The organism is Polaromonas sp. YR568, assembly GCF_943372955.1.
Lineage (GTDB): Bacteria > Pseudomonadota > Gammaproteobacteria > Burkholderiales > Burkholderiaceae_C > Polaromonas.
Genome location: NZ_CALSAL010000001.1, coordinates 964445 through 1078749, shown reverse-complemented (window position 1 = coordinate 1078749; position 114305 = coordinate 964445). Strand labels below are relative to the sequence as shown.

At 62.5% G+C, this 114305-nt stretch carries 106 protein-coding genes and 1 other RNA gene (1 of these 107 cut by a window edge); 60 read left to right on the top strand and 47 right to left on the bottom strand.

Translation table 11 applies throughout. The features are described from left to right. Positions 1–41 precede the first annotated feature (41 nt). Together ahpC and AAG793_RS05115 are read right to left on the bottom strand one after the other, a co-directional pair. The gene (ahpC, locus tag AAG793_RS05120) at positions 42–605 is read right to left on the bottom strand and encodes an alkyl hydroperoxide reductase subunit C (protein ID WP_341904938.1); all 564 of its coding nucleotides are present in this window, start codon (positions 603–605) and stop codon (positions 42–44) included. A gap of 208 nt (positions 606–813) precedes the next feature. After that, positions 814–1635, bottom strand: coding sequence for a pyruvate, water dikinase regulatory protein (locus AAG793_RS05115; RefSeq protein ID WP_341904935.1), 822 nt, complete (start codon positions 1633–1635; stop codon positions 814–816). Between the two features lie 188 nt (positions 1636–1823). Here AAG793_RS05115 and ppsA point away from each other — a divergent pair, with 188 nt between their 5' ends. From ppsA to dnaB, 8 genes are all read left to right on the top strand, one after another. Further along, entirely contained in the window at positions 1824–4223 is a 2400-nt protein-coding gene (gene ppsA, locus AAG793_RS05110; RefSeq protein ID WP_341904932.1) for a phosphoenolpyruvate synthase, read from the top strand. 137 nt (positions 4224–4360) lie between these two features. Continuing rightward, positions 4361–4516 carry a hypothetical protein gene (locus AAG793_RS05105; RefSeq protein WP_341904929.1) on the top strand — a complete coding sequence of 52 codons (156 nt, stop codon included), beginning with the start codon at positions 4361–4363 and terminating at the stop codon, positions 4514–4516. A 1-nt stretch (position 4517) separates the two neighbouring features. After that, positions 4518–6629 (top strand): sodium:solute symporter family protein, encoded by a 2112-nt coding sequence (locus tag AAG793_RS05100; protein ID WP_341904926.1) that lies wholly within the window; start codon positions 4518–4520, stop codon positions 6627–6629. Positions 6630–6841: 212 nt separating this feature from the next. Continuing rightward, positions 6842–7210, top strand: a complete 369-nt coding sequence (gene rpsF / locus AAG793_RS05095) for a 30S ribosomal protein S6 (protein WP_341904923.1) — start codon at positions 6842–6844, stop codon at positions 7208–7210. 7 nt (positions 7211–7217) lie between these two features. Further along, the gene (priB, locus tag AAG793_RS05090; protein WP_341904921.1) at positions 7218–7514 is read left to right on the top strand and encodes a primosomal replication protein N; all 297 of its coding nucleotides are present in this window, start codon (positions 7218–7220) and stop codon (positions 7512–7514) included. Positions 7515–7524: 10 nt separating this feature from the next. Continuing rightward, a complete protein-coding gene (rpsR, locus tag AAG793_RS05085) occupies positions 7525–7809 on the top strand; it encodes a 30S ribosomal protein S18 (RefSeq protein ID WP_341904919.1) in 285 nt (94 codons plus the stop codon). Between the two features lie 11 nt (positions 7810–7820). Beyond that, positions 7821–8273, top strand: coding sequence for a 50S ribosomal protein L9 (gene rplI / locus AAG793_RS05080; RefSeq protein WP_341904915.1), 453 nt, complete (start codon positions 7821–7823; stop codon positions 8271–8273). 184 nt (positions 8274–8457) lie between these two features. Then, on the top strand, positions 8458–9867 hold the full coding sequence (gene dnaB, locus AAG793_RS05075) for a replicative DNA helicase (protein ID WP_341904912.1): 1410 nt from the start codon (positions 8458–8460) through the stop codon (positions 9865–9867). A gap of 48 nt (positions 9868–9915) precedes the next feature. On the opposite strand, the gene AAG793_RS05070 is transcribed toward dnaB, so the two are convergent. Beyond that, positions 9916–10134, bottom strand: coding sequence for a hypothetical protein (locus AAG793_RS05070; RefSeq protein WP_341904910.1), 219 nt, complete (start codon positions 10132–10134; stop codon positions 9916–9918). 86 nt (positions 10135–10220) lie between these two features. Continuing rightward, complete coding sequence (locus AAG793_RS05065; protein ID WP_341904906.1) at positions 10221–10817, bottom strand: 3'-5' exonuclease; 597 nt, start codon at positions 10815–10817, stop codon at positions 10221–10223. Positions 10818–10940: 123 nt separating this feature from the next. On the opposite strand from AAG793_RS05065, the gene AAG793_RS05060 reads away from it, so the two are divergent. Beyond that, the gene (locus AAG793_RS05060) at positions 10941–11195 is read left to right on the top strand and encodes a hypothetical protein (protein WP_341904903.1); all 255 of its coding nucleotides are present in this window, start codon (positions 10941–10943) and stop codon (positions 11193–11195) included. A gap of 66 nt (positions 11196–11261) precedes the next feature. Beyond that, positions 11262–11771, top strand: coding sequence for a GNAT family N-acetyltransferase (locus AAG793_RS05055; RefSeq protein ID WP_341904899.1), 510 nt, complete (start codon positions 11262–11264; stop codon positions 11769–11771). A gap of 17 nt (positions 11772–11788) precedes the next feature. Here AAG793_RS05055 and AAG793_RS05050 read toward each other — a convergent pair whose 3' ends face one another. From AAG793_RS05050 to AAG793_RS05035, 4 genes are all read right to left on the bottom strand, one after another. Next, positions 11789–12997, bottom strand: coding sequence for an MFS transporter (locus tag AAG793_RS05050; RefSeq protein ID WP_341904897.1), 1209 nt, complete (start codon positions 12995–12997; stop codon positions 11789–11791). Positions 12998–13059: 62 nt separating this feature from the next. Next, the gene (locus AAG793_RS05045) at positions 13060–13749 is read right to left on the bottom strand and encodes an MIP/aquaporin family protein (RefSeq protein ID WP_341904895.1); all 690 of its coding nucleotides are present in this window, start codon (positions 13747–13749) and stop codon (positions 13060–13062) included. Further along, a complete protein-coding gene (locus AAG793_RS05040; RefSeq protein ID WP_341904892.1) occupies positions 13746–14270 on the bottom strand; it encodes an arsenate reductase ArsC in 525 nt (174 codons plus the stop codon). The genes AAG793_RS05045 and AAG793_RS05040 overlap by 4 nt, the downstream gene beginning before the upstream one ends. Before the next feature lie 51 nt (positions 14271–14321). Continuing rightward, the gene (locus AAG793_RS05035) at positions 14322–14696 is read right to left on the bottom strand and encodes a metalloregulator ArsR/SmtB family transcription factor (RefSeq protein ID WP_341904887.1); all 375 of its coding nucleotides are present in this window, start codon (positions 14694–14696) and stop codon (positions 14322–14324) included. Between the two features lie 78 nt (positions 14697–14774). Between AAG793_RS05035 and arsC the strand changes: the two genes are divergently transcribed. From arsC to AAG793_RS05020, 3 genes are all read left to right on the top strand, one after another. Continuing rightward, on the top strand, positions 14775–15206 hold the full coding sequence (arsC, locus tag AAG793_RS05030; RefSeq protein WP_341904884.1) for an arsenate reductase (glutaredoxin): 432 nt from the start codon (positions 14775–14777) through the stop codon (positions 15204–15206). Continuing rightward, positions 15193–15936 carry an arsenical resistance protein ArsH gene (gene arsH, locus AAG793_RS05025; RefSeq protein WP_341904881.1) on the top strand — a complete coding sequence of 248 codons (744 nt, stop codon included), beginning with the start codon at positions 15193–15195 and terminating at the stop codon, positions 15934–15936. The genes arsC and arsH overlap by 14 nt, the downstream gene beginning before the upstream one ends. A 160-nt stretch (positions 15937–16096) precedes the next feature. Then, entirely contained in the window at positions 16097–16642 is a 546-nt protein-coding gene (locus AAG793_RS05020) for a hypothetical protein (RefSeq protein ID WP_341904878.1), read from the top strand. 176 nt (positions 16643–16818) lie between these two features. Here AAG793_RS05020 and AAG793_RS05015 read toward each other — a convergent pair whose 3' ends face one another. Next, positions 16819–19041 (bottom strand): PhoX family phosphatase, encoded by a 2223-nt coding sequence (locus AAG793_RS05015; RefSeq protein ID WP_341904876.1) that lies wholly within the window; start codon positions 19039–19041, stop codon positions 16819–16821. 207 nt (positions 19042–19248) lie between these two features. Between AAG793_RS05015 and AAG793_RS05010 the strand changes: the two genes are divergently transcribed. The 6 genes from AAG793_RS05010 to AAG793_RS04985 all read left to right on the top strand — a co-directional run bounded on the left by AAG793_RS05010 (position 19249) and on the right by AAG793_RS04985 (position 25158). After that, entirely contained in the window at positions 19249–19509 is a 261-nt protein-coding gene (locus tag AAG793_RS05010; RefSeq protein WP_341904874.1) for a hypothetical protein, read from the top strand. Between the two features lie 115 nt (positions 19510–19624). Next, entirely contained in the window at positions 19625–20500 is an 876-nt protein-coding gene (locus AAG793_RS05005; RefSeq protein WP_341904871.1) for a GNAT family N-acyltransferase, read from the top strand. After that, positions 20500–21378 carry a UDP-2,3-diacylglucosamine diphosphatase gene (locus AAG793_RS05000; protein WP_341904869.1) on the top strand — a complete coding sequence of 293 codons (879 nt, stop codon included), beginning with the start codon at positions 20500–20502 and terminating at the stop codon, positions 21376–21378. Before AAG793_RS05005 ends, AAG793_RS05000 begins: the two co-directional genes overlap by 1 nt. Beyond that, a complete protein-coding gene (locus tag AAG793_RS04995; RefSeq protein ID WP_341904866.1) occupies positions 21375–22502 on the top strand; it encodes a glycosyltransferase family 1 protein in 1128 nt (375 codons plus the stop codon). Before AAG793_RS05000 ends, AAG793_RS04995 begins: the two co-directional genes overlap by 4 nt. Before the next feature lie 66 nt (positions 22503–22568). After that, complete coding sequence (gene ppk1, locus AAG793_RS04990; RefSeq protein ID WP_341904864.1) at positions 22569–24683, top strand: polyphosphate kinase 1; 2115 nt, start codon at positions 22569–22571, stop codon at positions 24681–24683. 1 nt (position 24684) lies between these two features. Then, positions 24685–25158, top strand: a complete 474-nt coding sequence (locus AAG793_RS04985) for a histidine phosphatase family protein (protein WP_341904861.1) — start codon at positions 24685–24687, stop codon at positions 25156–25158. 64 nt (positions 25159–25222) lie between these two features. Here AAG793_RS04985 and AAG793_RS04980 read toward each other — a convergent pair whose 3' ends face one another. Further along, complete coding sequence (locus AAG793_RS04980) at positions 25223–25438, bottom strand: hypothetical protein (RefSeq protein ID WP_341904857.1); 216 nt, start codon at positions 25436–25438, stop codon at positions 25223–25225. Here AAG793_RS04980 and AAG793_RS04975 point away from each other — a divergent pair. Then, a complete protein-coding gene (locus AAG793_RS04975) occupies positions 25422–25721 on the top strand; it encodes a hypothetical protein (protein WP_341904854.1) in 300 nt (99 codons plus the stop codon). The genes AAG793_RS04980 and AAG793_RS04975 overlap by 17 nt on opposite strands. Before the next feature lie 76 nt (positions 25722–25797). On the opposite strand, the gene ppx is transcribed toward AAG793_RS04975, so the two are convergent. After that, on the bottom strand, positions 25798–27297 hold the full coding sequence (gene ppx / locus AAG793_RS04970; RefSeq protein ID WP_341904851.1) for an exopolyphosphatase: 1500 nt from the start codon (positions 27295–27297) through the stop codon (positions 25798–25800). A 333-nt stretch (positions 27298–27630) separates the two neighbouring features. Here ppx and pstS point away from each other — a divergent pair, with 333 nt between their 5' ends. The 7 genes from pstS to phoR all read left to right on the top strand — a co-directional run bounded on the left by pstS (position 27631) and on the right by phoR (position 34307). Further along, positions 27631–28662 carry a phosphate ABC transporter substrate-binding protein PstS gene (pstS, locus tag AAG793_RS04965; protein WP_341904848.1) on the top strand — a complete coding sequence of 344 codons (1032 nt, stop codon included), beginning with the start codon at positions 27631–27633 and terminating at the stop codon, positions 28660–28662. Between the two features lie 94 nt (positions 28663–28756). After that, positions 28757–29755, top strand: coding sequence for a phosphate ABC transporter permease subunit PstC (pstC, locus tag AAG793_RS04960; protein WP_341904845.1), 999 nt, complete (start codon positions 28757–28759; stop codon positions 29753–29755). Positions 29756–29789: 34 nt separating this feature from the next. Continuing rightward, positions 29790–30644 carry a phosphate ABC transporter permease PstA gene (gene pstA / locus AAG793_RS04955; protein ID WP_341904842.1) on the top strand — a complete coding sequence of 285 codons (855 nt, stop codon included), beginning with the start codon at positions 29790–29792 and terminating at the stop codon, positions 30642–30644. A gap of 53 nt (positions 30645–30697) precedes the next feature. Beyond that, complete coding sequence (gene pstB / locus AAG793_RS04950) at positions 30698–31483, top strand: phosphate ABC transporter ATP-binding protein PstB (protein ID WP_341904838.1); 786 nt, start codon at positions 30698–30700, stop codon at positions 31481–31483. 2 nt (positions 31484–31485) lie between these two features. Further along, positions 31486–32187: a phosphate signaling complex protein PhoU gene (phoU, locus tag AAG793_RS04945; RefSeq protein WP_341904836.1), complete on the top strand. Its 702-nt coding sequence runs from the start codon at positions 31486–31488 to the stop codon at positions 32185–32187. Positions 32188–32192: 5 nt separating this feature from the next. Beyond that, the gene (gene phoB, locus AAG793_RS04940; protein ID WP_341904833.1) at positions 32193–32909 is read left to right on the top strand and encodes a phosphate regulon transcriptional regulator PhoB; all 717 of its coding nucleotides are present in this window, start codon (positions 32193–32195) and stop codon (positions 32907–32909) included. Between the two features lie 75 nt (positions 32910–32984). Beyond that, a complete protein-coding gene (gene phoR / locus AAG793_RS04935) occupies positions 32985–34307 on the top strand; it encodes a phosphate regulon sensor histidine kinase PhoR (protein ID WP_341904830.1) in 1323 nt (440 codons plus the stop codon). Positions 34308–34348: 41 nt separating this feature from the next. On the opposite strand, the gene AAG793_RS04930 is transcribed toward phoR, so the two are convergent. The 5 genes from AAG793_RS04930 to trxA form a co-directional block, all read right to left on the bottom strand. Then, positions 34349–35707 (bottom strand): MATE family efflux transporter, encoded by a 1359-nt coding sequence (locus AAG793_RS04930; RefSeq protein ID WP_341904827.1) that lies wholly within the window; start codon positions 35705–35707, stop codon positions 34349–34351. After that, positions 35704–37509 carry a hypothetical protein gene (locus AAG793_RS04925; RefSeq protein ID WP_341904824.1) on the bottom strand — a complete coding sequence of 602 codons (1806 nt, stop codon included), beginning with the start codon at positions 37507–37509 and terminating at the stop codon, positions 35704–35706. The genes AAG793_RS04930 and AAG793_RS04925 overlap by 4 nt, the downstream gene beginning before the upstream one ends. Positions 37510–37697: 188 nt before the next feature. Next, positions 37698–37979: a type B 50S ribosomal protein L31 gene (locus AAG793_RS04920; protein WP_341904823.1), complete on the bottom strand. Its 282-nt coding sequence runs from the start codon at positions 37977–37979 to the stop codon at positions 37698–37700. A 260-nt stretch (positions 37980–38239) separates the two neighbouring features. Beyond that, positions 38240–39502 carry a transcription termination factor Rho gene (rho, locus tag AAG793_RS04915; RefSeq protein WP_341904821.1) on the bottom strand — a complete coding sequence of 421 codons (1263 nt, stop codon included), beginning with the start codon at positions 39500–39502 and terminating at the stop codon, positions 38240–38242. A 309-nt stretch (positions 39503–39811) separates the two neighbouring features. Continuing rightward, positions 39812–40144, bottom strand: a complete 333-nt coding sequence (gene trxA, locus AAG793_RS04910; protein ID WP_341904819.1) for a thioredoxin TrxA — start codon at positions 40142–40144, stop codon at positions 39812–39814. Between the two features lie 292 nt (positions 40145–40436). On the opposite strand from trxA, the gene AAG793_RS04905 reads away from it, so the two are divergent. From AAG793_RS04905 to AAG793_RS04880, 6 genes are all read left to right on the top strand, one after another. Next, positions 40437–42953, top strand: coding sequence for a PD-(D/E)XK nuclease family protein (locus AAG793_RS04905; RefSeq protein ID WP_341905425.1), 2517 nt, complete (start codon positions 40437–40439; stop codon positions 42951–42953). A 91-nt stretch (positions 42954–43044) separates the two neighbouring features. Continuing rightward, positions 43045–46395 (top strand): UvrD-helicase domain-containing protein, encoded by a 3351-nt coding sequence (locus AAG793_RS04900; protein ID WP_341904818.1) that lies wholly within the window; start codon positions 43045–43047, stop codon positions 46393–46395. Positions 46396–46538: 143 nt separating this feature from the next. Continuing rightward, entirely contained in the window at positions 46539–47828 is a 1290-nt protein-coding gene (locus AAG793_RS04895; RefSeq protein ID WP_341904815.1) for a TIGR03862 family flavoprotein, read from the top strand. 185 nt (positions 47829–48013) lie between these two features. After that, the gene (locus AAG793_RS04890; protein WP_341904812.1) at positions 48014–50170 is read left to right on the top strand and encodes an ATP-binding protein; all 2157 of its coding nucleotides are present in this window, start codon (positions 48014–48016) and stop codon (positions 50168–50170) included. After that, positions 50160–50615, top strand: a complete 456-nt coding sequence (locus AAG793_RS04885; protein WP_341904807.1) for a response regulator — start codon at positions 50160–50162, stop codon at positions 50613–50615. The genes AAG793_RS04890 and AAG793_RS04885 overlap by 11 nt, the downstream gene beginning before the upstream one ends. Before the next feature lie 25 nt (positions 50616–50640). Then, positions 50641–50919 carry a hypothetical protein gene (locus tag AAG793_RS04880; protein ID WP_341904804.1) on the top strand — a complete coding sequence of 93 codons (279 nt, stop codon included), beginning with the start codon at positions 50641–50643 and terminating at the stop codon, positions 50917–50919. An 18-nt stretch (positions 50920–50937) separates the two neighbouring features. Here the strand turns inward: AAG793_RS04880 and AAG793_RS04875 are convergent, their stop codons facing one another. The 5 genes from AAG793_RS04875 to ffs all read right to left on the bottom strand — a co-directional run bounded on the left by AAG793_RS04875 (position 50938) and on the right by ffs (position 54758). Continuing rightward, the gene (locus AAG793_RS04875; RefSeq protein ID WP_341904799.1) at positions 50938–52332 is read right to left on the bottom strand and encodes a glycosyltransferase; all 1395 of its coding nucleotides are present in this window, start codon (positions 52330–52332) and stop codon (positions 50938–50940) included. A gap of 10 nt (positions 52333–52342) precedes the next feature. After that, on the bottom strand, positions 52343–53407 hold the full coding sequence (locus tag AAG793_RS04870) for a HEAT repeat domain-containing protein (protein ID WP_341904794.1): 1065 nt from the start codon (positions 53405–53407) through the stop codon (positions 52343–52345). Beyond that, positions 53391–54164, bottom strand: a complete 774-nt coding sequence (locus AAG793_RS04865) for a YaiO family outer membrane beta-barrel protein (RefSeq protein WP_341904789.1) — start codon at positions 54162–54164, stop codon at positions 53391–53393. Before AAG793_RS04865 ends, AAG793_RS04870 begins: the two co-directional genes overlap by 17 nt. A gap of 3 nt (positions 54165–54167) precedes the next feature. After that, complete coding sequence (locus tag AAG793_RS04860; protein ID WP_341904786.1) at positions 54168–54563, bottom strand: response regulator; 396 nt, start codon at positions 54561–54563, stop codon at positions 54168–54170. 98 nt (positions 54564–54661) lie between these two features. Next, positions 54662–54758: signal recognition particle sRNA small type (ffs, locus tag AAG793_RS04855), an RNA gene on the bottom strand. A gap of 117 nt (positions 54759–54875) precedes the next feature. On the opposite strand from ffs, the gene dnaX reads away from it, so the two are divergent. The 8 genes from dnaX to AAG793_RS04815 all read left to right on the top strand — a co-directional run bounded on the left by dnaX (position 54876) and on the right by AAG793_RS04815 (position 61561). Next, positions 54876–56753, top strand: coding sequence for a DNA polymerase III subunit gamma/tau (gene dnaX / locus AAG793_RS04850; protein ID WP_341904782.1), 1878 nt, complete (start codon positions 54876–54878; stop codon positions 56751–56753). 76 nt (positions 56754–56829) lie between these two features. Then, complete coding sequence (locus tag AAG793_RS04845; RefSeq protein ID WP_341904780.1) at positions 56830–57162, top strand: YbaB/EbfC family nucleoid-associated protein; 333 nt, start codon at positions 56830–56832, stop codon at positions 57160–57162. Between the two features lie 80 nt (positions 57163–57242). Then, a complete protein-coding gene (gene recR / locus AAG793_RS04840; RefSeq protein WP_341904777.1) occupies positions 57243–57869 on the top strand; it encodes a recombination mediator RecR in 627 nt (208 codons plus the stop codon). A 74-nt stretch (positions 57870–57943) separates the two neighbouring features. Continuing rightward, positions 57944–58357, top strand: a complete 414-nt coding sequence (locus tag AAG793_RS04835) for an MAPEG family protein (RefSeq protein ID WP_341904774.1) — start codon at positions 57944–57946, stop codon at positions 58355–58357. Positions 58358–58471: 114 nt separating this feature from the next. After that, positions 58472–59533, top strand: a complete 1062-nt coding sequence (locus AAG793_RS04830; protein WP_341904768.1) for an ABC transporter substrate-binding protein — start codon at positions 58472–58474, stop codon at positions 59531–59533. 51 nt (positions 59534–59584) lie between these two features. Beyond that, complete coding sequence (locus AAG793_RS04825; RefSeq protein WP_341904765.1) at positions 59585–60421, top strand: ABC transporter ATP-binding protein; 837 nt, start codon at positions 59585–59587, stop codon at positions 60419–60421. A 9-nt stretch (positions 60422–60430) separates the two neighbouring features. Then, positions 60431–61270 (top strand): ABC transporter permease, encoded by an 840-nt coding sequence (locus AAG793_RS04820; protein WP_341904762.1) that lies wholly within the window; start codon positions 60431–60433, stop codon positions 61268–61270. 138 nt (positions 61271–61408) lie between these two features. After that, a complete protein-coding gene (locus tag AAG793_RS04815) occupies positions 61409–61561 on the top strand; it encodes a DUF3096 domain-containing protein (protein WP_341904759.1) in 153 nt (50 codons plus the stop codon). Between the two features lie 171 nt (positions 61562–61732). Here the strand turns inward: AAG793_RS04815 and AAG793_RS04810 are convergent, their stop codons facing one another. The 3 genes from AAG793_RS04810 to gloB all read right to left on the bottom strand — a co-directional run bounded on the left by AAG793_RS04810 (position 61733) and on the right by gloB (position 65185). Further along, entirely contained in the window at positions 61733–62620 is an 888-nt protein-coding gene (locus tag AAG793_RS04810) for a DUF4394 domain-containing protein (protein WP_341904757.1), read from the bottom strand. 232 nt (positions 62621–62852) lie between these two features. Further along, entirely contained in the window at positions 62853–64418 is a 1566-nt protein-coding gene (locus tag AAG793_RS04805; RefSeq protein ID WP_341904755.1) for a transglycosylase SLT domain-containing protein, read from the bottom strand. Then, positions 64415–65185, bottom strand: a complete 771-nt coding sequence (gloB, locus tag AAG793_RS04800) for a hydroxyacylglutathione hydrolase (RefSeq protein ID WP_341904752.1) — start codon at positions 65183–65185, stop codon at positions 64415–64417. The genes AAG793_RS04805 and gloB overlap by 4 nt, the downstream gene beginning before the upstream one ends. Before the next feature lie 12 nt (positions 65186–65197). On the opposite strand from gloB, the gene AAG793_RS04795 reads away from it, so the two are divergent. From AAG793_RS04795 to AAG793_RS04770, 6 genes are all read left to right on the top strand, one after another. Next, on the top strand, positions 65198–66034 hold the full coding sequence (locus AAG793_RS04795) for a class I SAM-dependent methyltransferase (protein ID WP_341904750.1): 837 nt from the start codon (positions 65198–65200) through the stop codon (positions 66032–66034). A gap of 121 nt (positions 66035–66155) precedes the next feature. Beyond that, positions 66156–66656 carry a ribonuclease HI gene (rnhA, locus tag AAG793_RS04790; protein ID WP_341904749.1) on the top strand — a complete coding sequence of 167 codons (501 nt, stop codon included), beginning with the start codon at positions 66156–66158 and terminating at the stop codon, positions 66654–66656. Between the two features lie 210 nt (positions 66657–66866). Continuing rightward, complete coding sequence (locus tag AAG793_RS04785; protein ID WP_341904746.1) at positions 66867–68279, top strand: efflux RND transporter periplasmic adaptor subunit; 1413 nt, start codon at positions 66867–66869, stop codon at positions 68277–68279. Between the two features lie 47 nt (positions 68280–68326). Continuing rightward, the gene (locus AAG793_RS04780) at positions 68327–71500 is read left to right on the top strand and encodes an efflux RND transporter permease subunit (RefSeq protein WP_341904743.1); all 3174 of its coding nucleotides are present in this window, start codon (positions 68327–68329) and stop codon (positions 71498–71500) included. Between the two features lie 895 nt (positions 71501–72395). Continuing rightward, positions 72396–72881 (top strand): hypothetical protein, encoded by a 486-nt coding sequence (locus AAG793_RS04775; protein WP_341904739.1) that lies wholly within the window; start codon positions 72396–72398, stop codon positions 72879–72881. 83 nt (positions 72882–72964) lie between these two features. Further along, complete coding sequence (locus tag AAG793_RS04770) at positions 72965–73498, top strand: hypothetical protein (RefSeq protein WP_341904736.1); 534 nt, start codon at positions 72965–72967, stop codon at positions 73496–73498. A gap of 312 nt (positions 73499–73810) precedes the next feature. On the opposite strand, the gene AAG793_RS04765 is transcribed toward AAG793_RS04770, so the two are convergent. The 10 genes from AAG793_RS04765 to AAG793_RS04720 all read right to left on the bottom strand — a co-directional run bounded on the left by AAG793_RS04765 (position 73811) and on the right by AAG793_RS04720 (position 84612). Then, entirely contained in the window at positions 73811–75187 is a 1377-nt protein-coding gene (locus tag AAG793_RS04765; protein WP_341904734.1) for a molybdopterin molybdotransferase MoeA, read from the bottom strand. Continuing rightward, positions 75187–75846, bottom strand: a complete 660-nt coding sequence (mobA, locus tag AAG793_RS04760; protein ID WP_341904731.1) for a molybdenum cofactor guanylyltransferase MobA — start codon at positions 75844–75846, stop codon at positions 75187–75189. Before mobA ends, AAG793_RS04765 begins: the two co-directional genes overlap by 1 nt. Before the next feature lie 63 nt (positions 75847–75909). Then, a complete protein-coding gene (gene moaA, locus AAG793_RS04755; RefSeq protein ID WP_341904728.1) occupies positions 75910–77034 on the bottom strand; it encodes a GTP 3',8-cyclase MoaA in 1125 nt (374 codons plus the stop codon). A gap of 154 nt (positions 77035–77188) precedes the next feature. Beyond that, positions 77189–77608: a BLUF domain-containing protein gene (locus AAG793_RS04750; RefSeq protein WP_341904725.1), complete on the bottom strand. Its 420-nt coding sequence runs from the start codon at positions 77606–77608 to the stop codon at positions 77189–77191. A 117-nt stretch (positions 77609–77725) separates the two neighbouring features. Next, the gene (locus tag AAG793_RS04745) at positions 77726–78145 is read right to left on the bottom strand and encodes a BLUF domain-containing protein (protein ID WP_341904719.1); all 420 of its coding nucleotides are present in this window, start codon (positions 78143–78145) and stop codon (positions 77726–77728) included. Positions 78146–78161: 16 nt separating this feature from the next. Beyond that, positions 78162–78923, bottom strand: a complete 762-nt coding sequence (locus AAG793_RS04740) for an SDR family oxidoreductase (protein WP_341904716.1) — start codon at positions 78921–78923, stop codon at positions 78162–78164. Positions 78924–79066: 143 nt separating this feature from the next. Next, the gene (locus AAG793_RS04735; protein WP_341904714.1) at positions 79067–80500 is read right to left on the bottom strand and encodes an aldehyde dehydrogenase family protein; all 1434 of its coding nucleotides are present in this window, start codon (positions 80498–80500) and stop codon (positions 79067–79069) included. 84 nt (positions 80501–80584) lie between these two features. Beyond that, positions 80585–81853, bottom strand: coding sequence for a DUF6596 domain-containing protein (locus AAG793_RS04730; RefSeq protein ID WP_341904711.1), 1269 nt, complete (start codon positions 81851–81853; stop codon positions 80585–80587). A 24-nt stretch (positions 81854–81877) separates the two neighbouring features. After that, positions 81878–82240, bottom strand: coding sequence for a YciI family protein (locus AAG793_RS04725; protein WP_341904708.1), 363 nt, complete (start codon positions 82238–82240; stop codon positions 81878–81880). A 158-nt stretch (positions 82241–82398) separates the two neighbouring features. Next, positions 82399–84612 (bottom strand): sodium-translocating pyrophosphatase, encoded by a 2214-nt coding sequence (locus AAG793_RS04720; protein WP_341904706.1) that lies wholly within the window; start codon positions 84610–84612, stop codon positions 82399–82401. Between the two features lie 316 nt (positions 84613–84928). Here AAG793_RS04720 and ppa point away from each other — a divergent pair, with 316 nt between their 5' ends. After that, positions 84929–85468, top strand: coding sequence for an inorganic diphosphatase (ppa, locus tag AAG793_RS04715; protein WP_341904704.1), 540 nt, complete (start codon positions 84929–84931; stop codon positions 85466–85468). A 151-nt stretch (positions 85469–85619) separates the two neighbouring features. Here ppa and AAG793_RS04710 read toward each other — a convergent pair whose 3' ends face one another. Beyond that, positions 85620–86462 (bottom strand): alpha/beta hydrolase, encoded by an 843-nt coding sequence (locus AAG793_RS04710; RefSeq protein WP_341904702.1) that lies wholly within the window; start codon positions 86460–86462, stop codon positions 85620–85622. After that, positions 86380–88137 carry a wax ester/triacylglycerol synthase family O-acyltransferase gene (locus AAG793_RS04705; protein ID WP_341904700.1) on the bottom strand — a complete coding sequence of 586 codons (1758 nt, stop codon included), beginning with the start codon at positions 88135–88137 and terminating at the stop codon, positions 86380–86382. Before AAG793_RS04705 ends, AAG793_RS04710 begins: the two co-directional genes overlap by 83 nt. Before the next feature lie 278 nt (positions 88138–88415). Between AAG793_RS04705 and AAG793_RS04700 the strand changes: the two genes are divergently transcribed. Further along, positions 88416–90407 (top strand): MASE3 domain-containing protein, encoded by a 1992-nt coding sequence (locus AAG793_RS04700; RefSeq protein WP_341904697.1) that lies wholly within the window; start codon positions 88416–88418, stop codon positions 90405–90407. A gap of 63 nt (positions 90408–90470) precedes the next feature. On the opposite strand, the gene AAG793_RS04695 is transcribed toward AAG793_RS04700, so the two are convergent. Next, positions 90471–90848, bottom strand: coding sequence for a hypothetical protein (locus tag AAG793_RS04695; protein WP_341904694.1), 378 nt, complete (start codon positions 90846–90848; stop codon positions 90471–90473). 143 nt (positions 90849–90991) lie between these two features. Further along, entirely contained in the window at positions 90992–92284 is a 1293-nt protein-coding gene (locus AAG793_RS04690) for a GNAT family N-acetyltransferase (RefSeq protein WP_341904691.1), read from the bottom strand. A gap of 92 nt (positions 92285–92376) precedes the next feature. On the opposite strand from AAG793_RS04690, the gene AAG793_RS04685 reads away from it, so the two are divergent. Both AAG793_RS04685 and AAG793_RS04680 read left to right on the top strand, forming a co-directional pair. Continuing rightward, positions 92377–94065 (top strand): NAD+ synthase, encoded by a 1689-nt coding sequence (locus AAG793_RS04685; protein WP_341904688.1) that lies wholly within the window; start codon positions 92377–92379, stop codon positions 94063–94065. A gap of 42 nt (positions 94066–94107) precedes the next feature. Next, the gene (locus tag AAG793_RS04680) at positions 94108–94446 is read left to right on the top strand and encodes a P-II family nitrogen regulator (protein ID WP_341904686.1); all 339 of its coding nucleotides are present in this window, start codon (positions 94108–94110) and stop codon (positions 94444–94446) included. Between the two features lie 59 nt (positions 94447–94505). Here the strand turns inward: AAG793_RS04680 and AAG793_RS04675 are convergent, their stop codons facing one another. The 6 genes from AAG793_RS04675 to AAG793_RS04650 all read right to left on the bottom strand — a co-directional run bounded on the left by AAG793_RS04675 (position 94506) and on the right by AAG793_RS04650 (position 98111). After that, positions 94506–95096 carry a TIGR00730 family Rossman fold protein gene (locus AAG793_RS04675; protein WP_341904683.1) on the bottom strand — a complete coding sequence of 197 codons (591 nt, stop codon included), beginning with the start codon at positions 95094–95096 and terminating at the stop codon, positions 94506–94508. A gap of 8 nt (positions 95097–95104) precedes the next feature. Next, complete coding sequence (locus AAG793_RS04670) at positions 95105–95593, bottom strand: diacylglycerol kinase (RefSeq protein ID WP_341904680.1); 489 nt, start codon at positions 95591–95593, stop codon at positions 95105–95107. A 68-nt stretch (positions 95594–95661) separates the two neighbouring features. Further along, entirely contained in the window at positions 95662–96171 is a 510-nt protein-coding gene (locus AAG793_RS04665; RefSeq protein ID WP_341905422.1) for an RDD family protein, read from the bottom strand. 145 nt (positions 96172–96316) lie between these two features. Continuing rightward, the gene (locus tag AAG793_RS04660) at positions 96317–97105 is read right to left on the bottom strand and encodes a DUF3106 domain-containing protein (RefSeq protein ID WP_341904678.1); all 789 of its coding nucleotides are present in this window, start codon (positions 97103–97105) and stop codon (positions 96317–96319) included. Then, the gene (locus AAG793_RS04655; RefSeq protein WP_341904676.1) at positions 97102–97548 is read right to left on the bottom strand and encodes a DUF3619 family protein; all 447 of its coding nucleotides are present in this window, start codon (positions 97546–97548) and stop codon (positions 97102–97104) included. The genes AAG793_RS04660 and AAG793_RS04655 overlap by 4 nt, the downstream gene beginning before the upstream one ends. Beyond that, on the bottom strand, positions 97545–98111 hold the full coding sequence (locus AAG793_RS04650; protein WP_341904673.1) for an RNA polymerase sigma factor: 567 nt from the start codon (positions 98109–98111) through the stop codon (positions 97545–97547). The genes AAG793_RS04655 and AAG793_RS04650 overlap by 4 nt, the downstream gene beginning before the upstream one ends. Before the next feature lie 329 nt (positions 98112–98440). Here AAG793_RS04650 and AAG793_RS04645 point away from each other — a divergent pair, with 329 nt between their 5' ends. From AAG793_RS04645 to pbpG, 7 genes are all read left to right on the top strand, one after another. Next, positions 98441–100219, top strand: a complete 1779-nt coding sequence (locus AAG793_RS04645; RefSeq protein WP_341904670.1) for an acetolactate synthase 3 catalytic subunit — start codon at positions 98441–98443, stop codon at positions 100217–100219. Positions 100220–100330: 111 nt separating this feature from the next. Beyond that, positions 100331–100822, top strand: a complete 492-nt coding sequence (gene ilvN, locus AAG793_RS04640; protein WP_011483239.1) for an acetolactate synthase small subunit — start codon at positions 100331–100333, stop codon at positions 100820–100822. A gap of 135 nt (positions 100823–100957) precedes the next feature. Further along, positions 100958–101974 (top strand): ketol-acid reductoisomerase, encoded by a 1017-nt coding sequence (ilvC, locus tag AAG793_RS04635; protein ID WP_341904668.1) that lies wholly within the window; start codon positions 100958–100960, stop codon positions 101972–101974. A 278-nt stretch (positions 101975–102252) separates the two neighbouring features. Continuing rightward, positions 102253–103065, top strand: coding sequence for a CDP-diacylglycerol--serine O-phosphatidyltransferase (gene pssA / locus AAG793_RS04630; RefSeq protein WP_341904666.1), 813 nt, complete (start codon positions 102253–102255; stop codon positions 103063–103065). Between the two features lie 174 nt (positions 103066–103239). Continuing rightward, entirely contained in the window at positions 103240–104934 is a 1695-nt protein-coding gene (gene leuA / locus AAG793_RS04625; protein WP_341905419.1) for a 2-isopropylmalate synthase, read from the top strand. 78 nt (positions 104935–105012) lie between these two features. Beyond that, positions 105013–106551: a 2-isopropylmalate synthase gene (locus AAG793_RS04620; RefSeq protein ID WP_341904663.1), complete on the top strand. Its 1539-nt coding sequence runs from the start codon at positions 105013–105015 to the stop codon at positions 106549–106551. Positions 106552–106753: 202 nt separating this feature from the next. After that, complete coding sequence (pbpG, locus tag AAG793_RS04615) at positions 106754–107824, top strand: D-alanyl-D-alanine endopeptidase (RefSeq protein WP_341904660.1); 1071 nt, start codon at positions 106754–106756, stop codon at positions 107822–107824. A gap of 48 nt (positions 107825–107872) precedes the next feature. Here the strand turns inward: pbpG and AAG793_RS04610 are convergent, their stop codons facing one another. Further along, entirely contained in the window at positions 107873–109999 is a 2127-nt protein-coding gene (locus tag AAG793_RS04610) for a tetratricopeptide repeat protein (RefSeq protein ID WP_341904658.1), read from the bottom strand. 85 nt (positions 110000–110084) lie between these two features. Here AAG793_RS04610 and AAG793_RS04605 point away from each other — a divergent pair, with 85 nt between their 5' ends. Then, positions 110085–111092 (top strand): glycosyltransferase family 4 protein, encoded by a 1008-nt coding sequence (locus AAG793_RS04605; protein ID WP_341904655.1) that lies wholly within the window; start codon positions 110085–110087, stop codon positions 111090–111092. Positions 111093–111099: 7 nt separating this feature from the next. On the opposite strand, the gene AAG793_RS04600 is transcribed toward AAG793_RS04605, so the two are convergent. Further along, positions 111100–112440, bottom strand: a complete 1341-nt coding sequence (locus AAG793_RS04600; protein ID WP_341904652.1) for a FecR family protein — start codon at positions 112438–112440, stop codon at positions 111100–111102. Between the two features lie 73 nt (positions 112441–112513). Continuing rightward, a complete protein-coding gene (locus tag AAG793_RS04595) occupies positions 112514–113800 on the bottom strand; it encodes a surface lipoprotein assembly modifier (protein ID WP_341904649.1) in 1287 nt (428 codons plus the stop codon). 267 nt (positions 113801–114067) lie between these two features. On the opposite strand from AAG793_RS04595, the gene AAG793_RS04590 reads away from it, so the two are divergent. Then, a protein-coding gene (locus AAG793_RS04590) for a metalloregulator ArsR/SmtB family transcription factor (protein ID WP_341904646.1) crosses the window boundary here: on the top strand, positions 114068–114305 show its 5' portion. The gene runs 146 nt beyond the window's last position; only the first 238 of its 384 coding nucleotides appear in the window; it begins with the start codon at positions 114068–114070; its stop codon lies beyond the right edge, outside the window.

Sequence of the window (114305 nt, the reverse complement as noted above, 5' to 3'; positions counted from 1 at the left end):
CACACCGAGGTGTGCATCGCCCGGGCTCCGGTCGCTGGGGCTTAGATCTTGCCGACGAGGTCGATCGACGGGGCAATCGTCTTGGCGCCTTCGTTCCACTTGGCAGGGCAGACCTGGCCTGGGTGAGCAGCGGTGTACTGGGCAGCTTTCAGCTTGCGCAGGGTTTCTTTCACGTCACGGGCGATTTCGTTCGAGTGAACTTCGGCCGTCTTGATCACGCCTTCAGGGTTGATCACGAAGGTGCCGCGCAGTGCCAAGCCTTCTTCGGGGATGTGCACACCGAAGGCGTTGGTCAGCACATGGGTGGGGTCGCCCACCAGCGGGAACTTGGCCTTGCCCACGGCGGGGGAGGTCTCGTGCCACACCTTGTGCGAGAAGTGCGTGTCGGTGGTCACGATGTAGACCTCGGCACCGGCCTTCTGGAACTCGGCGTAGTTGTCAGCAGCGTCTTCGACTTCGGTCGGGCAGTTGAAGGTAAAAGCTGCCGGCATGAAGATCAGGACCGACCACTTGCCCTTGAGCGACTCATTGGACACTTCGATGAACTTGCCATTGAGGTAAGCCTGGGTCTTGAAAGGCTGGACGGTGGTATTGATCAGGGACATTTGCAGGTTTCCTTTGTAGTGGTTGGTGTGAAAGATTGCGCAGCCATGAAGGATAAGGGCAGGCGACCCATCAATCCAATTAATTAAATGGATTCGACCCATCGGTTTTGGCTATCGGTGGTGTCTGCCCGGTGCGGCTGGTTGGCTGCCCCCGGCCGGTTTGAGAGGGTGAAGTCACACGGGAGAGGATGGCGGCAGGGGAGGCGGGTCAGTATTCCAGCCGCTCCGGCCGGATTTCCTGGAGGATGGTGGTGGCGATTTCCTCGATCGACTTGGTGGTGGTCGACAGCCAGCGGATGCCTTCGCGCCGCATCATCGCCTCGGCCTCGTGGATTTCATGGCGGCAGTTGGCCAGGCTGGCGTACACCGAGTTCGGGCGGCGTTCGTTGCGGATCTGGCTCAGCCGCTCGGGGGCAATCGTCAGGCCGAATATCTTCTTGCGATGCGGCACCAGCGCGGGCGGCAACTGCCGGCGCTCGAAGTCTTCCGGAATCAGCGGGTAGTTGGAGGTCTTGATGCCGTACTGCATCGCCAGATAGAGCGATGTCGGCGTCTTGCCGCTGCGGCTCACGCCCACCAGAATCACTTCCGAGCTCTGCAGGTCGCGGTTGCTCTGGCCGTCGTCATGGGCCAGCGAGAAATTGATGGCCTCAATGCGGTTGTCGTATTCCTGGCTTTTCGAGGCATCCGAAAACCGGCCTACCCGGTGGTTGGACTTGATGCCCAGTTCGCCCTCCAGCGGCGCAACGAACATGCCGAACATGTCGAGCAGCATGCCGTTGCACTGGCCCTTGATGACTGCGAGGATCTCCATGTTGACCAGCGTGGTGAACACAATGGGGCGCTTGCCCTCTGTTTCGGCCGTGTGGTTGATCTGCCGGACCGCCTGGTGCGCCTTGTCCACGCTGTCGATGAAGGGCAGTCGCACATGCCGCGGTTTGAACTCGAACTGCGCCAGGATGGCGTTGCCGAAGGTCTCTGCGGTGATGCCGGTGCCGTCAGAGATGTAGAACACGGTGCGATTGGACATGGTGGGTGGTCAGGCTGGTGAAAGGTATGGCAGCGGCTTGCAGTTCCCCGCAAAAGACCGGGCGCCTACAATGCAGGCAATTATCCCGTCTGTCACACCATGCCCCGCCACAACCCCCTAGAACCACAACAAGGTTGTTTGCCGCGCATCGTGAAATCCCCGGTTTTTAAACCTCCCGGAGTATTTTCATGTCCAAGCTTTTTGAGGCGACCGCCCTGGTCGTACCGTTTGAAAACCTGAGGATGACAGACGTCGAGGCCGTTGGCGGCAAGAACGCCAGCCTCGGCGAGATGATCTCGCAACTGCCCACCGGCCCCAAGGGCGTGCGGGTCCCCACGGGATTTGCCACCACCGCCCACGCCTTCCGCGTCTTCATGGCCCATGGCGGGCTGGACGACAAAATCAACGCACTGCTCGACGCGCTCGACACCGACGATGTGCGCGCACTCGCCGAGGCTGGCGCGAAAATCCGCGCGATGGTCGAAGCCCAGCCGTTCCCGGCTGATCTGGAAAAAGCCGTCCGCGATAGCTTCGCCGCGCTGAGCGCCGGCAACCCGCAGGCCAGCTATGCAGTGCGTTCGTCGGCCACCGCCGAAGACCTGCCAGATGCATCGTTTGCCGGGCAGCAGGAAACCTTTCTGAACGTCGTCGGCATTGAAGACGTGCTGCACAAGATGAAAGAGGTGTTCGCCTCGCTCTACAACGACCGCGCCATCAGCTACCGCGTGCACAAGGGCTTTGCCCATGCCAACGTGGCGCTGTCGGCCGGCATCCAGCGCATGGTGCGCAGCGATCTGGGCGCTGCCGGCGTGATGTTCACCATCGACACCGAAAGTGGCTTCGAAGACGTGGTGTTCATCACCTCCAGCTATGGCCTGGGTGAAACCGTGGTGCAGGGCGCTGTGAATCCCGACGAGTTCTATGTGCACAAGCCGATGCTGAAGGCCGGGAAGCGCGCAGTGATCCGTCGTAACCTGGGCAGCAAGCTGCTGCAGATGGAGTTCAGCACGCCGGAAGAGAAAAAAGCCACTGGCAAGCTCGTCAAGACCACCGATGTGCCCACCGAGCTGCGCAACCGCTTCTCGCTGACCGACGACGATGTGGAGCAGCTGGCCCGCTACGCCCTCATCATCGAAGGCCACTACGGTCGCCCGATGGACGTGGAATGGGGCAAGGACGGCACCGACGGCCAGCTCTACATCCTGCAGGCCCGCCCCGAGACGGTAAAGAGCCAGTCCAAGGGCCAGTCCGAGCAGCGCTACAAGCTCAAGGGCACCGGTACCGTGCTGGCCGAAGGCCGCGCCATCGGCCAGAAGATCGGAACCGGCCCGGTGCGCATCGTGCACGACATCAAGGACATGGACCAGGTCCAGCCCGGCGACGTGTTGGTGACCGACATGACCGACCCGAACTGGGAGCCGGTGATGAAGCGCGCCAGCGCCATCGTCACCAACCGCGGCGGTCGCACCTGCCACGCAGCCATCATCGCGCGCGAGCTGGGCATTCCGGCCGTGGTCGGCTGCGGGGACGCCACCGAGCACCTGAAAGACGGCATGCTGGTCACCGTGAGCTGCGCCGAGGGCGATACCGGCAACATTTACGACGGACTGCTGGAAACCGAAATCACCGACGTGCAGCGCGGCGAGATGCCGCCCATCGACATCAAGATCATGATGAACGTGGGCAACCCGCAGCTGGCCTTTGACTTCTGCCAGATTCCCAATCAGGGCGTGGGCCTGGCCCGGCTGGAGTTCATCATCAACAACAACATCGGCGTGCACCCCAAGGCCATCCTCGACTACCCGAATGTCGATGCCGATCTGAAAAAAGCGGTGGAAAGCGTGGCCCGCGGCCATGCCTCGCCGCGTGCCTTCTATGTCGACAAGGTGGCCGAAGGCATCGCCACCATCGGCGCCGCGTTCTGGCCCAAGTCGGTGATCGTCCGCCTGTCGGACTTCAAGTCGAACGAATACCGCAAGCTGATTGGCGGCTCCCGCTACGAGCCGGAAGAAGAGAACCCGATGCTGGGCTTCCGCGGCGCTGCACGCTACCTCAGCCCTGACTTTGCCGAGGCCTTCGCGATGGAGTGCGAGGCGGTCAAGCGCGTGCGCAACGACATGGGCCTGACCAATGTCGAGGTGATGGTGCCGTTTGTGCGCACGCTGGGCCAGGCCAAGGCGGTGACCGAGCTGCTCGCGCAGCACGGCCTCAAGCGTGGCCAGGACGGCCTGCGCATCATCATGATGTGCGAGATCCCGAGCAACGCGGTGCTGGCCGACCAGTTCCTTGAATACTTCGATGGCTTCTCGATTGGCTCCAACGACCTGACCCAGCTCACGCTCGGACTGGACCGCGACTCGGGCCTGGAGATTTTGTCGAAAGACTTCGACGAGCGTGATCCGGCCGTGAAGGCACTGCTGAGCATGGCCATCAGCGCCTGCAAGCGCCAGGGCAAGTACGTGGGTATCTGCGGTCAGGGTCCCAGCGACCACCCCGACTTTGCCCAGTGGCTGAAAGAGCAGGGCATCGGCTCGATTTCGCTGAACCCCGACACGGTGATCGACACCTGGAAGCAGCTCGCTAACTGAGTCGTGTACTGAGCGATCTGCAGCCGACCAGCCGCGACGCAGCCTGGTCGGTCACCAAGGGAAAACCCCGGGGGCATTGCCCTCCGGCGGTAAGCCAGTGGCAAGCCCGCTGATGACAATCAAAGGCTTCTTTGGTCATGCAGCGTCTTGTAGCGCTGCGCTGGACACCTCCCATGATCGCTGCGGCAGCCACCGTCAAACTGATTGCTGAACGCGCCTCGCCAGCGATGTCTGCCCGGCGCCCGCCGCAGTGGCCGGGTCGCGGGCGCGATCTGACTGGCGGGGACCGCTGACGTGAGCGGATTCTTCGGCTCCCGCGACGGTGCCCAGCTGTCCACCCAGCAGTTCAAGTCAGAACTCAACCGGGTGTACCGCTGGTATGCCTTCGGTCTGGTGGTGTTCGTGCTGATACTCGCCGCTGCAGAGGGCCTTGGCCTGCCCCGCCTGTGGATAGGCGCCGCCTTTTTGCTGACCACCATTGGTCTTTATGCCGGCATCGGCCTGATGAGCCGCACCACCGATGCGGCAGAGTATTACGTGGCGGGGCGCCGTGTGCCGGCCGTCTACAACGGCATGGCCACCGGCGCCGACTGGATGTCCGCCGCGTCGTTTCTCGGGCTGGCAGGCACGCTCTACCTCACCGGCTACAACGGACTGGCCTTCATCATGGGCTGGACGGGCGGCTACTGCCTGGTGGCGCTGGTGCTGGCGCCCTATCTGCGCAAGTTCGGCCAGTTCACTATTCCCGACTTTCTGGGTGAGCGTTACGGCGGGCGCCTGCCACGGCTGATTGGCGTCGGCGCCGCCATCCTGTGCTCGTTCACCTATCTGGTGGCGCAGATCTACGGCGTGGGCCTCATCACCTCCTACCTGACCGGCATTGCTTTCGAGCTGGGTATTTTTCTCGGGCTGGGCGGCATTCTGGTGTGTTCTTTCCTGGGCGGTATGCGGGCGGTGACGTGGACGCAGGTGGCCCAGTACATCATTCTTGTGGCGGCGTACATGATTCCGGTGGTGTGGCTGTCGGTCAAACAGACCGGCGTGCCCTTGCCTCAGCTGGTGTATGGCCTGCAGCTGGAAAAGGTGACGGCCAAGGAAAAAGAGCTGGCGGTCGATCCGGGTGAACTGCAGGTGCGTGAGCTTTTCAAGCAGCGCGCAGAGGCCCTGAGCGAGAAACTGCGCCGTCCCGCGGAAGCACTGGCTGAAGACAGGGCTGCCGCCAGCGGCCTGCTGGAGGCGCTGAAAGCAAGCAATGCTGGCGTTCTGGATGTGTCTTCTGCCGCGCGCGCCCTGGGCGCGATGCCCAAGAACGAAGCGGGCGCCATCGAGAGCTGGACGGCTGCGCGTACCGTGGCTGAAACCAAGAGCCAGCCGCTCAACGGCATGCCGCCGCACGCCTCACAGTTTGCGGGTGACCCCGACGGCACACCCCAGCAGAAGGCGCAGTTCGAGACGTCGCGGCGCAATTTTCTGGCCCTGATGTTCTGCCTGATGGTGGGCACGGCCGCGCTGCCGCACATCCTGATGCGCTACTACACCGTGCCCAGCGTGAAGGAGGCGCGGCAGTCGGTGACCTGGTCGCTGTTCTGCATCTTCCTGCTGTACTTCACCGCCCCTGCGCTGGCAGTGCTTGTGAAATACGAAATCTTCAATTCGGTGGTGGGCCTGCGCTTTGACCAGCTGCCGGCCTGGGTGAGCTACTGGAGCCGTATTGAACCTTCCCTGCTGTCGATCACCGACATCAACAGCGACCGGATTCTCCAGCTCAACGAAATGACGATTGGCGGTGACATCATCGTGCTGCTCACGCCCGAGCTGGCCGGCCTGCCGTATGTGGTGTCAGGGCTGGTGGCGGCGGGTGGCCTGGCCGCCGCGCTGTCGACCGCCGATGGCCTGCTGCTGACGATTGCCAACGCGCTGGGCCACGACCTCTATTACAAGATGATCGACCCGAACGCCTCGACGGTCAGCCGCGTCACGGTGTCCAAAATCTTGCTGCTGATCGTGGCCTTGCTAGCGGCCTATGTGGCGGCGCAAAAGCCGGCGGACATCCTGTTTCTGGTGTCGGCGGCGTTTTCTTTTGCGGCGGCCTCGTTCTTCCCGGCGCTCAGTCTGGGTATTTTCTGGAAACGCGCCACCGGCACGGCGGCGGTTTTGGGCATGACCGCCGGGCTCGCAGTGACTACTTATTACATGTTCACCACCCAGCCCTGGCTGCGGGAGCTGTTGGGCATCACCTCACCGGTGCGCCTGTGGTGGGGCATAGAGCCCATTTCCGCCGGGCTGTTTGGCGTTCCGGTCGGTTTCGCGGTGATGATCCTGGTCAGCCTGGTGACCAAACCCCCCAGCGAGAAGGTGCAGGACCTGGTCGAGTACATCCGTTACCCTGATCTAAAACAGCTCTAAAAACCCTGCGACCCGCGCAGTGGATTTCCTGACCAGCAGGAGCCGCGGAACTGGCTTCGCCAGGCCGCAGGCGGAGCGGCCCCCTTGGGGGGCAGGGCGCTACACGCAGTGAGCAACTGTGGGGGTGTTATACTCATGGGCTTCGCCTTGCTGCACCCAATACCTTCACAGGTTCGACGCTGGGGCAGCTTTATCAACCACAAGGAGAGTCTATGCGTCACTACGAGATCGTCTTGCTGATCCACCCGGATCAAAGCGAGCAAGTCCCAGCCATGCTGGAACGTTACAAGGGCATGATCACCGCTGGCGGTGGCAAAGTGCACCGTGTTGAAGACTGGGGCCGCCGTCAACTGGTGTACCTGATCCAGAAACTGGCCAAAGCCCACTACCTGTGCATCAACATCGAAGCCAGCCAGGCTGTGATGGAAGAAATTGAACACGCGTTCAAATTCAACGATGCCGTGCTGCGTCACCTGACCGTCGTCAAGAAGAAAGCCGAAACCGGCCCTTCGCTGATGATGCGCAACGTCGAGCGCGAAGAAGCGCGCAAGACCCAGCAAGCCGAGTACGCAGGCAACTGATCATTCATTGAACCAGGTCAGACTGACCGCGTGCATCGCCGAGGCAAGTCCTCTTCGCTACACGCCAGCCGGCATCCCGGCCCTCAACCTTGTACTCGAACACGAGTCCGAAGTTGTCGAGGCAGGGGTCACCAGGCAGGTCAAGTTGACAGTCAGGGCAGTAGCCTTCGGATCGCTGGCAGAAACCACCGGCCGGCTCGAATTAGGCAAGCCCCATCTGTTCACCGGGTTCATGATCAACGCACGTACCAGCAAAAGCATTGTTTTACACATTCAATCTGTAAACCCGATCACCCCGATTTAAGGAGTCCATCATGCCCGGACCAAAACGTTTCAACAAAGACAAGCGCCCCAAGCGCAACACACAATCCCTGCTGTTCAAGCGCAAGCGCTTTTGCCGCTTCACCGCTGCCGGCGTCGAAGAAATTGACTACAAGGACATCGACACCCTGCGCGACTTCGTCGCCGAAAACGGCAAGATCATCCCCGCACGCCTGACCGGCACGCGCGCGATCTTCCAGCGCCAGATCAACACCGCCGTCAAGCGCGCACGCTTCCTGGCGATGCTGCCGTACAGCGACCAACACCGTACCCTGTAAGGAGCACGACCATGCAAATCATTCTGCTCGACAAAGTCGTGAACCTCGGTAACCTGGGCGAAGTCGTCAAGGTCAAAGACGGCTACGCACGCAACTTCCTGATCCCCTCCGGCCGCGCCCGTCGCGCCACCGCAGCGGCCATCAAGGAATTTGAAGTCAAGCGCGCCGAGCTCGAAAAAGCCGCCGCTGCCAAGCTCGCTGAAATGCAGGCGCTGGGCGAAAAGCTGGGCGGTACCACCGTCAAGCTGACCCAGAAAGCCGGTGTGGACGGCCGCCTGTTCGGCTCCGTCACCAACTTCGACATCGCAGGTGAGTTGACCAAACAGGGCTTTGCCGTTGCCAAGTCGCAGATCCGCATGCCGAACGGCCCGCTGAAGGTCGTGGGCGACCACGCTGTGAGCGTGGCACTGCACACCGACGTGACGGTAGACATTACCGTGACGGTGTACGGCGAAACCGCCTAAGTCTTCACGACACTTGAAAAGGCCGCTCGCTGAGCGGCTTTTTTATTTTCGGTACACAACTTTTACACAGTTGTCCCTGCCTTCATCCACTGGGTTGCCCCCAGATTTATCCACAGCCTGTTGCACCACCCGAGTGACTGTGCACCGCTGAGGCGCTAGCATGTAGAGCTATCAAGGTTTCCCAATGTCCGCCGTACTTTCCGCCTACAACGACCCCGGCTACAGCGCCGACCCGCAGATCGCGCAGCTGCGCATTCCGCCGCACTCCATCGAGGGCGAGTCCAGTGTGCTCGGTGGCCTGCTGCTCGACAACGGCGCGTGGGACCGCGTGGGCGATCTGCTCACCGACCAGGACTTCTATCGCCGCGAGCACCAGCTCATTTATGCGGCAGTGGGCGCGCTCATCAACGCCTCCAAGCCGGCCGACATCATCACGGTGTATGAGCACCTGCAGAACCAGGGCAAGGCCGATGAAATCGGCGGCCTGAGCTACCTCAACGCGCTGGCCCAGTACGTGCCCAGCGCCAGCAACGTGCGCCGCTACGCCGAGATCGTGCGCGAGCGCTCCATCCTGCGCAAGCTGGTCTCTGCCAGCGACGAGATCGCCACCAACGCCTTCAACCCGCAGGGCAAGGCGGTCGCCACGATTCTGGACGAGGCCGAACAAAAAATCTTCAACATCGGCGAGCAGGGCTCGCGCATGAAGCAGGGCTTCCAGAGCATGGACACCCTGGTCGTGAGTCTGCTCGACCGCGTGACCGAGATGTCGGAGAACCCGCAGGACGTCACTGGCGTGCCCACCGGCTTCTACGATCTGGACCGTATGACGTCCGGCTTTCAGGCCGGTGATCTGGTCATTCTGGCGGCAAGGCCCTCGATGGGGAAGACCGCGCTCGCCATCAACATCGCCGAGCATGTGGCACTCAACGAAGGCCTGCCCGTGGCGGTATTCTCGATGGAGATGGGTGCGTCGCAACTAGCCGTACGTATCGTCGGCTCCATCGGCCGCATCGACCAGACCCATCTGCGTACCGGCGCGCTGACTGATGAAGAATGGCCGCGCCTGACCGAGGCCATCGAGAAGCTGCGCAACATCTCGCTGCACATCGACGAGACTGCAGGCCTCACGGTCAGCGAGCTGCGCGCCAACGCCCGCCGGCTGGCCCGGCAGTGCGGCAAGCTGGGCCTGATCGTGGTGGACTACCTGCAGCTGATGAGCGTGTCCAGCAGCATGAGCGAAGAAAACCGCGCCACTGCGGTGGGCGAGATTTCACGCGGCCTCAAGATGCTGGCCAAGGAACTGCAGTGCCCAGTGATTGCGCTGTCGCAGCTCAGCCGGGGCGTGGAGTCGCGCACCGACAAGCGCCCGATGATGAGCGACCTGCGCGAGTCCGGCGCCATCGAGCAGGACGCCGACATCATCATGTTCATCTACCGCGATGAGTACTACACCAAGGAGGCCTGCAAGGAGCCTGGTGTGGCCGAGGTCATCATCAGCAAGCAGCGTAACGGTCCCACGGGCACGGTCAAACTCGCCTTCATCAACCGCATCACCAAGTTCGAGAGCCTCGCGCACAGCAGCGGGGATTTCTGAGCGGGCGCGGGGCGATCCCCCGTCGTGAGAATTTCGTCGCTGGGTGCTTTAGCGCACGCAGTCAAACCCATACTGCCCCTCTGCGGGCCGGGTGGTCAGCCTCGCGTGCAGGCCACGCTTGAGGCATTCGGTCTCTGCAATGTCCTGTGCCTCGCCCAGCTTCGAGGGGCGGGCTTTCACGACGATCAATTTGTCGTTGACGCTCACCAGTTCGGCGGCGCAGCCGGTCATCGTCATCACGCAAGCCAGCAGCAACAGGTATTTCATGGCAGTCCTCGGGTTGTAGGGGTGGTTCGTGTTGGCGTCGATGATAAGTGAGCGGTCGTGCATCTTGCCGTGGCTCAGTCAAGCCACTAACCCAAGCCCAGCGCATGGAACACCCGCAGCGCTGCATAAGCATCGTTGGCCGCGTAAACAATCTGGGCCTCGGTCAGTTGTCGGTTGGCCCAGTTGGAGGTCGCGGCTTTCTTGGACTTGATGAAGCGCTTGTTGAACAGCACCGCCACCGCACCACGCACGCCCATGTCCTTGCGGTAGCCGCGCTCGCGGAACACGGTGTTCAACTCCAGCACGCCCTGCAGGTCCACGCCCAGCTTGTGGATGATGCGGCGCCGGTCATCACCCAGGCCAAAGCCGGCCTTGGTGATGGCAGGCGACTCCAGCAAGTGCGCTACGGCGCGGCGGCAATCTTCGTCTTCGAGCTGGAAAATCCAGACCTTGTGCAGCGTCGAGAGTTGCACGATGTGCGGGCCCTCTGACTGTTCATTCACGGCAAACGTGGGCTTGGACTCGGTGTCAAAACCCAGCACGGTGGCGCCCTGGAGGGCCTTCAGGGCGCTGGCGGCCTGTGCGGGAGTATTGACCACCTCGATCTGGTCCAGACCCAGGCGGTCAAAAGGCTCCAGCAGGGCGATCTCGTCTTTGCTGGGGGTGGGGTGGCGCTCGGTCATGGGCGGTGGTCTCGGTCAGGGTGATTGGCACAGGGTGATTCGGTCGGGTCGCCCCAGAGCTTACAGTCAGGCACTGGTTCTTGCGCACACCGATCACAGCACCTGACTATTGAAAGCAAACCGATGGCAGCCCAGGGCATCACCAACGACGAATACAAGCTCTTCCCCTCGCCACGGAACCGGCACCGAACGATCTTCCTCTACCGCGTCTTCCTGCCGCACCCCTACATGCTGATCGACATGGAAAGCTATGGCCTCAAAGGCAAATACAGCCTGTTCGGGGCCTGCCGGCTGGCCGACATGAAGATGGGTCAACTGGTCACGCTGGAGCTGCCCGAGGACGAGGTGACCTTCAACGCGCGCTTCATTCCAGACTGATTGCCGGACTGAGGGCCCGGCCGAGCACTTTTCACCTTACTAAAATTCCGGAATTTCATCGATCCCATGACCCTGCCTGACACCACGCCCACCGCGCTGCGGATTTGCCGCGCCGACTACAGCAACCCCGTGCATGCCGCCGCCGTCGTGATGCTGCTCGACGCCTATGCACAAGACCCGGCCGGTGGTGGCGAAGGGCTGAGCGATTTCGCCAAATCGCGGCTGGTGCCCGAACTGGTGGCGAGGCCCCATGCCTTCAGCGTGCTGGCGTTCGATGGCGAGCAGCCGGTCGGGCTGATCAATTGCATTGAAGGCTTTTCCACCTTTGCCTGCAAGCCGCTGGTGAATGTGCACGATGTGGCGGTGCTGCCGGGGCATCGCGGTCAGCGCGTCGGCGAGAAGATGCTGGCGCTGGCTGAGGCGATTGCGCGGGAGCGCGGCGCCTGCAAGATGACGCTGGAGGTGTTGCAAGGCAACCAGAGCGCGATCCGGCTGTATGAACGCATTGGCTTTGCTGCTTATCAGCTGGACCCGGCGATGGGGCAGGCGCAGTTTTTCCAGAAGTGGCTGAGCTGAGCCGCTTGAAATAGCCGTCAGGAGCGGGCGGAATCAGCGGTAGCCTGTGTATCCCGCAGCAGCAGCAGCGCGGTCAGCCCCACCAGCCCGAGCGCGGCTGAAAACCACAGCGCAGCACCACCGAAATGGTCGAGCGCCAGGCCAAACAGCCAGGGTGCACTGGCTTGCGCAAAGCGTGCGGGCACCATCAGCAGGCCCTGACGCGCGCCGTAGTCGCGGGTGCCAAACAGCACCAGCGGCAAGGTGCCTTTGGCAATCGTCAGCACGCCATTGCCGGCCCCGTGCAGCACGGTGAACAGGGCCCCCAGCGGCACACCGCCCAGCAGGAACAGGCCGGCGCCCAGCGTGTGCATGCCCGCCGCAGCGCGGGCCGAGATGAGCGGGTGGACATGGCGCAGCAGGCTGTATTCCAGCACCCGGCCTGCCACCTGGGCCGGCCCCACCAGACCGGCGAACAGCAGCGCCGTGGCCAGCGTGACGCCGTTGGCCTGCAACAGGCGCGGCAGGTGGGCGGCCATCGCGGTGCTGATGAACCAGGTGACGGCGAACACTGTGGCCAGCAGAAAAGCAGTGCGCGTGGCAGCAGTTGCTGGAGAGGCTGGTGGCCGTGTTGAATCTGTTTCCGCGGGTGGATGGGAGGGGTGCGCCGCATGCCCTGGTGCTGCGCGCGGTGCGCTTGGCAGAACCCAGTTCAAAGGCAGCGCCACCACGAGGTGCAACCCGGCCCACGTCAGACAGGCGGCGCGCCAGCCCCACTCCAGCTCCAGCCAGGTGCTCAGCGGCCAGCCCACCGTGCTGGCAAAGCCTGCCAGCAGCGTGATGCCGGTGATGGTGCTGCGGGCGTCCTTGCCGTACAGGCGCACCAGTGTGGCGAAGGCCGCCTCATACAGCCCGGCAGCCATCGCCACGCCGAGGATGATCCAGCCGGTAAAAAGGCCGACCGGCCCTTGCGCCAGTCCGATGGCCGCAAGGCCCAGCGCAAACACTAGGCTGGTCGCGGTGAGCACCGGGCGACCCCCGTAGCGGTCAATGGTTTTTCCAGCGGCAGGCCCGAGAACGGCCGACACCACCAGTGCCACGGAGAAAGCGGCGAACACAGTGGGGGTGCTCACGCCCAGGTCGCGCGCCATCGGCACGGCCAGAATGGCGGGCAGGTAATAGCTTGAGGCCCACGCCAGCGTCTGCGCGATGCCAAGGCCCCAGACAACGGATGTACGCGAGCTCACATCAGAGAGCGTAGCAACAAAACAAGGCAGGGCAGCGAATCAGCCGCAAGTCGGTCAGCGCTTCAGCGATCACCTGGGGTCGCCTGCTTTCCAAGCATTGTGTCGATGCCCAGGGCCACCAGCGCCCCGGCCACCTGCGACAGCACAAAGCCCGGTGCGCTGACCGGCGCGATGCCGGCAAAGCTGTCAGACAGCATGCGGCCCATCACCGCAGCCGGGTTGGCAAACGAGGTGCTGGCGGTGAACCAGTAGGCCGCGCCGATGTAGCACGCGACCATCGCGGCGGCCTTGCCTGCAGGCGCGCGCAGCACCACAAGAATCAGTCCGGCGGTGGCAATTGCCTCGGCTAGCCACTGCCCTGCGCCGGTGCGCAGCTTGGTACTGAATTGCAGAATGCTCATGTCGAACATCGCATGCGCCAGCCAGGCGCCAGCCACGGCGCCCAGCAACTGGACCACGATGAACAGTGTCGCGGCACGCGCAGGGGCCTCCTGTGCGAACAGCCCCTTGGACCACAGCACCAGCGTGACCACCGGGTTGAAGTGCGCGCCGCTCAGCGGGCCCAGCAACTCAATCAGCACATACAGCGCGAATACGGTGGCCAGTGTGTTGGCCAGCAGCGCTACACCGTTGTTGCCGGCGCTCAGGCGCTCGGCCATGATGCCGGAGCCGATCACGGCGCACAGCAGCGCGGCAGTGCCCAGACCCTCTGCAAAGAGCTGTCGGCCCAGCGGCCTGGCAGCTGCGCTCATGCTGGCACGTTGCTGTTGGCCAGCGCCCGTGCCGTGCCCTGCAGCGCCATCCGCTCCAGGCTGGCCGGTGGCAGATTGAGCAGCAGCTCCAGGCGTTTGCGGATGGCATACAGCGTCTGGCGAAAGGCTTCAAGCCGCTCCTCGTCAGTGCCGGTGGCCTCTGACGGGTCAGCGTAGCCCCAGTGGGCCGTGGCCGGGTGGCCGGGCCAGATCGGGCAGACTTCGCCAGCGGCGTTGTCGCAGACGGTGATGATCAGATCCATCTTTGGTGCGTTGGGCTGGGCAAATTCATCCCAGCTTTTGCTGTACAGGCCGTCGGTGGAAATGCCAGCGTTTTTCAGCACCTGCAGGCCCAGCGGGTTGGGCTGCTGGTAGTCGCGCGGGCTGCTGCCAGCCGACCAGGCCTTGAAGCGGCCGCGGCCCATGTGGTTCAACGCGGCTTCGGCGAGGATGCTGCGGGCCGAGTTGTGGGTGCACAGGAAAAGAACGTTCAGGGTTTCGTTGTTCATGGTCGTGGACATGGGTGGGGGCATGGGTGGACAGGGAAGGTGTGTGGTGAAGCGCCAACCGCCTCAGCAAGCGACGCAGGCCGCGTCAGCCGTGGTGCTGCAGACCTGGCCCTCGCAGCAGTGCTCGGTGAGGTAGCCGAGCAGGGCGTTCATGTGGCCGAAGCTGGCGCGGTAAATCAGGTTGCGGCCCCGCGCCTCACTGCTGATGAGGCCGGCGTGCGTCAGCTCCTTGAGGTGGAACGACAGGGCGCTGGGCGCCACGCCCAGCTGCGCCGACATGGCCCCCGGCGTGAGCCCGGTCGGCCCCGCCACCACCAGCGCCCGGAAGGCGCGCAGGCGCTGGGCTTGAGCCAGGGCCGCCAGCGCCTTGACGGCAGCGCTTTCGTCGAGGGGGCTGAGCAGGGTGAGGGGGGAGGGTGGTGCGGTAACTGTTTCCATGATTCAAATATAATTGAAATATTGAATCATCGCAAGCTAAAACCACAGCCCAAACCACCAACCCAAGGAATCACCGGCATGCCCCGCATCACGATTTACCACAACCCCCAGTGCGGCACCTCGCGCAACACCCTGGCCCTGATCCGCAACAGCGGCGAAGAGCCTGAAGTGATTGAGTACCTGAACAACCCGCCCAGCCGCGACAAACTGCAGGAGCTGATCCGGCAGATGGGCATGCCGGCGCGGGAGCTGCTGCGCCGCAAAGGCACGCCTTACGATGAACTCGGGCTCGACGACCCGACGCTGAGCGATGACGCGCTGATCGACGCGATGCTGGCCCACCGCATCCTCATCAACCGGCCGGTGGTGGTCACACCCCTGGGCACGCGGCTGTGCCGGCCGTCGGAGGCTGTGCTGGACATCCTGCCCCAGCCGCAGCGCGGTGCATTCACCAAGGAAGACGGCGAGCAGGTCATCAACGAGCGGGGAGAGCGCATTGTCCAGCCCTGAAATCGACGCCAGCGAATTGCCCCAGCTGGAGTGGCCGCTGTTCCGGCAGCCCGACGCTGCCCAGCTCGCAGAAGCGGCGGCCCGCATCACCGCCGTGGCTCACCCGCCCCGCATTCTGCTGCTGTACGGCTCGGTGCGTGACCGTTCCTTCAGCCGGTTGCTGACCGAGGAGGCGGCGCGCCTGCTGCGGGCCATGGGCGCGGAGACCCGCACGTTTGACCCGCGCGGTCTGCCGCTGCCCGACGATGCACCCGAGAGTCATCCCAAGGTCGAAGAGCTGCGCAGTCTGGTGCGCTGGTCCGAAGGCATGGTGTGGTGCTCGCCCGAGCGGCATGGCGCCATGACCGGCATCATGAAAGCGCAGATCGACTGGATTCCGCTGACGCAAGGCGCGGTGCGACCGACGCAGGGCAAGACGCTGGCGGTGATGCAGGTCTCAGGTGGCTCGCAGTCGTTCAATGCGGTGAACCAGTTGCGCGTGCTGGGCCGCTGGATGCGCATGCTGACGATTCCCAACCAGTCGTCGGTGGCCAAGGCCTTCATGGAGTTTGACGAGGCGGGTCGCATGAAACCTTCGGCCTACTACGACCGGGTGGTGGATGTGATGGAAGAGCTCGTCAAGTTCACACTGCTCACGCGCGGCATCACGCCGTGGCTGACCGACCGCTACAGCGAGCGCAAGGAAAGTGCGGAAGCGCTATCGAAGCGAGTGAATCAGCGCGCGAACTAGCGCGGTTATTGAGCGCCGAAGTGCCAGGTCGTACAGCCGGGACTTCAGGGGTTTCAGCGCAGGGGTAAAAGCCCCTTCAACTGGCACAGGGGGACACGTTGTCATCACGCGTACACGGGCCGATTACATGATGACTGTCTAGTCAACTCCGGCGCGTGCCATGCCTCTGCAAAAATCCGAAAAAGCGAAAACCGAGATTGCTTCCAAAACCAGAACGTTGACACTGCGGGAGCGGTCTGCGCTCTTTCTGGTCGACGGCGTCAGGACCCGTGCGCAGATTCAGGATCAACTGCAGGACGACGGCAGCATCCTGGAAAAACTGCTGGTGGAAGGCTATTTGATTCCCCCGGAACCCGGAGCGGTACCCGCGACGCCAGCGCTGGCTGTAGCGTCACCCGCCATTGCGACGACAACCAGTGCGGCCAGTGCCAATGAAACCCTGCGCCCTCAAGGCGACAACTTTGACGGCAAACGCTCGTTGGCCACGACGCGCATGTTCCTTTTCGATATCTGCGAACGCATGTTTGCGAGGAAAGACCCGGACATGGCAGCCCGCCTCAGGGAGCGGCTGCGGGATGCGCGTGACCGGGCGTCCATGCTGATCGTGTCGCAGGATATTCTGGCCAGCGTGGAGGCTGTCGCCGGGGCAGAAAGGGCCGATGGCTTGAGCGAGCGCATCGCCATGTTGTTGCCTTCCGAACAATAGGCAACAGGCAACAGAAATAGGCGCAGAGCTGCGCTGATGCAGTTTCACCGCAGCGCGGTGCATCCCCAAGCGGCCCCCCAATAAAAATGGCCTGACCTTGCGGTCAAGCCATTTTCAATCCAGTGCTTAATTCACTGGGGCGGGCCAGCGTCAAGCTGCCCCGCCTGCCCGGATCATCAGGTACCGATACGACCGCCGTCCAGCTTGGTGATCACGATGGTCGCCGAGCGCGGGCGCTTACCGGGACCGTAACCTGCATTGGCAGGCCACTGGCTCTGGTATTTGCTCACGTCGTTCACAGCGGCCATGGGGGTGTCTTCGCCAGGGTGCTGGATGTTGACAAACAGTGCCTTGCCGTCGGGCGTCTCGCAAGCGCCGGTGATTTCGCAACCCGCAGGCCCCACGAGAAAGCGCTTCAACGTGTCGGCGGTTGGCGACTTGCCCACTTGAGTCTGAACCGCCAGATTGCCGTTGGCGGTGGGGTAGTTCAGCGTGACAGCCTTGCCATCGCCGACCTGACCGGGCAGCGCGGCCAGCATCATGCAGTTGGTCTTGTCGTTGTAGGCCTTGTCGTCGGTCTGGATCCAGCAGATTCCGGTGTACGGGCTGAACCAGAGGCCGTCGGGGCTGGAAAGGTCCTGGTCATCGGTGAGGTTCGACAGGTTGATCGACGCCGTCGATGTGCCGGTCTTGGCGCCGAACACATAGATGTCCCAGGTCATCGCGGTTGCCGATGCCATCGAACCGGCTTCCTTCAGGCGCAGCACATGGCCGTTGGGGTTGCCGCCCTGGCTCTGGCCGCTGCGGCTGTCGGTGTAGGCGCGGGGATTGGCCGCGTCGGGCAGCAGCTGCGACGCGTTCTTCGGGTCGGTCGTGCGGTTGGTGTTGTTGGTGAGCGTGAAGTACACCTCGCCGTTCTTCGGGTTGACGCCGGTCCACTCGGGACGGTCCATCTTGGTGGCACCCACCGCATCGGCGGCAAGGCGGGCGTTCACGCAGACGTCGGCCTGGTCGGCAAAGCGGTAGCCGGCAAAGTTCTTGATGGCGGGGTTGTCGATGGACAGCTCGACCCACTGGCCCGTGCCGTCACTGTTGAACTTGGCCGCGTAGAGCTTGCCGTTGTCGAGGTATTTGTCGCCAGCAGCCATGCGGTTGGCTGGCTCTGCATCGGCCGGGTCCCAGCGCGCATTGGAGACGTATTTGTAGATGTACTCGTTGCGTGCATCGTCACCCATGTAGACCGCCAGCGGCTGGCCTGCAACGGCCTTGCTGAACACGGCGCTCTCATGGGCATAGCGGCCCAGTGCGGTACGCTTCTTGGCCAGCTTGGTCTTGTCGTAGGGGTCCATCTCGACCACATAGCCCTGGCCGTTGAGTTCGTTGCGGTAGTCGTCGCTGCCGTCGGCAGAGGTGCCGGTCTGGCTGTTGTTCCAGCGCATGTACTTGTCGTCACTGCCGGCTGTTTCCCAGCCGTGGCGGGATGCGGCGCCCTGCGCGCGGCCGTAGCGGCGCAATGAGGCCACTGACTTGTCGTTGCCGCGGCGGGCGTCGTCGCCAGCAGTGCGGTGGAAGTAGCCGACAAAGTTCTCTTCACCCGTGAGGAAGGTGCCCCACGGCGTGAGGCCGGTGCCGCAGTTGTTGAGCGTGCCGCGGGTCTTGGTGCCGGTGGGCGAGTACTTGGTCACCATCAGTCTGTTGCCGCGTGCCGGGCCGGAAATCTCGATGTCGCTCATCGGCGTGAGGCGGCGGTTGAAGGGCGAGTCACGCAGGTAGTCCCACTTGTTGCCGTTCTTGCGTACTTCGACGACGGAGACACCGTGAATCGCCATCTCCTTGTCGACTTCGCTGGCGGGGCGGGGCAGGCTGGCCTTGCCGCCGTTGGCGTGGATGAAGAAGGAGGTGAGCTTCTCGTCGGTGGTGGCTTCGTGATTGATCGCCAGAAGTCCGCGGTTGATGGCCGAGCGTGAGGGCTGGCCGTTGTCGCTCAGGCCGAACCATTCCATGCCGTCATGGTGGTCGCCAGCGCGCAGTTCGAAGTCGGCATCGGTGCCGTCGTTCTTGAACGGTGCTGCGTTACCCAGGATCGGGTCGCCCAGCGCGTAGATCACCTCGGCCTTGTAGCCGGCAGGAACACTGACCACATCGGCGAGGCTCTTGGGCACAGCTTTGAACGCCAGCAGCTTCTCGCCAGGCAATGCCATGGACGTGGTGCTGCTGGTGGCACAGCCAGCCAGACCCACACCACCGAGCACGGTGGCTGCTGCGGCACTGGCACCACCACGCAGCACGTTGCGCCGGCTCAGGCGGCTGTTCAGCACATCGTCAAACGTGGGGTTGGAAGAGGTGTTCGAGTCTTCGTTGTTGAAGATATCGGATGGGCGAAGGGTGGGTGTTGTCATCGTCGTGTCTTGGCGAGGTTGTTGGATGGCCTTCAAACCCTGAGGAACGTCAGGCGGTTTGTCATCGGCCGACGGCAAGTGTGTGATGTCTGTGTGACAAACCGGTGACATCCGTGCGCCTAAGTCGGGCCCACTGCGCGCAGCGCTGACACGCAGATGCCATGAAAGTGACACGCGGACGTCATCGCTGCCGAACAAACTTTCGGCATGGAAAGAAAGCAAACCCCATCAGTGCGCGAGGCCATGGCCGCAGACGGTGTAGCGCATGGTCACCGCGATTTGGACGACTTTGAATTGCAGCGTCTGCGCATCCTGAGCTGCACCGCCCGCGCCATGTTGAACAGCCCGGGCGGGCTGCGATTCAAGGCCGGGGCCCGACCCTGGCTGCCCGGCCAGGCCCACGAGGAGCTGGCGCCGAGTCGCCGGCAACCGGCTCATGCCAGCCGTCGCTGGAGTGCCAACGATTGAGAAACATGGATATGCAAGCCCCGGAAACGGGGCTCTTTTCCGCCGCAAGCAGCAGTCACATGCTGCAGTTGAACGCTGCAAGGCGTTGATTGACACAGACCACAAGGAGCTCACGATGAAAGAATTGCCCAATCCCACTTTTGCACTGTCGCCGGTCGCCATGCCACGGGGGTCACTTCATCAAAGCGGTCATGTTGTCCGCCAGTCCGATGTTCAAGGGATTCAAAAACCTGCCGTGGGGAAAATTTCGGTCAGCTGGGCCCGGCACCAGGATGAAGTCCGGCAGGCGCAGCGCCTGAGGTACGAGGTGTTTGCGCTGGAGATGGGCGCGAACCTGGCCAAAACACTGCCAGGCCACGATGTGGACCTGTTCGACGACTATTGCGAACACCTGCTGGTGCGCGACGCCGACACCCAGGACGTGATTGGCACCTACCGCGTGCTGACACCGACGCAAGCCAAACGCGTGGGCAGCACCTATAGCGACACCGAGTTTGACCTGACACGCCTGCGCAGCCTGCGCGAGCGCATGGTCGAACTGGGCCGCAGCTGTGTGCATGCTGACCACCGCCACGGTGGCGTGATTCTGGCGCTGTGGGGGGCGCTCGCGGAGTTCATGGCACGCAACCAGCTTGACACCATGATCGGCTGCGCCAGCATTCCGATGCAGCACAACGGTGTGTGCAGCGGGCACGCGGCGGCCAGCATCTGGCGGCAGGTGCGGCAGACGCATCTGGCACCGATTGAATACCGCGTCACGCCGCGGCTGGCCCTGCCGGTGGAAAAACTGGACGACACGCTCGACGTGGAGCCACCTGCGCTGATCAAGGGCTACCTTCGCCTTGGCGCCAAAGTACTGGGCGCGCCCGCTTGGGACCCGGATTTCAATTCGGCTGACTTGCCGATGATGATGCGCATTGCCGACCTGCCGCCGCGCTACCTCAAGCATTTCGCTGGCAAGCCTATGGCAACTGGCACCGGGGGCGCCTGATGCGCAGCCTGTTTGATGCGGCGGGGGTCATCAACCACGGCATGGGGCAGGGTGGTGGCGACCACGACGATGACCGTGATGACCGCGATGACAGCCTGCGAAAGCGCTACCGCACCATCTTCATCTCCGACATCCACCTGGGCACACCGGGCTGCCAGGCCGCCGCGTTGCTGGACTTCCTGAAAGCCCACCCCAGCGACAACCTCTATCTGGTCGGTGACATCGTGGACGGCTGGCAGCTGCGCCGCAAGTGGTACTGGCCGCAGTCGCACAACGACGTGGTGCAAAAGCTGCTGCGCCGTGCGCGCAAGGGCTGCCGCGTGGTGTACGTGCCAGGCAACCACGATGAGTTTGCGCGCGAATTCATCGGCCACCAGTTCGGCGGCATCGAAGTGATCGACGAGGCGGTGCACACCACCGCCGACGGCCGCACGCTGTGGGTCATCCATGGAGATTACTTCGATGCCGTCGTCCAGTGCGCCCGCTGGCTGGCTTACGTGGGTGACAACCTCTACGAGTTCACGCTCAAGCTCAACCGTTACCTGAACCGCTTGCGCGCCCGCATGGGCCTGCCGTACTGGTCGCTTTCTGCCTATCTGAAACACAAGGTGAAGAGCGCATTGAATTACGTGACTGATTTTGAAGTGGCGGTGGCTGCAGAGGCACGCCGGCAAGGCCACCAGGGCGTGGTCTGCGGGCATATCCACCGAGCTGAGATGCGCACCATCGACGGCGTGCTGTATTGCAACGATGGCGACTGGGTGGAAAGCCGCACCGCGCTGGTTGAAAATTTTGACGGTTCGCTCGAACTGGTGCACTGGGCGCCAGCGCATGAAACTCAAGGGCGGGGTCACTACGCCAGTGCGGCGGTCGCATGAAGATCGCCCTCGTCACGGACGCATGGCAACCGCAAGTCAACGGCGTGGTCACCACCCTGGTGGAGCTGGTGCGCGAAATGGAAACCCTGGGGCATCAGGTCGAGGTGATTCACCCGGGACTGTTCCGGACCCGGCCCTGCCCGGGCTACGCCGGCATTGACCTGGCCATCCGGCCCAAAGCGGGTTTGAAGGCCCGGCTGGACGCGTTTGCGCCAGAGGCGATTCACATTGCCACCGAGGGGCCGCTGGGCTGGGCCGCGCGCAGCTACTGCCTGAAGCACCAGCTTGCATTCACCACCGCCTTCCACACCAAGTTTCCGGAGATCCTGCACGCGGCGCTGCGCATTCCGCTGTCATGGGGCTATGCCTTGTTCCGTCATTTCCATCGACCGTCGTCGGGCGTGATGGTGCCGACGCAGGGCGTGCTGCGCATGCTGGCCGGGCGGGGCTTTCGCAACCTGCGCGCGTGGACCCACGGCGTGGACACCCAGCTTTTTGCATTCGAGCCACAGCCGCCTGCCCATCCGGCGATGGAGCCGCTGGTGCGGCCCGTGTCGCTGTTTGTGGGGCGTGTATCCTATGAGAAGAATATCGAAGCATTCCTGAAGATGGACATCCCGGGTACCAAAGTGGTGTGCGGCGTCGGACCGCTGGAGGCTTCGCTGAAAGAGCGCTACCCACAGGTCCGCTGGATGGGCGTTCTGGCCCGGCCTGAGCTGGCCCGGGTCTACGCGGCAGCCGATGTGTTTGTGTTTCCCAGCCGGTCCGAAACCTTTGGCCTGGTGATGCTGGAGGCCATGGCCTGCGGCACCCCGGTGGCAGCCTTCCCGGTGGATGGGCCGCTGGAGGTGCTGGGCCAGAAAAGTCATGAAGGTTCGCTGACCTGTCATGGCGGTGTCATGGACGAAGACCTGCAGCAGGCTTGTTACCGGGCATTGGCCATACCGCGCCATGAAGCTCGCCAGCGCGCCCAGGCCTTCAGCTGGGCCCATGCGGCGCGGCTTTTTGAGTCGCATCTGGTGCCGGTACGATCGGGGATAAGGGGCGCCGGGGCCTTCCTGACTCCCGCTGCGGTGGCAACATCGGGTCAAGGAACTGTCACGCCGTTGTCATCAAACAGGTGAACACTCCGGTAACGCTTTTTAACGCCTCTGTTTTTAACGCCTTTGATCGCGGAGTCTCCCCTGTTCATGACCCAATCCAGTGCCACGCCTCCCGCTGCGGGTTCGGCCGCGCGCACGCCCACGCCCGTCCAGTTCCTAGATCGTGACCACAGCATTCTGGCGTTCAACGAGCGGGTGCTGGACTGGGCCAGGCGGCCCGATGTGCCACTGCTGGAACGCCTGCGCTTTCTGTGCATCGTCTCGTCCAACCTCGACGAGTTCTTTGAGGTTCGCGCCGCGCCCCACCTGCAGGCGGTGCAGTCCAATGAGTCCAAAGGCCCCTATACGGCCCAGACCTTCAAGGCGCTGTCTTCGCTGGCGCACGACATGGTGGCGCGCCAGTACTCGGTCTACAACGACGACCTCCTGCCGGCCTTCGAGCGTGAGGGCATCCGCATCGTGTCGCACGGCGAGCGCAATGCCGCGCAGCGGCGCTGGGTTCGCAACTACTTTGAGCGTGAGGTTCGCCCGCTGCTGATTCCGGTGGGGCTGGACCCATCGCACCCGTTTCCGCAGGTCGCCAACAAGTCGCTGAACTTCATCGTCCGCCTTGGCGGGCACGACGCATTTGGCAGGCACAACGACATCGCCATCGTGAAGGTGCCGCGCGTGCTGCCGCGCCTGATTCCGATGAATGTGGGCGGGGGCAAGACCAAGCTGTTTGTGTCGCTGTCCAGCGTGATCCGCGCCCACCTGCACGAGCTGTTTGCCGGCCGCGAGGTGGGCCAGTTCTCGCAGTTCCGCGTGACCCGGCATTCCGACCTGGCGGTGGACGAAGACGATGTGAAGAACCTGCGTACTGCCCTGCGCCAGGGGCTGGAGCAGCGTCACTACGGTCAGGCGGTGCGGCTGGAGGTGTCTGCGGGTTGCTCCGAACACCTGTCGAGTTTTCTGCTCAAGCAGTTCAATCTGCCCGAACTCTCGCTTTACCGCGTGCATGGGCCCGTCAATCTGGTGCGCCTCACGCAGCTGGTGGATCTGGTCAACGACCCACGCCTGCTGTTTCCTCACTACCGCGCCTGCTACCCCCAGCAGCTGCAGGCGGGTCAGTCGTTTTTTGAACGCCTCAAGGCGGGCGACGTGTCCATTCACCAGCCGTTTGAGAGCTTCGACGGCGTGTTGGCCTTCCTGCGCGAGGCAGTGAATGACCCACAGGTGCTGGCCATCAAGCAGACGATTTACCGCACCGGTGCCGATTCCGAGCTGATGGTGCTGCTGCGCGAAGCCGTGCGGCGCGGCAAGGAAGTCACCGTGGTGGTGGAGCTCAAGGCGCGCTTTGATGAGGAAGCCAACATCAACTGGGCCGAGATGCTGGAGTCCATCGGCGCCCAGGTGGTGTACGGCGTGGTGGGCCTGAAGACCCACGCCAAGATGCTGCTGGTGACCCGCCGCGAGGGGCGCCATCTGGTGCGCTATGCCCACTTGTCGACTGGCAACTACAACCCGCGCACAGCCAAGCTTTATACCGACATCAGCTATTTGACCGCCGACCCGCTGATGACCGAAGACATCGACAACGTCTTTGTGCATCTGGCCAGCCAGAGCCGCCTGCCCAAGTTGCATCATCTCTTGCTGGCGCCTTTCCAGCTGCACCGCAAGCTGATTGAGCGTGTGGGCATGCTGGCCGAGGCTGCTGCCCGTGGCAAGGACACGCGCATCGTGATCAAGATGAACGCGCTGACCGACGAAGACCTGATGCTGGCACTGGTGCGGGCAGGGCAGAGCGGCGTGAAGATCGACCTGATCGTGCGCGGTGCCTGCATGTTGCCGGCGCAGGTACCGGGCGTGACCGACAACATCCGCGTGCGCTCGGTGATTGGCCGCTTCCTGGAACATTCACGGGTGTTTTACTTCCGCTGCGATGGCGAGGAAACGCTTTATCTTTCCAGCGCCGACTGGATGAACCGCAATATGCTGCGGCGCATCGAGCTGGCATGGCCGGTCAAAGACCCGGCCATTCGCCAGCGCATCATCGACGAGTGCCTGGTGGCCTATCTGCACGATGGCCGCGACGCCTGGGACTTGCAGCCCGACGGCACCTATCTGCGGGTCAAGCCGCACGGGCACCACGCTGACCGCCAGCATGGTGCGCAGGCGGCGTTGATGGCGCGTTACGCAGCGCCCCGCGAGCAGGACAAATAGGATGGACCTGATTCTTTGGCGTCACGCAGAAGCCGAGGATTGGCCTGAAGGCGACCCGGACGGCGCGCGCGATCTGGAGCGCTCCCTGACCCCTCGGGGTGAAAAACAGGCCGCCCGCATGGCCGCCTGGCTGGACCGTCAATTACCCGACGGCGCCCGCATCTTCGTCAGCCCGGCCCGCCGCTGCGAGCAGACCGCGCTGGCGCTGGGCCGAAAGTACAAATTGAGGCCTGAACTGGCCCCCGATGCCACGCCCGACCAGTTGCTGGAGCTGGTTCAGTGGCCGCAGTGCAAGGCGCCGATTCTGGTGGTGGGACACCAGCCCACGCTGGGTCAGACCATCGCGCGTTTGATGGGGCTGCAGGAGAGCGAATGCGCCGTCAAGAAGGGCTCGATCTGGTGGCTGCGTCACCGGGATCGGGATGGCACCAACCAGACCGTTGTGGTGACGGTGCAGTCGCCGGAAGTGATGTAAGCCGGCCACCAGGGCGCACTAAACAGCAAATGAGCCGCAGGTGTTCCTGGGACTGAACCCAGACTCAGGCCTGCTTGTCGGCAGCCGGACGACCGGTCTTGATGGCGGGGACCTGCTCCATCGCCGCCAGAAAGCCGGCGTCTGGCAGGCTGGCGAGAAGCTTGATGCCCGCACGCAGCAACTCGCTTTTCTTGGCAGGGCGCGTCAAGCGGTTGGCCCGCTGTTTGAGCTCCTCCAGAACAACATATTCAAGCTTGGGGATGGTGAAGCTGTCTCTCACCAGCTTGGGCTTTTTCGGTTTTTCCACCTTTTTTACTTTTGGTGCTTCAGCTGCCTTGGCAGAAGGCTTGCTGGAAACCGGGCGCGCGGGGGCCTTGCTGGCCGGCCGCTTTTTCGCCGCTGGCCTGGTGGGTGATGGAGCGCTCGCTCCCCTTTTTCGGGTAGCGGCCGCAGATTTGACGGGAGAAGTTTTCTTTGCAGTAACCATAAAAAGCCCTTGTCGGAATATGAAACTGAAACTCAAGGAGAAACTGAAGTCGAAACGCTTCAGTCAAACGGTGTAAACAGTTTATACGGTTAATCTAACGGGGGTCAACATGGGTGGTGTGGAGGGCCTGCGCGCAGCAGGCGACCTGCACCTCAGGCGGTGGACACGAGCAAGGTCCACGGTGTCTTTTGCCAGGCCACCATTTCCTCGCGCAGCAGGTGTGCCGATTGCGGAAAGGCTTCGGCCCAGCCTGCGCGACAGGTCAGGACAAAAATCCGGCCGGGCTCAGCGCCGCAATCGAATTGCATGCCCTTGAGATCAGGGTCGCGGCGAGCGTGGCACAGGATGACCGCCAGACGCAGGCAAATCAGCTGCTGAATGAAGGTGCGGTCTTCAAAGTTGACTTCCAGCTTGCGCAGTTTGCCGCGGTGCCCCAGTACCAGCTGGCTGAGCCGGTGCAGTTCGGCCAGCGCAAAGCCCGGGGCGTCGGCGTTGTCCAGGATGTAGGCGCCGTGCTTGTGGTAATCGCTGTGTGAAATCTGGCTGCCGATTTCATGCAGTTGTGCGGCCCATTGCAGCTTGCGCCTTAGGCGGGCTGATTCCGGTGCTGGCCGGCCGGCGTCCACCATGGTGAACAGCTGCAGAGCCACCTGGCTCACCCGCTGTGCCTGCACGGTGTCTGTGCTGAATTTGGTCGACAGGCGCTGAACCGTGGTCGAACGCAGATCGGTCTGGTCCTGTTCCCTGTCCAGCAAGTCGTACAGCACGCCGTGGCGCAGCGCACCCTGGGCCGTCTCCATGCGGTCGATGTCGAGTTGCTCGAACACCGCCCGCAGCACGCTGATACCGCCGCCGATCACGGCGCGACGGTCGTCTTTCATGCCTTCAAGCCGCAGCTTGTCTGCGCTTTGTGCCTTGATCAACCGGTCGAGCAGCCAGTCCAGTCCCTCGCGGGTGACCACACCGGCAGGCCATCCAGAAGAACTCAGGGCGTCGCTGACGGCACCTATCGTGCCGGACGAACCATAGGCCACATCCCAAGCGCCCTGGTGATACACGTCGATGGCTTCTTCCAGCACCGCCTTGGCCGCGATTTCGGCCATTTCAAAGGCCCGTGGGGTGAACAGACCCTGCGGAAAGTACTTCATCGACCAGGCAACGCTGCCCACCCGGTAGGACTCCATGGTGCGCGCTTCCAGCCCCTGACCCAGAATCATCTCGGTGGAGCGGCCGCCGATGTCCACCACCAGGCGGCGTTCGTCCGACTGCGGCAGCAGGTGGGCCACGCCCTGATAGATCAGCCGGGCTTCTTCGCGGCCGGAGATCACGTCAATTGGAAAGCCGAGGATTTTGGCGCCACGGGAGATGAACTCCTCGCGGTTGCGGGCCTCGCGCAGTGTCTGTGTGGCCACCGCGCGCACCTGGGGCCGTTTGAAGCCCGCCAGGCGTTCGCCAAACCGGGCCAGGCAGTCCCAGCCGCGCTGCATGGCCTCGGCGGTCAGGTTGCGGTCTGCATCCAGCCCGTTGCCCTGGCGGACGGTCTCTTTCAGGTATTCGGTGCGGTTGATGCGGCCGTGGTCGAGGCGGCCGATTTCAAGGCGAAAGCTGTTGGACCCGAGGTCCACAGCAGCGAGGAGGGTGCCGTTTTGCATGTCGGTTGTTGTGGTTTTCACCCCAGCATAGCAAAGCTGGCAGGGCCCCGCCGTTCGGCAGGTGCGCCACGGCTGCCGAGGTTTGCCGGTCTTGAGCGAGGGACAGGCCAGCAGAGCAGACGGAATATGGCCCGCCGTTGGTCATCCTGACAAGACAGTGAAACCGGACTCTCATCGGAACTGCACCGGGCCAAGGCGGGCAACTTGTGCCGGAAACCACGATGGATGGGCTGGCAGATCGGGTCAAAACCTTCATGGAATTGTCATGTACTTGTCACACTCGGCTTCTACAGTCTGACTTGTTGAGTCGTTTACCAAACCGTAAGGAGCCACATGAAACACAAGCGCGTTTTCCTCAAGGCAATGGCCGTCGCTGCCTTTGCCACCTTTGGCATGAGTTCCGCCATCGCAGCCGATATCACCGGCGCTGGCGCTACCTTCCCATTCCCCATTTACGCCAAATGGGCTGAAGCCTACAAAAAGGAAACCGGTACCGGACTGAACTACCAGTCGATCGGTTCTTCCGGCGGTATCCGCCAGATCCGCGCCAAAACCGTTGCTTTCGGCGCGACCGACGCGCCGGTGCCCGGTGCCGATCTGGACAAAGACGGCATGGTGCAGTTCCCCGCCATCATCGGCGGCACGGTGCCTGTGATCAACGTGGACGGCTTCAAGCCGGGCGAACTGCGCGTGACCGGCCCCGTGCTGGCCGAAATGTTCCTGGGCAAGATCGCCAAGTGGAACGACCCCAAGCTCGTCGCCCTGAACCCTGGCAAGACGCTGCCTGACCAGAACATCACCGTGGTGCACCGCGCTGACGGCTCCGGCACCACCTTCAACTGGACCGACTACCTGACGGTCGTCAGCAAGGAATGGGCTGACACCGTGGGCCGCGGCGCTGCCGTCAAATGGCCTGCCGCATCGTCAGTCGGCGGCAAGGGCAACGAAGGCGTTGCTGCCAACGTCAACCGCGTCAAGGGTGCACTGGGGTACGTGGAATACGCGTACGTCAAAAAGAACAACATGAACTTCCTGCAGCTGCAGAATGCTGAAGGCAAATACGTGAGCCCGGATGACTCCGCATTCGCCGCTGCGGCAGCGGGTGCCGACTGGTTCAGCGTTCCTGGCATGGGCATTTCCATGGTCAATGCCAAGGGCGCCAACAGCTGGCCAGTGAGCACGGCTTCCTTCATCCTGATGTACAAGAATCCGGCCGATAAAGCACAGTCTGCCGAGGTGTTAAAGTTCTTTGACTGGGCTTTCAAGAACGGCAAAGGGATGGCTGCAGAGCTCGACTACGTGCCTCTTCCTGACGCGCTGACTGCCCAGATTCGCACCAAGGTGTGGTCGCAGATCGCGAAGTGATTTGAACTGATCCTGAAGTGAGATCCGCCGACCGGCGTGGGCTGGCCGGCGGATTTTTATTTATCAGATTGGGTGACCTCACATGGGAGTCAAAATGAGCGTGGAAATCACCATGAATCCGCTGAATGTGCCTGCCGAAACCGCCAATCCCAACATGGCCTCGATTGCCAGGCGGCAACGTTTTCACGACGTCCTGTTTCACCGCATCACCCAAAGCTTCTCGCTGCTGGTGCTGATTGCCCTGGTGGGCATCATCGTCTCGCTGTTCATCAACGCCTGGCCCACCTTCCATAAGTTCGGCCTCAACTTCATCTGGCGTGTTGAGTGGGACATCATCAATGAAGAATTCGGTGCTGCGATTGCCATTGTGGGCACCATTGCCAGTTCCGGGCTGGCCATGCTGATCGCCGTGCCGCTGGCATTCGGGATCGCGCTGTTCCTCACCGAAACCTGCCCGGTCTGGCTGCGTCGGCCCCTGGGTATCGCGGTAGAGCTTCTGGCTGCCGTGCCGTCCATCATTTACGGCATGTTCGGCTTGTTCGTGTTTGCGCCGCTGTTCGCCGACTACTTTCAGATGCCGGTGCAGCAGTTGCTGGGCGGCATGCCCTTGATCGGCTTCCTGTTCGGCGGAAGCACCAACGGCTTCGGTATCCTCGCTGCCGGCATTGTGCTGGCCTTCATGGTCCTGCCGTTTGTGGCGGCGGTGATGCGCGATGTCTTCGAGATCGTGCCGCCTATCCTGCGTGAATCGGCCTACGGGCTGGGATGCACCACCTGGGAAGTCGTCCGGCGAGTGGTTCTTCCGTACACCCAAAAGGGCGTTATCGGCGGGATCATGCTGGGCCTGGGCCGGGCGCTGGGTGAAACCATGGCGGTCACCTTTGTGATCGGCAATGCCAACCGTATGCCGACCTCGCTTTTCTCGCCGGGCACCTCTATCGCGTCCACGCTGGCCAATGAATTCGGAGAGGCGGCGGACTTTCACCTGTCCACGCTGTTTGCGTTGGGTTTTCTGCTCTTCGTCATCACCTTCATCGTGCTTTCGCTCGCGAAGATCATGATGCTGCGCGCTGAAAAGGCCAAGGGGCTGTAAGCCCTGCCGCACTTCATCCCAAAGGAAAGTCCTGATGAAATTCAACCAACAACTCTACAAGAACAGAAGGCTCACCAATGCCGTCGGTTTGACGCTCTCCATGGGTGCCATGGTGCTCGGCCTGATTGTGTTGCTGTGGATTCTGAGTGTGTTGTTCTCCAACGGCTTCGCTGCGCTGGACTGGAACATGTTCACCCAGTCCACGCCTGCGCCCGGCAGCGAGGGCGGGGGTCTGGCCAATGCCATCGTGGGCAGCTTGATGATGGTCGGCTTTGCGGTGCTGGTGTCCACGCCGATCGGCGTTTTTGCCGGCGTGTACCTCGCCGAGTACGGTGACCAGAGCAAGACGGCGGAGCTGACGCGCTTCGTGACGGACATCATGCTTTCCGCCCCGTCCATCGTGCTCGGTCTGTTCGTCTATGCCATTGCAGTGGCCACGGTGGGCAATTTTTCGGGCTGGGCCGGCAGTCTGGCGCTGTCGCTGATCGCGGTGCCCGTGGTGGTGCGCACCACCGAAAACATGATGCGTCTGGTGCCTGGCAGTCTGCGCGAAGCCGCGTTTGCGCTCGGCGCTCCTCGCTGGAAAGTGGCGACCATGGTCACGCTGCGGGCGGCCAAAAGCGGTGTCATGACAGGTCTTCTGCTGGCCGTCGCACGCATGAGTGGTGAAACAGCACCGCTGCTGTTCACTGCGCTCAACAACCAGTTCTTCAGCACCGACATGGGCGCGCCGATGGCCAATTTGCCGGTGGTCATTTTCCAGTTTGCGCTCAGCCCCTACGACAACTGGATCCGTCTTGCCTGGGGTGGCGCGCTGCTGATCACCCTGTCGGTTCTTGTGCTCAACATCGTGGCACGCGTCTTCCTGCGTGAAAAGTCGCGGGGTTGACGTCGACCATCTTCAATTAGACATTTGACTTTTACGAGATTCGGGAGCCTCTGATGCCAAATACCGCTGCTGCTGTGCAAGCAAAGAAAAACGCCCTTGAGTTGCGGGACCTGTATTTTTATTATGGAAAATTTCAGGGCCTGAAGAATGTGAACCTGGACATTGAAGAACGCAAGGTCACGGCCTTTATCGGCCCGTCGGGTTGCGGCAAATCCACTCTTTTGCGAACACTCAACCGCATGTACAGCCTGTACCCCGGTCAGCGTGCAGAAGGCCAGATCAACTTTTATGGCCAGAACATCCTCGATCCCAAGCAGGACATCAACCTGCTGCGAGCCCGGATCGGGATGGTTTTTCAAAAGCCCACGCCGTTCCCGATGTCGATTTACGAGAACATCGCTTTTGGCGTGAAGCTTTACGAGAACCTCAGCGAGAGCGAAATGGACGACCGCGTCGAATGGGCTTTGTCCAAGGCCGCGCTGTGGAATGAGGTCAAGGACAAGCTGAACCAGAGCGGTCTTTCACTGTCGGGTGGCCAGCAGCAGCGGCTTTGCATCGCCCGCAGCGTGGCGGTCAAGCCTTCGGTGCTCCTGCTCGATGAGCCCACCTCTGCGCTGGACCCGATCTCCACCGGCAAGGTGGAAGAGCTGGTGCACGAGCTGAAGCAGGATTACACCATCGCCATCGTGACCCACAACATGCAGCAGGCGGCGCGTTGCAGCGATTACACCGCCTACATGTATCTCGGTGAGCTCATCGAATTTGGCGAAACCGATCAGATATTCCTCAAGCCCAAACGGCAGGAAACCGAAGACTACATCACAGGAAGGTTTGGTTGATCATGAGTGACAAGCATCTGTCCAGCCAGTTCGACAGCGAACTGACCAACGTTTCCACCCGCGTCATGGAGATGGGCGGTCTGGTGGAGTCGCAGATCCGCACGGCGGTCTACGCCTTGGCACAGTTCAGTGCCGATGCCGCAAGCCAGGTTTCTGAAGCCGAATCGCGTGTCAACGCCATGGAAGTGGAGATTGACAAGGAGCTGTCGTCCATCATCGCGCGTCGCCAGCCCACCGCGCGCGATTTGCGTCTGCTGATCGCGATTTCCAAGACCACGGCCAACCTGGAGCGTGCAGGCGATGAGGCCGACAAGATCGCACGCATGGTCAAGTCCATCATCGAAAGTGGCGCTGCGCGCACCATGCCGGCCTCGGAGCTGCGCGTGGCTGCCGATCTGGCTTCCGGTCTGCTGCGCAAGGCGCTCGACGCATTCGCACGACTGGACGTGAACATGGCGGTCAGCATCCTCAAGGAAGACGATGCGATCGACAAGGAGTTCGACGGCTTCGTGCGAAAGCTCATCACCTACATGATGGAAGACCCGCGCGCGATTTCGCCGAGTCTGGATCTGCTGTTCCTGGCCAAGGCCATCGAGCGCATCGGCGACCATGCCAAGAACATCGCCGAGTTCATCATCTACGTGGTCAAGGGAGCCGACATCCGGCACACCTCCATGGAAACCATTGAGTCTGTGGTCCGGTAAGCGCAATGAAACACCAGCCCCGCGTCCTGATTGTTGAAGACGAGCCGGCCATCGCCGAACTCATCGCGGTGAACCTGCGCCACAACGGCTTTCAGCCCATCTGGGCTGAGGATGGCGTGTCGGCGCAGCGTGAACTCGATGCCGTGTTGCCGGATGCCATCCTGCTCGACTGGATGCTGCCCGGCCAGAGCGGCGTCGTGCTGGCCAAGAAGTGGCGCGCAGATGCCCGGACCAAGGCCATCCCCATCCTGATGTTGACCGCCCGTGGTGACGAGCCAGACAAGGTGCAGGGTCTGGACGCAGGGGCGGACGACTATGTGACCAAGCCGTTCTCAACCCAGGAACTGCTGGCCCGCATCCGCGCCGTGTTGCGTCGCCGCGCGCCAGAGCAGGTCAATGACAGCGTGACGATTGGCGAACTGGTGCTTGACGCTGCCACACACCGGGTGTCGTGGCAGGGGCAACTGCTCAAGGTGGGGCCAACCGAGTACAAACTGCTTCACTATCTGATGAAGCACCCCGAGCGCGTTCACAGCCGGGGCCAGTTGCTCGACAAGGTGTGGGGCGACCATGTGTTCATCGAAGAGCGCACCGTGGACGTTCATGTCAAGCGCCTGCGCGAGGCGCTGGGTGTGGCGGGCGTGATGGTCGAAACCGTGCGTGGTGCGGGCTACCGGCTCACCGCGCAGGTTCAATTCCCGTCCGTCGAAACCCCACACTGAAGCGCTGGAGCTGGTCAGCCGCGGGAGTCTCCGGGCGCAGTCAAAAAGCGTCCGTAAAGCCGTCACAATTACCCCATGCTCTGGCGCCTTTGGGTATTCCTGTTATTGCATCTGGCCGGTGGCTTGGTCGGCTGGTCGTCAGCCCGGTCGCGCGGTGCGCTGGCGGGTGTGATTGCGGCCAGCGTCTGCTGGTTCATCATTGACGGTTTCCGCGGCGAGCGCGTATTGCGCTGGTTGCGGGGTGGCGCGCAGGCCGAACCGCCACGCATGAATGGCATGTGGGGCGAGGCCGCCGACCGCATGCGCCGGGCCCTGCGCACGCGCCAGATTCAGGTGGAAGACAGCCAGACACGGCTGCGGGAATTTCTGGCGGCCATCCAGGCGTCGCCCAACGGCGTGGTGCTGCTGGACGCCCAGGGCCGCATCGAGTGGTGCAACGAAACCGCTGCAGATCACTTCGGGTTCGATATGCGCCGGGACATGCTGCAACTGGTTGGCAACCTGGTTCGCGATCCGGTTTTCACGGCCTATCACTCCTCGAATGACTACGCCTCTGAGGCGGTGATGATCGGGCCGCGCAGCACCAGCAGCCGGCCGGTTCGCCTCGCGGTGCGCCTGCATCCCTATGGCGAGGGCCGCAAGCTGCTGCTGTCGCGCGACGTCACTGCTGTTGAGCAGGCCGAGACCATGCGTCGCGATTTCGTGGCCAATGTGTCGCACGAGATCCGTACGCCGCTCACCGTGCTGGCCGGATTTGTGGAAACCCTGCAGTCGCTGCCGCTCAACGAGGATGACCGCATGCGCTACCTGGGGCTGATGGCGCAGCAGTCGCATCGCATGCAGACACTGGTGAATGATCTGCTCACGCTGTCCCGCTTGGAGGGAAGCCCTCAGCCAGGCACTGGCGACTGGACGCCGCTGGCCACGCTGCTCACGCAATGCGAGCAGGAAGGGCGGTCCTTGTCCGCCTTGCTGTCCCCTGACCTGCCGCATGCCTTGCTGTTCAGCCCCTCGCCTCCGCTGGAGCTGGCAGGTACACCCAGCGAGCTGCTGAGCGCCATGTCGAATCTGCTCAGCAATGCCATCCGCTATACGCCTCCCGGCGGCCTGATTGAGGCTGGCTGGCGCATGCTGGGCGACGGGCGCGTGGAATTCAGCGTGAAGGATTCCGGACCAGGCATTGCCCCGGAGCACATTCCCCGGTTGACCGAGCGCTTCTACCGCGTGGACCGCAGCCGTTCACGCGAGACCGGCGGAACCGGTCTGGGACTGGCCATCGTCAAGCATGTGGTGCAAAGACACGGTGGCGAGTTGCACATCGAAAGCCAGTTGGGAAGCGGGTCCTTGTTTGCGATCATCTTCCCCGCCATGCGCGTGCGCGACATTCAGGCCGCCTGAAAAGCCCGCCGAAGGCGATGCATGCACAACGGGTGTGCGAGTCAGTTCCGTGCGGTGTGATCGGCTTTGTCGTTCCGCACAGCGCGCCACAGCAGGACCAGAAAGCACCCAGCGACCAGCGCCAGCGCCACGGTGCTGGCCAGCCAGAAGCTCTGTGCCGACGATGAGGCCGCATGGCTGCCAACGCCCTCGTAGGTGAGCTGGTAGCCGCCATACAGGCCCAGACCCCAGAGCAGAACGCCATACAGCAACAGCGGCAACAGTGTGATGCCATAGCAGCGCAGCAGGAAAGCGCACAGGGCCTGCAGCGCATCGGCCAGGTGATACGCCGCGACCCAGAGCAGCAGCGAGGAGGCCAGCGCCACAATGGCCGGACTGCCAGAGTACCCACTGGCCACGAGGGGGGGGCTCAGGGCCAGCATGGCGGCCAGTGCAAGGGCCATCAGCACCGTCATCGTCATCACCAGCCAGACCACCTGCCGGGCCTTGGCCGGATGACCCGCGCCCAGCCAGAACGAGACCCGTGCGCTGCCAGCAATGCCCATGGAAAGCGGCACCATGTACAGAAGGGCCGCCACGCTCGCGGCGATCTGGTGACTGGCCGAGGCCGTGGTTCCCAGCCGTGCGATGAACAGCGCCATCAGCGTGAAGGAGGTCACCTCAACCAGATACGCCAGACCACCCGGAATGCCCAGACGCGCAAACTGCCCGATCTGGCGCCAGTCGGGCGGCTCCAGCTTTTGCCAGAGCTGGAACTGCTGGTACAGGCTTTCGCGGCGCAGCATCAGGAAGGCTACCGCGAGCAGCAGGTAGTTGACGATCAGGGTGGCCCAGGCGCAACCAGCCGCGCCCATGGGTTCCACGCCAGCGCCGCCCGCGACCAGCCAGATGGACAGTGGAATCTTCACCGCCAGCGCACCCACCTGCAGCCAGGTCACCAGCAAGGGTTTGCCGAGGGACTGGTTGAAGGTGCTGTAGACCCGGAACAGCAGCGAAGGCGCAAAGCCGAAGGCCAGAATCGCCAGATAAAGCTCCACCTCCCCCTGCATAGACGGCGGTACATCGGCCCATCGCAGCAGCGGACCAGGCAACAGCAGGGCCGTCATGCCAACGACGGTGATGAGCGCGCAGAGGTAAAGGCTCTGGCGCAGTGAGCGACCCAGTGCGATGTAGTGCCGGCCGCCGCGCATTTCCGCCCAGATGGGCAGCAAGGCCTGCACGATACCGATCAGGCCCACATACACACTGATGTAGAGCGCAGAGCCCACTGACAGCGCCGCCAGCGCCTCGTCGCTGAAGCGGCCTGCAATCACGGTGTCTGCAACGCCAAAGGCCATCACCGCGAGCTGACCGACCAGCACGGTTGCCGCGTGCCGGCCGATGACCTTCAGCTCGCTCACGGCTGGCGGGCTGGCAGAGCCTGGGCTGCGGGTGTTTCGGCAGGCGTGGCCACGCTGACGCGCTTGAACACCAGGACGTTTTCGTTCCTGTCAGTCGGCCTGCGCACCGTGGCCTGGAAGGCCCAGTCAGGCAGGTTGACGACAGAGCCCAGGGTGGACTGGGCTTCCACGTCCACGATCAGATAGGGGCACATGGCCTGCTGCCCGGCCTGACGCAGCTGCAGATTGCCGTGGTAGCGCAGCGCGGCTGCCTGGGCGCTGCCAATGCCGTGCACGGCCACGCACGCCTTGGGGTCGACCAGATTGGCGATGCCGCGCGAAGTGGGCGCATAGCTGCGCGCGTAATCCAGCAGCGGCATCCAGAGTGTCATGAGCAGCAGCCAGCACAGCGTGGCGCCACCGGCAGGCAGCACCAGCGATTTCCAGATGGCCGTACGATGACCCGCGGTACGCCATTTCACCAGCCAGGTCCACGCCAGCGTGGCAGCCACTGCGGCGGCGAAAGCGATCCACGAAAAACTGGGCTCGAAGCCGGGTGCCAGCTTGGCCACGTTGGCCGCCGGTTGCCGTGGAACGCCGGTTTGCATGGCAATCCATACCACCCAGATGATGATGCCGCAGCCAGTGAAAAACAGCAGCGTGAACCAGTCGATCAGCGACGCCACGCTGCGCTTGAGCGTGGGCAGTGCGAATGCAGCCAATGCGGCGAGCGGTGGCAGCGCCAGCAGCAGGCTGCGGTCTGAGGCGGTGGTGGTCAGCGTCGCGGCAATCGCCATGACCGCAAACCACAGGGGCAGCGCCACATGCCGGCTGGCAAGCTGCCGGCGCCAGCGCCAGAGTGTCCACAACGCGAGGGGCCAGGCCGGCCAGGTGAACCAGATCAGTAATCGGCCCAGGCTGCGCCAGCCCTTCAACGCCGACTGCCCGTCTGCACCGGGCAGCGAAATGCGCCAGCGCCAGAGATCGAGCTGATGCGCCAGCAGGCTGACTGCCAGCGTGACGCCAGCAATCAGCAACACCCAGTGCCAGGATTGCTTGCGGCTGTCGGACGGCAACTGCGCAAATTGATCGCCCTGTGCGCTCTGTACCGTCTGGCCCCAGCGCATGTGGGTCCATTCGACCAGCGCTCCGCCAGCGCCCAGCATCACGGCCAGGGTGGGCGCACCGCTCAGGGCCAATCCCGCCAGGCCCACCAGAAGTCCCAGTGCAGGCCCCACCAGCTGGGTGGCCCGCCGGTAGGGGCTGGCGGCCATGGCATAAAAAGTCAGCGCGGTGAAGCCCAGTTGCGCCAACGCGGGCGTGGTCTCGTGCGACAGCTGGGCCAGGCCGAGACTGGCGATCAAGGCCAGCAGGCCGGCGTCGGCGATTGCCCGGGCATAGTCCACCGGACTGGCTTCTCCGCCAAAGGCAAAAGCCACCGGTTGCGCCTGCGGGCTTCGGGCCAGGTAATAGATCGCGTACCAGGTCGCCAGCAGCGTGAGAATCAGCAGGGCCACAAACGGAATGCGAGCGGCGAAGGCCGGGTCAAGGACGGGCAGCACCTTGATGGCGGCAGCGCCCAGCCAATAAGGCACCAGGGCATCAAAGCCGGTCACGACGCCCAGCAGCTGCGGTTGCAGCCAGTTGCCGCCCGGCTGCGCCAGCTCCTGCATCACACCGAAGGCGGCGATGTCCTCATTCTTCCAGGGGCCACGACCCACGAAGCCCGGCAGCACATACGCCAGACAGAACAGTAGCAGTGCCAGTCGCGGCAGGCGACGCACGGCAGACTGGGCAATGATGGCGGGAGAAGGCTTGTTCAAGGCGGGTGGGGTGTCGGGTCGCCCGGCGCGCGTGGCCGAATGCGTTTGATTGGGTGTGATTGTCGCGTGTAGCCGCCAGCGGCCAGCACAGTCATTTTCCCGAAAAAAAAGCAGCCTGAATTTCAGGCTGCTTTCGGGGGCCAGTCGCCAGCCTTGTGGCTGCGGCTGATCGGCTGTTCAGGTGCAGCTTACTTGGTGGCTTCGGCAGCAGCGTCTTTGGCAGGGGTCTTGCCGAAACGGTTGCGGAATTTCTCCACGCGGCCGCCCATGTTGTCCACGGATTTCTGCGTACCAGTGTAGAAGGGGTGCGACTCGCTGGAGGTGTCCAGCTTGTACAGCGGCAGTTCGCGGCCATCTTCCATCTTCACCATTTCCTTGGTGTTGACGCAGGAACGGGTCACAAACTTGAAGTTGTTCGACAGGTCGAGGAAACAAACTTCGCGGTAATTGGGGTGAATGCCTTCTTTCATGGTCTTTCCTTGTTCGTTGCGGGAGCCACATGAAACCGTTTCAGGCACTTTCCGCTAAGCCCAATATTATGGCACGAAATCAACCACTTAGCGCGGTTTTTGGCTTTGCCAAGAGGTGATTTGGTGGTTGAAATGACCCGTCGCCTATGAAAGGCCTGCATTTAACCAAGTACGAGCCGCGGGACTGGCTCTGCCAGACCGAAGGCGGGCGGCCCCCTCGGGGGGGGGCGCGACCCACACGAAGTGGGAGAGCGTGGGGGCTAACCACCTCTCCGCATCATGTCAAAGAACTCGTGGTTGTTCTTGGTCGCCTTCATGTTCTTGAGCATCAGTTCCATGGACTCGATTTCGTCCATGTTGTACATGAACTGGCGCAGAATCCGTGACTTCTGGAGGATTTCCGGGGCCAGCAGCAGCTCTTCCTTGCGGGTGCCGCTGCGGTTCAGGTGGATGGCCGGGAACACGCGTTTTTCGTACAGGCGGCGGTCCAGGTGGATCTCGCAGTTGCCGGTGCCCTTGAATTCCTCAAAGATCACTTCGTCCATGCGGCTGCCGGTGTCGACCAGTGCGGTGCCGATGATGGTCAGGCTGCCGCCTTCCTCGATCTTGCGCGCCGCGCCGAAAAAGCGTTTGGGGCGCTGCAGCGCGTTGGCGTCCACGCCGCCGGTCAGCACCTTTCCGGAAGAGGGCAGCACGTTGTTGTAGGCGCGGGCCAGGCGGGTGATGGAGTCCAGCAGGATCACCACGTCCTTGCCCAGTTCAACCAGGCGCTTGGCGCGTTCGATCACCATTTCGGCCACATGCACGTGGCGGGCGGCGGGCTCGTCAAAGGTCGAGGAAATCACTTCGCCGCGCACGCTGCGCTGCATCTCGGTCACCTCTTCAGGGCGCTCGTCAACCAGCAGCACCATCATCACCACTTCGGGATAGTTGGCAGTGATGGCGTGGGCGATGTTCTGCATCATCACCGTCTTGCCGGACTTTGGCGGGGCCACCAGCAGGGCGCGCTGGCCTTTGCCGATGGGAGCGACGATGTCGATGATCCGGCTGGTGAGGTTTTCCTCGCCCTTGATGTCACGTTCGAGCTTGAATTGCTCGCGCGGGAACAGCGGCGTCAGGTTCTCGAACATCACCTTGTGCTTGTTCGCCTCGGGCAGGCCATCGTTGACCTTGTCGAGTTTGTTCAGCGCAAAGTAGCGCTCGCCGTCCTTGGGCGTGCGCACCTCGCCTTCAATCATGTCGCCGGTGTGCAGGTTGAAGCGGCGGATCTGACTGGGGCTGATGTAGATGTCGTCGGTGCTGGCGGTGTAGCTGGAGTCCGGCGCGCGCAGGAAACCGAATCCGTCAGGCAGCACTTCCAGCACGCCATCGGCTACGATGGTTTCACCCGTCTTGGCGCGTTTCTTGATGATGGCGAACATCAGCTCCTGCTTGCGCATCCGGCCGACGTTTTCAATCTCAAGCGCTTCGGCCTGCTTGAGGACTTCAGACACGTGCAGTGCCTTGAGTTCGTTGAGGTGCATGGAATTACTCCTTGCGGAGTTCAGTGATGGAAACGGGGGAGGTTTGAACGGAAGCTGCTTCAGACTGAAGGCTTACAAACCGGTTACTCGAACCCGCCGAATGCTGTGGCGGGTGAATGGTTGGCATTATGACAGGAAAAACAGGGTCTCAGGCGCCTGTGAATGGGGCCTGCAGCCCCGGTGCGGCGGACTAACAACATGCCGGGCAAGCGCGAAGGCTAAATGGAGGAGCAACCGGCTGAGGAGTGGATCAAGGGGGGTAACCAGCCCGACGCATCAGGTATGACGGCGGGCTGGCTGGGGCCAGATTCAGGCCAGTTGCTGGTCGATAAAGGCGGTCAGCTGGGCTTTGCTCATCGCGCCCACTTTGGTGGCAGCGAGCTGGCCGTCCTTGAACAGCATCAGGGTTGGGATGCCGCGAATGCCGAACTTGGCCGGGATGTCGCGGTTCTCGTCCACGTTCATCTTGGCGATCTGCAGTTTGCCGTCGTAGCCGGTGGCGACTTCGTCGAGGATGGGGGCAATCATCTTGCAGGGACCGCACCATTCAGCCCAGTAGTCCACCAGCACCGGCTTGGAAGATTTCAGCACGTCGGCCTCGAAAGTGGCGTCGGTGGTGTGTTTGATCAGGTCGCTGGCCATGGTGGCTCCTTCGTTATGGGGTTGTTACTATTGGACTGCTGGGTCCTGACTGGAGTTACCGTCATTGTGGCAGAAAGCAAGTGGTGACGTCGGTGTGGCAGTGGCTATCAGCCCGATAGGTGCAGCCTGTGCGGCTTCTCACAAGGCGGACCCGCCAGACCCGCCGGGCATTCCGGTGTTGTTACAGGACCCTCCCGATTTGTCGATGGAATCATCTGCCACTCAACCGACGCCTAGTGTCAGCAGCCAAGGCCCGGCCGCCTTGCCGCCAGCGCCGTGCTGGCAGGGCGCCATGGCGCAACTGGCCAGCGCATTGCAGAGCAGGGGCGTTCATCCTTCGCAGGCCGTCGTGCTGTTGCCCTACGCGCAACTCATTCAGCAGGCGCGCCAGGCCTGGGCGGCGCACGTCGGCGAAACCTCCTTCCTGCCGCGCTTTGAAAGCACCCTGAACTGGGCCGACAGCCTAGGCGGCTCGCACGGTGTTTTTGTGCCTGCCCCCGATGATCTGCGTCTGGACATGGCGCTGGATGTTCTGACGGCGGCCTCGTTGCTCGAGCGTTCCGGACTGGCGAGCCATCGCGACATGCTGACGAGTCGCGTGGTCGAAGCGGCATGGAGTGTGGCCGGTGTGGCCGCTGCCGTGCCGCCGACCGACCGGTCCGCCTGGGGTACGCGTCTCGCGGGTGCACTGGGCGCAGACCTGGACACCCCGGCCCTGGCGCTGGAAGCTGCCGTGGCACGGATTGCCCTGGCCTGGGCCGCCAATTCGGCCTATCCCACCGATCGGCTTTTCGAAGCCAATCCGGTGTTGCTGGTGGTGATGGAGGGCTTTCAGCGCGATCCGCTGGCGCAGGCGTTGCAGGCGCGCTGGCCGGACTGCACACTGACGATTGCGCTGGCAGAGTCGCCCGCGCCCGCCGATGCGACTGGTCCCTCATCCTATGCTGTACTTCATGCCGCGCAAGACGCCGAGGACGAGGCCGAACAAGCTGCCGCCTGCGTCCTGCAGCACCTCACCCAGGGTCGCAGCCCGGTGGCTCTGATCGCCCAGGACCGACAGCTCACGCGCCGGGTGGGCGCCATGCTGGCCGGGCGCGGCATCGCCATGCGCGACGAGACCGGCTGGAAGCTCTCCACCACCCGTGCGGCAGCGACCGTGATGGGTCTGCTGCGCGCCATGCCGTGGGATGCCTCTACCGACGCGGTACTCGACTGGCTCAAGAACACGCCGGCGCTGGAAGCTGCCCGCGTGACCACCGTAGAGGCCTGCCTTCGCCGTCTGGGTGTGCGCTCATGGCGTGAGCTGCCCGATGCGGTGGGCAGTGAACAGGTTTCTGCGGGACGGGAAACGCTGGCCTTGCTGCTGCAACAGGTCGAGCCTCTGCGCAGCGACTGGGCCCGGCCGCGCCCCCTGTGCTTGTGGCTGGAGCGCCTGCGCGCCGCGCTGCAGGCCGCCGGTCAGTGGGACCTGCTGGCGACCGACGGGGCAGGGCAAACCGTGCTGGAGGTGCTGCGTCTGCACGAAGGCGTAGACCATGAGCTGGACGGCGAGCGTGCGCCAAGGATGGCGTTGCATGAATTCACCCACTGGGTCAACCAGTCGCTGGAGGCGGGCAAGTTCTCGCCGCCGCATCCGCCGGCCGAGCAGGTAGTGATCCTGCCGCTGGCCCAGCTGCTCGGTCGCAGCATGGCCGCCGTGGTGCTGCCGGGTTGTGACGAGCTGCGTCTGCCGGTTTCACCCGAGCCCTCTGGCCCCTGGACCCCGGCCCAAAGGGTGCTGCTGGGGCTGCCGTCCCGCGATGCGCTGGCCGCCACTGCCAGCCAGGCTTGGCAGCACGCGCTGCAGCAGCCGCAGGTGGACGTGCTGTGGCGTGCCAGCGAAGCGGGCGAGCATCTGCTGCCCAGCGGGTTTGTCCAGACCTTGCTGCTGAACCGCAAAGGACTGCCCCCCGCGGAGACTGCCGATCCGCGCTCGCCACGCGAGGTGCAGATCACCCCCACGCTGCGGCCCTTGCCCACCGGCGAGGCGCTGACACCGACCCGTTTGTCGGCCAGCGCCTATGAAGACCTGCGGCGCTGCCCCTACCGCTTTTTCGCGCTGCGCCAGCTTCAGTTGCAGGAGTCGGATGAACTCGACAACGCACTGGGCAAGCGCGATTTCGGCAACTGGCTGCACGGGCTGCTGAAGGATTTCCACGACGCCCTGAAGGCGGCACCGACCGATGATGCCGGTGAACGCGTCGCGCTGATTGATGCCGCTGCTGAACGGTCCCGTCGCGAGCTGGCCCTGGGTGCGAGCGAGTTCCTGCCTTACGCCGCTGCGTGGCCCGGCGTGCGAGACGGCTACCTCCAATGGCTGCGCGAGCATGAAGCCGCAGGGGCGGTGTATGAGGCCGGTGAGGTATGGCGCGAGATACCGCTGGGCACGCTGAGCCTGAGAGGCCAGCTGGACCGTGTGGATCGCATGGCTGACGGGCAAGCGCTGGTGATGGATTACAAAACCGAAAACAGCACCACCACCGCAGAGCGCATCAAGAGCGCCGAGGAAGACACCCAGCTGGCGTTCTATGCCGCACTGCTGGAAGACGACACGCTTTCGGCAGCCTATGTCAATCTGGGTGAAAAGGGCGTGACCAAAACCTATCAGCAGCCCGCAATTGTGGAACTGCGCGACGGGCTGATCGACAGCATCCGGCGCGACATGGCGCGCATTGCCGAAGGTGCGGCCTTGCCGGCACTGGGCGAGGGCACGGCCTGCGACTGGTGTGCCGCGCGCGGCTTGTGCCGCAAGGACTTCTGGAAATCGTGATGCCTCCACATTCGCGCACTTCTTCCTGTAGTCCGTTCGCCCTGAGGTATCGAAGGGCCGGCGCATCAGCGCTTTCAGGTGGGAGAGGGCCATGACCGCAACCCCTGTTGCTGCCTACGAACGCAACGGCACGCCGGTCTCGGCGAAGGCCTTCTATGCAATCGCCTGCGATCCGCGGCGTCATGTCGCGGTGGAGGCTTGCGCGGGCGCGGGCAAGACGTGGATGCTGGTATCGCGCATCTTGCGCGCCTTGCTCGACACCGCGCTGCAGTCGCCCGATGGCGCGGTCAGGCCGCAGGAAATTCTGGCCATCACCTTCACCAAGAAAGCCGCTGGCGAGATGCGGGAACGGCTGGAGCAGTGGCTGATGGAATTCGATGGCGCGGACGACGACACGCTGCGGCGCGAGCTGACCATGCGCGGTGTGTCGGATGCGGACGCTTCGGCCGAAGCCTGCAAGGTGCTGTCGGGTCTGTACCGGGCGGTGCTGGCGCAAGGCCGCTCGGTGCAAATTCGCACTTTCCACGGCTGGTTCGCGGCCTTGCTGCGCAACGCCCCGGTGGCGGTGTTGCAGCGCCTGGGCTTGCCGGTCAACTACGAGCTGCTGGAAGACGACGCGCCGGCCCGGGCACTGGTATGGCGGCCTTTTTATGCCGCGCTTGCTGCAGATGAAGCGCTGCACGCCGACTTTGATGCGCTGGTCAGTGCCCACGGGCGGTCTCAGGCCGACAAGGCCTTGCAGGCGGCGCTCGACAAGCGCACCGAGTTTGACCTCGCCGATGCGCGAGGCGTGGTCGATGCATCGGTCGAGCATTTCCAGGTGCGGTTTGAGCCCTTGGCCAACCATGAAACGCCTGAGCTGGCGCTGATGGATGCCGCCGCGCGTGATCGCTGGCTGGCCCGCGCTCGCGCGCTGGGACAGGAGAAAAACAAGACGCCGCAGAAAGCGGCCGAGGCCGTGGTAGGTGCGTTTGAGACCACAGACCCGCAGCTTCGCCTGAGCCTGCTGCGCAAGGGCTTTTTTGTGGCTACCGAAGACCGGTTGACCAATCATCTGCAGAAGTACCCGGCCGCGCAGGAGGCTGAGCCCGAACTGCGCATGCTGTGCGAGGCCAGCGCCCAGCACACCGCGTGGCTGCACCAGCAGCGCATGGCGCGGCTCACCCGGGCATTGATCGCGCAGTACGCGGCGCTCAAACGCGAGCGCGGCTGGGTGGACATGAACGACGTGGAGCGCGCGGCGCAGGTCATGCTGTCCGACGCGGTGCTCTCCGGCTGGGTGCAGGAGCGGCTGGACGCGCGCATCCGGCACCTGATGATCGACGAGTTTCAGGACACCAACCCGCTGCAGTGGCAGGCACTCAGCGCGTGGCTCTCCAGTTACGCTGGGGCCGGGCAAGCGCCCAGCGTGTTTCTGGTCGGCGACCCGAAGCAGAGCATCTACCGCTTCCGGCGCGCCGAGCCGCAGGTGTTTCGTGACGCGCAGGCTTTTGTGCGTCAGCACCTCGGTGGTGATCTGCTGAGTTGCGACCACACCCGACGCAATGCGAAAGCAGTGATCGAAACCGTGAACACTGTGATGACGGCCGCCAGCCAGTCGGATGGGTACGAGGGCTTTCGCCCGCACTCCACCGACTCGCCGGCCGATGGCGAGGTGGGTTGTCTGCCGGTGATTCCCCGTGGTACGGAATCGGGTGCCGAAAGTGAGGTGACCGCAGACGGCAGCCACGAGAGGGATGCCCCGCCGGCCTGGCGCGACAGCCTGACCACGCCGCGTGAAGTGCCAGAGGAAACCCTGCGCACGCTGGAGGCGCGGCAGGCGGCCGCCTGGATCGCAGAACAGATTGCGCAAGGTTTGCAGCCTTCCAGCATCATGGTGCTTTCGCGCAAGCGGGCAGGGCTGCTGCCGCTGCAGGACGAATTGCGGGCGCTGCACATTCCCGCACAGGTGGGCGAGAAGACCGAGCTGATCGAGTGCTGCGAGGTGCAGGACATCGTGGCCCTGCTCGACGTGCTGGTGTCGCCCGGGCACGACTTGTCGCTGGCCCGCGCCCTGCGTTCCCCGCTGTTCGGCATGGACGACAGCCGCCTGGTGCAGCTGGCTGTGTTGCAGCGGGAGTGGCAAGGTGCATCGCCGCAGGGATCGGGGCAGGAGTCCAGGCAGGAATCCAAACTGTCCTGGTTCGAACTGCTGCAGTCGGCTGAGCGCCTTGGCCCTGACTCGGAGTTGCTCCGGCAAGCCGGCTCGGCCTTGGTGCGCTGGAAAAACTGGCTCGACACCTTGCCACCGCACGACGCGCTGCAAGCCATCTATGACGACGGCGATGTGCTGGCCCGCTTTGCCGCCGCGGCGCCAACCGTCAGGCGCGCGGCCGTACTGGCCAATCTGCGGGCGCTGCTGGGGGTGTCGCTGGCGCTTGATGGGGGTCGCTACACCACGCCCTACGGATTTGTTCGCGCCTTGAAGGCCGGCGGCACGCAGGCGCCTGCCACCGTCAGTGCTGACGCCGTGCGGCTGTTGACCATCCACGGCGCCAAGGGGCTGGAGGCCGATGCCGTGTTGATGCTCGACACCGATGCGGTGGAGCGCAACGCCGACAGCATGGCGGTGCTGCTGGACTGGCCCGGTCGCTCAACGGCGCCCGAGAAACTGGTATTCATGGTCAGCGAAAGCCGCCCACCGGCCTGCGCGGCCGATCTGCTGGCTGCCGACCTCGCGGCGCGCCAGCGGGAAGAACTGAACGCGCTCTATGTGGCCATGACGCGGGCCCGTGGCACGCTGGCCATTTCCAGCATCACGCCGCACCGCCCCAACGCGGGCAGTTGGTGGCAGCGCATCGCGGCTGTGGTGCCAGAACGCTCCGCGCCCACCGCGCCTGCGGAAATTGCAGACCACTCGGTGACGGGTACCGAAGGCAGCTTTGTGCTTCCCGTGCTACCTGCACCCTCTGGCCAACCGGTAACTGCTGCTTCCGCAGCGACCGATGATGAAGACTCCCCGAGTGCCCGGATCGGCAAGGCCATGCACCGCCTGCTGGAATGGGGCGGCAGCCTGTCGGCTGCGCACCGGGCGGCAGCGGCGCGCGAGTTCCGGCTCAGCCCGTCGCAGATGGGAGAAGCTGCGGACATGGCCCGCCGCATTCTGGCGGGCGAGGGCGCCTGGGCGTGGCAGCCTGAGCGGCTGGCCTGGCAGGGCAATGAGGTGGATCTGGTTCACGCAGGCACCGCGTTGCGGCTGGACCGCCTGGTCCAGCGCAAGGACGCGGGCCATGAGGGCCATTGGTGGGTGCTGGACTACAAATCGGCCCCGGTGCCGCAACGGCAGGCGGCTTTGGTTGAGCAACTGCGCAACTACCGGCAGGCCGTGCAGCGGATTTACCCCGACGCGCCTGTGACGGCGGCATTTTTGACGGGGCAGGGCGCGCTGGTGCGGGTGGACTAGCGGCGGCGCCCATTGCCCGGCTGCAATAATCACCGCTGCTTTCTCGCCCCTATCCCGCTGATCTCTCTGATCCCCCTGATCCCGCAGGTACGCGCCCGTACCCATTCACGCTTTCCTGTTTTCCCGCTTTCCCTGGACACGCTTTGACCGATTCCGCTTCCCCGCACGCACCATCCCATTCGCCCCGTATTGCCGTTATTGGCGGTGGACCCGCTGGCTTGATGGCGGCTGAAGTGCTTGCTGCGCAGCCGGGGGTGTCGGTGCATCTGTACGACGCCATGCCCTCCGTGGGCCGCAAGTTCCTGCTGGCGGGCATTGGCGGCCTCAACCTCACCCATTCCGAGCCACTGGAGTCTTTCGTCGGCCGCTATGGCGAGCGAAGTGCCGTGCTGCAACCGATGCTGGAGGCCTTTGGTGCCGAACAGCTCCGCGCCTGGGCTGAAGCGCTGGGTGTCGAAACCTTTGTGGGCAGCTCCGGCCGCGTCTTCCCGAAAGACATGAAAGCTGCACCGCTGCTGCGCGCCTGGCTGCACCGCTTGCGCGCGGCGGGGGTGCAGTTTTCCATGCGACACCGCTGGCTGGGCTGGGGTGATGATGGCAGTTTGCTGTTTGCCACGCCTCTAGGCGAGCAACGGGTTCAGGCCGATGCGGTGGTGCTCGCGCTGGGCGGTGGCAGCTGGGCCCGGCTGGGCTCTGACGGCGCCTGGGTGCCGGTGCTGCAGCAGCGCGGCGTTCAGGTGGCGCCGCTGCGTCCAGCCAACTGCGGGTTCGATGTCGGGTGGACGCCGCATTTTTCCAGCCGCTTTGCAGGTCAGCCCTTCAAGTCGGTGGCGATCCGCTTCACCGATTCCACCGGGCGCACGTTTCATCGCAAAGGCGAGTTTGTGGCCACGGCTACCGGCGTGGAGGGCAGTCTGGTGTATGCCGTCTCGCACCTGCTGCGCGACGAGATCGAGGCGCACGGCAGCGCGACCTTCCTGCTGGACCTGCTGCCCGACAAGTCGGCAGAGCAGGTACTGGCCGAGGTGCGACACCCGCGGGGTTCACGCTCGCTCTCCAGCCACCTGAAAAGCCGTCTGGGGCTGGAAGGCATCAAGGCGGCCATGCTGCATGAGGTTCTGGGCAAAGATGCCGTTGCCGACCCGGCACAGCTGGCCGAGGGCATCAAGGCCTTGCCTGTCCGGGTATTAATCACACGCCCAATTGACGAGGCCATCAGCACCGCAGGCGGCGTGATGTGGGAGGGCATGGCGCCCGGGCTGCGCGTGGCGCCGGGGGCAGGCCAGCCGCCTTTGCCCCTGCCCGTCTTTTGCGCCGGGGAGATGCTGGACTGGGAGGCGCCCACCGGCGGCTACCTGCTGACCGCCTGCTTTGCCAGCGGGAAAGCAGCCGCCGAAGGCGTATTGAGCTATATCAACTTACCCGATGAATAGGGTTGTAAAGCGTATGCATCAGGCAGGGATCGGTACATCATTCAATTGCATGGGTATAGCAACAGTTGCGTGTGACTTACTCCCCATATCGGCACTGATTGTGTCAATATGTAAATATATGTTGCAGTTCGAAACTTAAAATTCAGTCGTCCGCCTTTGTTCAGTTTGCAACCGGCATTGTTTTTTTGAAGCTCAACCGCCTTCCCACCATCCGTTCCAGGCTTGTCCTGCTGACCTTCGCCTGCATGGCGCCAGCGTTCCTGCTGGCCACCGCCGTGCTGTACTACAACTACCAGCAGCAGCGTACGGCGCTTATTCAGGACGCCGTCGAGAGCGCACGCACCCTGGTCCGCCTGATGGACCGGGAGTTCACCACGGTGGAGGTGTCGCTCAGCGCGCTGGCCACTTCGCCGCTGGTGCGTACCGGTGATTACCGCGCTTTCCAGGCGCAGGCCGACGAGGTGCTGCAGCGCAGCTTCATCAACAACATCGCCCTGATCGCGCCAAGTGGTCAACAGCTGATGAATACCGCCATTCCCTTTGGCCAGCCCTTGCCGCAGACCGGCGTGATGGAACAAACCCAGCGGGTGATTCAAAGCGGCAAGCCGGACATTTCCGGCCTGCTGACTGGCGCTGCGCTGAAACGGCAAATTTCCAATGTGGCTGTACCCGTTTTTTCAGGGCGTGCCGTGACCCACTCGCTGTCTGGCGTGATCCTGCCCGACCACTTCCAGAAGCTTCTGGTCAGCTATGGTTTGCCTGAAGACCGGCTGACCGTGATCTTCGACCCGTCTTCCAGGGTGGTGGCGCGTTCTTACGAGGTTGATCGTTTCAGGGGGCAGTCAGTCTCTCCCAGTCTGGTGAAGCGACTCAGTGAGGTGAATGAGGACGCGTTTGAAGCTGTCACCCTGGACGGGACGAATGTGGTGAGCGCCTTTTACCGCTCGCCGGTGTCGGGCTGGGGGGTGGCGATCGGCATTCCCGAAAAATCGCTGACAGCCAATCTGCGTCGTTCGATGTGGATACTGATCGGCCTCACGGTTCTGTTGTTCGGCACCAGCCTGCTGTTGGCGCAGAGCATGGCCAGCCGCATTGCCCGTGCTGTCGGCGCCTTGCGCGTGCCAGCGCTGGGCCTGGGCTATGGCGAGTCGGTCTTCGTGCAAGCGCAACACATTCAGGAGATTGACGAAGTCGGCGAAGCGCTGGGCAAGGCCTCGGTGCTGCTGCAGGAGTCCATGAAGTCGCTGGCGGAGAACGAGGCGCGTTTCCGGGGTGTGGTGGAGTCCGCCATGGACGCCATCATCACCGTGAACGAAGAGGGTGCCATCGTCATGTTCAATGCCGCCGCCGCCGCCATGTTTGCGTGCCGGGTGGATCAGGCAATCGGCCAGCCGGTCACCCGTTTTGTTCCCACCCGTTTCCATGCGCACCATGCAGAGCTTTTGCGAAAGCAGCAGACCAAGAGCAGCAAGGACGGAGGCGATGGCGGCGGATCCATCAGCGTCGCCGTGGGTTTGCGAATGAACGGCGAGGAGTTTCCCGCCGAGGTGTCGGTCTCCAGCGTGAACGCCCTGGGGACGGTGCTCAATACCTTCATCATCCGCGACGTGACCAGCCGGGTTCAGGCCTACAAGGCGCTGGAGCGCAGCAACCTGGACCTGCAGCAGTTCGCCTATGTGGCGTCGCACGACCTGAAGACACCGCTGCGGTCCATCGGCGGATTTGTGCAGTTGCTGGAACGCGATTACGCCGACAAACTGGACGAAAAAGCCATCTCACTGATTCACCGCACGGCCAACGCGGCCAAGCGTCTGGAACAACTGACGGAAGACCTGCTTTCCTTTGCCCGCATTGAAGCCGAAGCCAAGCCCTTTGCCCCAGTCGACATGGGCGAGGTGGCCGGAGACGCCATCTTCCTGCTGGAGGCCGCCATCCAGAGCACCGGCGCTTCAGTGACCGTCGGTGAGATGCCCGTCATCAAGGGTGACAGGGCGCAACTGGTGCAGCTCCTTCTGAACCTGATGGGCAACAGCCTCAAATACTGCACCGGCCATGCGCCGGTGGTCGCCTTCACGGCGGCCAAGCAGGACCGCGAGTGGGTGTTCTCCGTGACCGACAACGGTATTGGTATTGACCCGAAACACCATGAAAAGGTGTTCGAGATTTTCAAGCGCCTGCACAACCAGAACGAGTTTCAGGGCACCGGCATTGGTCTGGCTGTCTGCCGTCGCGTGGTGGAAGGCCACGGTGGCAAGATCTGGGTGAGTTCCAACGCTGGCCAGGGCGTTACGTTCAGATTTACACTGCCAGACTACTTTCCGGAAGCTTCTCATGAAGATTGAACCAGTCTCCAAAACCCGTGCGGCGGAGATCCTGCTGGTCGAGGACAACGAAGACGACGTGTTCCTGACCCGCGAGGCGTTTGACGCGGCCCATTTGCGCGTTCACCTGCACCATGTGGACAACGGCGAGAAGTGCCTGCAGTTCCTGCGCAAGCAAGGCCCTTACGCTGACGCCATGACGCCCGACCTGATCCTGCTGGACATGCACATGCCGGTGATGGACGGCTACGAGGTGCTGTCTGAAATCGTGAAGGACCCGCAGCTCCATCACCTGCCGGTGGTGGTGCTCACCACCTCGTATGAGGCCGAAGACATCAGGAAGATGTACGGACTGCGCTGTAACTCCTACATCACCAAGCCGGTTGACTTTGACAGTTTCACCAAGGCCATCAGCCAGCTGGCAGGCTACTGGCTGACCGTGGTGGTGATTCCGACGGTCGAATGATGCCGGCACAGCCGGAGGCATTGCGATGATCGTGCGGTTTTCCATCCACCCCACTGCGGGCGCCTACGATTACCAGGTCAGCTATGAAGGCGAGGCGCTGTTCGGTGACGAGGGCCTGCAAAGCGTCGAGCATTGCATCGATGCCGCGGTTGAAGGCCTGGGGCAGGGCGCCGTGGCGGCCGAAGTGGCGCTGGGCGGCATTGTGAGTGGCACCTACCCGCTGGCTTCGCTGGCGCTGATGTCCGCCCAGATCGCGGAGCACGCCATCAACACCACCGCAGCGATTCAGGAACTGATGACTTGATCGCCTCCGGGCGGCCGGCTATTTGGGCTGGTTGCCTACACCCTTGCGCTTCATCTCACCCCAGGTGGATTCGCGTTGCGCCGCCCATTTGTACAGGCCCAGCAGGCGCCACCAGCTGTTGAGCTGGCGGTAGCCGAAGTTCTCGAGCACCACAATCAGCGACAGCATCGCGAGGTGGCGAAAGCTCGGGTAGATGTGGAATGAAATTTCCTCCAGCAGCAGGCCCGAGGCCGACAGCAGAATCCCCAGCCCGATGGCCATGAAGAGGAACACGTAAAAGGCCTGCCATGACACCAGGTCAAACGCATAGGCGTAGAACATGAACAGGTAGCCGCCCAGCTCGACCAGCGGGCCCAGCCACTCGAACATGATCATGAAGGGGAAGGCCAGCCAGCCAGGTGTGCCGCCATTGCGGCTGAACATCAGGCCCCAGTTGCTGGTGAGGCTTTCCGACAAGCCGCGCTGCCAGCGCACCCGCTGGTTTTTCAGGGTCTTGTGGTCTTCGGGCGCCTCGGTCCAGCAGACCGGCTCGGGCACAAACTCGATGCGGTAGGGGCGGCCCTGCTGCCTCAGGTAGCGGTGAATCCGCACCACCAGCTCCATGTCTTCACCGATGGTGTTGGCCCGGTAGCCACCGGCTTCGATCACCACATCGGTCTTGAACAGGCCGAAGGCGCCAGAGATGATGAGCATGGCGTTGAGCTTGGACCAGCCCAGACGCCCGAACAGGAAGGCGCGCAGGTACTCCACCACCTGGAACAGCGCCCACAGGTTGGTCGGCAGGCCGACCTTGGTGAGAAAGCCGTCGGCCACCTCACAGCCGTTGGCAACCCGCACGGTGCCGCCGGTGGCCACGGTGTCGGGGTGGTTCAGGAAGGGCTTGGCCACCAGTTGCAGGCTGTTGCGCGCCAGGATGGAGTCGGCATCGACGCCGCAAAACAGCGGGTGGCGTGCAGCGTTGATGCCGGCATTCAGCGAGTCGGCCTTGCCGCCGTTTTCCTTGTCGATCACCCGCAGGTTGGGGTATTTCAGGGAGCGGTAGATGCCGCGCACCGGTTTGGTGGTCAGCCCTTCGCGCGGCGCCTCGGGGAAGGGCAGCAGCGAGAACTCACGCTTCAATACTTCCAGCGTGCCGTCCTTGGAGCCGTCGTTGATGACGATGATCTCAAAGTCCGAGTACGTCAGCTGGAACATCGACTGCACCGAGGCAGTGATGGTGGCTTCCTCGTTGTAGGCGGGCACCAGCAGGCTGATGCCGGGCTCCAGCCCGGTGAAGACCTGGGGCAGGGCCTCCAGCAGTTTTTCTTCCTTGTTGCGCTGGAGCGCAAAGATCGACAGCAGGTTGAGCGCCAGATAGCAGCCGTTGAGCAGGATGAAGTAGGCAAATACAAACCAGGTGGTCCACGTTGTCATGGGCGTGTCCTCATGGCGTGGCCGCGTTGGCGGATTGGTATTCGGCCAGCACGTGGTCGAGGATGCTGGTGATCGCCGGCTCGCTGGTCTGCTGGCGCAGGGCGGTCAGCCGGTCGACCCCGAAAAGTGGCGATCCGGCCAGCGCCTGCGCAGCCCGGTAGCGCACCCACCATTCGTCGTCTTCCAGCATGACCTGCAGGCGCAGCGAATCGTCCTCATCGCCGAAGCGCCCCAGAAACACCGCGACTTCCGCACGCACACGGCCGTCGCCATGCGTCATGAATTGCCTGATCACCGGCAGCAGTTCCCGGTCGCCGGCGCTGTGCACGGCGGTGGCCAGAATGTCAGGCGAGCGGCAGTTGAGCAGCATGTACTGCATGGAGGCCAGCGGGATCTGCAGGTTCAGCGCGTCAGCCAGCTGCAGTGCGCGTGTCCAGCGGGTGCGGCTGATGGTGGTGATGCGCTTGGACAGCACCAGCCAGAAGGCCTGCTTGGCCTCGGCCAGAAAATGCGCAATCTGCGTGATGTCCCAGTCCTTGCGGGAAAGAATCAGCGGCAGCAGCAGCTCGGTGCCCTTGAGCGGATTGATCTTGAGCAGGGCCCGTGCGGCATGCACCGAGGCCAGACTGTCGGCCTGGCTGGTCTGTGCGGCCAGCGCGTCCCATGAGGCCTCGTCGCGCAGGTGCCCCAGCGTCAGTGTGGCCAGCAGGCGCTCGGCGCGGTTGCCTTTGCTCAGCAGCTTGCGGGCCATGACATCACCGCCGACTTTCCGGGCCAGCCGGTTGAGCCGCTCGCTGGCCGGGCCGCGCAGGGACTCCTGCAGGTAGTTCCAGAGCTTCAGAAAGTAGATGTGTTCGCCAGGCCGCAACCGCTTGGGAACCTTGGGTGTGCCCTCGCTGATGACTTCCAGCATGACGGGCCGCCAGCGGGCCACAAAAGCCGCTTCCTCGTCCACACTGGCCCGCATTTTCAGGCGCAGGCCGATGATCAGCACCACCAGCAGCAGCGTCAGCCCGATGGCCACCGCCCCCGCCAGAAATGCAAACCGGATGTAGGGGTCAGAAAACGTATTCAACGCCAAGCCGGGCAGTGCGTCGGTTGTAGAAGCTGCCCTGGCGGGTGTGCGACAAGCCGTAGTTCACCACCCACTGGCGGCTGAGCCAGTGCCGCCCCTGAAGCGCCGTGGACCGCACGTCCGTCAGCACCACATTACCGGGTGTGATGGTGGTGACTTCCTTGCCGGTGCTGTGGATCAGGCCGACGGAGTCGGTGTCGCTGTAATACCAGGCCAGCCTCAGTTCGGCGCTGCTGGAACCCACGCCCGATGAGCGCACCGGCTTCCAGGCCGCCGAGGCGCTGAAGTCGGAGAAGTAGTGCTCCAGCATCAGCGTGCCGTGGTTCACATGGGTGCTGTTGTAGTTCTTGCGGCCCAGTCCGCCGTGAATCAGCCACGCGGGCGCAAACTCATACTGCAGTGCGCCCTCGAAGGTGTTTTTGGCCAGTACCCGGTGGGTGGGGCTGATACTTGCGGTCGCGCTGGCCGTCAGTTGTGGCGAAAGGCGGGTGGCGATCAGTCCGCTGAGTTCGTGGTCGTCCAGCGCGAAGCGGTTGGTTTGGGTCAGCGCCAGTGATTTGACTTCGTTCTTGCCCATGCTGCGCGTGATGCGCAAGGTGGTTTCGCGCCAGTCGGGGCTGGCGTTGCTCAGGTGGCTCGATTCCGCTTCCAGTCCGACCCGCGTGAGGGGTTGGGCATCAGACTGGGCCCACGCCGCAGTGCCGAGCATCACGGGAACCAGTGCAACGGCAAGACGGTGAGGGGCGTTGAAGATCATGAATCAGGCTTTTCGCAATGACAGGCGTTTGATGCGCGCCAGCAGTTCTGCCGGCTGGAAGGGTTTGACGATGTAGTCGTTGGCGCCCGAATCCAGCGCGCGGACGATGTCTTTTTCCTGCGTTTTGGCGGTCAGCATGATGACCGGGGTGGATTCCCATCCAGGCTGGGCCCGCAGCAGACTCACCAGGCCAAAGCCATCCATGAAAGGCAGCATCACGTCGAGCAGCACGATGGCTGGCGCGGGCTGCTGCTCAATGAACTCGCGTGCTTCGCGTCCGTCCTTGGCCACATGCACCGCAAAGCGCTCGCGCTCCAGAATGAACTTCAGCAGATGGGCAATGTGCTCGTCGTCTTCAACGACAAGGGCAGACATTGGCAGGCGGTCGGTGGCGTTCATGGCAATGCGGTGAGAGTCAACGAGGTGGGTTCCCGTGGCGATTCATGCACCGGCACCCACCGGGTAGGTCAGCGCCGCATTGAGTGCAATTGAAATAAGGTGACGAGCCTCGACCCCGGCACTGGCTCCACAGTTAGGGCTGCTTGGTTCCCCACCTGACCCGGTTGGCCGCTTCACCATGCGGGAAGGCCCGTCACCAACCATTGTACGGGTCTTCCCGCATGGTTTCGCTTCGCTGCTGGCTCATTTCATGCTGGAATTCACACACTCAAGTTGCAACAGCGCCAGTGCCCCGCAATTTAGAATGCCCTGATGTCCTATCTTGTCCTCGCCCGCAAATACCGCCCCCGGAATTTCTCTGAAATGGTGGGCCAGGCGCATGTGGTGCAGGCGCTGGGCAACGCGCTGGCCACCGGACGCCTGCACCACGCCTATCTGTTCACCGGTACCCGCGGTGTGGGCAAAACCACGGTGTCGCGCATTCTGGCCAAGTCACTGAACTGCACCGGTGCCAACGGGCAGGGCGGCATCACGGCCGAGCCCTGCGGCGTGTGCCAGGCCTGTACCGACATCGACAGCGGCCGCTTTGTCGACTACACCGAGCTGGACGCCGCCTCCAACCGGGGCGTGGACGAGATCGCCCAGCTGCTGGAGCAGGCGGTATACAAGCCGGTCGTCGGGCGCTTCAAGGTCTTCATGATCGACGAGGTGCACATGCTGACGAACACGGCGTTCAACGCCATGCTCAAGACGCTGGAAGAGCCTCCTGAATACCTCAAGTTCGTGCTGGCCACGACCGACCCGCAGAAAGTGCCGGCCACCGTACTGTCGCGCTGCCTGCAGTTCAACCTGCGGCCGATGGCGCCCGAGACGGTGCTGGAGCACCTCACGCAGGTTCTGGCGGCTGAGAACATTCCGGCCGAGCAGCAGGCGCTGCGCCTGCTGGCGCGGGCCGCACGCGGCTCCATGCGCGACGCGCTGTCGCTCACCGACCAGGCAATTGCCTTCGGATCGGGTCAGTTGCAGGAGGCCAGCGTGCGCACCATGCTCGGCAGTGTGGACCGCAGTTATGTCTTCAATCTGCTCGATGCACTGGCCCGGGGCGATGGCCGCGCGGTGGTCGAGACGTCGGAAGTGCTGCGCCTCAACGGGCTGAGTGCTGCCTCCACGCTGGAGGAAATGACCACCGTCCTGCAGCGCATGGCGGTACTGCAGGCCGTGCCTGACATGGCTGCTGATGGCGATGCGGCCGACCCCGACATTGCTGAAACGGCTCGCCTGGCGCGCACCCTGCCGGCTGATGAAACCCAGCTGCTGTACAGCCTGTGTTTGCACGGGCGCGGTGAGCTGGGTCTGGCGCCTGATGAATACGCCGCCCTCACCATGGTTTTGCTGCGCTTGTTGGCCTTCAAGCCTGCGAGTACCTCGGTTTCCGCAACGGTGCAGGCAGCGCCCCAGCAGAGGAGCGCCGCCGAGCCCGGAAAAAAGCCGTCGCCTGAGCCAACTGGTGCCGAGCCCCCGGCGCCGGGACGGGTGCCAGCCATGGCGGCCGCTCCCGCCGTGCGAGTGCCGGACGCGAGTATGGGTATCAACAGCGAGCGACGGCCACCGGCTGTCTCGACGTCGCCGCTCCCACCGCCTTCTCCGCAAGCGGCGCCCCCGTCGCCCCGAACCGTTGCTCCGCCGACAGAAGCCGTTGCCCCTCAGGCCGCCCCGGTCACACCTGCAGCTCCGCCGACTCCTGCGCCAGCTTCGGCAGCCACATCGCCTTCGACACTGGAGGAAACGCCGCTGGGTGACAGCTGGCGACAGTTGGTCAATCGGTTGGTGGCGGCGGAGTCGGTGGCGGCGCTCACGCGTGAGCTGGCGCTGCAGTCCGAGCTGCGCAGCCAGACGGCAGACGTCTGGGTGTTGCGTGTAGAGCGCGAATCCCTCAACCAGCCGGCCGCGCGCGACAAGCTGCAGGCGGCACTGCAACAGGCGACCGGCCACAGCAGCCTAGCCCTGACGGTGGAACTGGGACCAGTCACCGACACCCCGGCCCGCCGCAACGCAGCAGCGGCGGCCGAGCGGCAGCGCGCTGCGGAAGAACTGATCCAGAACGACCCGCTGGTGCAGGACATGGTGCGTCAATGGGGCGCCCGAATCGTGCCTGGTTCCATCAAACCACTCGCGGCCAAGCCGATATGATCAAGGTCATATTCCCCGGCATAAATTCCCGAGAGCCAATTCCCGGCGTTTGAAGCCACACTCCCAAAGGAAAAACATGTTTAACAAAGGACAACTGGCTGGCCTGATGAAACAGGCGCAGGCCATGCAGGACAACCTCAAGAAGGCCCAGGACGAACTGGCGTTTGTCGAAGTCACGGCCGAAGCCGGCTCGGGTCTGGTGAAGGTCACCATGACCTGCAAGCACGACGTCAAGCGCATCGAGATTGACCCGAGCCTGCTGATCGACGACAAGGACATGCTGGAAGACCTGGTGGCTGCCGCCTTCAATGCCGCCGTGCGCAAGGCGGAAGAAGTCAGTCAGGAAAAAATGGGCAAGCTGACCGCCGGCATGCCTGGTCTGCCCGGCGGCATGAAGCTGCCCTTTTAGTCTTGATCTTCGTGTTCACAAGCAGCGCCACTTGCAGGCGCAGAGCGCCACACGCTGTGAGCGAATGTGGAGGCTCATAGATGGCCGATTCCGGTGCGCTTGAGGGACTGACCGAGGCCTTGCGCCGCCTGCCCGGCGTGGGCGCCAAGTCGGCGGCGCGCATGGCGTTTCATCTGCTGCAGCACGACAAACCCGGCGCGGTGCAGATCGCACGGGCGCTGGAGCATGCAGTCGCCAGCGTGGGGCACTGCACGCTGTGCAACACGCTGACCGAGCAGGCGGTGTGTGCCACCTGCGCGAACGCGCAGCGCGACCGCAGCAAGCTGTGCGTGGTCGAAACGCCCGCTGATCAGGCGGCGCTGGAACGTACGCTGGCTTTCCGAGGGCTTTACTTTGTGCTGATGGGCAAGCTCAGCCCGCTGGACGGCATTGGCCCGAACGACATCGGTCTGCAAAAGCTGTTTGACCGTGTGGTGCCGCGTAATGCGCAGGGCGATCCTTTGCCCGCTGCCGAGCGCGAGGTTCAGGAGGTCATTCTGGCCACCAACTTCACGGCGGAAGGTGAGGCCACGGCGCACGTGATTGCGCAGGCCCTGAAAAGTCGGGGCGTGCAGGTGACGCGGCTGGCGCGCGGCGTGCCGGTGGGCAGCGAACTCGAATACGTGGACCTCGGCACCATTGCCCATGCGCTGGTGGATCGCCGCTAGGCGGGTACTCCGCACGCACCTTCTATTCCCCGTCTCCCCAAACAACACCCATCACACAGGACAAGGACCCTGCCATGACATTCGCACGCTTCACCATCGCCTACTGGTGTGTTCTGGTGGCCGCCTTGTTGCCCATTGTGTGCGCGGGCATCGCCAAGTACGGCATGTTCGCCAAACACCCGCGCGATGGCGGCTATGACAACAACAACCCGCGCCACTGGCTTTCGCGGCAAACCGACTGGCGGGCGCGTGCCAATGCAGCGCAGGCCAATACCTTTGAGTCGCTGCCATTCTTTTTTGCAGCAGTCATCATTGCGCACATTCTTCAGGCCGGGCAGACGCGCCTCGACATTCTGGCGCTGCTGTTTGTGTTCCTGCGCATCGCCTACATCATGATGTATGTGGCGGACTTGGCCAAGGCGCGTTCCGCCGTCTGGGTTTCTGCTTTCATTGTCAACATCTTCATTCTTTTTGCAGGTTATCGCTAACGCGCTGCTCGGCACGACGCTCTTCCGTAAAAACCCGCACGGGATGACCCCGATGCGGGTTTTTCTTTGCCCCGATACGCTGTAGCAAACTGCAAAAAGCCCGAGGACAAACCCATGAACACCACCCGCATCACCGCCCCCACCCTGACTCGCCGGCGCTTTGCCGGTGGCATCACCCTGGCTGCAGCCACACTGGCAGTACCGGCCTTGCGTGCACAGGCCAAACCGGAAAAGACCAAGGTGGCCCTGGCGGTGGGCGGCAAGGCCGGGTTTTATTACCTGCCGTTGACGATTGCCGAGCAACTCGGCTACTTCAAGGCTGAAGGGCTGGACGTCGAGATCAGCGATTTCGCCGGTGGCTCGCGTGCGCTGCAAGCGGTGGTGGGTGGCTCGGCCGATGTCTGCTCTGGTGCGTACGAACACACCATCAACCTGCAGTCCAAGAACCAGATGTTCCAGGCCTTTGTGCTGCAGGGGCGGGCGCCGCAAATTGCCTTTGGCGTGTCGACCAAGAGCATGCCCAACTACAAGACCCTGGCCGATCTCAAGGGCAAGAAAATCGGTGTGTCCGCGCCCGGCTCATCGACCAACATGATGGCCAATCTGGTGCTTTCGCGGGCTGGCCTGAAGGCCGCTGATGTGAGTTTCATCGGCGTGGGCACCTCGGCAGGCGCCTTGACGGCGATGCGTTCCGGTCAGATTGACGCGATGAGCAACATTGACCCGGTGATGACCATGCTGGAGCAAAAAGGCGAGGTGAAGATCATCAGCGACACCCGTACGCTCAAGGGCACCGTCGAGGTGTTTGGCGGGCTGATGCCTGCCGGCTGCCTGTATGCACCGATGGACTTCGTGCAGAAGAACCCCAACACCTGCCAGGCCATGGCCAATGCGATGGTGCATGCACTCAAGTGGTTGCAGACCGCTGGCCCCGGCGACATCATCAAGACCGTGCCAGAGAGCTACCTGCTCGGTGACCGCGCGCTGTACCTTGCATCATTCAACAAGGTGCGCGAGTCGATTTCGCTGGACGGCATCATCCCTGATGAAGGCGCCCGCACTGCACTGAAGGCGCTGTCGAGTTTTGACCCGAGCATCAAGGCCGACAAGATCGATCTGGCCAAAACCTACACCAACGAGTTCTCGCGTCGCGCCAAGGAGCGCTTCAAGGCCTGAGCGTCCGCGCCACCCGCGCTTTTCGCCTTTTTCGCGTTCTTCGCCTCTTTCATGGCAACCATCGACAGCAATGGTCCGGGGCCGCATGCCCTGGAGTTCCTCGACATCACCTGCACCTTCCGTTCGCCCGACGGTGGGCAACGCTACACGGCCGTCAGCAACACCACGCTTCGCATTCAGGCAGGCGAATTTGTGTCCGTCGTGGGTCCGACGGGCTGCGGCAAATCCACCCTGCTCAACATCGGCGCCGGCTTGCTGGAGGCGTCTTCCGGTGAGGTCAAGGTGTTCGGTCAGCCTTTGCAGGGCATCAACAGCCGTGCGGGCTACATGTTCCAGACCGAAGCATTGATGCCCTGGCGCAGCGCGCTCGAAAACGTCATGGTCGGCCTTCAGTACCGCGGCATTGCCGACGATGAGGCCAGGGCCACAGCGCTTGGCTGGCTTGACCGGGTGGGGCTGACCGGTTTTGGTGACCGCTACCCGCACCAGCTGTCTGGTGGCATGCGCAAGCGGACCGCACTCGCGCAGGTGCTGGCGCTGGACCCCGACATCATCCTGATGGACGAGCCCTTCAGCGCGCTCGATATCCAGACCCGCCAGCTGATGGAAAACGAGGTACTGGAGTTGTGGGCGGCCAAGAAAAAAGCCGTGTTGTTCATCACCCATGACCTCGATGAAGCGATTGCCATGAGCGACCGGGTGGTGGTGCTGTCGGCGGGCCCGGGCACCCGGCCGATGGGCGAGTTCCACATCGATCTGCCCAGGCCGCGCGACGTGGCAGAAGTGAGGCACCAGCCGCGCTTTGTGGAGCTGCACACGCAGATCTGGAATGTGTTGCGCGATGAGGTGCTCAAGGGCTACACGCAGCAACTCCGGAAAACCGCTTAGGCACGTACCGTGACATCTCCAGCAAACCACCTTCGGAAAAATCTTCGCCTGTGGCAGATCGGGCTGCTGATCCTTCTGCTGGCCGGCTGGCACCTGGCTTCGCGCGACCAGCAGATTGCGTTTTTTCTGGGCGAGCCCATCAAGGTGATGGGGCGCATCTGGAGCTGGTTCATGCCCTTCGGGTTTGGAGAGAGCGTGCTCTTTCCGGACGGTCTGCGCGGCAATGCCGACATCTACATCCACCTCGGCACCACCCTGCTTGAAACCGTGCTGGCGTTCGGCCTTGGCACCTTGCTGGGACTGGTGTGCGGCCTGTGGCTGGCCCTGGCACCACTGGCCAGCGCGATCCTCGACCCCTACATCAAGGCCGCGAACTCCATGCCCCGCGTGATTCTGGCGCCCATCTTCGGCCTGTGGTTCGGGCTGGGCATTTGGAGCAAGGTGGCGCTCGCGGTCACGCTGGTGTTTTTCATCGTGTTCTTCAATGTCTATCAGGGCGTGAAGGAGGTCAGCCCGGTGGTGCTGGCCAACGCCCGCATGCTGGGTGCCAACCAGCGTCAGCTGCTGCGTACGGTGTATCTGCCCAGCGCTACCAGCTGGGTGTTCTCCAGCCTGCACACCTCGGTGGGGCTGGCCTTTGTCGGTGCGGTGGTGGGTGAGTACCTCGGGTCAGCACGCGGCGTTGGCTATCTCATCCTGCAGGCAGAGGGCACGTTCGACGTGAACACCGTGTTCGCGGGGATTGTGGTACTCACCACCTTTGCCCTGATGCTGGACGCCCTGGTCGGGAGAGTTGAAAAGCGCCTGATGAAATGGCAGCCACGCTCGGGTGAGACTGAAAAGCTCTGACGCGGTAAGCAGCCGGAAATCGCCGGCAGGTGGTGAACGAGCTGCCAACTGCGCTGCAGTTTTCCTGTCGTCCTACAGGCTTGGGTGTGATGCCTCGCTACAGTGGCTCATCATCGACATCGCACCCAAGGACATCCCATGAATCTCGCCGTCAGCATTGGCCCCGTTGTTTCCCTGATTGCAGGCATCCTCATCCTGCTCATCCCGCGCCTGCTCAACTACATCGTCGCGATCTACCTGATCGTGATCGGTTTGATTGGCCTCTTCGGCAGCGGTTCGTTCAAGCTCTAAGGGGGATGTCGCACGCGCTGACTCTCATCAGCGCCTGGCAATCCAGTTGTAGTGAAGAGCAGGAGCCGGGCCGCTTGCTGGGTTCTGCTCGTCGAGCGTCCATCTCCCCCAACCACAGGTTGAGGGTTTGCTGCAGCCGGCCATGGCCGACTGTTACTGCTTAGAAAACGCTCAAGGCTCGAGCGCAATGCCGACGACGCGCTCGCCGCCACCCACGGTACCCAGCGACTTGGCAGCACCGGTTTTCAGATCAATCGTGACCCAGCGGCTGGCATTGGAGCCGTCGCTGTTCAATGCTGCAAACGCCACATCGCTCAGTGCCTGAATATCGAAGGACGCCGTGTTGAAGGGCATGCCGATGCTACCCACCGTGAACAACTGGCCGGTGTTGGGCGACACGGCGGGCGTCACGCCTTCACGCGAGCCCTGCGTCACCAATGCACCCGTCGCGGCATCCAGCGCAAAGTTGGTGGTGATCTTGGTGTCGGCCTTGTTGTAGCTGTAAGCCGCGCCAACCGTGAATGGCGTCTTGCCAACGTTGGCGTCGCCGGCAGCATAGGTCAATTTGCCGTCGGTCTGCACGCCGTCGGTGGTGGCGTTGCTGTCGACCACAGCGCCGGTGTCGGGATGCAGGCGCAGGTTCTGCCCGGTGTTGCTGACCACACGAATGCGGTCAACCGTCGGGTTGAAGTCAAAACCAAACTGCGTGCCTTCCAGCTTGACGGAAAACGGCATGCCCACGACGCTGGCCACGCCGGTGTCTTCATTGATGGTGTAGAGGCGGCCGCTGCTGCCGAGAGCATAGAGCTGATCTTTGGACACGCGGTAATCAATGCCCAGCAGGGTTTCGCCGGCTTGAAGGCCCGCGATGTTGAGCGTGGCTTGAATGCGGCCAGGTTGGCCGGCGTTGAACTTGATCAGCTTGTTGGATGCGGTGACCGCGACCGCTTTTTCAGCGCGGGCCATTCCTTCCGAGCCGGGTGCCATGGTGGAGCAGGCGGTCAGGCTGGCAAGAATGAGCGTGGCAAGAGCGGTGATTTTGAAGGAAGGTGTGTTCATTTGGCGCCTTTCGGTGAATTATTGGAACGATGCGAGGGTGATACGCACCGCATTGCCGATCGGTTTCAAAATTTTGGATTGAGCGGATCTGGCCGTCTCAAGCTGACCATTCCGGGGTGGTAGTTCCCCTGATCGCAGTTCAGTCTCTGAAAGCCAAATAACCCAAAAAGGCCAACACACAGCCAGTCGGCAACGAAACCCCCCGGCTGACCTTGCTGCCAAGCGCGCGGTGTCAGCGCCTTCTGGATTTGACGACGGCTTTTGCCGCTGGGCGCCGGGTGGCCTTGCTGATGCCTTTTCCTGCCGTTGAGGCACGGGCGGCCTTCACGGGGAGGAACAGAACCACCGGCTGGCCCATCTTGAATGCGGCCGATGCGCTGATGTTGTTCCAGTCGGCCACACTGCTGGCGCTGAGGCCATAACGCCTGGCAATCGACGCCACCGATTCACCCTTGCGGGCCTTCACGGTGGTGCGGCGCGTGACCACCTCGGGCGCCAAGGCCACCTGCGCGGTATCGGCAATCTGCACCGGCACATCCTCGTCGACCTTGGCGGTTCTGGGGACGAGCAAGGTGGAGCCGGCCTTGATCAGCATGCGCGGCGGGATGTTGTTCACGCCGCGCAAATCTGCTTCGCTCATGCCGGTGCGGCGCGCGGCTTCGGCGGTGCCCATGGTGGTGGGGGCTGTCCATGCCGTCCAGCTGGCGTACTGGCCCTTGTCGTAGGCCTCAAAGTTGCGCTGGAACACTTTGGCGTTGTCCCAAGGCAGCAGGATGTGCGGCGTGCCCGAGGCAATGATGATGGGCCGGTGCGCCGAGGGGTTCAGCGCTTTGAAGTCCTCGATGCGCACGTCGGCGAGCCGCGCGGCGAGTGCCACGTCGATGTCGCGCGTGATGCGCACCTGCTGGAAGTAGGGGTGGTTTTCAATCAGCGGCAATTCGGTGTTGAAGGCCTGCGGATTGGCGACGATGTTTTCCACCGCCTGCAGCTTGGGCACGTAAAGGCGCGTCTCGGCCGGCATGTTGAGGTCGGTGTAGCTGGTGCCCAGGCCCAGCTTCTGGTTGCGGGCGATTGCGCGTCCCACGCTGCCTTCGCCCCAGTTGTAGGCGGCCAGTGCCAGGTGCCAGTCACCAAACATGCCATAGAGCTTTTGCAGGTAGTCGAGCGCGGCACGGGTGGAGGCCAGCACATCGCGGCGGTCGTCGCGGAACGCGTTTTGCTTCAGGTCAAAGTATTTACCCGTGGCCGGCATGAACTGCCACATGCCCGCCGCCTTGGCACTGGAGACTGCCTGCGGGTTGAAGGCGCTTTCGATGAAGGGCAGCAGCGCCAGTTCGGTTGGCATCTGGCGGCGTTCCAGCTCTTCAACAATGTGGAACAGGTATTTGCTTGAGCGCTCGGTCATGCGCTGGATGTAGTCCGGCCGGCTGGCGTACCACTGCTCCCGGTCGGTGACCAGATCGCTGCGCAGGTCGGGCATGGCAAAGCCACGGCGAATACGGTCCCACAGCTCTTTGGGTGGCTCGGCGGCGACGATTTGTTGCGCTGACACGCGGCCCGGCGTGATGGCCTGCAGCGGCCCCGTGGGGATGATGGGCTGGGTGGTCGGTGTACCCGTCTGCAACACGGGGTCGTCAGGCAGTCCGACCTTGGAGGCGCACCCTGACAGCAAGGCGGCAGCGATCACCAGAACGCCGGTGACGGTGCGAAGCGGGGAGCGGGGAGTGTGGTGAAGAAAGGAATGGCCCAAGGGGTGGTCGGGCAGCGCGAGGGTGTCGGTTCGGGTGTGAGGCGTCATTTGAATTCGTTTTTCCATTGCCTGATGGCGGCAAAGACCGTCTCGTCATTCCGGGCCGACGCGTCGAAGCGCCGGGCAGCTGCCATGATAGTGGTTTGCCGGGTTCGCAGAAAGGGATTGATCTGCAGTTCCTGCGCCATGTGGGTGGGCAGTGTGGGTTGTTGTTGCTCTCGCAGCGCGATGCAGTGCGCTTGGTAGGCGGCAAGCGCTGCATTGTCCGGCTCCACTGCCCGGGCGAAGCGCAGATTGCTCAGCGTGTACTCGTGGGTGCAGCACACCACGGTATCGCCGGGCAGGACGGCGAGGCGGTCCAGCGAGGCCAGCATCTGCGCCGGCGTGCCTTCAAAGAGCCGCCCGCAACCGCCGGAAAACAGGGTGTCACCGCAATACAGCAGCGGCCTGCCATTCACGTCGGGTGTGTAAAACGCGATGTGGCCTGCCGTGTGGCCCGGCACATCAATCACTTCAAAGCGCGTGCCCACAGCGGTGATGCTGTCCCCGCCCTGGAGCGGTGAGTACGGGCGTGGAATGTTTTCCGTGGCCGGTCCGTAGACCACCGCGCCGGTGCTTTCACGCAATTCATCCACGCCGCCGGTGTGGTCGGCGTGATGGTGGGTGACTAGAATCGATTCCAGTGTCAACCCGTGCTGCTCCAGCACGCGCCGGACCGGTCCTGCATCTCCCGGGTCGACAACCAGCGCCTTCTGACCATCGTGCAACAGCCAGAGGTAGTTGTCGGTGAACGCAGGGATGGGAATCAAATACATGCAGTGGTCTCAATGAGCTCCGGAATTATAGGTTTGACAGACTGGTTGAACACCCCGCCGGGCACCTATCTGCTCGACTGGGAACGCACGCATTTCGACCATGCCGTGGGCAATGTGTTTGGCTATCACGCACTGCAGATCGGCCTGCCTGCGCTCGACACCTTGCATGCCAACCGCATGCCGCACCGCTGGCTGGCGGTGGAGCCCGGCGACTTCACAGAGCCTGACGATTTGGCAACGGCCAAGGATGCGACTGCCACCCGAAGAGGAAGTTCCCGCCGCGCCGCGCTGATGACCCATTCGATGGCGCTTCCGTTTCCTGAGAACAGCCTCGATCTGGTGGTGCTGCCCCACACGCTGGAGCTGAGCCTGGACCCGCACGCCACCCTGCGTGAAGTGGCCCGGGTGCTGGTGCCTGAGGGGCGGGTGGTGATCAGCGGTTTCAACCCGGCCAGCCTGTGGGGCCTGCGTCAGCGGCGCGGCCATCTTTACAAGCGCTGGGGCTACGACAGCCTTTTTTTGCCACCGACTGGCGAGTTCATTGGTTACTGGCGTTTGCGCGACTGGCTGCGGCTGCTCGACTTCGAGGTCGAGTCGGGGCAGTTCGGCTGCTACCGGCCCGCACTGACCAGCCAGCCCTGGTTGAACCGTTTCGCGTGGATGGACCGCATGGGGCCGCGCTGGTGGACCATCTTTGGTGCGGTGTATTTTGTCGCGGCGGTCAAGCGTGTGCGTGGCCTGCGCCTGCTGGAGCCGAGTTGGCGTGCCCGCCGGCCGTCGGGTGCACCGGCCACGGCGGTGATCAACCGGGAGCCTGCTTCCCGGGCCGGGCCGCGCACGGGCCGGTAACCGCAGGAGCCCCCCGGGCTGAATTTCATCCACGCAGGGCGCGCTGGGCTGATTGCAGACTTCTGCGCTGTGATAATCGCCACAGTTTTTCTGACCCGGCCCCACGACCTGCTCAAGCTTCATGACCCACACGCCTTCCGCAACCCCTTCCAGCACCTCGCCATCGACCACCGCGCAGCATGTCGTCATCTACACCGACGGCGCCTGCAAGGGCAACCCCGGCCCGGGCGGCTGGGGCGCCTTGCTGGCCATGGGCGGCACCGAGAAAGAGCTTTTTGGCGGCGAGCTGGGCACCACCAACAACCGCATGGAAATGACCGCTGTCATCGAAGCGCTGGCAGCTTTGAAGCGGCCTTGCCAGGTGACGCTGTACCTCGACAGCGAATACGTCCGCAAGGGCATCACCGAGTGGATTCAGGGCTGGAAGGCGCGCGGCTGGCGCACGGCGGCCAAGGCCCCGGTGAAGAATGTGGACCTCTGGCAGCGGCTGGACGCGCTGGTCAGCACCAGCGGCCACCGTATCGACTGGCGCTGGGTCAAGGGCCATGCGGGCGACCCGGGCAACGAACGAGCTGACGCGCTGGCCAACAAGGGCGTGGAGCGCGCACTGGGCCGAATTTGAATGGCAGCCGCATCGCACCCGGGCCATGCACCATAAGCATGCATAGCATCGAGCGCCCCAGCGTGGCCAGCCTTTCGTAAACCTGTTGTAAAGCTGCCCGGGCCGGGCTCGGGATTACCGAATGAGCACAGCACGCGCGGTGGCGTCCTGCTACATTGGCGAATTGCTTCCAGTTGCAACACGCAACGCGACTTCCCTTATTCGGATGCCATGGCCTCAAAAGCGATTTACACAGTAGTAGCCGTCGTCGGAATTGCGGCTGCATCGGGCGCAGCCTGGTGGTACCAGCGGCCGGCTCCGGCTGGTTCTGCGTCCGCATCTTCGCCCGCGTCTTCCGGTGGCGGCGCCGCACCTTCGGGCGGTGCGCCGGCTGCCGGCAGGGCGCCATCGGTCGAGGTGGCGCGCGTGGAGGTCACCCGGCTCACCGATGAAACACAGGCAGTGGGCAGCCTGCGATCGCGGCGCGGAGTGATCCTGCGCCCTGAAGTCGGCGGCCGCATCACCCAGCTCAACTTCACCGATGGGCAGCGCGTGCGCAAGGGGCAGGTGCTGGTGCAGTTCGACGACCAGTTGCCGCTGGCCCAGGTGCAGCAGGCCATGGCCGAGCTGTCGATTGCCCAGGCCAACCAGAAGCGCAACCAGGAACTGGTGGCGCAGAACTTCGTCAGCCAGCGTTCGCTCGATGAAAGCTCGGCCAACCTGCAGGTGGCACAGGCGCGGCTGGCACTGGCCCGCGCCACCGCTGCGCGCCTGAAGATCGTGGCGCCGTTCGACGGCATCGTTGGCATCCGCCAGGTCAATGTGGGCGACTACCTGAAAGACGGCGCAGATATCGTCAACATCGAAGACATCGAAGCCATTTTTGTGGACTTCCGCCTGCCCGAGCGCCTGCAGAGCAAGGTCCAGCGTGGCCAGACCGCCACGCTGGACATCGACGCACTGCCGGGCCGCAAGTATTCCGCACAGATTCAGGCGATTGATCCGCTGATCGACGCCAACGGGCGCTCGGTGGGCATTCGCGGCTGCATTGACAACCGCCAGTTGCAGTTGCGCCCCGGCATGTTTGCCCGGGTCAACGCGGTGTTTGGCGTGCGCGACAACGCCCGCGTCATTCCCGAAGAAGCCATCGTGCCGCAAGGTGGCCGCCAGTTTGTGATCAAGCTGGTGGAAGGCCCGAACGACACCCGCATCAGCAAGCGGGTTGAAGTGAAGGTGGGTCTGCGCAGCCCGGGCAAGGTTGAAATCCTTGAAGGTCTGGAGCCCGGCGACACGGTGGTCACCGCCGGACAGCAGCGGGTGCCCAGAGACGGCATCGCGGTGACGGTGGTGGACTTGTCGGCACCGCGCGGTGCACGGCCCGCTACAGCCGCAGCTTCTGCGCCCGGCGCTACCTCTGCGCCTCCGGCTGGCGCCGCTGCGCCCACCGCCCCTGCCGCAACTGCATCGACAAGCCCGGCCCCCACATCAGCTGCTACGGCAGTGCCAGCGCCAGCCGCGCCCGCTACGCTTTCAGGCCCCAACCCGTGTGGTGTCATGACGGCCGAGGCACCGGCATCGTCCAATTCCTCGCGTAGCAGCACGCCAGACACCCGCCCTGCAGCAGCTACCCGCAACCCGGCCTGATCGCCCCGCACCGGTCGTTTCCAACCCCGCCGATCTGACCAACCGCCATGCAACTCGCTGAAATTTCCATTCGCCGACCGGTTTTCGCCACGGTGTTGTCGCTGCTGATCCTGCTGATCGGTGCGGTGAGTTTTGACCGCCTGACGGTGCGTGAGTATCCGAAGATCGATGAGCCGGTGGTCACCGTCAGCGTTCGCTATGCCGGCGCCTCGGCCGAGGTGATCGAGTCGCAGGTCACCAAGCCACTGGAAGATTCGATTGCCGGCATTGACGGGGTGGACGTCATTACCTCCATCAGCCGCGCCGACCAGGGCCAGATCACGGTGAAGTTCCGTTTGGAGAAAGACGCCGACTCCGCCGCGGCCGAGGTGCGCGACCGCACCTCGCGCGTGCGCAATCGCCTGCCCCAGGCGATTGACGAGCCGGTGATCTCCAAGGTCGAGGCCGATGCCTTCCCGGTGGTGCAGATCGGCTTTTCCAGCGAGTCGCTGACGCCGCTGCAGATCAACGACCTGATCAACCGCGTCGTCAAACCCCGTCTGCAGACAGTGACCGGCGTGGCCGACGTGCGCATCTTTGGCGAACGCAAGTACGCGATGCGCGTGTGGCTCGACACTGACCGCATGGCCGCTTACCGGCTGACCACGCAGGATGTGGAAGACGCCATCCGCCGCAGTAATCTGGAACTGCCCGCTGGGCGCATTGAGTCGCAGCAGCGCGAGTTCAGTGTCACTTCGCAAACTGATCTGGTGCGGCCAGGGCAGTTTGGGGACATCGTCATCAAGACGGTCAATGGCTTCTCGGTACGGGTGCGCGACGTGGCCCGCGTGCAGGAAGGCGCCGCCGATGAGCGCACCGCTGTGCGTCTGAACGGCCGCCCCGCTGTGGCCGTGGGCGTGGTGCGGCAGGCCACGGCCAACCCGCTGGATTTGTCCCAAGGCGTGCGCGAAATCCTGCCCCGGCTGCGTGCCGATTTGCCAGCTGACCTGCGCATCGAGATTGCCAATGACAACTCGGTGTTCATCGACCGCTCGGTCAAGAACGTGTACGCCACCATCATCGAAGCGGTGGTGCTGGTGGCGCTGGTGATTTTTGTGTTCCTGCGCACCGTCCGGGCTTCCATCATTCCCATCATCACGATTCCGGTCAGTCTGGTGGGCACCTTCGCGCTGATGGCGCTGGCCGGCTTCAGCATCAACACGCTCACGCTGCTGGCGCTGGTGCTGGCGATTGGCCTGGTGGTGGACGATGCCATCGTGATGCTGGAGAACATCTACCGACACATTGAAGAGGGCATGGACCCGTTTTCGGCCGGCATCAAAGGCGCACGCGAAATCGGTTTTGCTGTGATCACCATGACGGCCACGCTGGTCGCGGTGTATGCGCCACTGGCCTTCACCCCCGGGCGCACCGGTCGGCTGTTTGTCGAGTTCGCTTTGGCGCTGGCTGGCGCGGTGGTGGTGTCGGGCTTTGTCGCGCTGACGCTTACCCCGATGATGTGCACCAAGCTGCTCAAGCACAACCCCAAGCCCAACCGCTTCGACCGCACCATGGAGCGGCTGCTGACGCGCATGTCTGACCGCTACGGCGAGCTGCTGCGCTGGGTTGTGACCTTCCGCCGCCCGGCCGCACCTGCCGGCAGTGGTTTGGTCGAGAAGCTCAAAGCTGGGGTGTTGCAGGCGCGCTGGATTGTGGTGGGCGTGATGCTGCTCAGCGCGGTAGCCATCGCGGTGGTGTTCCCGACCATGAAGCAGGAGCTGTCGCCGCTGGAAGACCGTGGCGTGATTCTGGCCAACGTCAACGCGCCTGATGGTGCCACGCTGGATTACACCAACCGATACGCACGCGAACTGGAAAAGCTGGGCGAGCCCTACAAGGAATTTGACCGCATTTACGCCAACGTCGGCAACCCCACGGTGGCGCAGGCCAGCGTGATTTACCGCACCGTGGACTGGGACGACCGCAAGCGCACCACGCTGGAAATAGCCCGTGAGCTGCAGCCCAAGTTCAATGCGCTGCCCGGCGTCACCGCCTTTCCCATCACACCGCCTTCGCTCGGCCAAGGCTTCCGCGAGCGGCCGGTCAATTTTGTGATCCAGACCTCTGACAGCTATCAGAACCTGAACACCGTCGTGCGCCAGATGCTCGATGAGATTGCCAAGAACCCGGGTATCGTTTCGCCTGATGTGGACTTGCGCCTCAACAAGCCCGAGCTGCGCATTGAGGTCGAGCGCGACAAGGCCGCCGACCTGGGCGTGAGCGTGGAAGTGGTGGCCAAGGCCATCGAAACGCTGCTGGGTGGCCGCAACGTCACGCGCTACAAGCGCGATGCCGAACAGTACGACGTGATCGTGCAGACGCAGACCAGCGGCCGCACCACGCCGGAAGACATCGACCAGATTTATGTGCGCGGCCGCAACGACACCATGATTCCGCTGTCGGCGCTGGTCAAGGTGCGCGAGAGTGTCTCACCCCGCGAGCTGAACCACTTCGGGCAACGCCGCTCGGTCTCCATTACCGCCACGCTGGCCGAGAACTATTCTCTCGGCGAGGCGCTGCGCTTCATGGACCAGACGGCAGCCAAGGTGCTGAAGTCGGGCTACACCACCGAGCTGAACGGTACCTCGCGCGAGTTCCGCAATTCGCAGGGTGCACTGGCCATTGTGTTTGCGCTGGCGCTGCTGTTCATCTTCTTGGTGCTGGCGGCGCAGTTCGAGAGCTTTGTCGATCCGCTGGTGATCATGTTGTCGGTGCCGCTGTCGATGATTGGCGCGCTGCTGGCGCTCAAGTGGTCAGGCGGCTCGCTCAATGTGTACTCACAGATCGGGCTTATCACACTGGTCGGCCTTATCACCAAGCACGGCATTCTGATTGTGGAGTTCACCAACCAGCTCCGCGCCGACGGCATGGAGATGGTTGATGCGCTGGTCAAGGCCTCGTCGCAGCGCCTGCGCCCGATTCTCATGACCACAGGAGCCATGGTGCTGGGCGCAGTGCCACTGGCCATTGCCACCGGCGCTGGCGCCGAAAGCCGCCAGCAGATCGGCTGGGTGATTGTGGGCGGCATGTCGCTGGGCACTTTGCTCACCATCTTTGTGGTGCCCACCATGTACACGCTGTTTGCCCGCAAGGCTGTTCCCGGCGCCAACACCGCTGTGGCCAAGGAAGAGCCGGAGTTCCATGGCGACAACGTGGTGGAGCCGGAGTACGTGGCAAAGTGAATTGAGCTGCGTGTGCGCGGCGAAGCGCTAACCTGTGTAGTCAGCGTTCATGTGTAGGACCGTTCAGCATCTGTCGCTGGATGCTCAACTGGTTTTGTCAACGACTGATGCCTCTCGTTTCGCGCTTCGTTGCAGGTAGGGTGAGAAATCTCTCCACCTCAGGTGCTTCGATATTGTGAGGATGCTGCATTTGTCCAACGCTAGCGAATGAAACACTTGGCCCATTACAGATTGACCTTTTCGGTACCAAGGCTATGGTGCAAATTCTGAATGTGCTTGCGCACCTGATCCATCAAGCGAGCGGATTTCAGCGGGGGTATGCAGAGTTGTATGAATAAATTTTTTATTTTTCACTTATCCAAAATATCGGCAACTAAGTGAGTTAGTCAGATCCTTGTCGAGGAACTTCATGTTCATAAGATAGAGTAACGGCCAATTTATTGAGCAGGTTTTGCTCCTTACATTAAGTTAAAGTTAGTTCGCACCGAAAGCGAGTTGTTATGCGAGTCCCTATTCTGGTTGTTTTCGTAACTATCACCGCTGCTCTGGCAGGGTGTGGGTTTGCACCGGCCGGCTCCAGCATGGCTGCATTGCCTGGCTTCTGGCTTGGGGTTTGGCATGGTTTACTAGCTCCATGGACGTTGATACTTCGTCTGTTTATGGACGTTGGGATGTACGCGTTTCCGAACATAGGTTGGCTTTACGACTTCGGGTTCTTGCTGGGGGTATCGGGGTCTTTGCCAATTGGTTGGATAGCAGCCATAGGTGCAGTATTGGTGCATATCCTATGAGTTGGCGTGCTACTAACAGCTTTTTCGGCATGGATGCACAGCTGCTTTTGTACGCCTTACACACTTGTTTTATGTATGTCGGTCAAGTCGGACGTTAGGCTCTGATGATCATCGAAATTGCACTAGGTGTAGCTCTTGGGCTATTCATTTTTGCAAACTGGCGAGGCCTTCTGGGACTGAGCACTCTCGTGTTCTTTTTCGTTCTATTACTTGTTCTCGCAGGTGTTGCATGTTGGACTATGTATTCGGGCTTTCAAGCGGTCAGAGCACTGCCTCCGCTTCTGCAGCCTGGCTCCTTGGCATCAAATGCTTTCAGCCAAGTCTTTAGCTTGTTGCTCAACCTACTTTTGGTCTTTGCTATCAGTACAGTCCTCGAACAACGCCTGCGCTTGGCACGCCGAGAGGCCCTTGCTCTGGGTTTTGTGTTCTACATACTCTTTCTAGTTTCAGTCTTCGCTGTACCCATCGCTATAGAAGCATATTTAGCAACTAGGGCTCGTACAGGGCTGCTTTTACTTGTGGTTTTGCTTGCCGCATGGGTTTTGGCTGTATTGCAGTGTTTAAAGCGGACAAGGATGGCAAGACAGTAAGTTGCGGTCTAACCCGCCCTCGCAACGTACCGGCAGCGGTCGCTGAAGTACAACGTTAGATATCTATGATCAGCGGACACGGGGTGGAAACGCCCGCCAACAAGCTCGCGACCGCTCAAGCGACCCTCGAGCTTGCAATTCGCTTAAACGCGGAGGTCGCGTCTGGGCGAATTGATACATCGATCTATCAACGTCAAGTCCAAGTCATTACGGGTGGTAAGGGGCTAATACTCCATCCATACCCAACGGGTACCTCCGAAGACCTAACGCTCGGAATTTTCAATCTCGTTCTAATCGCTCTAGGTGCATCCGCACTAACGGCAGATGAGACGCTTGACCAAGTATTTGGCAAGCTCGCTTTGGAAACAGATGCAAATCGTTTGGGTATTCGCGTCATGGTGAATCAGTTACGCAACGCGTTTGCCCACAATCCGTGGCGTCCTAAGTGGCTGGTCTTCGCTAAGTACAGAAACGCATACCCGATCGCCCTCGACGATGGAGCAACGTTCACGTTCGACGCCACGCTACTCGATGGCGACGGCGTCAAGCCTGAGCAAGTCGGTGGCTTGGAGTTTTGGGTGAAACTACTTCAACACTGTGAAAGGCTCGTAGCGTAACGAAGTCTAACCGCGCGCTGAATATGATCGGTCAATAGCGGCGCTACACGCCACTGTCGAGTGTGGGCGCCAGCAGGCCGTCTCATGACGTTCATCTCGGACGTTAGGCATCGCAACCAGAACTAAGGCTAAATCAGCATGGAACTTATCAATTGGATTCTCTTCGGCGTGTTCATGGTTATTGCGGCTTGGAAGGTATTTCAGCACTTCCAGCGCGGTGTGGACAAGACAGGTCGCAAAGACCGGTAGGCTGCTGACGAGGGCCTGCTGCGGGAGCCGTGTCGTGTGGCGCTTGCCTGATGCTGAGGCGGCTTAAATCGCGCCTTCAAACATCAGCACATCCACCTCGTCGCCCATCGCCACATTGCCTTGCGCATGGTGCAACACGATGAGACCGTTGGCCTCGGCCATAGAGCGCAGCACACCCGAGCCCTGATTGCCGGTGGTCTTGACGTGCAGGCTGCCGTCTGCCGCCGTCCAGACGCGGCCGCGCTGGTACTCCGTGCGGCCCGGTTTTTTGCGGATGGCTTCGGCGCTGCGGGCCTTGAGCAGCGGCGCCTTCTCGCTGGCCATGCCCATCATCTGTTGAAGAGCAGGACGCACGAAAGCCAGAAAGGTGACCATCACGGCCACCGGATTGCCCGGTAAGCCAAAGAGAATGGCCCCCACGCTCCCCACTTCGTGTGGTTCGCTGCCCCCCGAGGGGGCTGTTTTGCCTTGGGGCGGCCCGGCGGCAAAACTGGCCCCGCGAGATCTCGGGATGCGGCCCACAGCCATCGGGCGGCCCGGGCGCATGGCGATGCGCCAGAACGCGACGTCGCCCAGCTTTTTCATCATGGCCTTGGTGAAGTCGGCTTCGCCCACACTCACACCGCCCGAGGTGATGATGGCGTCGGCTTTTGTCGCTGCGTTGGTGAACGCGGCTTCGAGCAGGGCCGGGTCGTCGCGCACCACGCCCATGTCGATCACTTCGCAGCCCAGACTTTTGAGCATGCCGAACACGGTGTAGCGGTTGCTGTCGTACACGGCGCCCTCGCGCGGTGCTTCGCCCAGCGAAAGAATTTCGTCGCCGGTGGAGAAGTAGGCCACCCGCAGCGGGCGCCAGGTTTTCAGGGTCTTGAGGCCCAGCGAGGCGGCCAGCCCGAGGCGGGCTGGTGTCAGCCGCTCGCCTTGCCGCAGGGCTGGTTTGCCTTGGGCCAGGTCTTCACCCCGCAAGCGGCGGTTGTCACCGGCAGTGAGCAGCCCGGCGGGGATGCTGATGCGCGTGCCGCCATCGCCGGTCGCCTGAGTGAACTCTTGCGGCACCACGGTATCCAGCCCGGCGGGCATGATGGCGCCCGTCATGATCTTCAGGCACTGGCCGGGGCCCACGCTGCCTTGCCAGGCCTTGCCAGCCAGTGCGGTGCCAACCACGTCCAGTTCAAGCGGCTTTTCTGCGTGAAGCTGTGCGCCGTCAAACGCGTAGCCGTCCATCGCCGAGTTGTCGTGCGGCGGTACATCGAAGGGGGACACGACGTCTTCGGCCAGTACCCGGCCCAGTGCCTCGAACAGCGATAGTTCCACCACCTCGGTAACCGGAGTCACCAGGCGCGACAGAAAGGCCAGCACGGCGTCAGCCGACAGCGCCTTGGGGTCATAGCCCTGCAGGCTGGCGGCAATCTCGTCGAGTGTCTGAACCTGCACGGCCATCAGTCCCTCCGCGCTTCGAGCTGGTGCAACTCGGCCAGCGTGTTGGCGTTGAAGAAGGCATCGGGCGCGTCACCCGGCTCGTCGAAGGGCACGACCACGGTTTTGTGCTGAGCCGTCCAGGCGTCGATCTTGCGGCCGCCGGCGTGGGTGAACTTGACCAGGCTTTCGAGCATGGTGGTGGCCATCAGGCAGAACACCGGTTGCGGGCGTACGGACACGGTACCGTCGTCGTTTTGCTCCGGGGCGGCGGCCACGGCAAAGTCGGCGTCTTCTCGCGCCATCGCATCAGCCAGCCGTGCCACCAGATCGTCGGGGAAGAGTGGTGTGTCGCAGGGCACAGTCAGCAGATAAGGCGTTTCGCAGCGCTCCAGCCCGGTGAGGAAACCGGCCAGTGGCCCGGCGTAGTCGCCCAGGCCCGTGCTGTCTGGCCAGACCGGCACGCCGAACGATTCGTAAGCTGCAAGGTTGCGGTTGGCATTGATCATGATGTCGCCCACTTGCGGCGACAGGCGCATCAGCGTGTGCAGCGCCAGTGGCACGCCGTTGAAGTTCTGCAGACCCTTGTCGGCACCGCCCATGCGGGCACCGCGGCCGCCGGCCAGAATCACGCCAGTGATGGCCTCGGTGTGCAGCGGTGGGTGGATGTGTGTGTCGGTCAAGCCGTTCTCCGGAAAATGAAAGGGCAGTGCGGGGTGGATTGACCACTCGCCCAGCGTGAGGCGCTAGCCCCCGATGTAACTCATCTCCACGCGCTTGCGTGAGCTGTCGGGTGGGGTGGCGTCAGGCGGCAGCGCAGCGCGCAGTTCGGAATAGCGGTCGTCGCGCGCCTGCCAGATGTGGCCAATCGCAGCCGAAATCTGGTCGTCGGCGTAGTTGCCGCGCAGCAGGGCGCGCAGGTCCTGCCCCTGGCTGGCAAACAGGCACAGGAACAGTTTGCCTTCGGTGGACAGCCGGGCGCGGTTGCAGTCGCTGCAGAAGGCCTGCGTCACGCTGCTGATCACGCCGACTTCACCGCCGCCGTCGAGGTACTTCCAGCGCTCGGCGGTTTCGCCGGTGTAGTTGGCATCGATAGGCGCCACCGGAAACTCGGCGTGGATGCGTTCAATCACCTCGGCGGAAGGTAGCACCTCGTCCATGCGCCAGCGGTTGGTGGCGCCCACGTCCATGTACTCGATGAAGCGCAGTACCGCGCCGCTGTGGCGGAAATGGCGCGCCATGGGCAGGATCTCGCCTTCGTTGGTGCCACGCTTGACCACCATGTTGACCTTGATCGGTGCCAGGCCTACCTTCTGTGCCACTTCGATGCCGTTCAGTACATCAGCCACAGGAAAGTCCACATCGTTCATGCGGCGGAAGATGGTGTCGTCGAGTGCGTCCAGGCTCACGGTGACGCGCTGCAGGCCAGCGTCTTTCAGGGACTGGGCTTTCTTGGCGAGCAGCGAGGCGTTGGTGGTCAGCGTGATGTCGAGCGGCTTGCCTTCGGGCGTTTGCAGCTTCGCCAGCATTTCAATCAGTACCTCGAGGTGCTTGCGCAGCAGCGGCTCGCCGCCGGTCAGACGAATCTTCTGCACGCCGTGCGCCACGAAGATGCGGGCCAGGCGCGTGATTTCTTCAAAGCTCAGCAGAGAGGTCTGCGGCAGGAAGGCGTAGTCCTTGTCGAACACCTCGCGCGGCATGCAGTAGCTGCAGCGGAAGTTGCAGCGGTCGGTGACGCTGATGCGCAGGTCGCGCAGCGGCCGGCCCAGCGTGTCGCCCAGCAGCCCGGTGGGCGCCGTGATCCGCGCAGGAATATGCGGTACGCGGCTGGCGTAGCGGATGTCGGCAACAGGGATGATTTTGTCGGTCATGGCAGGGCTGAAAGACGAATTTTGCCCCATTCAGCAGCGACTGCCACCAAAGCACTGTTTTGTGTGCAAGGATGTGATTGCCAGGCAGTGCGAGATTTGCCCGGGTTGGCCCGCAGCCAGGCCAAGGCCATCGCACAGGGCTTGGCTCAGTGTTTCAGTTGATCCAGCGGGTGTGGCCCAGAACGTCCTTGAAGAACGCGCGGAGCGGTTCCACGCCCATCTTGTAGGGATCAAATTGCCCGTTGTGGGTGAATTTTTCGAACAGTTGGTGGCTGTCCTTGTCATCCATCAGCATGCCCATGGACCACTTGCCGAATCGCCGCTTGGGAATCTCAGTCAAATCAAGGATGGTCGCATCGCGGTGACGTTCGTCCAGAATGATTCGCTCATACAGTGCGGTGACCACATCGGCTTCTCCCTCCAGCTGCTGCAGGAAGGTGTTGCTGTGAATGCACAGGGCTCCCGTCACGTCCAGCGCGAGATTGTTGACGCGTGAGGCTTTCAGGATGTCTGCCAAGTCCATGATGTTCATGGGCCGTGTCGCCCGGCTGGCATAGGTCAATTGCTTGAGCATGAATCCTCCCTGGGTTCAACCTGCAATGAAACAGGCTTTCATGCTACTCGCCTGCGAACCAGAATAGAAGGGGGAGATGGCGGTCAGATACCGCGACGTGCTGAGGTTTGATTCAGATCAACTCAACCAGCGCGCGTTTTGCACCACTTCGTCGAAGAAGGCGCGCAGGGTGCCCGGGCTCATGCTGTAGGGGTCAAAGTCAGCGCTGCTGGCGTACTTGAGGAACAGCTGGCGGTTGTCGGCCACCGACGACAGCATGCCCATCGACCACGTGCTGAAGCGTCGCGAGGTGATCTCGCTGAAGTCGAGAATCTCCGGGTCCTTGTGCCGCGAATCCTTCAGGATGCGGTGGTAGACCCGGTTCACCACATGGCGGTCGCCTTCCAGCTGCTGCAGGAAGATGCCGTTGGACAGGCACAGCGCGCCCGTGACGCCATCGATCGCATTGTTACGCTGCGAGCTGTGCAGGATGTCCTTGATGTCGGCGGCGCCCAGTGCGTCGGTCGAGCGGCTGGCGTAGGTGAGTTGAATCAGCATAAAACCCTTGAAAAATTCACACGCAGCGGGCGCCGTCCACTTCAAGGCAGATGCCGCTGATGAAGTCAGCCTCGTCGCTGGCCAGATAAAGCGCTGCATTGGCTACGTCGAGCGCGGTGGAGAAACGGCCCAGCGGGATGCTGGCCCTGAAGCGCGACTTGCGCTCTTCGTCCAGCGGCCCACCCGCGAATTCTGCCGACAAGCCCGTATCCGGGTTGAATACCGGGTTAATGCAGTTCACGCGGATGTTGTCTGGCCCCAACTCGGCGGCGAGTGACTTCGAGGTGGTGATGACCGCCCCCTTGGAGCCGTTGTACCAGGTCAGACCCGGGCGAGGGCGCACGCCGGCGGTCGAAGCAATGTTGATGAAGCTGCCACCGCCGTTGGCGCGGAACACCGGCGTGGCGTGGATGGTGGCCAGATAAATGCTTTTGACGTTGATGGCGTAGCACTTGTCGAAGTCGTCTTCACTCACTTCGAGCGCAGGCTGGTTGCGGTGGGTCCAGCCCGCGTTGTTGACCATCACATCGAGCTTGCCGTAGCGCGACACGGCAGCATCCACCAGCGCCTTGACCTCGGCCGATTGGGTGACGTCAGCGGCAAAGAAGGATGCCACGCCGCCTTCCTTGACGATGGCCGCCACCACCTTCTCGCCCAGCGCCACGTTGATGTCGTTGACGATCACCTGTGCTCCCTCGGCTGCCAGCCGCCGGGCAATGCCCTCGCCAATGCCGCCGCCTGCGCCGGTCACGATGATGGATTTGTTCTTGACGCGCATGGGTGAGTCTCCGGTGTTCATTGAGGACGGTGTCCGTTTGGGTTCGTTTGGGAATTGGTACGTAAGCTTATTACATCCCGCGCAGGTGTCTGCTGCGGAACGCTGCGGCGGGGCGTATGGCGAGGCGCGTACCGAGGCGAGATCTAGCCGTGCCGCACCGCGACCGTCTTGAGGGTGGTGAAGCCGTACAGCGCCTCAAACCCCTTCTCGCGGCCGTAGCCGGACGACTTCACGCCGCCAAAGGGCAGCTCCACGCCGCCACCGGCGCCGTAGTTGTTGATGAAGACTTGGCCGCTTTTCACGCGCTTTGCCATACGGAACTGGCGGGCGCCGTCGCGTGTCCAGATGCCGGCGACCAGCCCGAACTGGGTGGCGTTGGCCAGCTCGGTGGCGTGGTCTTCGTCGGTGAAGCTCATGGCGCACAGCACCGGGCCAAACACTTCGTCCTGCGCGAGGCGATGCATCACCGGCACATCGCGCAGCAGGGTGGGCGCCTGGTAGAAGCCGGTGTCAGGTGCTTCGTCCACGATCTGGCCCTGCGCCACCATCGGGATGCCGGCCACCTGCGCATCGCTGAGGAAATCCCACACGCGCTGTTGCTGGCTCTGGCGGATCAGCGGGCCAACGTCGAGGTCCATCGTCGCCGGGCCAACGCGCAGTTTCTCAAAGGCCTTGCCCAGCCGCTCCAGCAACGGTTCGTAGATCGACTGCTCGACCAGCAGCCGGGAGCCGGCAGAGCAGGTCTGCCCGGCGTTCTGCACGATGGCGTTGATGACCGCAGGAACAACCGCGTCGAGGTCGGCATCGGCAAACACGATCTGCGGGCTCTTGCCGCCCAGTTCCAGCGTCACCGGGCAATGCCGCTCGGCAGCGACCTGCTGGATCAGCGTGCCCACCGTGGGGCTGCCGGTAAAGCTGATGTGGTCAATGCCGGCGTGGCGTGCCAGCGCATCGCCGACTTCATGGCCGTAGCCGGTAACGATGTTGATGGCACCTGCCGGAAAGCCGACCTCGGCCGCCAGCTGCGCCACGCGGATCAGCGACAGGCAGGCGTCTTCAGCCGGTTTGACCACGCACACATTGCCCGCAGCCAGCGCGCCGCCCACGCTGCGGCCGAAGATCTGCATCGGGTAATTCCACGGGATCACATGGCCAGTCACGCCGTGCGGTTCGCGCCAGGTCATCACGCTGTAGCCGTCGAGGTAGGGAATGGTGTCGCCGTGCAGCTTGTCGCAGGCACCGGCGTAGAACTCGAAATAACGGACCAACGCCGCCGCGTCGGCGCGCGCCTGCTTGGTCGGCTTGCCGCAGTCGCGCTGCTCGATTATGGCCAGCTCTTCGGCGTGCTCGGCGACTTTGGCCGACAGGCGCATCAGCAGGCGGCCGCGCTCAGCGGCAGTGAGCCGGCCCCAGACCAGGTTCAGGCAGCCGCGCGCGCTTTGCACTGCGTTGTCGATGTCTTCGGCGCTGCTGCGCTGGATGTGGTCAAAAACCTGGCCGTCTGATGGATCAATGACGGGAATGTTTTTTCCGGAAACAGAAGGAGCGGATGTGTTGGCGATGTAATTGAGCTGCATGCCCCTGATTGTGCCGATTCCCTTGGGCAAGAGGCTTGGCGTTTTTCTGGAGTGCAAGGCTTTTGGGGGCCGCCGCACCTCTGCTTATCTGGCGTCCAGCGTCTGAAGTCTCGATTGCAGGTGACGGCGGATGGCTGGCAGCGTGGTCAGACCCACGGCGCGTTCGTAGCTGTCGCGGGCCGGTGCCTGCTGGCCTGTGCGTGCGAGCAGGTGGGCGCGCGCGACCCAGTAGGGCTGGTAGCTGCCGAGTGCTTGAGCGGCCGACTTGTCGGCTGCGATGGCGTCGAGCAGGGCCAGCCCGTCGGCCGGTGCGCCCGCCTCGCCCACCGCCACGGCGTGTCCCACCTGCGCGCCCAGCGTGGGCGCCAGCCGCACCAGGTGCGCGTAGAGCTGCGCGATGCCGGTCCAGGGCACAGTGCCGGTGAAGACGCGGTGGCAGTGTGCGGCCTGTATGGCGGCTTCCAGCTGGAAGGGGCCAGGTGTGCGGCGGGACGAGGCGTGCCAGAGCAGCTGGTCGGCACGGCGGATCAGGTCGACGTCCCAGAGATGGGTGTCCTGCTCGTGCAGCGGCACAAAGGCGCCATCGGGCGCAAACCGGGCACGTCGGCGTGATTCACACAGGAGCAACAGGGCACGAAGGCCCGCGGCTTCAGCGCTGTCCGGCAGCAGCGCGTGCGTCAGCTCCGAGAGGTACAGCGCTTCGTTGGTCAGGTCGGTGCGCTCAGCAGCCGCCATGTCGGAGCCATCCCATCCCAAACCGTAAGCGGCGTAGATGGCTTCGAGCACCGCATGGATGCGCTCGGGAAGGTCGCTGGTTTCGGGTTCCTCAAAGGCGATGCCAGCGGCAGCGATCTTGGCCTTGGCCCGCACCAGCCGCTGCGCCATCGCCGACGGGCTCACCAGAAATGCCGCGGCAATCTGTTTGGCCTCCAGACCCAGCACGGTTTGCAGCATCAAGGCGGTGCGCACCGAGGCATCCACCGCAGGATGTGCGCAGACAAACAGCAGCTTCAGACGCTGGTCGGGAACCTGCTCTGCCTCGGGCGCTTCTTCGTCGACGGCCAGCAGCAGCGTGACAGCCGGGTCGTTGACCACCCGATCATGGCGATTCATCTGCAGCAGGTTGCGCTTGGCGGCGGTCATCAGCCAGGCATCGGGCGACGCGGGCACGCCGGTGCGCGGCCAGGTTTGCAGGGCAGAGGCCAGTGCCTCGGCCAGCGCGTCCTCGGCCGCAGCCAGGTCGCGCCAGCGCCATGCCAGCCAGGCCAGCAGGCGCCCGTAGGAGTCGCGGGCGACCATGGCCGCCGCGTCGGCTGCGGCGGCAGGATCAGGCGGTGCCGCAGGTGCTGCCATGGCCACGGCGTGCACGCAGTCCGGTCAGGCTGCCGGGGGAGGTGGCAGAACGGGTCGCACTTCGGTGCTGCCTACCGTGGCGCAGGGCGCGCGGGCGGCCCATTCCAGTGCGGCGTCGAGGGCAGGGACTTCAATGATGAAGTAGCCGCCAAGGTGCTCTTTGGTGTCGGCGAAGGGGCCATCCTGCACCAGACGTTTGCCGTCCCGCAGGCGAACCGTGGTGCCCATTTCGGGCGGCTGCAGGCCGTTGCCGCTGACGATCACGCCGGCTTGGCCCATGGCGCCGATGTAGGCGTTCCAGGCGCCCCAGTAGGCGGGCGCTTCGGCCGGGTTGTTGCGCTTGGCGAATTCGGATTCGGTTTCGCGGTAGATGAGCATGTATTGCATGGTGTTCTCCAGAAGTTCAAGGTTCACATCGGTCGGGCCCCATGCCCTTCCTGAACTGTTGATGCGCGGCGGCGCCTTCAATCGACATGTGGGCCTGCCTTTTTGTCTGGACCCAAGCAAAAAGCCCGCCGAGGCGGGCTTTTTGGAGGAACGGCGCCTTATTTGGCGGGCGTTGGCGTGGCCGACGCATCGGCCGCCTGCTTGGGTGCCGGGGCCGGCATCGCGGGTGCGGCGGGCGTGGTCGCCGTCGCAGCCGGTGCACTGACGGCAGCCGGCTCGGCCATCGCGGTTGTCGGCGGTGGCGTGCCGCCGCCGTGGAACTTCACCACCAGCGGCACGATGAGCAGCGCCACGATGTTGATGATCTTGATCAGCGGATTGATGGCGGGGCCGGCGGTGTCCTTGTAGGGGTCACCCACGGTGTCGCCGGTCACGGCAGCCTTGTGTGCCTCGGAGCCCTTGCCACCGTGGTGACCGTCTTCGATGTACTTCTTGGCGTTGTCCCAGGCGCCGCCGCCGGTGCACATCGAGATGGCCACAAACAGGCCGGTGACGATGGTGCCCATCAGCAGGCCGCCGAGGGCCTTGGGTCCCAGAATCAGGCCCACCAGAATCGGCACGATGACTGGCAGCAGCGACGGGATGATCATTTCCTTGATCGCCGAGGTGGTCAGCATGTCAACGGCAGCGCTGTAGTCCGGCTTGCGTTTGCCCGCCATGATCAGGCCGTCAGAGAACTGGCGGCGCACCTCGACCACCACCGAGCCGGCGGCGCGGCCCACGGCTTCCATGGCCATGGCACCGAACAGGTAGGGGATCAGGCCACCGATGAACAGGCCAACGATAACCAGCGGATCGCTCAGGTCAAAGCTGATGGCGTTGCCGTAGCTTTCCAGCTTGTGGGTGTAGTCGGCAAACAGCACCAGTGCAGCGAGACCGGCCGAGCCGATGGCATAGCCTTTGGTCACGGCCTTGGTGGTGTTGCCCACTGCGTCCAGCGGGTCGGTGATGTCGCGCACGCTGCTGGGCAGCTCGGACATTTCGGCAATACCGCCGGCGTTGTCGGTGATGGGGCCGTAGGCGTCAAGCGCCACCACGATACCGGCCATGCTGAGCATGGAGGTCGCAGCAATCGCAATACCGAACAGGCCAGCCAGCTTGTACGACACCAGAATGGCGATACATACAAACACCACAGGCCAGGCGGTGGAGCGCATGGAAACGCCCAAGCCGGCAATGATGTTGGTGCCGTGGCCAGTGGTCGAGGCCTGCGCGATGTGCTGCACCGGCTTGTATTGCGTACCGGTGTAGTACTCGGTCACCCACACAAGTGCGGCGGTGAGCACCAGACCGACGGCGCAGGCGCCAAACAGCTTCATCTGGCTGCCGCTGGCGGCAATCGCGTTGTCGGGGATCAGCCAGATCGTGACGAAGTAAAAGGCGATCAGCGACAGCACGCCGGCAATCGCCAGACCCTTGTAAAGGGCGGGCATGACGTTGCGCATGCCGGGTGAGGCCTTGACGAAGAAGCAGCCGATGATGGAGGCAATGATGGACACGCCACCCAGTGCCAGCGGATAGAGCACGGCGTTGACCGGTGCAGCAGCCACCAGCAGGGCGCCGAGCACCATCGTGGCAATCAGGGTGACCGCGTAGGTCTCGAACAGGTCAGCGGCCATGCCGGCGCAGTCGCCGACGTTGTCGCCGACGTTGTCGGCAATCACGGCCGGGTTGCGCGGGTCGTCTTCGGGGATACCAGCCTCGACCTTGCCCACCAGATCGGCGCCGACGTCAGCGCCTTTGGTGAAGATGCCGCCGCCCAAGCGGGCAAAGATGGAAATCAGTGATGAACCGAAGGCAAAACCGATCAGCGGGTTGAGCAGGTCGGCGAGCTTCACAGCTGGGGTGTAGTTGCCATTGCCGACGAGGAACCAGTAAAAACCGGTCACGCCCAGCAGGCCCAGGCCCACCACCAGCATGCCGGTGATGGCGCCGCCGCGGAAGGCGACGTCCAGTGCGGGGCCGATGCCGCGGGTGGCCGCTTGCGCGGTACGCACATTCGCGCGCACCGAGACATTCATGCCGATAAAGCCGCAGGCACCGGACAGCACGGCGCCCACCACAAAGCCCACAGCGGTCTTGCCGTCCAGGAAGAAGCCGATCAGCACCGCCAGAATGACGCCGACGATGGCGATGGTTTTGTATTGCCTGGCGAGGTATGCCGCAGCGCCGGTCTGGATGGCTGCCGCGATTTCCTGCATGCGGGCGTTGCCTGCATCCTGGGAAAGAATCCAACTGCGGGCCCAGATGCCGTAAGCCACGGCAATGAGTCCACAGACAAGCGCAAGAATCAGCGCCGAGTTGCCTGTCATAGAAAGTTCTCCTACATCGTTTTTCGCTTGGAGAGGGCACCACGCGAGCGGTGCCCCCGCTGCGTTGCTTCCTCGTCGCTTGCGTCACGTAGAGAGACAAGACGATTGGCCAACCTTTGAAATTTAACGCCAAAACATGACGACTTCGGGTCACGTCAGGTCCGAATCAGTAAAATGAGGGTAAATACCGACCGTGCAGCGCAGGCGCACAAGGCGCACAAGCCCGGTGCGTGGCGCACTCGCGTGACGGCATCCGCGGCATCAAGCCACGCCGTCGGTCCCATTTCCTCAACTCTTCCTTACCCACGAAGCGACCATGTCCCTCGATAAAGTTTCTCCCGGCAAGAACGTGCCCGAATCCTTCAACGTGATCATCGAAATTCCCATGAATGCGGACCCGGTGAAGTACGAAGTGGACAAGGAGTCCGGCGCTATTTTTGTGGACCGCTTCATGAGCACGTCCATGCACTACCCGACCAACTACGGTTATGTGCCCAAGACCATCAGCGGCGATGGCGACCCGGTCGATGTGCTGGTCATCACGCCTGTGCCGCTGATTCCAGGCGTGGTCGTCACCTGCCGCGCCATCGGCATTCTGAAGATGCAGGACGAGGCCGGTGAAGACGGCAAGGTGCTTGCCGTACCAGTCGACAAGAAGTGCTCGCTCTACACCCAGTGGCAAAAGCCGGAAGACATGAACCCGCTGCGCCTGAAAACCATTTCGCACTTCTTTGAGCACTACAAGGATCTGGAAGAGGGCAAATGGGTCAAGGTGCTGGGCTGGGAAGGCCCGGACGCTGCCAAGAAGGAAATCACCGACGGCATCGCCAATTACAACCAGGCCCATAAAGACTGAACGGAACTGAACAGCAGGGGTTCAGCCCTCAAGACGGGTCATCCGGACTGACCGCCGAATGACCCCCCAAAAAAGCGCCCATGGGGCGCTTTTTTCATTCGGGCGTTGATTTGTCAGCCGCTCAGCCTCGGTCAGCCTTGCCTAGCCTCGTTCAGGCGCGGTTGGGATCGGGGTAGATCAAGCCGTGCAGCCGGCCTTTGCCAGCACGGACCTTTTCCGCAAAGGGCTGCCAGTTGCCCTCGGCTTGGGCCAGCCGGTCGGCGATGGCCCACCACGCGCTGGGGTTAAAGCCCAGCCCCAGATGGCTGGCCGGCACCTCGACGTTTTCAGTCTTCGGATTGACCGGGCAGGGCTTCTGGATGCTGGCCTGCCAGGCCACCACGCCGTCGGTGCGGGAATAGATGCTGGTGGTCGGCACGGGTGGCGCGCCCGGCAGATCGTAGTTTTCGGTTTCCCGCTCGATGCTGCGGCCACTGGCCAGCTCGTAAATGCGCCAGGCGTTGGTGGCCTTGTGCGAACCGGCAAACGGGGTGCCGAGCGTGATGACGCTGCGCACCATGTGCGGCATTTCCTTGGCGAGTTCGCGTGCGTACACACCGCCCAGGCTCCAGCCGATCAGGCTGACCTTGCCCCCGGTGGTCTCAAAGGTGCGGGCCAGGTTGTCCTTGGCTTCTTCCAGCACGCCAGCGCGGGGGCCGAAGTTGAAGCCCAGTTCCCAGCCCCAGGGCCGGTAGTTCAGCGACTGCAGGTACTGGCGCAAGGGGACGGTGCTGACGTCGTTGGCCGACAGGCCCGGGAACACCATCACGGCATGACCGTCTCCGCGCGGTGCCCGGTTGAGCAGCGGCCACGAGGGGAGCAGGGCGCCGAACTCCCAGAAGGCGCGCAATTCCAGCGCCAGCAGCCAGCGGCTAGGCGGTGCTTCGTGCAGCAGTGCTGCGTCTGACGGTGGATTTTTTCTGCGTGCGGGGCGCCGGGGCGACTGGCTTGCCATGGGTTGCGTCATTGATTGCGTCATCAGGGGTGACGTGTGCTTGTCTCGAACCGACAGTATCGCGTCGAGCGGCGTGTTTGCGCGAGGGAGTCGCCTCTAACTTCGTCGCTTTTTGCCGTGTTTTCGTCGCCCGTGGGACAGCGCCAGCGCGGGTTTTCACGGGTGTAGCGGTCGGCCCGGCCGCCACAGCGGGCAGCAGAAGTCTTTTGGCTTCTTCAAAGGCCGCCTCGATGGCTTTGGCGAGGTCGTTGGCATGGGGCAGGGCCTTCTTGTCGGCAACGATGCCGAAGTCAACCTCACCGGCATAGGTCTGGATGGTGATGTTCAGCGCCAGGCCATGCACGATGATCGACAGCGGATGGAAGGTCAAAACGCGCGCGCCCGCCAGATACAGCGGCACCGATGGCCCGGGCACATTGGAGATGACCAGGTTGGCGACCATGGGCAGACGGCTGGCAATACCGCTCTTGCCATAGGCATTCAGGGCCAGCTTGGCGGCACCGCCGACCAGCCATGGTGCCAGCAGGGAAGGGTAGTCGGTGGGCAGCAACCCTTTGAGGCTCTGCATGGATGTTTTGACCCTGCCGGTGGACGCCATGATGGCGTTCATTCGTTTGAGCGGATGGGCCAGGTGCGTGCCCAGCTCCACCAGCGTCATGCTGACCTGATTGCCCAGTTGGGTGGCGTCGCTGGCGTCGGCCTCCCGTAGCGACACCGGCATGGCGGCGACCAGCGATTTGCGGGGCAGGGCGTGGTGCTGGGTCAGGTAATGGCGCAGCGCTGTCGCGCAAATCCACAGCACCATGTCGTTGAAGGTGCCGCCCACCGCCTTGCCCATGGCCTTGGTGTCCGCCAGGGGGACGGAGGCTGTGACAAACACCCGGCCGGCGGTGATGCCCGCGTTGAACGGCGTCTGCGGTGCCAGCTTCATCGGCATACGGGGTTTTCCGTTGGTCGACACGCTGCCGCCTGATCGGGTCAAGGCGTGACCGACCGCCGTAGCAGCCGCTGGCAGTGATCTGGCGGCCTTCACCAACTGCCCGAGCGAGCTGGAAAACACCGAGCCGATCATCTTGCCGAGCTGAAGGTCGGCCTCTCGCCTGCGCCGCCGGGTGGGGTCGGGCGGCGCCACTTCTCGCGGTATCGGGCCCACGTCGAGCATGGCGTTGGCCAGCATCACGCCACCCTTGCCATCCAGTGCGGCATGGTGAATCTTCGAGAAAAACCCGGCCACCACCTTGCCGCCTTGAGAGGCGGGCAGCTGGATGCGGTCAAACACATGGAACTCCCAGAGCGGGAAGTTCCGGTCCATCACCTGGCTGTGCAGCTTTGCGCAGCGCTTGTGCACCTCGGCCAGCGTCATGGGTGGCGTGGGTGGCAGGGTTCGGGCGGCGCCGGTTGCCTGTGCATCGGCCCGGCGGATGTGGAAGTCGATGTCGACCGCGTCAGCCTCGACCCACAGCGGATGCCCAAGCTCCAGCGGCATCGACACCAACTTGCGGTTGAACACCGGCGCCAGGTGCATGCGTTTGCCGATGTGCGCCTTCACCGCCTTGTGGAAACTGCCGCGGAAGCCTGCCGGCAGTTCACACAGATTGAGCGAGCCCACATGCATGGGCATCTCTGCGGTTTCAAGGTAGAGAAAGGTGGCGTCCAGGCCAGTCAGTGATTTCATCGGTCAGCCCAAGTGAGGGCGCAGTGGTTTTGCATGGCGGGCATTGCTTACCTTAACGGCGTCAGTCGGTGGTGACCACTGGGGTTTCACCATGGCGCGCTGGCGGTCGATGGCGCAGGCATGGCTGCTATGACCTTGCCGTTGCTTTTTGACGAAATGCATGCTGCCGCGACTTGATTTGCATCAAGCCTGCGGTGTGAGACGGGCCTTGCGTGGGGCTAGGCCTGTCACAGTGCAGGCTGCTTCGCCTAAAATTTGTTACAAATGTTAGCCACTGGATGCGCTCAACCGGTCTGTTCAACGTGATGGTTCACGCTGACTATCACCGCTCCCTGAAAGACTCGGCGCGCGTGCTGTTGCTGAGTTTCGCGGCGCTGCTGGCGGTTGCATTTGTGCCCTGGCTGCGTTTCGAGGTTCCGGTGTCCGTGAACGTCACGTTGCACACCACCTTTGAAACCGTGTCGGTGATTGTTTCCGCGCTGGTCTTCTCGGTGGGCTGGCACACGTTTTCAAAGCAGAACACCAGCAATGTGGCGCTGGTGTGCAGCGCGTTTCTGGGTGTCGCCATCCTGGACTTTGCCCATTTGCTGTCTTACGACGGCATGCCGGACTTCATCACACCCAGCGGCAACGGCAAATCGATTTCCATGTTCATGGCCGCCCGGGTGTTGGTGGTGATTGCCATTCTGGCGATTGCCTACCTGCCGTGGTACCAGCGGGTCGAGCGCCGCGTGCAGAACGCACTGCTCATTTTCATCATTGTTTTTGCGGTGGGTTTTTCGGCCTACGCCATGGTCGAACCGGACCTCATTCCGCTGTTTTATGTGCCCGGTCGCGGTTTGACGCCCTTCAAGATCGGCCTCGAATACGCGCTGATTGCGCTCAACCTGATTGCTGCGCTGGGCTTTTACCTGCGCATGCGAAAGCCCCAGCCCTATCCGGTGGTGCAGCTGTTCACCGCCGTGTGCCTGATGGCTTTGTCGGAGCTGTGCTTCACGCTCTACTCCTCGTTTGAGGACCAGTACACCAATCTCGGCCATTTGCTGAAGGTGGTGGCCTATGTGTATGTGTACCGGGCGCTGGTCATTTCGATGCTGGAAGCGCCGTACCGGCAGCTGGAGCTTGCTCGCAGTGCGTTGGCCGAGAACGAGGAGAAGTACCGCCTCCTGTTTGAAAACAGCCTCGACGCCTACATGCTGACCAATGTGAATGGAGAGGTCTATGCAGCCAACCCGGCTGCTTGCGCCTTGTTTGGCATGACGGAGGAACAGCTCATACGCGGTGGGCGGGCTGCCGTGATCGTCGAAGACGATCCCCGTCTGGCTCAACTGCTGGAGTTGAGGCGTCAAACCGGCCGGGCCAGCGGCGAGCTGACGATGAAGCGTGCCGACGGCACCCGGTTTGAGGCCGAAATCTCATCGGCTGTGTTCACCGACGGCAAAGGTCGCAGCACGACCAGTACGTTTGTGCGCGATATCAGCGCGAGGAAAAAGGCGGAGTCGGAAATCCTTGAGCTGAACTCGAACCTGGAGCAGCGGGTGCGCGACCGCACGACGCAGATTGAAGCCGTGAACGAGGACCTGGAGCGTTTTGCCCACGCCATCGCCCACGATCTGCGTTCGCCGCTGGTGGCCATCGAGGGCTTCACCAACCTGCTGGAGCGCAGCACGCGCGACACGCTCGACAGCCGGCAGCAGCACTATCTTGGCCGGATCCGGGCCGGCGCCATGCGCATGTCGTCGATGATCGACGCCTTGCTCGACTATGCCCAGTATTCACGTGCCAACCTGAGGATTGAGTCGCTCGACCTTGCAGAGGTGGCAGAGAAAACGCTGGCCAGCCTGCAACGGCGCGAGCCGTCCAGGGCTTTGCGGATATCGGTGCAGAAGCCTTTGCCTTTCGAGGGGGACAAACGCCTGATGACGCTGGTGATGGAGAACCTGCTCGACATCTGCTGGAAGCAGACCTCTGACCGGAGCGGTGCAGAGATTTCTGTCGGGTCGCAGGTGGACGCCGACGGCGAGACGGTTTTCTTCGTGACCAATAACGGGTTCGGCTTCGATGCCAGCGCGGCCAGCAAGTTGTTTGACGTGTTCCAGATCATCAACGCCAAGAACGAGCTTCAGACCACCGGCATCAGTCTGGCGCAAGTGCGGCTGATTCTGGGTCGCCACGGGTGGTGCATCTGGGTTGAGTCGAGAGCGGGGGGCAGCACCACCTTCCGCATCACCCGTGAACGCCCACCGGCACCCGTGTCGATCTCAGAGTGATACCAGCGTGACGGTGGTTCCCTTGCTGGCGTCGCCATGAGGGGCGATCCGGCCAACGGCCAGTCAGTCAAACAGGTAGGTCACCTGCCCAAGCCAGCGCAGTTCGATGGCGGTGAGGCTACCTTTTCTGCCCGCCAGGACGTTGCGCCCCACCGAGCTGCGAAACGCCGAGCCCGGCGTGTCCTCAAGCCAGCGGTCTGCGGTTTCATCGGGGAAATCCAGGCCGAGTTGTTCGGCGACTTCAATGCCGCTTTCAAAACCGTGCTGCACAGCCAGAAGCCCCGACATGGCCAGGCGGTGCCGACCTGCCGGGCAGTGGATCACACCGATTTCACGGTGGTACACAAAGGGGACGCTCAAATCGGCTTCGTGGAGTGGAACGGGATCGCTGGCACCGTACTCTTTGAGCATGGTCCACTGTCGGGTCGTCAAGGTATTCATGGATACCCGGAGTGTGGCGGGCAATTCAGGGGCTTGCAAGCAAGAATTCCCGGCAATCGAAAGTATTCGCTGGAAACGGTAAAAAATTGCGCGATCTGCAGCAGTCAAGGCCCGACGTTCGCTTGCCTCAGGGATCGCTTGCGTCAGGGCAGTGGCGGCGAACCCTTGAAGGGGTTGCGCCGTTCGAGCTCAGCCATGTAGCTGTCGATACCCGCGCCTTCGCGCGCGAGGAAGCGTTCTACCGCATCGGCAAACGCCGGGTGCGCCAGCCAGTGCGCGCTGGTGGTCCTAACCGGAAGCAGTGCGCGGGCCATCTTGTGTTCGCCCTGTGCGCCGCCCTCGAAGCGGTGGAAGCCGTGCTCAATGCACCACTGCAGCGGCTGGTAGTAGCAGGCCTCGAAGTGCAGGCAGTCCACCCGCGCGAGCGCACCCCAGTAGCGGCCATAGGCCACTTCCGGGGCGGTGGCAGGTGCCACGCCGTCGTGTGGTGCACTGAGCGCGATCAGGCTGGCAGCCACCGGTTGCCCGGTGTACTCGGCCACAAAAAGCAGCCAGTGCGGCGCCATCGTGGCCTGCATGCGGTGAAAAAAGTCGCGGCTGAGGTAGGGCGCGTTGCCGTGTTCGTAATAGGTGCGTTCGTAACAACGGTAGAAGAAATCCCAGTCTTTGCTACTGATGTCGGCGCCGCGTGACCAGCGGAAGGTGATGCCCGCCTCATGCACCTTGCGGCGCTCCTGCCTGATTTTCTTGCGCTTGTCTTGACTGAGCGACATCAGGAAGTCGTCAAAGTCGCGGTAGCCGTTTATTGGGGTTTCGCCGCCGGGCCGCCCCAAGGCGAGATGTGCCCCCTCGGGGGGCAGCGAAGCACACGAAGTGGCGAGCGTGGGGGCTCTATCGTTTGACCAGTGAAACTGCACGGTGTGTCGCAGCATCAGCCCGGCTTTTTGGCAGGCCGCCACGTCCTCATCGTCTGCGAACAACAGGTGCAGTGATGACAGTTTCTCTTCCTCGCACCAGGCGATGATGGCGTTGACCAAAAGCTCCCGCTCGTCATCCGTGCGTGCCAGCAGACGCGCGCCGGGCACCGGGGTGAAGGGCACGGCCACCAGCGCCTTGGGGTAGTAGGCCAGGCCGTGCTGCTGGTAGGCGTGTGCCCAGGCGTGGTCAAACACATATTCGCCGTAGGAGTGGTCCTTGAGGTACAGCGCGCAGGCGCCCGCCAGGACCGGGCCTTGCCAGAGTGTGACAAAGCGAGGCGTCCAGCCGGTCTGTGTGTTGGCGCTGCCGCTTTCGTGCAGGGCGGCCAGGTACTCATGGCGCATGAAGGGGTTGAGCATGCCGCCCGGGCTCTGCGCGGACAGCAGGGTATTCCACTCGCTGGCATTCACCTGCAGCGGCGAATCCAGAACACGAATGACATAATCGTTTTCAGCCACACAAGCTCCCTACCACGCTGCCATGCCAGCAAACTTTGGGTGACGCGACCTGTGAGGCGATGGGCCCGGTCCGAACGTTCAATTTTCTTGTCATGACTCTCAAAATCTGCATAGCCCAACTGAACTACTGCGTGGGCGACATGCCGGGCAATGCGCAAAAAATCATCGATGCGGCCCGCACCGCCTATGACAGCGGTGCACGGCTGGTGCTGACGCCTGAACTGGCGATTTGCGGCTATGCGGCCGAAGACCTCTTTCTGCGCCCCTCGTTCATCCAAGCCTGTGATGATGCCGTGAATCGGGTCGCCAGCGAGCTCGCCGGGTTAAAAGGCCTGACGGTGGTGGTGGGCACACCGATTCAAGGCGACAGCAGTCTGGCCCTGCGCACCCGCAGCGTGGCGGTGCAGCAGCGCCATAACGCTGCGCGGGTGCTGCGCGAAGGCCAGGTGGTGGACACCTATGCCAAGCGTGAGTTGCCCAACTACCAGGTGTTCGATGAGCGGCGCTATTTCACACCGGGGCAGGGGACGTGTGTGTTCACGGCGGGCGAGGGCGCCGACGCGGTTCGGGTGGGTTTGCTGATTTGCGAAGACGCCTGGTTTGAGGAACCCGCTAGGCTGGCCAAAGAGGCCGGTGCGCAATTGCTGGCGGTGATCAACGCCTCGCCCTTCCATGTGGGCAAGGGTGACGAGCGCGAGCAGACCATGCGTCATCGGGTCCACGCCACCGGTTTGCCGCTGCTCTATGCCCATCTGGTCGGTGGGCAGGACGAGATCGTGTTTGAAGGCCGGTCGTTTGCGCTGCAGGCCGATGGCCAGCTGGCCGGGCGTGCCGAGAGCTTTCAGGAAAGGCTGTTTTTCACCGATGCAGCCAGCCACCCGGGCAGTGTGCGGCTGGCTGCCGCGACAGCGCCTGAGCGTGAGACCGACGCCGATTTGTGGGATGCGCTGGTGCTGGGTGTGCGCGACTATCTGGGCAAGAACGGTTTTCCGGGTGCGATTCTGGGCCTGTCGGGTGGCATTGACTCCGCGCTGGTGTTGGCAATTGCGGTCGATGCGCTGGGGGCTGACAAGGTACGCGCCGTGATGATGCCTTCGCCGTACACGGCTGACATTTCCTGGATGGATGCGCGCGAGATGGCCGCTCGCATGCGGGTGCGCTACGACGAGATTTCCATCGTGCCGGAGTTCGAGGCTTTCAAGGCATCGCTGGCAACCGAATTCAAGGGGCTCAAGGAAGACACGACCGAAGAGAACATCCAGGCCCGTATCCGCGGGGTGTTGTTGATGGCCCTGTCCAATAAGTTCGGCTCCATCGTGCTGACCACTGGCAACAAGAGCGAAATGGCCACCGGCTATTGCACCTTGTACGGCGACATGGCCGGCGGCTTTGCGGTCATCAAGGACCTCGCCAAGACCACCGTGTTCCGGCTGGCGCGCTGGCGCAACGCCCATGACCCTTATGGCACGGGCAGCAACCCGATTCCCGAGCGCATCATCACCCGTCCGCCCAGCGCCGAACTTCGGCCGGACCAGACCGACCAAGACAGCCTGCCGCCCTACGAGGTGCTGGACGCCATCCTGGAGCGTTACATGGAAAACGACCAGGGCGTCGAGACTATCGTGGCGGCGGGCTTTGACCGCGCCATTGTTGAGCGCGTCACGCGCCTGATCCGCATCAACGAGTACAAGCGGCGGCAGGCACCGGTGGGCATCAGGGTCACCCACAGGAGCTTTGGCAAGGATTGGCGCTATCCTATAACCAGCAAATTCAAAGCCTAGTGCTGCGATTGACCCAGAACCACGACCAACGGAGACCACTCAGTGAAACAGATTACCGCCATCGTCAAACCATTCAAACTCGAGGAAGTGCGTGAGGCCCTGGCCGAGTGCGGCGTGACCGGGCTGACGGTGACCGAGGTCAAGGGCTTCGGCAGGCAAAAAGGCCACACCGAGCTGTACCGCGGTGCCGAGTATGTGGTCGACTTCCTGCCCAAGGTCAAGGTCGAGGTGGTGGTGAAGACGGAAGACGTGGACCGCTGCGTGGACGCCATCATCAAGGCCGCGCGTACTGGCAAGATCGGCGATGGCAAGATCTTCATCACCAGCGTGGAGCGTGTGGTCCGCATTCGCACCGGCGAAGAAGACGAAGCCGCCGTCTGACCGGTGCGACGAACAAGCCGGCCGGTGAGGGCGTGGCCGCACGCCGTTGTAATGCCCCGTCAGATCTGGTCGAGGCGCGATTTGAGGTGAGAAATCCCTGCGGCCTGCACCAGTGACTCCAGCAGCGGTACGGTGTCGCTGCCGGCCGTGACCAAGTCCATCAGCCAGGGGTTCATAAAGCCCGCACTGACCGAGTCGCCCAGAAACTTCAGCAGGCTGTCGTAGTAGCCGGTGCTGTTGAGCAGGCCCACTGGCTTGTCGTGGTAGCCGAGCTGGCGCCACGTCCACACTTCAAAGAACTCTTCCAGCGTGCCAATGCCGCCGGGCAGGGCCAGAAACGCGTCGGCGTGTTCCGCCATCAGGCGTTTGCGGTCATGCATGGTGGCCACCACGTGCAATTCGGTGCAGCCGGTGTGGGCCCATTCCTTCTCCACCAGCGCTGTGGGAATAACGCCCACCACGCGCCCACCAGCCGCCAGCGTGGCGTCAGCCAGGATGCCCATCAGGCCATTGCGGCCACCGCCGTAGACCAGCTGGCCGTTGTGCCCGCCGATCCAGGTGCCAACCTCGCGGGCCACCGCTGCATAGGCGGGTGAGTTGCCTTCGCGCGAGCCGCAGTACACGCACAGCGAAAACGCGGGTTTCGTCATGGCATCGCTCATGCCATCACCCGCTGCCACAGCGCCATGCCCCAGGTGATCATGCAAAGCAACAGGCTGAGCAGCACGGCCGCACTGCCCATGTCTTTCGCACGCTTGGAGAGGTCGTGCCATTCAGGGCCGATGCGGTCGATGGCGGTTTCGATGCCGGTGTTGAGCAGCTCCACCACCATCACCAGCACCACGGTGCCGGCCAGCAGGATGGTTTCCACCCAGCTGTTGCCGAGCCAGAAAGCCAGCGGAATGAGTGCGCAGGAGGCAATGGCTTCCTGCCGGAAAGCGGTTTCATGCCATCCGGCTTTCAGCCCCGCCAGCGAATAGCCGGTGGCGTGCCAGACCCGGTTGAGGCCTGTGCGGTGCTTCTGCGGGTTGACGATGGCGTCGGTTGCGGGCGCCTGCCGGGTGGTCGCCGCAACGTTTTCTGTGGCGGTGACCGGTGTGTTGACTGGCGCGGGGGAGGAGTTTTGAAGCGGGACGGGTTCTGACATGCCCGGATTGTCTCGCACCTTCGTGTCAGGTGGCGGTGCGCTGCTTGCCCCGTTTGGCGTGGGGGGATTCAGGCGGAGCTTCGTCCGCCGCCTTTCGGGGGTGACGGTGTTTTGGCGCGCTTGGAGCGCTCGGGGGCCACCCAGGTGATCAGCCGTGTGCCTGCCAGCGCGTCATGCCAGAACTGACCCTGGGGGTGAAAGCGCGCCAGGATGGCCCAGATGGCCACCCAACCGAGGGCCAGCACGCCGCCTTGCGCTGCTGGTAGTCCCATGCCCCAACTCACCCCCAAGGGGGGGAGAAACCACAACCAGCTGGCGACATAGCGCAACAGTGCGCGCCGTTGGGTGATCGCCTGACCCTTCCGGTCCACCACGCGGATATTCCATGTCTTCATGGCCAGCGTCTGGCCTTTGGCCCAGAACCAGACAAAGTAGATGCCGAACACCACAAACAGGAAGGCTTGCAGCAGATGGCGGTTGTCCAGCGCGTGGCGCGTCTGGCTCAAGGTGCTGAACAGGTAGCCGGCAAGAAAAACCACCCCGAACATCAGCATACCCTCATACATCCAGCAGGCCATGCGGCGCGTGAGCGATGGGGTCTCTGCCAGAGGCTGGGCAAGCGCAGGGCTGTTTGATTCGGAATTTGGCACGGTGCGAGTCTAACGGGTGGGGCCCGTCCGTTGCGGCGCCGCCCAAGAAGTCCCCAGTGGGCGCTAGGGCCGCTCAACGCAGGGAGCTGGGGTTGCTGTCCGGGTTCAGTGGCTGGGCGGGCAGGGGTCTGGTCGCGATGTCACTGGTGAGGGTGCTTGCGGGCGGTAAAACGCCTGATGGGGTACCTGAAGTCGCACTCGACAAACCGCCTGACGAAGCCCCGCCGCCCTGTTCGGCAGCCTTGCTGCCTGGCTTGGGCACCCGATGAGGGGGAACCGCTGCCAGTTTTTGTGGTGATACCGGTCTGACCGCGGTGGCTGCACCTGTGGGCTTGGGGCTGGCTTTGGCCGCCAGCTTCTGCTTTTCTTCAGGGCTGAGTGCCTGATAGGTCTGCCACTGGGCTTTTTTCTCTTCAGGCGTCAGTTGTTTCGAGAGTTCCCGCGTTTTTCCGTAATTCAACCGCGCCTGGGCCCGCTGCTGGGGGCTGAGCGACACCCAGCCGTTCATTCGAGCGTGCAGTGTGGCCTGCTCGGCGGGCGAGAGGGACGGGTAGTTGTTGGAAATCTGCAGCCACTTGCGCTTTTGCTGCTCGCTAATGGTGTTCCAGCTTCCCGCGAGTGGTTTCAGCGCCTGCTGCTGCATCGGGGTGAGCTCTTGCCACGTGGGGCGGGTCACGCTTTTGCTAGCGACGGGTGCTACCGGCTTCACCAGAGGTGCTGCGGAGCCCGGAACAGCAGGCACCGTTTGCGCCAGGCTGGAGCTGGCGAGCCACGGCGTCACTGCGAGGAACGCCACGGCCAGCACGCGTGGCCATGCCTTGTTGTCCTGCACCGGTTGGTGACACCCGCTCGTCATCGTCATTGGGCCGCGGGGGCCAGGCGCTCGGTTTTGAGGAACTGCACAAAGCCCGGGTCGGCGAAAGCGGCTGGCGGGAGGTCGTCAGTCAGCAGTGCCACATCCACCTCGGCCACTTCCTGGGCGCGGTTGTCGTTCTGGATGGCCTCAATGGCCAGCAAGCCAACCACCAGGGCGATCAGCGGGACCACGGAGCCCACACGGGCCCACCAGCTGACGCCATCATCGGCGCCCCATGTGAGTGAAGCCGCGTTGCCCGTGCCGGCAATACTGGACACCGTCTCGGTTCTGGCAATTTTGCGCTGGGCAAGCGCCTGGAACCGGGCTGCGCGCAGGCGCTCGGACACGTCATACGGGAGACTGGCCGCACCTGCCGACAGGTGCGCTGCGGTTTTCAGGCCAAAGCGGTCCTGCAGGACATCAACCTGTTTTTGCAATGAATGGGTCATAGTTTGATACCTTTGGCGCTCAGGGCCTTGCTGAGTGCGTGAACCGCCCGGGAACAATGCGTTTTGACACTGCCTTCCGAGCAGCCCATGGCTGACGCCGTTTCAGCGACATCCATTTCCTCCCAATAACGCATCAGAAACGCTTCCCGTTGACGACTGGGGAGCTCTTGCACCTGCAATTCGATTTCATGCAATATCTGAGCCCGTTCGGTCGCGTCTTGCGCACTCTCCGTTCCTTCGGAGTTCGTCAGGGCCTCCAAAGTTTCCAGAAGATCGAAATCCGCGTCGTCACCCGCAGATTCGAAGTCGCTCATGTTGGAAAACAGGGCATTGCGGGTCTTGCGGCGCCGAAACCAGTCGAGCGTGGTGTTCGAAAGGATCCGCTGGAACAGCATGGGCAGCTCGGCGGCCGGCTTGTCGCCATACGACTGCGCCAGCTTCATCATGCTGTCCTGGACAATGTCCAGCGCCGCTTCTTCGTCCCGCACGTGGTACACGCTGCGCTTGAAGGCGCGCTTTTCCACGTTTTTCAGGAAGTCGGAAAGTTCTTGTTCTGTGGCCAACGGTTTGAAATTCCGGTTTTCCGGCAATCGCTCATTGTCCGGGGGCAAGCGATACCCGCTCGGGGCGGTGCGTGCTGAAGCGTCTCTTGCGAAAAATTATCGCACCAAGGCCGTGAGCGCCCGCCACGCGTCTCCCGGTTTTGTACCGGAATTCCCACAGGGGCAGGGAAATGCGATAATGCGCCTTGCAATTCAAACGGCAAACGGGTCCTGACTCGGCAGTTTATGTTTCTGCCCATGGTTTTGGCCTCAAGTTTCGACGCCGCTTCACAAGAGTGGGCGAAGAAGCACCCAAGGTATTTCGTTAGAGAAATTCACAAAGGTTCATCATGGAAATCTCCAAGGCGGAAATCACTTCCGCAGCAGCAGCGTCTGCTCAGTCTGGCACCCAGGATCTCCGGGGCGCCGAAATTCTCGTCAAATCGCTTCAGGCCGAAGGCGTGAAGTACATCTGGGGCTATCCAGGTGGTGCAGTCCTGCACATTTACGACGCGTTTTACAAACAGGATTCCATTCAGCACATTCTGGTGCGCCATGAGCAGGCTGCCGTGCATGCGGCTGATGGCTACGCCCGTGCGACCGGCGACGTGGGCGTGGCGCTGGTCACCTCCGGGCCAGGTGTCACCAACGCGGTGACCGGCATTGCGACGGCGTACATGGACAGCATCCCCATGGTAATCATCACCGGGCAGGTTCCGACGCACGCGATTGGCCTCGACGCATTCCAGGAATGCGACACCGTCGGTATCACCCGGCCCATCGTCAAGCACAATTTTCTGGTCAAAGACGTGCGGCAGATGGCCGACACGCTGAAAAAGGCCTTCCACATTGCCCGCAGCGGCCGACCCGGCCCCGTGGTGGTGGATATTCCCAAGGACGTGTCTTTCAACAAGACCCCTTACGCCGGCCATCCGCAGAGCGTCGAAATGCGGTCTTACAACCCGGTTCGCAAGGGCCACGGCGGCCAGATCCGCAAGGCGCTGCAACTGCTGATGACGGCCAAGCGCCCCTACATCTACACCGGCGGCGGCGTGCTGCTGAGCAATGCGTCGCAGGAACTGCGAACCCTGGTGGACATGCTGGGTTACCCCTGTACCAACACCTTGATGGGTTTGGGCGCCTACCCGGCCACTGATCGCAAGTTCCTCGGCATGTTGGGCATGCACGGCACTATTGAAGCCAATAACGCGATGCAGAACTGCGACGTGCTGCTGGCCGTCGGTGCGCGCTTTGACGACCGGGTGATTGGCAACCCGAAACATTTTGCGCAGAACGAGCGCAAGATCATCCACATCGACATCGACCCCTCCAGCATCTCCAAGCGCGTAAAGGTAGACATCCCCATCGTTGGCGATGTCAAGGACGTGCTGACCGAACTGATTGCCATGATCAAGGAGTCGGGCCTGAAACCCGACGCCAATGCGCTGGGCGGCTGGTGGGAGACCATTGAAGGCTGGCGCAAGCGTGACTGCATGAAGTACAGCATGGGCAATGGCGACGTCATCAAGCCGCAGTACGTGGTCGAAACGCTCTGGAACATGACCAAGGACGCAGACACCTACATCACCTCCGATGTGGGTCAGCACCAGATGTGGGCTGCGCAGTACTACAAGTTCGACGAGCCACGTCGCTGGATCAACTCGGGTGGCCTCGGCACCATGGGCGTCGGCATCCCCTATGCGATGGGCATCAAGCTGGCCAAGCCCGATTCAGAGGTGTTCTGCATCACGGGCGAAGGTTCGGTGCAGATGTGCATCCAGGAGCTTTCGACCTGCCTGCAGTACAACACCCCGATCAAGGTGGTGTCGCTCAACAACCGTTACCTCGGCATGGTGCGGCAGTGGCAGGAGGTGGAATACGCCGGCCGCTACAGCAGCAGCTACATGGACGCACTGCCCAACTTCGTCAAGCTGGCCGAGGCCTACGGGCATGTCGGCATGCTGATTGAAAAACCACAGGATGTGGAGCCTGCGCTGCGCGAGGCTCGCAAGCTCAAGGACCGTACCGTGTTCATGGACTTCCGCACCGACCCGACGGAAAACGTGTTCCCGATGGTGCAGGCCGGCAAGGGCATCACCGAAATGCTGCTGGGCTCGGAAGATCTTTGATCTTCCGGCTGAATGCTCCTCCCCAACAACCTTTTATTTGACGAATCTATTGCCTGCCAAGCCTGCACATTACCGTGTGCAGGGGAGGGCAGCGAAAAGAGGAATCTTTCCATGAAACACATCATTGCCGTATTGCTCGAAAACGAACCGGGCGCGCTGTCGCGCGTCGTGGGCCTTTTCTCCGCCCGTGGGTACAACATTGAAAGTCTGACCGTGGCGCCCACGGAAGACCCCAGCCTCTCGCGCATGACCATCCAGACCACCGGTTCGGATGACGTCATCGAGCAGATCACCAAACACCTGAACCGCCTCATCGAAGTGGTCAAGGTCGTGGACCTGACCGAAGGCTCCTACACCGAGCGCGAGCTCATGATGGTGAAGGTGCGTGCGGTCGGCAAGGAGCGCGAGGAAATGAAGCGCATGGCGGATATCTTCCGCGGACGCATCATCGACGTGACCGAGAAGAGCTACACCATCGAGCTGACCGGCGACCAGTCCAAGAACGACGCATTTCTGGAGGCGATTGACCGCAGCGCGATCCTGGAGACGGTTCGCACCGGCTCCAGCGGCATCGGCCGCGGAGAGCGCATCCTGAGGGTTTGATTTTGTGAAACTTCCGTGCGCGCGTTTCGACAGGCTCAACGCGAACGGATTCAAGCAGTGGCGATGTATGCAGATCGTTCGCCCTGAGCCTGTCGATGGGCGTTTTCGCCAGAACCTATTTTGAAGGATTGAAAAATGAAAGTTTTCTACGACAAGGATTGCGACCTCAGCCTGATCAAGGGCAAGACTGTGGCCATCATTGGCTACGGCAGCCAGGGCCATGCCCACGCACAGAACCTGAACGACAGCGGCGTGAAAGTGGTCGTCGGCCTGCGCAAGGGCGGTGCGTCTTGGGACAAGGTCGGCAAGGCCGGCCTGACCGTGATGGAAGTCAACGACGCCGTCAAGGCCGCTGATGTGGTCATGATCCTGTTGCCCGATGAGCAGATCGCCGAGGTCTACAAGAACAATGTGGAGCCGAACATCAAGCAAGGTGCCTCGCTGGCCTTCGCTCATGGCTTCAACGTGCACTACAACCAGGTTGTGCCGCGTGCCGACCTGGATGTGTGGATGGTCGCTCCCAAGGCCCCCGGTCACACCGTGCGCAACACCTACACCCAGGGTGGCGGTGTGCCGCACCTGGTGGCCGTGCACCAGGACAAGTCAGGCAAGGCTCGTAACCTCGCGCTCAGCTACGCCATGGCCAACGGCGGTGGCAAGGCTGGCATCATTGAGACCAACTTCAAGGAAGAGACCGAGACCGACCTGTTCGGCGAGCAGGCCGTGTTGTGCGGCGGCGCGGTCGAGCTGATCAAGATGGGCTACGAGACGCTGGTGGAAGCCGGCTACGCCCCTGAGATGGCCTACTTCGAGTGCCTGCATGAGCTCAAGCTGATCGTGGACCTGATCTACGAAGGCGGTATTGCCAACATGAACTACTCGATCTCGAACAATGCCGAGTACGGCGAGTACGTGACGGGCCCTGAGGTCATCAACGAGCAGTCGCGTGTGGCCATGCGCAACGCACTCAAGCGCATCCAGAATGGCGAGTACGCCAAGATGTTTATCCTTGAAGGCCGCACCAACTACCCGAGCATGACCGCACGCCGCCGCAATACCGCCGATCACCAGATCGAGGTCGTGGGTGCCCAGCTGCGCGCCATGATGCCCTGGATCGCCAAGAACAAGCTGGTCGACCAGACCCGCAACTGATCCAACAGCGCCGGGCCGGTGCCGCCTGCGGGTGGCGTTGTCCTGCACAAAGCCGCGCAAAGTACCTGCGCGGCTTTTTTATTGAGCGGCGCAAGCTCTTCGAAGGGCGCGCCATTTCCTGATTTCTGATGTGGCGCCATCGTTGTTGTTATGCTTTCGGATTGCCAGGCGGATCTGGCCGGCATCTGCAGCGCTGGCCAACACATCCGGATCTGGTCATTTACATCAGTGCGTCCGCCGCTATTTATCGGTACGGGACGTGTCTTGGGAGTATTTTTATGCATGACGGCGAAAGTTCTGAATCGTCAGAGGACGGGGTGGTGGTGCGTAAGCGCCGCAAGGGCATTTATATCCTGCCCAACCTGTTCACGTTGGCCGCCCTGTTTGGTGGTTTTTACGCCATCGTGATGGCCATGAACGGGCGCTTCGAACAGGCCGCCATCGGCGTCTTTTGTGCCATGGTGCTCGACAGCCTCGACGGCCGTGTGGCCCGCATGACCAACACCCAGAGCGCGTTTGGCGAGCAGATGGACTCGCTCTCTGACATGGTGTCCTTCGGTGCAGCACCTGCATTGATTGCCTATGTATGGGCCTTGACCAGCCTTGGCCGCTGGGGCTGGATTGGCGCCTTTGTTTACTGCGCCTGCGCTGCACTGCGCCTGGCCCGCTTCAATGTGAACACCGCCGTGGTGGACAAACGCTTCTTCCAGGGTTTGCCGTCTCCGGCTGCTGCAGCGCTGGTGACTGGCTTCATCTGGCTGATGACGGAGCAGGGCATCAGTGGTCTGGAGGTGCGCTGGCTCACCTTTGCGCTCACGCTTTATGCGGGCCTGACCATGGTGACCAATGTGCCTTTCTACAGCTTCAAAGATGTGTCGATGAAGCGCAGTGTGCCGTTTGCGGCCATTGTGTTGATCGCACTGGGCATTGCAGTGATCAACATCGATCCGCCGACGGTGATGTTCTCGCTGTTCGTCTTGTACGGTTTTTCGGGCTATGTGGTTTACGGCTGGCGCAAGGCCAAGGGCTTGCAGACCAGCGTGATTTCCACCTCGACCGATGAGCCGGACGAGCGCGGTCTGCACAAATGAAATGTGATACATTCAAGCCATGAAGTCGATTTCGCTAGCACTACTGCCATCCCCCAACGGGCGGAGACGGTAGCGCACGCGTGCACCCCATTCAACGGCCCGTTTGCACCAGCAACGGGCCGTTTTTCTTTTGGGGTTGCTGGTTATCTGAGATCCTGAGGTTCCGAAATGCCGATGTTGACAACCCCCTCCAGCAAATACAAATCCTTCGCCCCGGTGCGTCTGGTTGACCGCACATGGCCAGACAAGGTCCTGACGCAGGCGCCCATCTGGTGCAGTGTCGATCTGCGAGACGGCAATCAGGCACTGATCGAGCCGATGGATATCTCGCGCAAGCTCAGGATGTTCGACACCCTGGTGAAAATCGGCTTCAAGGAAATCGAGATCGGTTTTCCATCTGCATCCCAGGTGGAATTCGACTTTGTCCGCAAGCTGATTGAGGGCCGACTCATTCCGGACGACGTCACCATCCAGGTGCTGACCCAGGCGCGGGAGCCGCTGATTCGCCGCACTTTCGAGGCGCTGCGCGGGGCCAATAAAGCGATTGTTCACCTCTACAACGCCACGGCACCAGTGATGCGCCGGGTGGTGCTGGGCATGGACGAAGACGCCATCGTGACCCTGGCAACCGACCACGCCCGGCTCTTTCAACAGCTGGCGAGTGCCCAGCCCGAGACGCAATGGACCTTCCAGTATTCACCCGAGATGTGGTCTGGCACCGAGCTGGCTTTTTCAAAGCGGGTGGTGGATGCCGTCACTGAAGTCTGGGCGCCAACTCCTGCGCGCAAATGCATCATCAACCTGCCTTCGACAGTGGAGCATTCCACGCCCAACATCTTTGCGGACATGATGGAGTGGATGCACCGCCACCTGGCGCGTCGTGATTCGATTGTGTTGTCAGTGCACCCCCACAACGATCGTGGTACCGGGACTGCGGCCGGTGAGCTGGCCTTGATGGCCGGTGCGGACCGCATTGAGGGATGTCTCTTTGGTAACGGCGAGCGGACTGGCAATGTCGATCTGGTCAATATCGCCCTGAATCTCTACACCCAGGGTGTTTCGCCCGGGCTGGACTTTTCCGAGATCGACGAGATCCGGAGGGTGGTGGAGCACTGCAACCAGCTGCCGGTGCACCCACGCCATCCGTATGCCGGTGACCTGGTGTACACGTCGTTCTCGGGTTCCCACCAGGACGCCATCAAGAAGGCTTTTGCCGCGCGCAGCGACGCTGACCCGTGGGACATGCCCTATTTGCCGATTGACCCGAAAGACCTGGGTCGCAGTTACGAGGCGGTGATACGCGTCAACAGCCAGTCGGGCAAGGGCGGCATTGCTTACCTGCTTGAGAGCGAGTTCGGCCTGGAACTGCCGCGCCGGCTGCAGATCGAGTTCAGCCAGTCGGTCCAGGCGGTGATGGATGCCAGCGGCAAGGAACTGACGGCGAAGGATATTTATTCCGTGTTCGAGAAGGCGTACGGAATCGCCGCAGTGGCTGTGTCTCGGCACGCCATGTCCGAGGAGGCGGATGCCACCGGGCAAAAAGTTTTCTCTGTCACTGCGGATGTGAGCGTCGGTGCGACAGCCTTCAGCGTCACCGGTCACGGCGGGGGTCCCATTGATGCCTTCATCGCTGGCCTCAATGCCGCCACGGGGCATTCTGTTCGCGTGCTGGATTACCACGAGCACGCGCTCGGATCCGGTGCCGATGCGCGGGCCGTGGCCTACCTGGAGCTGCGCATCAACGACCAGACGCTTTTTGGGGTGGGCATGGACAACAACATTGTGCTGGCCTCCTTCAAGGCCATCCTGTCGGGCATGCAGCGAAGCGGTGTACCAATCGACCGTCCAGCCCTTACCATGATGACCTGAAGCGTTTCTGCGTTTTTCTGCGATCCATTTCACGGCCTGCAGCCCTTAGACCGATAGCCCATTCCGTTCGGAGATTCCATGACCGACAAACTCATTATTTTTGACACCACCCTGCGCGACGGCGAGCAGTCGCCCGGTGCCTCCATGACCAAGGACGAGAAGCTGCGGATTGCACGCCAGCTGGAGCGACTTCGGGTGGATGTGATCGAGGCAGGCTTTGCCGCCAGTTCCAACGGTGACTTTGAATGCGTCAAGGCCATTGCAGAGGCCATCAAGGACTCCACGGTGTGCTCCTTGGCGCGCGCCAATGACCGCGACATCTCACGCGCGGCCGATGCCCTGAAGCCCGCCAATTCCGGTCGGCTGCATTTGTTCTTGGCGACCAGCGCCTTGCACATGGAAAAGAAGCTGCGCATGACGCCCGACCAGGTGTTCGAGCAGGCCAAACAGTCCGTGCGCTTTGCCCGCAACCTGATGGGCGACATCGAGTTCAGCCCGGAAGACGGTTACCGTTCCGACCCGGATTTCCTCTGCCGAGTGCTGGAAGCGGTGATCAGCGAGGGCGCCACCACCATCAATGTGCCAGACACCGTGGGTTACGCGGTTCCTGAGCTGTATGGCAATTTCATCAAGGATTTGCGCGAGCGCATTCCGAACAGCGACAAGGCCATTTGGTCCGTGCATTGCCACAACGACCTTGGCATGGCGGTAGCCAACTCGCTGGCGGGTGTCAAGATTGGCGGCGCGCGGCAGGTGGAGTGCACCATCAACGGCCTTGGGGAGCGTGCGGGCAACTGCTCGCTGGAAGAGGTGGTCATGGCGGTGAAGACCCGTAAGGACTACTTCGGCCTGACGCTGGGCATTGACACCCAGCACATCCTGGCGGCCAGTCGCATGGTCAGCCAGACGACCGGTTTTGTGGTGCAACCCAACAAGGCGGTTGTGGGGGCAAACGCTTTTGCGCATGCCTCCGGTATTCACCAGGACGGTGTGCTGAAGGCCCGGGACACCTACGAGATCATGCGCGCGGAAGACGTTGGCTGGAGCGCAAACAAGATTGTTCTGGGCAAGCTCAGCGGGCGTAACGCGTTCAAGCAGCGCCTGCAGGAACTCGGTGTGTCCATGGAGAGCGAGGCAGACGTCAACAACGCCTTCTCCAAGTTCAAGGACCTGGCCGACCGCAAGAGTGAAATCTTTGACGAGGACATTCTGGCGCTGGTGAGCGATGAAAGCGCGACGCACGACAACGAGCAGTTCGGGTTCGTGTCTCTGGCGCAGCACAGCGAAACTGGTGAGCGTCCGCAGGCCCGCGTGGTGTTCACCGTGGCCGGCAAGGAGGTCACGGCGCAGTCGGATGGCAATGGCCCGGTGGATGCGTCACTGAAGGCGATTGAGTCGCATGTCAAAAGCGGCGCTGAAATGGTGCTTTACTCGGTCAACGCCATCAGCGGCTCCACGGAGAGCCAGGGCGAAGTCACGGTGCGGCTGCAGAACAGCGGCCGTGTGGTCAACGGCGTGGGCTCTGACCCTGACATCGTGGTGGCGTCTGCCAAAGCCTATCTGAGCGCACTGAACAAGCTCCAAAGCAAGGCAGATCGGGTGGCAGCGCAGGGTTGACGGGTTTTGAATTAAAAATATTCATTTAATTCAAAGACTTACGAATCTTTTTGATAAAAACAGGTGGTTTGGACTGCAAAAATAGCGACAACTGAGCCAGTTTTTAGGAAAGTTGTGCAAGTTTTTGATATTGCATGACTTTTTCTATTTGTATACACTGTGACCGTTCGTTTGTTGCAATCCACCGCAGGTAGCCACCACCATGTCCCACCCGATTTTCAATCGCGCATTAAAAATCATTGGATCACTGGCCGTCGTGGCGGCGTTGGCGGCGCCTGCTGCCAACGCGCAGTCCAGCAAGCGGAACGTCGTCAAGAAACCGCACAGCGCCAAGGTGACGGGTGCGAAGAAGGCCGTCTCCACCCGGAAAAGCGTCCGCTTCGTGGCGGGAAGCCGCAAGGGTAAAAACAAGAGCGTCATCCGTGCGTCAGCGCCTCCGCGGCCCTCTTACGGGCAAATTGCAGGGCTGCACACCGCTCAGGATGCGCTGGATTTGAAGTCCAGCGTCGCACTGGTCATCGACCAGGACACCCGTGAAGTCCTTTTCAGCAAGAACGACCATGCAGTTTTGCCGATCGCATCGCTGACGAAGCTGATGACCGGCATCATCGTCAGCAGCGCGAAGCTGCCGATGGACGAGATGATCACCATCACCCAAGATGATGTGGACACCGAAAAAGGCAGCACCTCCCGTCTCCGGGTGGGCACGGTGCTGAGCCGTGGTGAACTGATGCACCTCTCCCTGATGTCCAGCGAGAACCGCGCTGCGCACGCCTTGGGTCGCACTTACCCGGGCGGTCTGGCGGCGTTCGTTACGCAGATGAATGCCCGTGCCAAGCTGCTTGGCATGAACGACACCCGTTACGTGGAGCCCACCGGGCTTTCCAGCCGCAACCAGTCCAGTGCGCAGGACCTTGCCACGCTGGTCAACGCGGCACATGCAGACCCGATGCTGCGTGAACTCAGTACCTCCCCAGGCTACCAGGTGGCTGTTGGCAACCGCACTTTGCAGTACAACAACACTAATCGACTGGTGAAGAATCCGGATTGGGACATCGGTCTTCAGAAGACAGGCTACATCTCTGAAGCGGGCCAGTGCCTTGTGATGCAAACGAAAATTGCAGGCCGCAAATTGATCATGGTGTTCCTCGACTCTGCAGGAAAACTGAGTCGCCTCGGGGATGCCGAGCGGGTGCGTCGCTGGGTTGAGTCCAACCCGACCGCAGAGCCCAAGGTCAACGTCAGCACGTCGGTCAAGCAGATCAACGGCTGATCCTCTGCCCAAGCGCGCCCTCAAGCACCGCGCAATTTGCCCGGTGCGTCAGAGAGAGGGCGGAATGTTGATGGTTGCAGGCGCTTGTCCGGCGCGTTGACGTTCAACGATCGCCATCCACGCGGCCTCCATCTCTCGGGTGGCCGACTGCCGCAGCACTGGCAGGACCAATCGATTCAACGTGGCCATTTCCCCTTTTAGCCTGTCTCGCAGTGAGTTGTCGCGCGCCAGCCTCACGGCAGCCTCGACGTAGGCTTCATGGCTGTCCACCACCTGTCCGTCGACGCCCAATGAATGGAGCAGGCCAGCACCGTGGCGTGCCACGGCATGTGCGCCAACGCAGCTGATGGACGGAATTCCAAGACTCAGCGCGTCGACAAGTACGGTTGACGAACTGACGCGCAGTGGGTCCAGGAAAATGTCGGCGTGACGCAATCGCTGGAGGTGGAGCGCGCGTGGGAGCAGCGGGAAAAATCGTAGTCGGTCAGGAGCGATGCCTCTGGCGTGTGCTTCGCGTTGCAGGTTGAGCATCACTGCTTTCTCGGGTGCAAGAAGCCACAGCACTGCACTGGGGACTGCCGCCAGAATACGCATCCACAAATTTAAGCTCTCCGCATCCACCGTCTCTGGCGCAGTCCATGCACAGAAGACAGGATCGCCTGACTCACGAGCCGGTGCGTCGTCATCAGCCATGACTTCATCGAGTCTGGCCTGAGGCCAGACATTCCAGCCTGCGCGCGGCAAACGGACCGCTGCAGGCCCTGAGTCCGCTGTATCCACCGGATCCGTTTCACGGCGTTCTGGCTCGGTAAAGATATCTGTGAGTCGGTAGTCGAAGAGGTGTTTGGTAGCGACGGCGTCCTTGGCGATCGTCAACTGCACAGGGGCAACCCGGTGGCTCGCCACCGCGGGACGCCACCAAGGGCTGCCGGTACACAGGTCTATCCAGACATCAAGGCGATCAAGCCGAATCCGGAGGGTCAGCTCTTCGTCGGTGAAGTGGGCGGCCTCGACGACTCGGTGATTTCCGAGTGCTGCGCTGAACACAGCTTGCGGCTCTGGCGTTTGGGCGTAGATGAAGAACGCAAACCGGTCGTGGTCGTGCAGAGCCAACTGAGCCGAAAGTGCTGAAACGAAATGCGCATCCCGCAAGCTGGGTACCAGCAGGCCTATCCGCAGGGGTGTTCCGGGCTTTGGTGGCTCCTTGGCTTCAAAGGCTGGCAGTGACTGGGTGGGCATGGCCCCGCTAACACGCAGTGCCTGGCTCAGGGCTGACATCCCCAGATCGGTCAGTCCGAGTGTGCGGCCATGCCGCAGCAGTCCCAGCAGGCTTGCCGGACCGAAGGTAATTTGCCCGGATTGAATCTGCTGACGGATGAGCGCCAGATTTCGCGCGTGATCGCGCCAGTCACACTGCGTCAGGCCGTCCAGTACCCATTGGCAATACAGATCCATCAGGCGGTCGGTCAGGTGTGTGCTTTCCTCTGAAGCGAGCTGCAGGCCGCCACCCGACCATTCAGTCAGAAAGCGGAAAAATCCTGCAGTACCGCCGGCCCCTATCGCCTGCAATCTGACACTGGCGGCTGCGAATTCGGCATTCAGGGTGAGGGTCCATGCAAGTCTCCATGCAATGGATTCATCCGACGGGAACCGCTGCGAAGCGGCCCTGGCCGAAACCAGGGCCTGATCGGGCTGCCGACTGCTGCAAAGCAGGTCGATCAATGCAGTCCATGGCCAGATGCTCCCTGGGGCGAGTTCAACGCACCGCCTCGCATCGCGTAGTGCGTCACTCCATCGCATCTCGCAACTGGCAATCTGCACCCTGAGTGCCAGCGATGGCAAGTGATCTGGCGCGAGTGCCAGTGCAAGGTCGGCATGCCGTAGTGATTCACCCCTGTTGCCGACGGCCATCCATGCCATCGCGAGATTGCGGCAACCCTCTGGTGAGCGCAGCAGTTGTGCTTCAACGCCATGAAGCATGCGCAGTGCTGCCTGTGGCCGTTGAAGATCAAACAATACGGCAGCGCAGGCTGAAGCCGCGTTATCGTTGTGTGGTTTGAGTCCATGCGCTGACTGGAAGGCCGAGAGTGCATCGACCAACCGGCCTTCTGCGTGGGCAGCCGCACCGGCGGTCATCAGCGTTTCAAAGGCGGGCGCAGCCTGCGGTGCTGTCAATGCCAGACTCCGGGCGTGGACATGAAGCAATTATGTGACAGACTTGGAGCGGTGGAGGTTGGGCGGCACATCTCTACGGAAAGACATGGTGATGACTTCAAGTGCACGATCTGCACCGGCTCCTTTGCATCTGGTGGGGCGATTTGAGGTGCCGTATTCCGGTGCCTGTCTGGAGCTGCTGGCGATGCGCGACCAGTTGGCAACGAGGCGACCGGTGGAGTGCTGGTCGGTGACGCCGCCTCATGCGCTTTATGCCCGGCAAGGGGTGAAGGCCATCAGGCCGTTTGCCAGCCAGTTCCCGCGCGGCGGCGTACTTTATTGGGGTGGGGCGCATGTTCCGCCGGACGTCTGGTTGAAGTACGCGCGGTTTGATCGGGTCATGCTGCACGTCAACCTGGCCAGTTATGCCCGACTTTTTGCACTTTTTGCGATTCTGCATGACACTACTTCGATTGAACCCGAGCTTGTGTTCGTTTCGGAGTCGCTTCGCTTGACGGCTGGACTGCAAGGGCAGGTGCTGTACAGCCCGATCAATACTGAGCCGCTGCTCAGCATCGCTGACACCCGATGGGACGGTGACGGGCGGCGATTGCCTGTGACGGTAGGGCGTGTGAGCCGCGACGTACTGGACAAACACCATCCGCAGGACCCGTGGATTTACCGGATGCTCGTTGCTGCGGGGCACTCGGTACGCATCATGGGCGGGACCTGTCTCGCATCGGAACTGGGTGACGTGGAGGGTGTTGAGCTGCTCCCAGAGGGGAGTCAACCAGTAGCTGACTTTTACAAGTCACTGGATATTTTTTTCTACCGCACGGGCTCAACTGTTGAAGCCTATGGCCGCGTCGTGGCCGAGGCCATGGCGACTGGCTTGCCGGTTGTGGCAGAAAACCGGGGCGGCTATGTCGAGGTGATTGACCCGGGTGTGACAGGCTGCCTCGTTCAATCTCAGGAGCAGGCGTGGGACACGCTCGAGGCACTGGCGACCGATGTTGCGCTGCGCCGCCGGATTGGGGTGGCGGCCTCGGCGGATATTCGCCGTTTTCATGGGGCTGAAGCCCTGTCGGCTTCGCTGGATCGTCTTGAGCTGTGACGTCAGCTCACTTCTGGAATGCCAGCGCCCCTGACACCACCCCTGAGCCGAAATCCTTGTTGTAGGTCAGACCGGCAAAGGAGGCATTGGTGCCGATGAGAAGACCTTTGATGGCTGCCCCCGAGAAGCCTGCAGAGCTGCTGCTGGCAGCATCAGTGAAATTGCCAAATGAAGTGTTGATGGATGTATTAACGTTGTAAGCGGTCGATCCGAAACTGATCGTAAAGGACGCACTGTTCAGCGTACCTGCCACACCGTTGAGGGTAGGTGCCGTGCTGCCTACGAGGGTGTAGGTCGCGCTTCCGGTCGCAGCCATCAGTGTGTTGATTTCTGTTTGTGCGGTGGGTCGTCCGGCGATGTAGTGCACGTTGTTCAGCAGCGTGGTGCCGAAGTAATCCTGCTGCCCGGCCGTCCACATGCCCCATCCGATGAAATTGGCGTCGGTGACGTTGCCGACTGACTTGAAGTTGCTCACTGGAAGAGCTGTCCCGCGCTCCGCGAGCTTTGTTGTGCCATCCTGCACGCTGACCAGTTTGTTATCACTGAAAACCGAGGTCGGCGTCGACGACGTGGTCAGGCTGTAGGCGCCGCCGGAGCTATTGGTGCTGACCGCAACAACTGCGATATTTGAGAAAGTGCGCGATATAGGAGCGGCTGTAGGTGATTGTGATGCAACGATGACTGCCTTGCCTGCGGAATCGGTGTTATTGCCAGTCACCACAGGTTCCTGCTCAGGTGGTGGCGTGGGAACCGGTGCCCGGGTGTTGGTACGCACGGGCGGATCGGTCTTGTTCAGCACCTGCACGGATTCCCCGGCAGTCAATCCCACGCAGTTGCCCGCATTGCAAACTTCGATGGCATCGAATTCCGCCGTCACAGTCAGTGAGCCATCCGGGTTGTAGCCGGCATTGAATCCCGACCCTCGAATGCCGATCGTTGCGGTCGTCGTCATCACCTTGTAGTTTTCACGGTTTCGCTTGCCGATCAGCCCGGTGATGGCCCGCATGCTGCCGCGCAGCAGGTCCACGAGGAATCGGTCCTGCCTGGGGTCTGCCTGATCGACATAGTTGGTGATCTTGAATTCCGTATTGGGCTGCAGTGACACCAGGCCACCGTCGGTGAACTTCACCTGGGCACGCCCGGTAGTACCCGTCACGATGGCCTGTCCGCTTTCGATGCCCCGGCCCTTGACGAGTGGATCGGACTGCCCATCCGACCGACGCAGCAGAACTTCGCCAGATGCAAACTGCGCGATCCCTGCACCCTGCGCGGCTGCGGCCGTCAGCGGGTAAGCCGCCGCCAGCGCCATGAACAACAGCGTGTTCTTGAAAGGAAATTCAGACTTCATGGCACAGACCTCGCATTTCATGCGTACACAGGGAGTGGGGTGCAGCTGTCGTGGTCATGGCGGCAGCGTGCGTTCAGAAGTCGCGACGGACCGCAACGCTCAGGCTGGTTTTGCGGAAGTCGGCGACCGGTATGTTGGATTTGACAGAAACCATCGACAGCTGAGGGGTCACTCGCCACAGCTTGGCGGGCGTCCAGCTCAGGCCCATGCTTAGATTGAGCTGCCGGTCCTCGCGGACGCGGCTGAACAGAGGATCGGTGCCGCCGTAGTCACGCTCTTCGTAGGCGGCATTGCCGAACAGTGCGAGGTCATTTGAAATTGCCTTCTGTGCGCCGAGCCGCACGCCAAAGAGATCATGGCCCAGGTGTGGAACGCTGCTGGCGCGTTGCTTTTCCTCGCCGGCGTACGCCCCGGTAAACAGGATGAGACCACTGCGGAAGGCATGTGCGTACGATGTACCCAGTACCGTGCGATCTGCATTGCGCACAGACTGACCGGGGTACTCGAGCTGACCCCATTGCACATAGGTGGTCCACTGCCGGTAGCCGTCCAGTCGATAGGTCCATTCCCCGACAATGCCTTGTTGGTCCCTCGCTCTGGCGCCATTGACGGTGTAGGTGCCTGCCTGCACGACACCAGAGAACTCGTGCTGGTCGTAGCGGTAGGTAGCGCCTGCATTCGCATCCAGTTGGCCGGTGTTGAACTCGTGGTACTTGCTGTTCAGCCTGGCGTTGCCGGAGACATTCCCGATGAGTGACCAGCGTGGATTCATTACCTGACGCCACGACACCCCGCCGCCCGTTGCAATGAAGGCGTCCTTGAGAGCGACTGAGTTGGCTGACAGCGTGATGATGACCCCCCCGAATGCAGGAACAGCCACATTCGCATTGCCCGGGCCGCTGTTGACGTTGGTGTCGTACCCGACGACGGCCTCGACATGGCTTTTGATTGATGAGCGTGCTGCCTCCTCACTGCGGTCAATGGCCTGCAGGAACTGGTCGATCGTTGCCGAGGCCTCAGGCGGTATGCCGGCTTGTTGGGTTTCCTTCAATACCCGTCGCGCCGCTTCTGTATCACCCGCCGAGAACAGAGCCCGACCCAGTTCTGCCCGTGCCCTGGCGTTGCCCGGTTGAACGGAGAGGGCGCGCTCCAGTGCAAACACGGCGCGGGTGAACTGCCCTGTCTCGTTGGCGGAGATGCCGAGGACGGTGTCGTAGTCTGCGTCGCCAGCGCGTGCCACTTCATGGGGCTCCAACAGGTCAAACGCCAGGCGCATCTGGCCCGCAGCGATAAGCTTTTGTGCCTCGCGCACGAGGTCGTCTACTTCCGCGTGCGCCGAAAGGGCCAGCAGACTGGACATCAGCAGGCCTCCCGCAAGGCACGCTTTCTTTGCTTTTTTTATATTCATGGACGCTGTCTTGAGTGGGGCGACGGTTGTACGAACACAAGGCACCAAAAAGCATTTTTTATAGCACGCGAGTAGCCATCGGAAAAGGTAAATCCGACCCCGCCGTGCGCAGTTACCTGGGGTGCGTCTTTTTTTGGCGAAGCTGCGGTGACAAGGGTAAATCCCATGGTGCATTGCTTCAAAACGGTAAAAATATAAGCGTTAACTTATATAAAGCACATGAACAACATCATTCAGAGCAGTGCACAGGTCGAGAGGGGGCGGGTCTTTGAACTGGCCGCCGAGCTTTTCGCTGTGCTGGCAACGCCGATGCGTCTTCGTGTGCTCAGTGCCTTGTGCGAGGGTGAAAAGTCAGTCAACCAGTTGTTGGCTGAAATTGACACGACCCAGCCCAACCTGTCGCAGCACTTGGCCGTCCTTTACCGCACCGGCGTGTTGGCCAAGCGCAAAGAGGGTA

Excerpts from the sequence above, each read along its gene's own strand:
- ahpC (WP_341904938.1), bottom strand. The coding sequence starts at position 605 with ATGTCCCTGATCAATACCACCGTCCAGCCTTTCAAGACCCAGGCTTAC.
- AAG793_RS05115 (WP_341904935.1), bottom strand. The coding sequence starts at position 1,635 with ATGTCCAATCGCACCGTGTTCTACATCTCTGACGGCACCGGCATCACC.
- ppsA (WP_341904932.1), top strand. The coding sequence starts at position 1,824 with ATGTCCAAGCTTTTTGAGGCGACCGCCCTGGTCGTACCGTTTGAAAAC.
- AAG793_RS05105 (WP_341904929.1), top strand. The coding sequence starts at position 4,361 with ATGCAGCGTCTTGTAGCGCTGCGCTGGACACCTCCCATGATCGCTGCG.
- rpsF (WP_341904923.1), top strand. The coding sequence starts at position 6,842 with ATGCGTCACTACGAGATCGTCTTGCTGATCCACCCGGATCAAAGCGAG.
- rpsR (WP_341904919.1), top strand. The coding sequence starts at position 7,525 with ATGCCCGGACCAAAACGTTTCAACAAAGACAAGCGCCCCAAGCGCAAC.
- rplI (WP_341904915.1), top strand. The coding sequence starts at position 7,821 with ATGCAAATCATTCTGCTCGACAAAGTCGTGAACCTCGGTAACCTGGGC.
- dnaB (WP_341904912.1), top strand. The coding sequence starts at position 8,458 with ATGTCCGCCGTACTTTCCGCCTACAACGACCCCGGCTACAGCGCCGAC.
- AAG793_RS05070 (WP_341904910.1), bottom strand. The coding sequence starts at position 10,134 with ATGAAATACCTGTTGCTGCTGGCTTGCGTGATGACGATGACCGGCTGC.
- AAG793_RS05065 (WP_341904906.1), bottom strand. The coding sequence starts at position 10,817 with ATGACCGAGCGCCACCCCACCCCCAGCAAAGACGAGATCGCCCTGCTG.
- AAG793_RS05060 (WP_341904903.1), top strand. The coding sequence starts at position 10,941 with ATGGCAGCCCAGGGCATCACCAACGACGAATACAAGCTCTTCCCCTCG.
- AAG793_RS05055 (WP_341904899.1), top strand. The coding sequence starts at position 11,262 with ATGACCCTGCCTGACACCACGCCCACCGCGCTGCGGATTTGCCGCGCC.
- AAG793_RS05045 (WP_341904895.1), bottom strand. The coding sequence starts at position 13,749 with ATGAGCGCAGCTGCCAGGCCGCTGGGCCGACAGCTCTTTGCAGAGGGT.
- AAG793_RS05040 (WP_341904892.1), bottom strand. The coding sequence starts at position 14,270 with ATGTCCACGACCATGAACAACGAAACCCTGAACGTTCTTTTCCTGTGC.
- AAG793_RS05035 (WP_341904887.1), bottom strand. The coding sequence starts at position 14,696 with ATGGAAACAGTTACCGCACCACCCTCCCCCCTCACCCTGCTCAGCCCC.
- arsC (WP_341904884.1), top strand. The coding sequence starts at position 14,775 with ATGCCCCGCATCACGATTTACCACAACCCCCAGTGCGGCACCTCGCGC.
- AAG793_RS05020 (WP_341904878.1), top strand. The coding sequence starts at position 16,097 with ATGCCTCTGCAAAAATCCGAAAAAGCGAAAACCGAGATTGCTTCCAAA.
- AAG793_RS05015 (WP_341904876.1), bottom strand. The coding sequence starts at position 19,041 with ATGACAACACCCACCCTTCGCCCATCCGATATCTTCAACAACGAAGAC.
- AAG793_RS05010 (WP_341904874.1), top strand. The coding sequence starts at position 19,249 with ATGGAAAGAAAGCAAACCCCATCAGTGCGCGAGGCCATGGCCGCAGAC.
- AAG793_RS05005 (WP_341904871.1), top strand. The coding sequence starts at position 19,625 with ATGAAAGAATTGCCCAATCCCACTTTTGCACTGTCGCCGGTCGCCATG.
- AAG793_RS05000 (WP_341904869.1), top strand. The coding sequence starts at position 20,500 with ATGCGCAGCCTGTTTGATGCGGCGGGGGTCATCAACCACGGCATGGGG.
- AAG793_RS04995 (WP_341904866.1), top strand. The coding sequence starts at position 21,375 with ATGAAGATCGCCCTCGTCACGGACGCATGGCAACCGCAAGTCAACGGC.
- ppk1 (WP_341904864.1), top strand. The coding sequence starts at position 22,569 with ATGACCCAATCCAGTGCCACGCCTCCCGCTGCGGGTTCGGCCGCGCGC.
- AAG793_RS04985 (WP_341904861.1), top strand. The coding sequence starts at position 24,685 with ATGGACCTGATTCTTTGGCGTCACGCAGAAGCCGAGGATTGGCCTGAA.
- ppx (WP_341904851.1), bottom strand. The coding sequence starts at position 27,297 with ATGCAAAACGGCACCCTCCTCGCTGCTGTGGACCTCGGGTCCAACAGC.
- pstS (WP_341904848.1), top strand. The coding sequence starts at position 27,631 with ATGAAACACAAGCGCGTTTTCCTCAAGGCAATGGCCGTCGCTGCCTTT.
- pstC (WP_341904845.1), top strand. The coding sequence starts at position 28,757 with ATGAGCGTGGAAATCACCATGAATCCGCTGAATGTGCCTGCCGAAACC.
- pstA (WP_341904842.1), top strand. The coding sequence starts at position 29,790 with ATGAAATTCAACCAACAACTCTACAAGAACAGAAGGCTCACCAATGCC.
- pstB (WP_341904838.1), top strand. The coding sequence starts at position 30,698 with ATGCCAAATACCGCTGCTGCTGTGCAAGCAAAGAAAAACGCCCTTGAG.
- phoU (WP_341904836.1), top strand. The coding sequence starts at position 31,486 with ATGAGTGACAAGCATCTGTCCAGCCAGTTCGACAGCGAACTGACCAAC.
- phoB (WP_341904833.1), top strand. The coding sequence starts at position 32,193 with ATGAAACACCAGCCCCGCGTCCTGATTGTTGAAGACGAGCCGGCCATC.
- phoR (WP_341904830.1), top strand. The coding sequence starts at position 32,985 with ATGCTCTGGCGCCTTTGGGTATTCCTGTTATTGCATCTGGCCGGTGGC.
- AAG793_RS04920 (WP_341904823.1), bottom strand. The coding sequence starts at position 37,979 with ATGAAAGAAGGCATTCACCCCAATTACCGCGAAGTTTGTTTCCTCGAC.
- rho (WP_341904821.1), bottom strand. The coding sequence starts at position 39,502 with ATGCACCTCAACGAACTCAAGGCACTGCACGTGTCTGAAGTCCTCAAG.
- trxA (WP_341904819.1), bottom strand. The coding sequence starts at position 40,144 with ATGGCCAGCGACCTGATCAAACACACCACCGACGCCACTTTCGAGGCC.
- AAG793_RS04905 (WP_341905425.1), top strand. The coding sequence starts at position 40,437 with ATGGCGCAACTGGCCAGCGCATTGCAGAGCAGGGGCGTTCATCCTTCG.
- AAG793_RS04900 (WP_341904818.1), top strand. The coding sequence starts at position 43,045 with ATGACCGCAACCCCTGTTGCTGCCTACGAACGCAACGGCACGCCGGTC.
- AAG793_RS04885 (WP_341904807.1), top strand. The coding sequence starts at position 50,160 with ATGAAGATTGAACCAGTCTCCAAAACCCGTGCGGCGGAGATCCTGCTG.
- AAG793_RS04880 (WP_341904804.1), top strand. The coding sequence starts at position 50,641 with ATGATCGTGCGGTTTTCCATCCACCCCACTGCGGGCGCCTACGATTAC.
- AAG793_RS04875 (WP_341904799.1), bottom strand. The coding sequence starts at position 52,332 with ATGACAACGTGGACCACCTGGTTTGTATTTGCCTACTTCATCCTGCTC.
- AAG793_RS04865 (WP_341904789.1), bottom strand. The coding sequence starts at position 54,164 with ATGATCTTCAACGCCCCTCACCGTCTTGCCGTTGCACTGGTTCCCGTG.
- AAG793_RS04860 (WP_341904786.1), bottom strand. The coding sequence starts at position 54,563 with ATGAACGCCACCGACCGCCTGCCAATGTCTGCCCTTGTCGTTGAAGAC.
- dnaX (WP_341904782.1), top strand. The coding sequence starts at position 54,876 with ATGTCCTATCTTGTCCTCGCCCGCAAATACCGCCCCCGGAATTTCTCT.
- AAG793_RS04845 (WP_341904780.1), top strand. The coding sequence starts at position 56,830 with ATGTTTAACAAAGGACAACTGGCTGGCCTGATGAAACAGGCGCAGGCC.
- recR (WP_341904777.1), top strand. The coding sequence starts at position 57,243 with ATGGCCGATTCCGGTGCGCTTGAGGGACTGACCGAGGCCTTGCGCCGC.
- AAG793_RS04835 (WP_341904774.1), top strand. The coding sequence starts at position 57,944 with ATGACATTCGCACGCTTCACCATCGCCTACTGGTGTGTTCTGGTGGCC.
- AAG793_RS04830 (WP_341904768.1), top strand. The coding sequence starts at position 58,472 with ATGAACACCACCCGCATCACCGCCCCCACCCTGACTCGCCGGCGCTTT.
- AAG793_RS04825 (WP_341904765.1), top strand. The coding sequence starts at position 59,585 with ATGGCAACCATCGACAGCAATGGTCCGGGGCCGCATGCCCTGGAGTTC.
- AAG793_RS04815 (WP_341904759.1), top strand. The coding sequence starts at position 61,409 with ATGAATCTCGCCGTCAGCATTGGCCCCGTTGTTTCCCTGATTGCAGGC.
- AAG793_RS04810 (WP_341904757.1), bottom strand. The coding sequence starts at position 62,620 with ATGAACACACCTTCCTTCAAAATCACCGCTCTTGCCACGCTCATTCTT.
- AAG793_RS04805 (WP_341904755.1), bottom strand. The coding sequence starts at position 64,418 with ATGACGCCTCACACCCGAACCGACACCCTCGCGCTGCCCGACCACCCC.
- gloB (WP_341904752.1), bottom strand. The coding sequence starts at position 65,185 with ATGTATTTGATTCCCATCCCTGCGTTCACCGACAACTACCTCTGGCTG.
- AAG793_RS04795 (WP_341904750.1), top strand. The coding sequence starts at position 65,198 with ATGAGCTCCGGAATTATAGGTTTGACAGACTGGTTGAACACCCCGCCG.
- rnhA (WP_341904749.1), top strand. The coding sequence starts at position 66,156 with ATGACCCACACGCCTTCCGCAACCCCTTCCAGCACCTCGCCATCGACC.
- AAG793_RS04785 (WP_341904746.1), top strand. The coding sequence starts at position 66,867 with ATGGCCTCAAAAGCGATTTACACAGTAGTAGCCGTCGTCGGAATTGCG.
- AAG793_RS04780 (WP_341904743.1), top strand. The coding sequence starts at position 68,327 with ATGCAACTCGCTGAAATTTCCATTCGCCGACCGGTTTTCGCCACGGTG.
- AAG793_RS04775 (WP_341904739.1), top strand. The coding sequence starts at position 72,396 with ATGATCATCGAAATTGCACTAGGTGTAGCTCTTGGGCTATTCATTTTT.
- AAG793_RS04765 (WP_341904734.1), bottom strand. The coding sequence starts at position 75,187 with ATGGCCGTGCAGGTTCAGACACTCGACGAGATTGCCGCCAGCCTGCAG.
- moaA (WP_341904728.1), bottom strand. The coding sequence starts at position 77,034 with ATGACCGACAAAATCATCCCTGTTGCCGACATCCGCTACGCCAGCCGC.
- AAG793_RS04750 (WP_341904725.1), bottom strand. The coding sequence starts at position 77,608 with ATGCTCAAGCAATTGACCTATGCCAGCCGGGCGACACGGCCCATGAAC.
- AAG793_RS04745 (WP_341904719.1), bottom strand. The coding sequence starts at position 78,145 with ATGCTGATTCAACTCACCTACGCCAGCCGCTCGACCGACGCACTGGGC.
- AAG793_RS04740 (WP_341904716.1), bottom strand. The coding sequence starts at position 78,923 with ATGCGCGTCAAGAACAAATCCATCATCGTGACCGGCGCAGGCGGCGGC.
- AAG793_RS04735 (WP_341904714.1), bottom strand. The coding sequence starts at position 80,500 with ATGCAGCTCAATTACATCGCCAACACATCCGCTCCTTCTGTTTCCGGA.
- AAG793_RS04730 (WP_341904711.1), bottom strand. The coding sequence starts at position 81,853 with ATGGCAGCACCTGCGGCACCGCCTGATCCTGCCGCCGCAGCCGACGCG.
- AAG793_RS04725 (WP_341904708.1), bottom strand. The coding sequence starts at position 82,240 with ATGCAATACATGCTCATCTACCGCGAAACCGAATCCGAATTCGCCAAG.
- AAG793_RS04720 (WP_341904706.1), bottom strand. The coding sequence starts at position 84,612 with ATGACAGGCAACTCGGCGCTGATTCTTGCGCTTGTCTGTGGACTCATT.
- ppa (WP_341904704.1), top strand. The coding sequence starts at position 84,929 with ATGTCCCTCGATAAAGTTTCTCCCGGCAAGAACGTGCCCGAATCCTTC.
- AAG793_RS04710 (WP_341904702.1), bottom strand. The coding sequence starts at position 86,462 with ATGGCAAGCCAGTCGCCCCGGCGCCCCGCACGCAGAAAAAATCCACCG.
- AAG793_RS04705 (WP_341904700.1), bottom strand. The coding sequence starts at position 88,137 with ATGAAATCACTGACTGGCCTGGACGCCACCTTTCTCTACCTTGAAACC.
- AAG793_RS04700 (WP_341904697.1), top strand. The coding sequence starts at position 88,416 with ATGCGCTCAACCGGTCTGTTCAACGTGATGGTTCACGCTGACTATCAC.
- AAG793_RS04695 (WP_341904694.1), bottom strand. The coding sequence starts at position 90,848 with ATGAATACCTTGACGACCCGACAGTGGACCATGCTCAAAGAGTACGGT.
- AAG793_RS04685 (WP_341904688.1), top strand. The coding sequence starts at position 92,377 with ATGACTCTCAAAATCTGCATAGCCCAACTGAACTACTGCGTGGGCGAC.
- AAG793_RS04675 (WP_341904683.1), bottom strand. The coding sequence starts at position 95,096 with ATGACGAAACCCGCGTTTTCGCTGTGCGTGTACTGCGGCTCGCGCGAA.
- AAG793_RS04670 (WP_341904680.1), bottom strand. The coding sequence starts at position 95,593 with ATGTCAGAACCCGTCCCGCTTCAAAACTCCTCCCCCGCGCCAGTCAAC.
- AAG793_RS04665 (WP_341905422.1), bottom strand. The coding sequence starts at position 96,171 with ATGGCCTGCTGGATGTATGAGGGTATGCTGATGTTCGGGGTGGTTTTT.
- AAG793_RS04660 (WP_341904678.1), bottom strand. The coding sequence starts at position 97,105 with ATGACGATGACGAGCGGGTGTCACCAACCGGTGCAGGACAACAAGGCA.
- AAG793_RS04655 (WP_341904676.1), bottom strand. The coding sequence starts at position 97,548 with ATGACCCATTCATTGCAAAAACAGGTTGATGTCCTGCAGGACCGCTTT.
- AAG793_RS04645 (WP_341904670.1), top strand. The coding sequence starts at position 98,441 with ATGGAAATCTCCAAGGCGGAAATCACTTCCGCAGCAGCAGCGTCTGCT.
- ilvN (WP_011483239.1), top strand. The coding sequence starts at position 100,331 with ATGAAACACATCATTGCCGTATTGCTCGAAAACGAACCGGGCGCGCTG.
- ilvC (WP_341904668.1), top strand. The coding sequence starts at position 100,958 with ATGAAAGTTTTCTACGACAAGGATTGCGACCTCAGCCTGATCAAGGGC.
- pssA (WP_341904666.1), top strand. The coding sequence starts at position 102,253 with ATGCATGACGGCGAAAGTTCTGAATCGTCAGAGGACGGGGTGGTGGTG.
- leuA (WP_341905419.1), top strand. The coding sequence starts at position 103,240 with ATGTTGACAACCCCCTCCAGCAAATACAAATCCTTCGCCCCGGTGCGT.
- AAG793_RS04620 (WP_341904663.1), top strand. The coding sequence starts at position 105,013 with ATGACCGACAAACTCATTATTTTTGACACCACCCTGCGCGACGGCGAG.
- pbpG (WP_341904660.1), top strand. The coding sequence starts at position 106,754 with ATGTCCCACCCGATTTTCAATCGCGCATTAAAAATCATTGGATCACTG.
- AAG793_RS04605 (WP_341904655.1), top strand. The coding sequence starts at position 110,085 with ATGGTGATGACTTCAAGTGCACGATCTGCACCGGCTCCTTTGCATCTG.
- AAG793_RS04600 (WP_341904652.1), bottom strand. The coding sequence starts at position 112,440 with ATGAAGTCTGAATTTCCTTTCAAGAACACGCTGTTGTTCATGGCGCTG.
- AAG793_RS04595 (WP_341904649.1), bottom strand. The coding sequence starts at position 113,800 with ATGTCCAGTCTGCTGGCCCTTTCGGCGCACGCGGAAGTAGACGACCTC.